The organism is Bacteroides sp. 3_1_23 (assembly GCF_000162555.1).
Lineage (GTDB): Bacteria > Bacteroidota > Bacteroidia > Bacteroidales > Bacteroidaceae > Bacteroides > Bacteroides ovatus.
Window position 1 is genome coordinate 2,683,995 of sequence record NZ_GG774949.1, and the last position, 115,343, is coordinate 2,799,337.

At 41.6% G+C, this 115,343-nt stretch carries 90 protein-coding genes and 1 riboswitch (1 of these 91 only partly in view); of the genes, 22 read left to right on the plus strand and 68 right to left on the minus strand.

The genetic code is table 11. From position 1 onward, the window contains the following. The 6 genes from HMPREF9010_RS26355 to HMPREF9010_RS13665 all read right to left on the minus strand — a co-directional run. On the minus strand, positions 1–281 hold a 281-nt coding region (locus HMPREF9010_RS26355), incomplete at its 3' end, for a transposase (RefSeq protein WP_232284336.1). 586 nt (positions 282–867) lie between these two features. Beyond that, positions 868–1,317 carry a WG repeat-containing protein gene (locus HMPREF9010_RS13685; RefSeq protein WP_008648679.1) on the minus strand — a complete coding sequence of 150 codons (450 nt, stop codon included), beginning with the start codon at positions 1,315–1,317 and terminating at the stop codon, positions 868–870. After that, positions 1,317–1,562, minus strand: a complete 246-nt coding sequence (locus tag HMPREF9010_RS13680) for a hypothetical protein (RefSeq protein ID WP_004300538.1) — start codon at positions 1,560–1,562, stop codon at positions 1,317–1,319. Before HMPREF9010_RS13680 ends, HMPREF9010_RS13685 begins: the two co-directional genes overlap by 1 nt. Before the next feature lie 145 nt (positions 1,563–1,707). Beyond that, entirely contained in the window at positions 1,708–2,817 is a 1,110-nt protein-coding gene (locus tag HMPREF9010_RS13675) for an AAA family ATPase (RefSeq protein WP_004304138.1), read from the minus strand. Between the two features lie 2 nt (positions 2,818–2,819). Continuing rightward, a complete protein-coding gene (locus HMPREF9010_RS13670; RefSeq protein ID WP_008648680.1) occupies positions 2,820–3,527 on the minus strand; it encodes an RNA ligase family protein in 708 nt (235 codons plus the stop codon). A gap of 42 nt (positions 3,528–3,569) precedes the next feature. Next, positions 3,570–4,967, minus strand: coding sequence for an RtcB family protein (locus HMPREF9010_RS13665; RefSeq protein ID WP_008648681.1), 1,398 nt, complete (start codon positions 4,965–4,967; stop codon positions 3,570–3,572). 512 nt (positions 4,968–5,479) lie between these two features. Here HMPREF9010_RS13665 and trxA point away from each other — a divergent pair. After that, positions 5,480–5,977, plus strand: a complete 498-nt coding sequence (gene trxA, locus HMPREF9010_RS13660) for a thioredoxin (RefSeq protein WP_004304142.1) — start codon at positions 5,480–5,482, stop codon at positions 5,975–5,977. Positions 5,978–6,059: 82 nt separating this feature from the next. On the opposite strand, the gene HMPREF9010_RS13655 is transcribed toward trxA, so the two are convergent. The 27 genes from HMPREF9010_RS13655 to HMPREF9010_RS26705 form a co-directional block, all read right to left on the minus strand. Continuing rightward, on the minus strand, positions 6,060–7,208 hold the full coding sequence (locus HMPREF9010_RS13655) for a metallophosphoesterase (RefSeq protein WP_008648684.1): 1,149 nt from the start codon (positions 7,206–7,208) through the stop codon (positions 6,060–6,062). A 20-nt stretch (positions 7,209–7,228) separates the two neighbouring features. Continuing rightward, a complete protein-coding gene (locus HMPREF9010_RS13650) occupies positions 7,229–8,395 on the minus strand; it encodes a metallophosphoesterase (RefSeq protein WP_008648685.1) in 1,167 nt (388 codons plus the stop codon). A gap of 24 nt (positions 8,396–8,419) precedes the next feature. Next, a complete protein-coding gene (locus HMPREF9010_RS13645) occupies positions 8,420–9,877 on the minus strand; it encodes a RagB/SusD family nutrient uptake outer membrane protein (RefSeq protein WP_008648686.1) in 1,458 nt (485 codons plus the stop codon). Between the two features lie 26 nt (positions 9,878–9,903). Further along, positions 9,904–13,281 (minus strand): TonB-dependent receptor, encoded by a 3,378-nt coding sequence (locus HMPREF9010_RS13640; protein WP_008648689.1) that lies wholly within the window; start codon positions 13,279–13,281, stop codon positions 9,904–9,906. A 10-nt stretch (positions 13,282–13,291) separates the two neighbouring features. Continuing rightward, the gene (locus HMPREF9010_RS13635) at positions 13,292–14,461 is read right to left on the minus strand and encodes a FecR family protein (RefSeq protein ID WP_008648690.1); all 1,170 of its coding nucleotides are present in this window, start codon (positions 14,459–14,461) and stop codon (positions 13,292–13,294) included. Between the two features lie 84 nt (positions 14,462–14,545). Beyond that, positions 14,546–15,094: an RNA polymerase sigma-70 factor gene (locus tag HMPREF9010_RS13630; RefSeq protein WP_004304159.1), complete on the minus strand. Its 549-nt coding sequence runs from the start codon at positions 15,092–15,094 to the stop codon at positions 14,546–14,548. A 64-nt stretch (positions 15,095–15,158) separates the two neighbouring features. Then, positions 15,159–15,875, minus strand: coding sequence for a LytR/AlgR family response regulator transcription factor (locus tag HMPREF9010_RS13625; RefSeq protein ID WP_008648691.1), 717 nt, complete (start codon positions 15,873–15,875; stop codon positions 15,159–15,161). Then, positions 15,872–16,951 (minus strand): sensor histidine kinase, encoded by a 1,080-nt coding sequence (locus tag HMPREF9010_RS13620; RefSeq protein WP_008648692.1) that lies wholly within the window; start codon positions 16,949–16,951, stop codon positions 15,872–15,874. The genes HMPREF9010_RS13625 and HMPREF9010_RS13620 overlap by 4 nt, the downstream gene beginning before the upstream one ends. Beyond that, a complete protein-coding gene (locus HMPREF9010_RS13615; protein ID WP_004311232.1) occupies positions 16,948–18,024 on the minus strand; it encodes a sensor histidine kinase in 1,077 nt (358 codons plus the stop codon). The genes HMPREF9010_RS13620 and HMPREF9010_RS13615 overlap by 4 nt, the downstream gene beginning before the upstream one ends. Before the next feature lie 81 nt (positions 18,025–18,105). After that, on the minus strand, positions 18,106–20,583 hold the full coding sequence (locus HMPREF9010_RS13610; RefSeq protein WP_008648693.1) for a TonB-dependent receptor: 2,478 nt from the start codon (positions 20,581–20,583) through the stop codon (positions 18,106–18,108). A 233-nt stretch (positions 20,584–20,816) separates the two neighbouring features. Further along, positions 20,817–21,407 (minus strand): sugar O-acetyltransferase, encoded by a 591-nt coding sequence (locus tag HMPREF9010_RS13605; RefSeq protein WP_008648695.1) that lies wholly within the window; start codon positions 21,405–21,407, stop codon positions 20,817–20,819. A gap of 20 nt (positions 21,408–21,427) precedes the next feature. Continuing rightward, entirely contained in the window at positions 21,428–21,973 is a 546-nt protein-coding gene (locus HMPREF9010_RS13600; RefSeq protein WP_004326617.1) for a DUF2500 family protein, read from the minus strand. Positions 21,974–22,164: 191 nt separating this feature from the next. Further along, on the minus strand, positions 22,165–24,246 hold the full coding sequence (locus HMPREF9010_RS13595) for a beta-glucosidase (RefSeq protein ID WP_008648696.1): 2,082 nt from the start codon (positions 24,244–24,246) through the stop codon (positions 22,165–22,167). A 62-nt stretch (positions 24,247–24,308) separates the two neighbouring features. Further along, entirely contained in the window at positions 24,309–25,880 is a 1,572-nt protein-coding gene (locus HMPREF9010_RS13590; protein WP_004326615.1) for a PKD domain-containing protein, read from the minus strand. A 298-nt stretch (positions 25,881–26,178) separates the two neighbouring features. Further along, entirely contained in the window at positions 26,179–27,303 is a 1,125-nt protein-coding gene (locus HMPREF9010_RS13585; protein ID WP_223225843.1) for a sialidase family protein, read from the minus strand. A 22-nt stretch (positions 27,304–27,325) separates the two neighbouring features. Next, a complete protein-coding gene (locus HMPREF9010_RS13580) occupies positions 27,326–28,780 on the minus strand; it encodes a RagB/SusD family nutrient uptake outer membrane protein (protein ID WP_004300601.1) in 1,455 nt (484 codons plus the stop codon). 19 nt (positions 28,781–28,799) lie between these two features. Further along, complete coding sequence (locus HMPREF9010_RS13575) at positions 28,800–32,090, minus strand: SusC/RagA family TonB-linked outer membrane protein (protein WP_004300602.1); 3,291 nt, start codon at positions 32,088–32,090, stop codon at positions 28,800–28,802. Between the two features lie 36 nt (positions 32,091–32,126). After that, positions 32,127–33,359, minus strand: a complete 1,233-nt coding sequence (locus tag HMPREF9010_RS13570) for an MFS transporter (protein WP_004304167.1) — start codon at positions 33,357–33,359, stop codon at positions 32,127–32,129. Positions 33,360–33,365: 6 nt separating this feature from the next. Beyond that, a complete protein-coding gene (locus HMPREF9010_RS13565; protein ID WP_004326612.1) occupies positions 33,366–35,006 on the minus strand; it encodes a sialidase family protein in 1,641 nt (546 codons plus the stop codon). Positions 35,007–35,122: 116 nt separating this feature from the next. Continuing rightward, complete coding sequence (locus tag HMPREF9010_RS13560) at positions 35,123–36,034, minus strand: dihydrodipicolinate synthase family protein (RefSeq protein ID WP_004304169.1); 912 nt, start codon at positions 36,032–36,034, stop codon at positions 35,123–35,125. Positions 36,035–36,069: 35 nt separating this feature from the next. After that, positions 36,070–37,086 (minus strand): hypothetical protein, encoded by a 1,017-nt coding sequence (locus HMPREF9010_RS13555; protein WP_004321345.1) that lies wholly within the window; start codon positions 37,084–37,086, stop codon positions 36,070–36,072. A 47-nt stretch (positions 37,087–37,133) separates the two neighbouring features. Continuing rightward, entirely contained in the window at positions 37,134–37,886 is a 753-nt protein-coding gene (locus tag HMPREF9010_RS13550; RefSeq protein WP_004304171.1) for a FadR/GntR family transcriptional regulator, read from the minus strand. Between the two features lie 907 nt (positions 37,887–38,793). After that, the gene (locus HMPREF9010_RS25010) at positions 38,794–39,006 is read right to left on the minus strand and encodes a hypothetical protein (protein WP_008648704.1); all 213 of its coding nucleotides are present in this window, start codon (positions 39,004–39,006) and stop codon (positions 38,794–38,796) included. Continuing rightward, a complete protein-coding gene (locus HMPREF9010_RS0124375) occupies positions 38,981–39,337 on the minus strand; it encodes a hypothetical protein (RefSeq protein WP_157453728.1) in 357 nt (118 codons plus the stop codon). Before HMPREF9010_RS0124375 ends, HMPREF9010_RS25010 begins: the two co-directional genes overlap by 26 nt. 191 nt (positions 39,338–39,528) lie before the next feature. Continuing rightward, positions 39,529–41,721 carry a glycosyltransferase gene (locus tag HMPREF9010_RS13545; RefSeq protein WP_008648708.1) on the minus strand — a complete coding sequence of 731 codons (2,193 nt, stop codon included), beginning with the start codon at positions 41,719–41,721 and terminating at the stop codon, positions 39,529–39,531. Beyond that, positions 41,718–42,749, minus strand: coding sequence for a pesticidal protein Cry7Aa (locus HMPREF9010_RS13540; protein WP_008648710.1), 1,032 nt, complete (start codon positions 42,747–42,749; stop codon positions 41,718–41,720). The genes HMPREF9010_RS13545 and HMPREF9010_RS13540 overlap by 4 nt, the downstream gene beginning before the upstream one ends. Next, positions 42,749–42,880: a hypothetical protein gene (locus HMPREF9010_RS26705; RefSeq protein ID WP_255299422.1), complete on the minus strand. Its 132-nt coding sequence runs from the start codon at positions 42,878–42,880 to the stop codon at positions 42,749–42,751. Before HMPREF9010_RS26705 ends, HMPREF9010_RS13540 begins: the two co-directional genes overlap by 1 nt. A 730-nt stretch (positions 42,881–43,610) precedes the next feature. On the opposite strand from HMPREF9010_RS26705, the gene HMPREF9010_RS13535 reads away from it, so the two are divergent. Both HMPREF9010_RS13535 and HMPREF9010_RS13530 read left to right on the plus strand, forming a co-directional pair. Next, on the plus strand, positions 43,611–44,636 hold the full coding sequence (locus HMPREF9010_RS13535) for an AI-2E family transporter (protein WP_008648712.1): 1,026 nt from the start codon (positions 43,611–43,613) through the stop codon (positions 44,634–44,636). A gap of 56 nt (positions 44,637–44,692) precedes the next feature. After that, positions 44,693–45,865 carry a glycosyltransferase gene (locus HMPREF9010_RS13530; RefSeq protein ID WP_008648713.1) on the plus strand — a complete coding sequence of 391 codons (1,173 nt, stop codon included), beginning with the start codon at positions 44,693–44,695 and terminating at the stop codon, positions 45,863–45,865. Between the two features lie 30 nt (positions 45,866–45,895). On the opposite strand, the gene rimI is transcribed toward HMPREF9010_RS13530, so the two are convergent. From rimI to HMPREF9010_RS13510, 4 genes are all read right to left on the minus strand, one after another. Continuing rightward, the gene (gene rimI / locus HMPREF9010_RS13525; RefSeq protein ID WP_008648714.1) at positions 45,896–46,345 is read right to left on the minus strand and encodes a ribosomal protein S18-alanine N-acetyltransferase; all 450 of its coding nucleotides are present in this window, start codon (positions 46,343–46,345) and stop codon (positions 45,896–45,898) included. A gap of 2 nt (positions 46,346–46,347) precedes the next feature. Then, positions 46,348–47,814 carry a RimK family protein gene (locus HMPREF9010_RS13520; protein WP_008648715.1) on the minus strand — a complete coding sequence of 489 codons (1,467 nt, stop codon included), beginning with the start codon at positions 47,812–47,814 and terminating at the stop codon, positions 46,348–46,350. A 130-nt stretch (positions 47,815–47,944) separates the two neighbouring features. Continuing rightward, positions 47,945–49,189 carry an ABC transporter permease gene (locus tag HMPREF9010_RS13515; RefSeq protein WP_004300622.1) on the minus strand — a complete coding sequence of 415 codons (1,245 nt, stop codon included), beginning with the start codon at positions 49,187–49,189 and terminating at the stop codon, positions 47,945–47,947. 82 nt (positions 49,190–49,271) lie between these two features. Further along, on the minus strand, positions 49,272–50,471 hold the full coding sequence (locus HMPREF9010_RS13510; RefSeq protein WP_004300623.1) for a pyridoxal phosphate-dependent aminotransferase: 1,200 nt from the start codon (positions 50,469–50,471) through the stop codon (positions 49,272–49,274). Between the two features lie 180 nt (positions 50,472–50,651). Between HMPREF9010_RS13510 and HMPREF9010_RS13505 the strand changes: the two genes are divergently transcribed. Both HMPREF9010_RS13505 and HMPREF9010_RS13500 read left to right on the plus strand, forming a co-directional pair. Next, on the plus strand, positions 50,652–51,887 hold the full coding sequence (locus tag HMPREF9010_RS13505; protein WP_004311242.1) for a hypothetical protein: 1,236 nt from the start codon (positions 50,652–50,654) through the stop codon (positions 51,885–51,887). Between the two features lie 26 nt (positions 51,888–51,913). Next, positions 51,914–52,129, plus strand: coding sequence for a hypothetical protein (locus HMPREF9010_RS13500; protein ID WP_004304182.1), 216 nt, complete (start codon positions 51,914–51,916; stop codon positions 52,127–52,129). Between the two features lies 1 nt (position 52,130). On the opposite strand, the gene HMPREF9010_RS13495 is transcribed toward HMPREF9010_RS13500, so the two are convergent. The 4 genes from HMPREF9010_RS13495 to HMPREF9010_RS13480 form a co-directional block, all read right to left on the minus strand. Then, positions 52,131–52,970, minus strand: coding sequence for a histidinol-phosphatase (locus HMPREF9010_RS13495; RefSeq protein WP_004304183.1), 840 nt, complete (start codon positions 52,968–52,970; stop codon positions 52,131–52,133). A gap of 155 nt (positions 52,971–53,125) precedes the next feature. Next, positions 53,126–54,994, minus strand: coding sequence for an ABC-F family ATP-binding cassette domain-containing protein (locus HMPREF9010_RS13490; protein WP_004311243.1), 1,869 nt, complete (start codon positions 54,992–54,994; stop codon positions 53,126–53,128). Between the two features lies 1 nt (position 54,995). Then, positions 54,996–55,796, minus strand: coding sequence for a DUF3805 domain-containing protein (locus HMPREF9010_RS13485; RefSeq protein ID WP_004300628.1), 801 nt, complete (start codon positions 55,794–55,796; stop codon positions 54,996–54,998). A gap of 59 nt (positions 55,797–55,855) precedes the next feature. After that, on the minus strand, positions 55,856–57,049 hold the full coding sequence (locus tag HMPREF9010_RS13480; RefSeq protein ID WP_004300629.1) for a hypothetical protein: 1,194 nt from the start codon (positions 57,047–57,049) through the stop codon (positions 55,856–55,858). Between the two features lie 241 nt (positions 57,050–57,290). Here HMPREF9010_RS13480 and HMPREF9010_RS13475 point away from each other — a divergent pair, with 241 nt between their 5' ends. The 9 genes from HMPREF9010_RS13475 (at position 57,291) to HMPREF9010_RS13435 (ending at position 69,185) form a co-directional block, all read left to right on the plus strand. Further along, the gene (locus HMPREF9010_RS13475; RefSeq protein ID WP_004300631.1) at positions 57,291–57,980 is read left to right on the plus strand and encodes a response regulator transcription factor; all 690 of its coding nucleotides are present in this window, start codon (positions 57,291–57,293) and stop codon (positions 57,978–57,980) included. A 27-nt stretch (positions 57,981–58,007) separates the two neighbouring features. Continuing rightward, positions 58,008–59,789 carry a sensor histidine kinase gene (locus HMPREF9010_RS13470; RefSeq protein ID WP_004311246.1) on the plus strand — a complete coding sequence of 594 codons (1,782 nt, stop codon included), beginning with the start codon at positions 58,008–58,010 and terminating at the stop codon, positions 59,787–59,789. A 157-nt stretch (positions 59,790–59,946) separates the two neighbouring features. Then, the gene (locus HMPREF9010_RS13465; protein ID WP_004304184.1) at positions 59,947–60,891 is read left to right on the plus strand and encodes a DUF5106 domain-containing protein; all 945 of its coding nucleotides are present in this window, start codon (positions 59,947–59,949) and stop codon (positions 60,889–60,891) included. A 770-nt stretch (positions 60,892–61,661) separates the two neighbouring features. Then, positions 61,662–61,862, plus strand: a riboswitch (cobalamin riboswitch). A 183-nt stretch (positions 61,863–62,045) separates the two neighbouring features. Continuing rightward, on the plus strand, positions 62,046–64,088 hold the full coding sequence (locus HMPREF9010_RS13460; RefSeq protein WP_008648718.1) for a TonB-dependent receptor plug domain-containing protein: 2,043 nt from the start codon (positions 62,046–62,048) through the stop codon (positions 64,086–64,088). A gap of 23 nt (positions 64,089–64,111) precedes the next feature. Next, on the plus strand, positions 64,112–66,085 hold the full coding sequence (locus HMPREF9010_RS13455; protein WP_032852546.1) for a YncE family protein: 1,974 nt from the start codon (positions 64,112–64,114) through the stop codon (positions 66,083–66,085). Positions 66,086–66,121: 36 nt separating this feature from the next. Continuing rightward, positions 66,122–66,907: a DUF4465 domain-containing protein gene (locus HMPREF9010_RS13450; RefSeq protein ID WP_008648720.1), complete on the plus strand. Its 786-nt coding sequence runs from the start codon at positions 66,122–66,124 to the stop codon at positions 66,905–66,907. 288 nt (positions 66,908–67,195) lie between these two features. Next, positions 67,196–68,569, plus strand: a complete 1,374-nt coding sequence (locus HMPREF9010_RS13445) for a tryptophanase (protein WP_008648721.1) — start codon at positions 67,196–67,198, stop codon at positions 68,567–68,569. An 80-nt stretch (positions 68,570–68,649) separates the two neighbouring features. Further along, positions 68,650–68,952, plus strand: a complete 303-nt coding sequence (locus HMPREF9010_RS13440) for a GNAT family N-acetyltransferase (protein ID WP_008648722.1) — start codon at positions 68,650–68,652, stop codon at positions 68,950–68,952. A gap of 8 nt (positions 68,953–68,960) precedes the next feature. After that, positions 68,961–69,185 (plus strand): (4Fe-4S)-binding protein, encoded by a 225-nt coding sequence (locus HMPREF9010_RS13435; protein ID WP_008648723.1) that lies wholly within the window; start codon positions 68,961–68,963, stop codon positions 69,183–69,185. Between the two features lie 161 nt (positions 69,186–69,346). Here the strand turns inward: HMPREF9010_RS13435 and HMPREF9010_RS13430 are convergent, their stop codons facing one another. The 4 genes from HMPREF9010_RS13430 to mutY all read right to left on the minus strand — a co-directional run bounded on the left by HMPREF9010_RS13430 (position 69,347) and on the right by mutY (position 73,010). Beyond that, the gene (locus tag HMPREF9010_RS13430) at positions 69,347–69,979 is read right to left on the minus strand and encodes a 4'-phosphopantetheinyl transferase family protein (RefSeq protein ID WP_008648724.1); all 633 of its coding nucleotides are present in this window, start codon (positions 69,977–69,979) and stop codon (positions 69,347–69,349) included. After that, positions 69,957–71,312: a gliding motility-associated protein GldE gene (locus HMPREF9010_RS13425; RefSeq protein ID WP_008648725.1), complete on the minus strand. Its 1,356-nt coding sequence runs from the start codon at positions 71,310–71,312 to the stop codon at positions 69,957–69,959. The genes HMPREF9010_RS13430 and HMPREF9010_RS13425 overlap by 23 nt, the downstream gene beginning before the upstream one ends. Before the next feature lie 77 nt (positions 71,313–71,389). After that, positions 71,390–71,869, minus strand: coding sequence for a single-stranded DNA-binding protein (locus HMPREF9010_RS13420; protein ID WP_032852547.1), 480 nt, complete (start codon positions 71,867–71,869; stop codon positions 71,390–71,392). A 91-nt stretch (positions 71,870–71,960) separates the two neighbouring features. Beyond that, a complete protein-coding gene (mutY, locus tag HMPREF9010_RS13415; RefSeq protein WP_004326606.1) occupies positions 71,961–73,010 on the minus strand; it encodes an A/G-specific adenine glycosylase in 1,050 nt (349 codons plus the stop codon). A gap of 211 nt (positions 73,011–73,221) precedes the next feature. Between mutY and HMPREF9010_RS13410 the strand changes: the two genes are divergently transcribed. Then, a complete protein-coding gene (locus HMPREF9010_RS13410; protein WP_004300646.1) occupies positions 73,222–73,497 on the plus strand; it encodes an HU family DNA-binding protein in 276 nt (91 codons plus the stop codon). A 283-nt stretch (positions 73,498–73,780) separates the two neighbouring features. Beyond that, the gene (locus HMPREF9010_RS13405) at positions 73,781–75,355 is read left to right on the plus strand and encodes a ribonuclease E/G (protein WP_004304193.1); all 1,575 of its coding nucleotides are present in this window, start codon (positions 73,781–73,783) and stop codon (positions 75,353–75,355) included. Between the two features lie 41 nt (positions 75,356–75,396). On the opposite strand, the gene HMPREF9010_RS13400 is transcribed toward HMPREF9010_RS13405, so the two are convergent. From HMPREF9010_RS13400 to HMPREF9010_RS13390, 3 genes are all read right to left on the minus strand, one after another. After that, the gene (locus tag HMPREF9010_RS13400) at positions 75,397–76,956 is read right to left on the minus strand and encodes an ATP-binding protein (RefSeq protein ID WP_008648727.1); all 1,560 of its coding nucleotides are present in this window, start codon (positions 76,954–76,956) and stop codon (positions 75,397–75,399) included. Between the two features lie 448 nt (positions 76,957–77,404). After that, the gene (locus tag HMPREF9010_RS13395) at positions 77,405–80,407 is read right to left on the minus strand and encodes a hypothetical protein (protein WP_008648728.1); all 3,003 of its coding nucleotides are present in this window, start codon (positions 80,405–80,407) and stop codon (positions 77,405–77,407) included. A gap of 373 nt (positions 80,408–80,780) precedes the next feature. Then, positions 80,781–81,725, minus strand: a complete 945-nt coding sequence (locus tag HMPREF9010_RS13390) for a tyrosine-type recombinase/integrase (protein WP_008648729.1) — start codon at positions 81,723–81,725, stop codon at positions 80,781–80,783. 202 nt (positions 81,726–81,927) lie between these two features. Between HMPREF9010_RS13390 and HMPREF9010_RS13385 the strand changes: the two genes are divergently transcribed. Then, positions 81,928–82,197: a DUF4248 domain-containing protein gene (locus HMPREF9010_RS13385; RefSeq protein WP_004300655.1), complete on the plus strand. Its 270-nt coding sequence runs from the start codon at positions 81,928–81,930 to the stop codon at positions 82,195–82,197. A gap of 237 nt (positions 82,198–82,434) precedes the next feature. Here the strand turns inward: HMPREF9010_RS13385 and HMPREF9010_RS25440 are convergent, their stop codons facing one another. Further along, positions 82,435–82,590, minus strand: a complete 156-nt coding sequence (locus tag HMPREF9010_RS25440) for a hypothetical protein (protein WP_232284337.1) — start codon at positions 82,588–82,590, stop codon at positions 82,435–82,437. Between the two features lie 134 nt (positions 82,591–82,724). On the opposite strand from HMPREF9010_RS25440, the gene HMPREF9010_RS13380 reads away from it, so the two are divergent. The 5 genes from HMPREF9010_RS13380 (at position 82,725) to HMPREF9010_RS13360 (ending at position 86,396) form a co-directional block, all read left to right on the plus strand. Continuing rightward, complete coding sequence (locus HMPREF9010_RS13380) at positions 82,725–83,348, plus strand: hypothetical protein (RefSeq protein ID WP_008648734.1); 624 nt, start codon at positions 82,725–82,727, stop codon at positions 83,346–83,348. A gap of 47 nt (positions 83,349–83,395) precedes the next feature. Next, positions 83,396–84,775, plus strand: coding sequence for a replicative DNA helicase (gene dnaB / locus HMPREF9010_RS13375; RefSeq protein ID WP_004314319.1), 1,380 nt, complete (start codon positions 83,396–83,398; stop codon positions 84,773–84,775). Positions 84,776–84,964: 189 nt separating this feature from the next. Next, positions 84,965–85,459, plus strand: coding sequence for an HU family DNA-binding protein (locus HMPREF9010_RS13370; protein ID WP_004314318.1), 495 nt, complete (start codon positions 84,965–84,967; stop codon positions 85,457–85,459). Positions 85,460–85,580: 121 nt separating this feature from the next. Continuing rightward, positions 85,581–85,874, plus strand: coding sequence for a hypothetical protein (locus HMPREF9010_RS13365; protein ID WP_008648736.1), 294 nt, complete (start codon positions 85,581–85,583; stop codon positions 85,872–85,874). Between the two features lie 72 nt (positions 85,875–85,946). After that, entirely contained in the window at positions 85,947–86,396 is a 450-nt protein-coding gene (locus tag HMPREF9010_RS13360) for an N-acetylmuramoyl-L-alanine amidase (RefSeq protein WP_004314316.1), read from the plus strand. A 127-nt stretch (positions 86,397–86,523) separates the two neighbouring features. Here HMPREF9010_RS13360 and HMPREF9010_RS13355 read toward each other — a convergent pair whose 3' ends face one another. From HMPREF9010_RS13355 to HMPREF9010_RS13265, 19 genes are all read right to left on the minus strand, one after another. After that, a complete protein-coding gene (locus HMPREF9010_RS13355; RefSeq protein WP_004314315.1) occupies positions 86,524–87,879 on the minus strand; it encodes an ATP-binding protein in 1,356 nt (451 codons plus the stop codon). 274 nt (positions 87,880–88,153) lie between these two features. Continuing rightward, complete coding sequence (locus HMPREF9010_RS13350) at positions 88,154–90,721, minus strand: zinc-dependent metalloprotease (protein WP_008016862.1); 2,568 nt, start codon at positions 90,719–90,721, stop codon at positions 88,154–88,156. 42 nt (positions 90,722–90,763) lie between these two features. Beyond that, positions 90,764–91,720: a fimbrillin family protein gene (locus HMPREF9010_RS13345; RefSeq protein WP_004314313.1), complete on the minus strand. Its 957-nt coding sequence runs from the start codon at positions 91,718–91,720 to the stop codon at positions 90,764–90,766. 55 nt (positions 91,721–91,775) lie between these two features. Then, positions 91,776–93,416 carry a PKD-like family lipoprotein gene (locus HMPREF9010_RS13340; protein WP_008648738.1) on the minus strand — a complete coding sequence of 547 codons (1,641 nt, stop codon included), beginning with the start codon at positions 93,414–93,416 and terminating at the stop codon, positions 91,776–91,778. Positions 93,417–93,425: 9 nt separating this feature from the next. Further along, positions 93,426–94,151: a DUF4843 domain-containing protein gene (locus HMPREF9010_RS13335; protein WP_008648739.1), complete on the minus strand. Its 726-nt coding sequence runs from the start codon at positions 94,149–94,151 to the stop codon at positions 93,426–93,428. Between the two features lie 12 nt (positions 94,152–94,163). Beyond that, positions 94,164–95,723 carry a RagB/SusD family nutrient uptake outer membrane protein gene (locus HMPREF9010_RS13330; protein WP_004304210.1) on the minus strand — a complete coding sequence of 520 codons (1,560 nt, stop codon included), beginning with the start codon at positions 95,721–95,723 and terminating at the stop codon, positions 94,164–94,166. Positions 95,724–95,731: 8 nt separating this feature from the next. Continuing rightward, positions 95,732–98,869 (minus strand): SusC/RagA family TonB-linked outer membrane protein, encoded by a 3,138-nt coding sequence (locus HMPREF9010_RS13325; RefSeq protein ID WP_008648740.1) that lies wholly within the window; start codon positions 98,867–98,869, stop codon positions 95,732–95,734. A 219-nt stretch (positions 98,870–99,088) separates the two neighbouring features. After that, entirely contained in the window at positions 99,089–100,261 is a 1,173-nt protein-coding gene (locus HMPREF9010_RS13320; RefSeq protein ID WP_008648741.1) for an iron-containing alcohol dehydrogenase, read from the minus strand. Positions 100,262–100,394: 133 nt separating this feature from the next. Then, complete coding sequence (locus HMPREF9010_RS13315; RefSeq protein WP_004311315.1) at positions 100,395–101,405, minus strand: lysylphosphatidylglycerol synthase transmembrane domain-containing protein; 1,011 nt, start codon at positions 101,403–101,405, stop codon at positions 100,395–100,397. A gap of 108 nt (positions 101,406–101,513) precedes the next feature. Then, on the minus strand, positions 101,514–102,431 hold the full coding sequence (locus HMPREF9010_RS13310) for a phosphatase PAP2 family protein (RefSeq protein ID WP_008997347.1): 918 nt from the start codon (positions 102,429–102,431) through the stop codon (positions 101,514–101,516). A gap of 124 nt (positions 102,432–102,555) precedes the next feature. Next, positions 102,556–103,206, minus strand: coding sequence for a CDP-alcohol phosphatidyltransferase family protein (locus HMPREF9010_RS13305; RefSeq protein ID WP_004311317.1), 651 nt, complete (start codon positions 103,204–103,206; stop codon positions 102,556–102,558). 103 nt (positions 103,207–103,309) lie between these two features. Beyond that, positions 103,310–103,777: a GtrA family protein gene (locus HMPREF9010_RS13300; protein WP_081104589.1), complete on the minus strand. Its 468-nt coding sequence runs from the start codon at positions 103,775–103,777 to the stop codon at positions 103,310–103,312. 14 nt (positions 103,778–103,791) lie between these two features. Continuing rightward, complete coding sequence (locus HMPREF9010_RS13295) at positions 103,792–104,271, minus strand: phosphatidylglycerophosphatase A (RefSeq protein WP_004326579.1); 480 nt, start codon at positions 104,269–104,271, stop codon at positions 103,792–103,794. A 161-nt stretch (positions 104,272–104,432) separates the two neighbouring features. After that, entirely contained in the window at positions 104,433–105,722 is a 1,290-nt protein-coding gene (locus HMPREF9010_RS13290) for an inositol-3-phosphate synthase (protein ID WP_004314280.1), read from the minus strand. A 108-nt stretch (positions 105,723–105,830) separates the two neighbouring features. Then, entirely contained in the window at positions 105,831–108,383 is a 2,553-nt protein-coding gene (locus HMPREF9010_RS13285) for a DUF5686 and carboxypeptidase-like regulatory domain-containing protein (RefSeq protein WP_008648743.1), read from the minus strand. A gap of 97 nt (positions 108,384–108,480) precedes the next feature. Continuing rightward, positions 108,481–109,773: a sensor histidine kinase gene (locus HMPREF9010_RS13280; RefSeq protein ID WP_008648744.1), complete on the minus strand. Its 1,293-nt coding sequence runs from the start codon at positions 109,771–109,773 to the stop codon at positions 108,481–108,483. A 54-nt stretch (positions 109,774–109,827) separates the two neighbouring features. Next, positions 109,828–111,177 (minus strand): sigma-54-dependent transcriptional regulator, encoded by a 1,350-nt coding sequence (locus tag HMPREF9010_RS13275; protein WP_008648745.1) that lies wholly within the window; start codon positions 111,175–111,177, stop codon positions 109,828–109,830. Positions 111,178–111,620: 443 nt separating this feature from the next. Then, the gene (locus HMPREF9010_RS13270) at positions 111,621–113,099 is read right to left on the minus strand and encodes a TolC family protein (protein WP_004300692.1); all 1,479 of its coding nucleotides are present in this window, start codon (positions 113,097–113,099) and stop codon (positions 111,621–111,623) included. A 129-nt stretch (positions 113,100–113,228) separates the two neighbouring features. Beyond that, positions 113,229–115,343 carry the 3' portion of a PAS domain-containing sensor histidine kinase gene (locus HMPREF9010_RS13265; protein WP_008648746.1) on the minus strand. 495 nt of this gene lie beyond the right edge of the window, so 2,115 of the gene's 2,610 nt are visible here — the last part of the coding sequence; its start codon lies off the right edge, out of view — the gene reads right to left on this strand; its stop codon occupies positions 113,229–113,231.

The window sequence follows — 115,343 nt, forward strand, 5'->3', positions numbered from 1 at the left end:
GGCACGCTGAAGCTTGCGGTTTTCGGCACGCAATGCAGCGAGTTCTTTCTCCAGTTCATTGAGAGACTCATCAGAGGTCTTTTACTTAAAGAGGGTTGTTCTGTACTCATAACTTTATCATTTATATGATACTTATCAAGCCAAAGAATCAGCAAACGACGGCAAATACCCGTACGCTTGGCAAACTGATACTTCGTTTCGGAAGTCGATAAATACTCACGAATATACGACATTCGTTCAGATTCTGTGTAAGGAGTGTACTTCTTTTTTAATTCTTCCATGTGAATTTCGAATTTAAGAAGTGTCAACTTATTCAGTACACTACAGATACTGTCGTTTCCCCGTAGAGATACCAAAATTTCTCCATAGAGTCACCCCAATTATCCCATAGCTTTGCATAAAGGAATCAAGGCTTTTTCTTTGATTATATAACGTGTTGCAGATACTTTATCTGCAACCTATCTGCCACAGGTATCTGCCACGTTCCAACTATTTATTAACTAGTGTATTACACGCTTTTCGTTGCAGGTGGCAGATGTTTTTATGTTTTTCAACTTTATAGTAGGAAAAACTTTCATTCATTTCCGTACCGTATTGTGAATACTACTAAAAAACACCTAGCAGTTTAAGCAGATGTACTTGGTTAACTATATACATCTTGAGAATGTAAAATATTTGCAGAAACGACTTAATGCAGGATCCGATGAAGAAAATAGCAGTAAAACACTGATATAAACCGGTTCTTCTTGGTAGAAAACGTACGAAAAGTGCCAGAAATAAGCAATCACCTTTACTACAGCATTAGCGTAGTGAGGGTGATTTCAACTTATTCTCTCTCACATCTTTCCTTGAAACTGTTAAATATAACTACAAATAATTTTTAAATATCTTATCTATTATACTTTTCTGAAGCATCACTTCCATAACAGGTGTTTCTCTATCATATTTATAATATCTCTTATCTTTACGCACATAAATATATCTAATATACTCATAACCTGTAGCACACCATTCCTCAATATCAAATCTAATATCATCATATTCGAAAGGAAGCACTAATCTATTATTTATATCAACAGCTCCATATTTACTATCCTTAGTTACTATTACAACATCTTTAGTTACATAATCCAAACTATCATATTCTGTAGGAAGTAATACTTTACCGATATAATCAATAATTCCCACTTTTTTATCTTTCACAACATAATGCGCGGAAGGCCCATATTCCCACCATGAAGAAATCGAATCATACTCGCAGGGAATTAGCTGCTCACCATCCTTCATCACCACTCCCACCTTATCCTGCCTCTTCACTACAAGGCTTTTTCAGCCAAGACCAAATTAAAGTCATCATCAGCTGAAATTTCCTGTAATTTTCCAAAGCCGAAAATAGTATCTCCTTTATTATCCAGCCAAGCATAACCACGTTCACCACACAAAATAACGCCCCATTTCCCTTCCTGAATATATATGATATCGTTCTCTTCTTGTGCATATCCTATAGAAGATACTAATAAAGAGAATAAAAGTAAAATATAAGTTTTAACTATGTGTTCCATGATATCAGAATTACAACCATCATAATATTCTCAAATATAACGGATATAATTCTGATACACAATAATTCTTCTAACAAATAACAATTCTATTTCTCATCATCAAATGAGTGGCTCTAGAATCACCTTTATCAACTTTTCACGTTGCTTATACCACATGATATACGACTTCATGCGCTTCCGCCAGTTGAGGAACCTCCAGTTTATCCAACATTTTATCTAAAACAGATTCAGGAAGTGCATATTCCCTGCTTTTATTTTGTTGACGCCAAATGTGGTATGGTTGTTCCAGATAGACTATCTTTACTTTTGCACCATAATCAACAAACAAATCAATCAATTGAGCACGCATCTGACGAGTTATGTTAGTAGCATTCCAAACAAACTCCTGACCTTTGCGGAGATACGTTCTGGCTTCCTCTTTCGCTGTTTGCACTACCCATCCATTCGCAGACTTATCCGTAGGACTCAATTTGTGTTTTCGACGAATGACGTCCAAACTCACCACAGGAACATCTATGCCAGCAGATTGAATATAATAATCCTTCCCCATTCCCGGAAGTCCTGACAACATCGTCACTTCACATTTAAACTGTTCGTGAGGGACATAATCGATATAACTGTCTTCAGTATGGAAGTAATGAAAACGTGCATAATCAGTGGCAAATTCTCTTGGTTTCTTCCAACAATCCTGTTCACGGCAGAAAATCTCAAACAGTTCCAGTGCTTCCAGCAGTTCATTCTTATCTTCACAAATGCGTCCTCTGATATCAGCATCGGCCAACATCTTTAGCAATGAAGTATCTACCCGTAAAGAAGCTTCACAGAGTTTCTTCACAGAGTCAGGCTTCTCCATCAGCCAAACAGGTAATCCATGGTACCGGACTAAAGATGCAATCTGTTCCCGGATATGGAATGGAGCAGGACAATCCCGGTATAAAATAGTGCGGACAGTGTACTCTCCTTTTCTGGCATGTCCTTTAGCAGATACCCGCCCCTCTCCTTCATCCACGGAAGTTGAACGTTTTTCAACATCATGCAACAAGGCAGATGTCCAAATAAGTTCTTTCTCCAAAGTAGAAAGAGAATGATAAGCGGAAGACTGCTGCAATGCCTCCAACACCATACGGGTATGTTCGGCTACACTGCCCTCGGCATGATAACGAATATCCTGCTGAACAGTATTCATTTCGCGCACCCACTCGAACTGTTGTTCGAGTGAGCACCACGATTTATCTTCTATCAATTTCCAATTCATCTTTATTCCTCCTTTTCATTATTAAATTCCCAAACAAGCGGGGCACGCTTCCAGTTACGTGTCCAATGCTCGTCTGTTTTAACATGTCCTTTCCGCACATACTTAAATACATTATGTGCAAATTCGCTTACCAGATATTCTCCGACATTGCGGCTGACTACTCCCTCACGGGTACAAACCTCTTTCGTCCACGGATCACAAGAGCCGAAGATAGCCGGTTCTTGTGACATACGGATGATTTCCTGTTTTAATAGTTCCGGTGTCAAACCGGAAACAGACTCTATCTTCAACTCCGGAACAGTAGGAAAGTCGAATAAAGCTGCATAAAACTTTACTTCTTCCCACGACAGCCACTGATCCATACAGCGGACTGCAAAAACATAAAAATGCGTTTCTAATCGCTGATATTCTATGGAATGTACGGCATATAGATTCTCTCCAAAGATTTCTATATCACCCAAATCATTCTTTATCAATTCCCAACGCTCACGCAGTTGCCTCGTCCAAGGTGAAGTAGTAGGAGCAGCATGCGAACGGGCAAAAACACCCCACTGACTTAAACAATTATTCTCTCCATCCAGCTTCTCGGTATGCACCAATGTCCGAATCCGTTGGATGTCCTCCCAATACGTATGGTTAATCCGGTCGTCACTAGTCGTTCCGGGAGAGAACGGATAGTGATAAGTGCGACCATATTTCTCTGATATCATTTCTTTCTTTTTTTTAATTAAATACTAATTTCTTTCATCACATCACTCCTTATTCATTCGAACGATGCGAGGCATAAATTTACCCTGCACTTCCACCAGCGTTTCCTGTGTATACATCACTCTGTCAATATCCTTATATGCCAGTGGCATTTCTTCCACGCTCCCACCAATCAAAGTCACTCCCGCCTGCGACAGTAGTTTCTTCAAAGCCGATTGCGTAAAACTATCTTTTGCCTTCTGGCGGGACATCGCCCTGCCGGCTCCATGAGAAGCCGAATTTAAAGCAGCTTCCATCCCTTTGCCACAAACCAGATAACCTGCAGTAGCCATGCTACCGGGAATCAATCCCGCTTGTCCTTTCTGTGCCGGAGTAGCTCCTTTGCGATGCACGATTGCCATACGCCCCGGTGCTATTTCCTCTCTCCAAGCGAAGTTATGATGGTTGTTGACATTAGCGAGCGGCTTCAACCCTAATGCTTTCGCCAAATTCAAATGAATTCGCTCATGACAGGCACGGGCATAATCACCTGCCAGATTCATACTCATCCAATACTCCTGCCCCGCTTCAGTGTTTAAATCCAGCCAGGCAAAATGCTGTGCTTCACGGGGAAGCCTGCACACTTCACGTGCCAACAGGCTGTAATGTTTGGCAATGGCAGCTCCCAATCCTCGTGAACCGGAATGTGACAACAATGCCAGATAATTTCCTTCTGGAAGATTCAACACGTTATTTTCTTGCAGAGCGATCTCGCCGAACTCCACAAAATGATTGCCACCACCGGAACTCCCCAGTTGACGTACTGCCTTTCCATGCAAATCTCTCAACAAAGGCGTCAAACGGAATTCTTCCCTATCCAACACCTCATGTTCTTGCTCAAAACCCAATCCGCCATCCATACCGAAATGAGTGAAATCTTTCAAGGCTTCTTTCATCTGATAGGTATATCGTTTCAGGAAGTCGGCGCTGGCATCAAATACCGTCAGGCTCATCCGACAACCGATATCAACGCCTACGGCATACGGAATCACTACATTATCCGTAGCAAGCACTCCACCGATAGGTAACCCGTATCCGGCATGAGCGTCAGGCATCAATGCTCCGGCCACCGTTACAGGTAAGCGCATAGCCAGGTTCATCTGTTGTTTGGCAAGCGTTTCGATAAATTTACCTCCATAGGTTTTATACATCAACGGCTCATCCAATAAATCATAAGCTATAAACTCTTTCGCTATGATAGTAGGCGAAAGGCGTTCGGCCAGCTTATTCCAAATTTCATTATTTTTGTAAAATTCGGGATGCTCGAGTATATCGCTCAATGTCATTTCAATCTGTTCTTTAGTGTCGTATTTGCAATGTTTGCTCACAATGTCCACTACCAGACTACGGGCAACATTATCCCGGTATCCCAGTTTGCTTAAATCTTTTAATCGTATTCCCATACTCTTTTTTCGTTCGCATACAGCATTCCCTGTCGGCCTCACCGGCAGACAACAATGCAATACACGTGATACCAATGCTTTGGATATGGATATGAAATACCTCACCACCGCATTGAAGTGATTAATTTAAAATATAAAAAGTGATTGCAGGACTAATCAACGATTACCGCTTGTTAGTAGAATTGCGGTCAATATAAGAACCATAGGTTCAGTGTAAAAACAATAAGTTGCAAAGCCTCATCCTCTCGACGAGACAACTTAGTCCTAATTTGAAAATATTATAGCTCCAACATAATTAATACCCTTTCCATCTGTTTTTAAAGGGTGAATACTCATTTTATCGCGGCAAAAGTAGTGCTTATTTTTATTTCCTCCAAAGAATAATAGACAAATTTTAGCGTTCAGTAACTATCCGAGGGAAGTTTTGCCAAGAGTTTCTGTCAAATTGCTATTTTTTACTCCCTTTATATCCCCTATCTTTGCAACAGAGAAAACAAAAAGAAAGATAGTATATGAAACTAATGAAAGGTTTATTGAGTGCTTTTGCCGTTGTATTGGCAACCACAGCTTGTGCAGGCAACAGCGGAGAAAATAAAAAGAGTAATGAATCAACAAAGGAGGACAATAAAATGGAAGTAGTAGCATTAAATAAAGCAGATTTTTTAAAGAAAGTATATAATTATGAAGCCAATCCGAACGATTGGAAATTTGAGGGCAGCCGTCCTGCTATCGTAGATTTCTATGCTACCTGGTGTGGTCCATGTAAGGTGATGCACCCGATTCTGGAAGAACTGAGCAAAGAATATAGCGGTAAAGTAGATATCTATCAGATTGATGTGGACAAAGAACAAGATCTAGCAGCGGCATTCGGTATCCGCAGCATCCCTACCTTATTGATGATTCCGATGAAAGAGGAACCTAGAATCATGCAGGGAGCTATGCCCAAAGACCAGCTTAAAAAAGCAATTGATGAATTTCTTCTGAAACAAAATAACGAAGCAAAACAATAGACTTCGACTTTTTTCTCGTCATGGCAACTGCCCTCTATTCGTCTTTTGAAGATGGATAGAGGGCTAGTTTTAGTTAAACTCATTATAGTTTCCTCTGAACACCGTCGTCACCAACAACGTAATAAACTCCATTGTCTATCAATACAGCCCGTCCACGCTTTTTCTTCCGATTCTCCTTATTGTCAACATTGACAGCGATCACTTTACCATTATAAAAGGTTGAAATATCCTTAAAGATAGTGTGCCCCACAATGATATGTTTTATCATATAACGATCCAACATCATTTGTAAAGAGTCCTGTGCCAACGGTTTATATTGGGGATCTTTTCTCACCAGGCCGCGATACCAGATCGGACCGTCATTGCCATACAGAAAATCAGTCAGTGGAGAAAGTGCCTTACGCTCTTTTTTGCTCATGAAAAGTGCCCGGCTCATTTCCTCGTTCACAGTGGGGATATTCAAGTCCTTATCATAGAATAATTTTCCTAATCCGGCATGTACATATAAATCGGTTCCAATGATTTGCATTGTATTACGTGTTGCAAGCCAACGGCCCAATTCGGTATTTGTGCCGAATAATGAAGGATATTCCACTCCCAGTTTTTCTGCCAGCAGTTTATATTTATCTTTTGTATAGCGAAGATCGTTAGACAACACCAAAGCCTCATGGTTTCCCAAAAGGAAAGAGACATGACCTCCCGCTTTAACCGCTTCGTCTTCTAATTTATAGAACAGCCAGAAGATCTGCAGTACATCCTTACCACGGTCGAAAATATCTCCGATAATCACCAAATGATTACTACCGAAATTCCACTGATAGTTATCATTAATCACTCCGTTTCCTTGCAACAGGCTAATCACACAATCCAGCCGCCCATGAGGATCGGACATCACAAAAACTTTTTCCGGACGGGTATATTGCCACTCCGGTCTTTTCAATGGATGGAGTTTTACATCAAATGGATACCGTCCCTCATGATCCGTCACACGGAAACTGAAATCTTTAGGTAATGTCGCATAAGTCTTGTCTGTAATCCGTCCTTTCTTATTGACATTAATAACCCGTGTACTACCGTCTGCCTGATAGAGTATATAGGGTCCGTCACCAGACAATTTCTCTTTTTTCTCTTTCTTCTTATCTCCTGAATGATAAGTTCCGGCCTGAATGCCGGAACTTATTAAAACGAGAACAAGAGTAGAAAGAAATAATCTCAAAAAACGAGTGCTCATATTCTTTTCTTTCTTGAAATTTATTTTTTAATCGTTACTAATTCTCCTTCGTCATTGATGGCTTTAATATCATCTCCTTCAATAACCACGGCACGAGTCTCTTTTTCAAAAGCCTTGGGATGATTAACACAAATATCATATACCTTTTTATTATAGGTATACTTCACACGACTATTTTCCGTATGACCGATAATAATACGTTTGACATCATATTGAGCCAGAAGTTTATCTACATCCGCTTCCTTTATCGGACTGTACTCACTGCCAGTCTTAACCATTCCACGATACCACAACGGACCGTTATAACTATCACTATAAAGGAAATCGGCAATATCCGGATATTGTTTTTTCCGTTCCTCTTTTGAAAGGTAAATGCTCTTGCTCACCAGTTCATTGATTTCGGGAATCGTCTCTTCGCGTTCCATAAACACCTTACTCAATCCTGCATGAACATAAAGGTTTTCACCTACAATCTGAATGGTGTTTTTAGAACGCAGCCAGTTACCCATCACATTCGTCAGTCCCCACATCTTTCCATAGGTCATGTTCATCGCTCTTTGCGAAAGAGTGTTGTACTTGGCATACGTATATTTCAAGTTATCACGCATTATCATTTCTTCGTGATCCCCCAAGATGGTTGTCACTCTGCCACCAACAGCTTTCGCCTCAAATTCCAATTTGTATATGAGCCATAAAATAGGAAGTACGTCTGCTCCACGATCGAAAATATCACCATCAATCACCAAATGGTTACTGCCATATATCCATTCATATTTATCATTAATCACTTCCCCTGTTTTCAGAATAGCAGCAAACAAGTCGAAACGCCCGTGAAGGTCGGATACGGCAAATGTTTTAGCATACTCGGTACGGTCTTCCCATGCCGGACGTTCAAAATTCTCAATCTTATTAATGGGTACCTGAAAAAGGAGTTGATTATCATCCGAATACACATCCAGCTTCAATCCGGCTGGTAATCCGGATTCTTCACGAATGTTCAATGTATTCTCTTTAGTCACTTCCAGAATTTTAAGTTTACCGTTTTCATAGAAAAGGTAAGGGCTATCATTACGGAAATGAGTGATTCCAGCTATGTCCGGTCCCACGGGAGTCAGATCTTCCCCGCACGAATAAAAGGCCGTGATGAACAAACCCAAAAGGAAATAGATGCTATATATCTTTTTCATAATTTCTATACGTTAATGCGTTAATTAATGCAATTCATATTCTGGATTCTGAACCATATTCTCATTGTACTCCATTTCGTGGTTAGGAACAGGAAGAACGATTTTATAATAACTCCAATCAAACTCTACCGCTTCATTAGGAACTTCGCTCAAATAATCTTCACGTATCACTTTCTTGTTATTTCTAAGTAAATCAAAGAAACGTTGTCCCTCTCCCCAGAATTCAATGCGACGCTGTTCAAGCACCAGATCCAGATTTATATCTTCATCTGCCACAGCATCCAGATCCTTACCCGTACGTGCATAAATAGGTTTCAGATACTTGCGCGTATTAGGTATATCATTCCTCTTAATCGCAGCTTCAGCTGCATTCAGATAGAGTTCCGACAGACGGAAAACCGGGATATTGGCATCTTCATACGATTTAGAACCTTGTGCCGGATATTTCAAGCAATAAGGTTTACTGCTACTTGCCGTAGACACCATCTGACTACGAACATCATCGGAATTGTCTTTCATGTAGTCTTTCCAATACTTTTCGGTAGCTATCAGATTATATTTGGTGCTAAGATAACCAATGGATGATTTTCCCGGACTATCAGTTGTCAGATTCACAATTTCGAACAACAGTTCACTATTGAACGGAGTAGCCCATATCTTGGCATATTCATCATTGGTCCACAACTTATAGCCTTGTTTTTCCGCACCTTTGATAGCTTCGGCAGCCACATCGTATGCCTCTTTGTCATTCCCCATATAGAGATAAACCCGGCTTAATAATGTCATTGCCCCCCATTTATTGATCTTACCCTCTTTCTTTACCGGACGAAGCAGCTTCACCGCATCTGTCAGGTCGTCTGTGATGGCCTTATAACATTGGGCGGTCGTATTGCGGGAAGGTTTGATATTCTTATCTTCTACCACTTTATCAATAATGGGCACAGCCAGTGATGCCCCGTTATCTTTCAGATAAGGATACCCGTAAATACGTGTCATATCGAACAGCAACAAGGCACGTATTGCCAAAGCCTCTCCTTTCAAGTCATTATAATACTCCTGCTCTGTCAGCTTCTCCAGTTTCGGAGTTGTAATTTCCCGATCGGGAACAAGCTTTATCTTTTCAATATCCCGGAATAAAATGTTCAGGTTCTTACCAATACCGTAGTACATTCCCCAGAAACCACTAGGTCCATTCGTCTTATTGTACTTGAATGTATAGAAACTAACATTGGTGCTGGAAGACTTATAAGATTTCATATCATCTCCCCTCAAATCACCATAACAAAACATATCTGCTCCATAATAACTGGATGACTGCATACTGCTGTATGCACCGTTCAGCACAAATTCAAAATCTCTTAATTCGGTCAATGAACCATCAGTTTCTATAGCTGTGGAAGATTGCAAATCCAACCAATCATTTCCGCAACTACTCAATAAGGTTGCAAAGGCACCTAAAGCTATATATTTTATCTTTTTCATACTTATTCATTTATAGATTAATGCACTTAGAATTTCACTTCCAAACCGAATGTATAAGTTCTCATCGGAGGAGTATCCCAACTAGGTGATGAACCCGATTCGGGGTCAATATAATCGTATGCCGCCCAAGTTAACAGGTTATTGCCCGATGCATACAGACGTATATTGTCTATACCCACTTTCCGGGTCCATGTCTTCGGCAGTGTAAAGCCGAAAGTCAGATTCTTCAGACGAACATAATCTCCACTGTATAAACGACGTGTGGTAGCATAATCGGTCATGGAAATTGATCTACCGACTACAAAACGTTCAATACTCGTTTCATCACCCTCCTTCTGCCAGCGTTTCCGGTAATAAATAGGAATATTCAGCGTTCCGTCGCCACCGTGTTCCAGTTTACTTGCCGAGCCGTCATAGTTCCATGCTCCAAAAGAGAAATTCACATTAAAATTCAGATCAAACCACTTATAAGAGATGCTGTTACCCAGTCCACCGGTGATAGTAGGATCGGCACATTGCAGTATCACTTTTTCCGCACTACGCGGATCTTTAGTAGTTTCTTTGTTCAGATTTCCATTTTCATCCGTCGTATTCTTATAGAACATCGGTTCACCGTCTGCCGGGTCGATGCCTGCAAATTCAATCATATAATAGGTAGAATAGGGCAAACCTACCTTATGAATAGATGTTCCGCTGGTTACTTGTTTCAAATCTCCGTCCAACTTCAGGATTTTATTGGCATTATGTCCCAGATTCAAACTAGTGCTCCAACGAAAATCTTTTGTCTCGATATTAGTTGAACGAATTTCCAATTCATATCCCTTGTTTTGTAATTTACCTATGTTGGCAAGATAACTTGAGAAACCTGTTGCAAGAGATAATGGCCGGCTGTAAAGCAGATTTTTCGTTGTACGAACGTAATATTCAAATGTAACATTCAGTCTGTTGTCGAAGAATCCCAAGTCGATACCGGAGTTGAAGTTGTAGTTGGTTTCCCAAGTCAGTTCCTTGTTTTCCAGTTGCGACTGCGTGATACCCGGATTATCGTTATAATTACTAGTCAGACTGCTCAATCCCATATATCCATAATAAGAAGACGGCAGAGTTCCGTTCACACCGTAAGAAACTCTAAGTTTCAGGTCACTTAACCAGTTCTGAAGAGGTTTCATAAAACTCTCGCTACTCACTCTCCATGCACCGGACAATGACCAGAAATTTCCCCAACGATTCTCTCTTGCCAATCGCGAACTTCCGTCTGTTCTCCAACTCGCTCCCAGATAGTATTTGTTGTCATAATCATAGTTGGCACGTGTAATATAAGAGACAATACGCGTCGTACTGTTAGAACCTCCCATACTCTGATACACTACACCATTGTTGACTTCCGGCTTATCCCAGCGTGCAAAATTAGAGATAGTAGTTCCCAGTCCATCCGACTCCTTACTGTTGATTTCATAACCAACCAAAAGGTCCAGATTGTGTTTTTTCTTGATCTTTGTCTGATAAGTCAGAATATTAGACCATGTCATATTGGTAATATCATTATAATCTTTGCTGAAACGTCCGTTATCATCGTCACCGTCACTGGTACGCGGGTCTTTCCATGCACGAGACTTGTTCATCACAAAATCATAGCTGAATGTAGACGCAAACTTGATTCCTTTCCAAATATCGAATGATGCATATACGGTATTGAAAGAACGGGTCGCATATTCTCTCTTAAAATTATAAGAATTTGATAACATCGGATTACGGTCATCTAATTTGATTAATGCACGGTTCCAGGTACCGTCTTCATTCCATATAGGGTCAGACGGTGTGGCTCCATTACGCGTACCGTAAATTGGAGAAGTATACGATGTCCCCTCTGAATAAGTATCCTGATTCACTTTGGAGAACTGTATCTTTGCACCGATATTCATCCATTTAGCCATCTGATAGTCTACATTCAAACGTGCAGAAATACGTTCCAGACCGGAGTTTATCGTAACACCATCCTGCTTCATATAGCCGATGGACGTATAGTATTTAATCTTTTCCTGTCCGCCGGAAGCTGAAAACTCATAATTCTGATGGCTACCGTTACGGAACAGATAATCATCCCAATTCACAAAACCACACCAAGGGATCGGTGCATACTGGTCAATATTCGAATCGGCATAAGCCCATGCTTCATTCTCGGTCATCCCCTGATGAAGTCCCACCTCATCATCGGTCTTACCGCTATAAGTTAAAGCATAATTTCGAAGCCCCTCGTGGATCAGGTTACGACGTTCCTGTCCGCCCATCAATTCGCGGAAAGGCATGGCAAAATTAGAGAATCCCCAATCCGATTTCAATTTAAAGACCGGTTTACCTGCTTTTCCTTGTTTCGTAGTAATAATGACAACGCCATTCGCTGCACGTGAACCATAAAGTGAAGCAGCAGCGGCATCCTTGATAACAGTGATGCTTTCAATATCCGATGTATTCAAGGTAGACATTACATCCAAACCGGAATCACTACCAGATGCACCAATATTACCCGACAATACGGGAACACCATCCACTACATACAGCGGAGAATTGGAGGCATTGAACGAACCCATGCCACGGATACGGATGGACGTTGACGAACCCGGTATACCCGAACCGGTATTTACGCTGACACCGGGAGCCGCCCCCTCCAACATCTGTTGGAAAGATACATTAGGCACATCTTTCACAGCATCTGTCTTTACGATACTGGCAGAACCTGCATAAGCCGATTTCTTGAAAGTACCATATCCCGTTACAATCACTTCGTCCAACAGGTTATTATCCACTTTCAGGATTATGCTCATCGGCTTGCCGGGAGTTGCAACTACCTCCTGTGACGTATAACCGATATAAGAAACCATCAGAGTCACTTTCTTGTCTGTAACTTCCAGATGGAAATTACCGTCCATATCAGTCATCATACCGTTAGTTGTACCTTTCACGATGACATTAGCTCCGATTATCGGCTCTCCACTATCTTCAATTACTTTCCCTGTAATCGTATATTTCTCACGTGCAACAGTTTCCGTCCTAACGGGTTCAGCCTTACGGATGGCAATTACTCCATCATGAACCGTATAAGTCAGTCCGCTATTTCGCAGGCATTTGTTAAGCACTTCAGAAATCAGTTCATTCTTCACATCCAGATTTTCCACTCTGACTTTCTTCGCATCATTTGTGCTGTAGATAAAGGTAAAGTCCGTTTGTTTCTGAATTTCCCAAAGAACTTCATTCAATGTTACATTTCTGAATTTGGCTGTAACCGTGGTCTGTGCGAATATAGATGCGCGCATCAGCCCTGAAGTTGTAATACAGAGAAAAAGGAACATCATACAAAGACGTTTTCCATATTTCCCAAATCTGGCAACATTACGTAGTTTTTCCATAAAACAGGGATTAATGATTAGTGAATATTTTGATAGTTTTTCCTTCTACTGTGACAGTTACTCTACCCGTTTGCTCCAACAATTTCACCAATGGGGTAATCTCATTATAACGGTTTACATAGCAACCGAAGCGTAACTCCTTGGTCGCCTCATTCTCATAGACTACATCCATATCATACCATCTGGCAAGAGTTTTCATGATGCCATCCAATCGCTGGTCCTTGAAATTGATCTTTCCATGTATCCATGAAGTATAAAATGCAGTATCTACATTGCGTACATTGATCTGGTTGCTGCCCGGAGTAATACAAGCCTGTTCCGATGGTTTCAGAATCCGGTTGCTTCCATTTTCAGTCTGTACTTTTACCGAACCGCTGACAAGTGTAGTTTGATATTCTTCGTTTGCGTAAGCTGATATATTAAAAGTAGTTCCTAATACTTCTATTTTCATCCCTTTGGTTTGTACAATAAAAGGCTGTCCGGTTTTGCTTACTTCGAAATAGGCCTCTCCCTCCAATTCTACCAGACGGCAATCCTGTGCAAACTGAACAGGAAAGCGGATGGAACTCATGGAATTCAACTGTACTTTACTTCCATCGCTCAACGTCAGCTGATATTCACCACCACGAGGAACGTTTACCTTATTATATGCAAGTTTTTCGGATGTCCGGGCGGGAGCCTGCTGATAATTCAATGCTGTAGAATCCACCTGAATGACTGTACCATCTTTTTCTTTCAATTCCACGCCGGAGGTAGACTTCAAATCAATTGCTTCTCCATTATCCAGAATAAGAACGGCTTTCTTACCACCCGGAACAATTTGTTCCGCTACTTGAGATAACGGCTGGGGTTCATTACCGCTCTTATATATTGCCACAGTAGCAATAACCACCGGAAAAATGAAAATAGCAGCATATTTACATATATTCAGTATCCGATGTCTGAACCGATGGCGTTGGATTTTTCTTTGCACCCCCTCCCATCCGTCCTCTGTATGGAAAGTTTGCCGCTTCTGCATATTCTGCTTTATGTTCTCTTCCTTGCAGATTTCCCGAAAAAGGCGTTCGTTTTCGGACGATTCATTTCTCCACCGAGTCAGTTCCGCCTGTTCTTCTTCCTCGATTTCATCAGATAAGTATCTGGCAATGAGTCTTGCAATATAAAAATGTTGGTTTATCATAATTCACATGTTTTAATCGTTGTTTATACTAAAACAGGTGAATTGAAAATCAGGGTGTATTAAAATGATTTTTTTTAAAAGAAACTATAAAAAGTAAAAAACCAGGTAGTAATAGTCTTTCAAATATACGCGTAATTTACGGTAGGCAATCTTTTTCTGGGAGTGTACCGTTTCACCGGAAATATTCAGTGTTTCAGCAATTTCCGGATTGCTTTTTCCCTCAAGTGCCAGTTGCATAATGCTTTTCATCTGCGGTGGCAGTTTTTCAATGGCATCCACCAATATCCGGTAACTTTCTTCTGCAATGACCTTGTCTTGAAAAAAAGAGTCTTTACTCATTTCCTGAACTTTCTGTGCATACTCGTTCATGACTTTGGTATGTTCCAGTTCATTCAAAGATTTATTGCGTACCGACGTGTAGAGGAATGATTTAATCTGATGCACATACATGAAATCATCGCGTAACTGCCACAACTTCACAAAACACTCCTGAACAATATCAGCCGCTAATGCATCATTTTCGACATACTGATTAGCAAACATACATAGAGATATGTAATATTTGTCGAATATAGAACGAAACTGCGTCTCATCAGTTAACTTAATACTAATATAGTCTGTTGTGCCAATCACGTATTCTTTATTTTGGTTACAAATATACCATTTGAAAATTATGTAACCAAACAAAAATGAAAAATCACAATCTTTGTTTCATTACAAAACCTTCAAAGAAGTCGTCCCGATAACTATTACCGATAGCAATTTCATACGATTTTATAAATATATCATTATTGTCAAATGACTCGATGTGATCGGTATTGACGATATAGGATTTATTCACCCGCAAAAAAATAGATTTTGGTAATAAATCGAATATGGCTTTCAGGCTCATGCGAGTAATGATACGCTGGTCGTTCAGTTGAAGAATGACGTAATCTTTCAATCCCTCAATAAAGAGAATATCGGAGAAATTCACCTTGAAATACCGGCGCTCTGCCTTTACGAAGAAATATTCAGCGGCAACAATCGTTTCGATAGCTTCTTTTTCTTCTTTCAATAATAGAGAATGATAGGATAACGCTTTATCCACCGCCTTTTGAAAACGTTCCGCTTCGACAGGCTTAATCAGATAGTCGATTGCATCTACTTCATAGCTATCCAACGCATATTCTGTATAGGCTGTGGTGAAAATAACCAGTGTCTTTTTGGAAATTGTACGGGCAAACTCTATTCCTGTAATCCCAGGCATCTGAATATCCAGAAAAGCCAGATCGACTCCCTGTTGCTCCATAAAGTCGGAAGCAGTTGCAGCACTGTTAAAACTGCCTATCAACTGGAGGTTATCGGATTCTTCTATCAATAACTTCATGGCCTCACGTGCCAAGGGTTCATCATCTACAATGATACAATTCATAATGTTATACTTAAAATTACAGAATAGAGATTTTCATCTTCTCTTTGTTCCAACTTATAATGTTCAGGATACAGTAATCCTAACCTACGCTGGATATTGGCAAGTCCGATTCCACCGACTTTACCCTGCTGGACTGCAACAGCCGGTTTAGAATTCTCACACCGGAAATCCAGTCGGTGAGCATCCACCTTAAAAAAGACATGGACATACGAAGAATGCTCACTATCAAAACTATGTTTCACCGCATTTTCCACAAAAGGAATGAATAACAAAGGCTGAATCCAAATGGAATCCACTTCTCCCTCCTGCCTCAACGTAAACTGGAAATTGTCACGGCGTATCTTTTCCAAATTCAGATAGTCATTCAGGAAACGGATATCCGAAGCCAATGAAACTCTTTCACGCGAACTGTCGTTAATCTGATACCGTAGCAAATCTTCCAGTTTAAAAAGTACTTTGGAAGCTTCTTCCGGATTTCTCTTTATCAGGACATTGGCATTATTCAGCATATTGAAAAGAAAATGCGGGTTAATCTGATTCTTCAGAAATGTCAGTTCGGATTGCAAAGTAGTGGACTCGAGTTCGTCAATACGCAGGTTATAACGCAACCAATGGGTAAACAAGGATATGGCTGCCGAACCTGCGGTAACAAAACCGATGGTCAGTATCCCCGAAAAAGTATTAATGAAAGTAGCGAATCTGCCAGGATCTTTTCCGGGCAGAATTACTTCAAAGAGTAATCCCTGGGTGATTGAAAGGAAGACGATGACTACCAAATTCGTCAGGACAGCCGCCAGGACATAGTGACCTAAGCGGTTCTTCAACAGAAAACAGGGTACTAATATATACAGGTTCATATAGATTACCGTATTAATGGAAACAAAATATGCCAGGAATCCACCAAAACGCCGCCAAAAAGAAACTGCCTGCAAAGGTTCGTACCAAAAGACATTAATAGTCATCAAAAGAACTATTATTTGCAGTAACAGATGTCTGCATGTCCGGTAATGAGGACTTAACAGAAAAGCTGTAACGCTTTTATCTTCCATTCTTCTATGTTCTGTATTCAGGTTCATACTTCACCTCCTTTCAATTCCAACCAGATGCTTTCTGTCGTCAGGAATAGTCTGTAACGATTGCCATATAATAAGTTCAGTCTTTGGCGGATTCTTTCAAGTCCTTTATCTTCCAAAAGATTCACTTGTAGGCAAAGACAGGTGAATATAATTGTGTTCTCTTCTACTTTCAAATGGATTTTGAGAGAAACAGGGATTGATGTTCGCTGTTCGTTGATTGATTTTACAATATATTGCACAAATGGAATGAAAAGCAAGGGTGGAACCAGTGTTCTATTTACTTCTCCATCCGCAAGCAATTCATAATTGAATTGTGCCTGAGAATTCTGTTCCAAGGTCAGGTAATTATTCAGGAAATTAATTTCACTACTAAGCAATACCTTTGTTCTGCTGCAATCATATAATTGATAGCGAAGTAGTTGACTTAATTTCATCAGCATCTTCGAGGCTTTTTCCGGTTCGCTCAATGTCAGTTCCCCCGAATGATGCAATGTTTTGAAAAGAAGTTCGGGGCTGACTTGTTCTTTTAGCTGTTCCACTTCCGAAAGAACGTGAACCTTTTCCATTTGTGAGACACGTTGATGATCTATCATCCATTCTTTCAGGAGAACGGTCATTGTTCCTCCTATCATGCAGAGTGTGGACAACATGAAAGAAGATATATAATCCATCACTATAGGTATGGAGAAATAGGAGGCACGTTCGTAAAATTCCGGCCAGCAGGAATAAGATACATATTCCGTTGCCATTTGTATTGCCAGGGCAAGCATCATTGCTACTGAAAGTAAGGATATGTAGGTTAGATAGCGTCTTTTCAGCAAAAACTTTGGAAAGAGCCAGAAAAGATTCAGATAAATAACTCCTATATAAGTCAGTAGATATAAGAAAGTGAATGTATAAATCCATCCTCCCAATATATCCCGATAATCGAGGAATATAATAAAAACCTGATTGAATGATATGGTAGCCAACACCATAATAAGCACCAGATAACGCGCCCATCGAAGTTCCGGACTAACGAGGAATCGATATAATAAAGTAGATTTATTGTCTGTTGTTATTGTTTCAGCCATCGTGTATTTAATCAGGGAAGATGTTTTATCTCCGGGGACGAAGATAAAACATTTTTCCGGTTGGACTTCTATATCGGTTATTTAAAATTCAAGTTTATAACTCACATTTGTCAATGTTGTAGAACCGTCACTAACATCAATTTTTCCAGTTTTCACATTATATTCATGTCCATAGTGTTCTTTCGCACCGGTAAAATTAAGTCCTTTCACAGCAAACTCATGAGAGACTTTCTTCTTGTTGATGCGGTAACTCACGGTATAGTTGCCGATAAGCATGGGAGAATACTGTTTAGAAAATGCTTTCGTTTCATCATACTGTACCTCTTTATCAGGATGATTCATCGTTGCTTCCCTGTCAATCGGAGAATACCGGTCACCTCCTTGTAAGGTCAATTTCAGATTGATGCTAAGAATATTCTGTCTGTTACGTCCCAGCATCCATTCCTTTCCAATCAGTCCGTTGATGACATAATTCCGATTAAACTTCGTATTGTACCACACACCGTCTCCGCCCCGGTAGCGGGAATCGAAAAGAGAACCGGAAATCATGTAATAGAGTCCTTTTTCCAGGAAACGTTCTAAAGTGATGTCAATACCGATGTTGCGTCCTCTTCCTTTATTAACCAATGCGTCTTCCACATAGAAATCAGAACGGTTGAGTACGGAATAAGAGCTGTCAGCCATCACAGGCACATCATGGAGAAATTGGATATAAGGTTCTATTTTCAGATTCATGCGATCGGATATTTTGTATCCAAAAGATAACATGACGTGCTGCGCTTTGGTGAAATCGAGTTCCTTGTTGACGGATTTGTCTCCTGTACTTTTCGTTTTCACAAAATAGACGTCCATTTTCTCCATGCGACTGTACATACCATAAGCCAGTGCAAAAGTTGCTTTCGGAGTAGCTTGCCATTTCAAACCAATACGGGGTTCAACAGACCATTTATTATTCAGAGTCAGAAATTGCCCGTAAATACCGGCATTGAGCGTCCAGCGTTCCGTCAATCCTACAGAAGAACTATTGTAGGCAGATATCAGACTCGTATTACCTTTTCCTTGAGATACGGTTTCCAGTGATTCGGCTTCATAAGGAGCAATGGCAAGATTCATTTGATAGAACATGGCATTATACGTAAATCCTGTCTTATTAGTAAAACGGTTACTGAATTTACGGTTAAAAGTCGAAGTCAGTATTAAGTTAGTATGTTTTGAGTTAAGATCCATGTAGGGGGTGGATTCCAAAGAGTGGTTAAATAGGATTGCTCCACCGTCCAATTGCGAATAAGTACCGGCAATAGTGGTTTTCAGTGATGCGTCATTGTTGAAGAAATAACGGTGGCTGATACCTCCGGCAGCCATATACTGTTTGTCTTTTGATTCGCTACGGTCGCTCATATATTCCCATTTATCCGTATTCTTTTCAAAATCACTGCCGAATTTATCAATCAGGCTGGTTCCCCAGACAGAGAATGTTCCTGCTTTCTGTGTCGGGAAATTCAGTTTGAAGTTCAAGTCCTGATAGTCCATCTTTCCGCCCTCCAAGTTCAGAAGTCCTGTTGTGGAATACCGATAATTGAAAATATAGGATGCTTTGTGCTTCTTGCTTAACGGTCCTTCGGAAGCTACATCAATTCCCATGATGCCCACTTGAAGCGTATTCTCATTCTTCTGGTTATTTCCATTACGCAATTTCATATCAAACACACCAGATACCGCATTTCCATATTCTGCCGGAAAAGCTCCGGTAAAGAAATCGGAATTACCCAATACCTGCGAACTAAGAGATGAAAGTATCCCTCCACCCAATGTGGCAATATCCGCAAAGTGATTCGGGTTCGGAATTTCAACGTCTTCCAATCGCCACTGCAACAGATGGGGAGCATTGCCATGAATGGATATTCCATTGGAAGATACACTGGGGGCCACTCCGGCAAAGGAGGATACCAAACGGGCAGGGTCGTCAAAACCTCCGGCATAGCGGCTCGCTTCTTCCACACTCAACATACGGGCTCCGGTAGTAGCCATCTTATTCATCGCTTCTTCTTTATTGGTTCTGGCACGAATCACTACTTCATTGAGTTCGTTTACACTTTCTTTCAAAGGAATTTCCAGATAAACCTCCTTGGCGGAAGTTAGCAGTATCTCCCTGAAAATACCCGGTTCATATCCCATAAAGGCTGCCTCTACCGTATGTCGTCCAACAGGAACCTGTGGTATGCTGAAACGACCGAGACTGTCTGTTATCGTACCTGTTCTCTCTTTTTCGGATAATCTCACCGTTGCATACGGTATCGGGTGTTTTGAATCCCCGTCAATAACCATTCCCCGGATTGTCTGTACCGGCCGGCCTTTTCTCTGCGGTGTCTGACTAAAAGCCACTGCGGATACCAACAAAGCAACCAACAAAAGTATCCACCCGCCATAACGATGTATTTTCCGGGTTAACTCTTCACTAAGAACTCTCTCAAAAGTTTTGAGTACTGCGCTGCATTCATCTGCGGAAATGCCCGACTGAACAGATATTTTTTCTAATAATCTAGTTTTATTCATCTTCATGATTTTATTCTGTTTTTATTTCGTCACGAAGATAGAGGATAGAAGATTGCCGATTTTTGAAATGAGACGAATACATCCCGTTTGTAGACAAAACACAAAATTGATAAGACGAAAAATCGTCCGAACTATGGAATTTCACTTAAAGAAGAACCTCTTTTTAAAAGACACATCACTTTCAGAACGATTTATATCCTCTAAAAGTGATGTGACTTTTTTTAATAGCACACGCCAACCTACCCTAAAAAGTCGGTCTTATCTTTATCCGTGATCTCCCGAATTACTTTACATGGCACTCCTGCAGCGATTACATTTTCCGGCACATCCTTAGTCACTACACTTCCTGCTCCGATTACCGAATTTCTCCCAATGGTAACACCACCCATAATATGAACGCCTGCACCAATCCAGACATTATCCTCTATTACAATCGGATGTGCATAGCAACCTCCCATAATGCGTTCCCGGGCATCAAGTGCATGATTTGCTGTGTACAATCCTACACGTGGCCCCAACAATACATTATCCCCTATTGTAATAAGATTCCCATCCAACATGATGCAATCAAAATTAGCAAAGAAGTTGTTTCCTATAGTGATATTAAATCCAAACTCACACCGGAAATTGGGTTCGAAGTGAACATTCTCCCCAATGCCTTTCAACAAATTGCGTAATAATACTTCACGAACCTCTTTGGGTTTTCCATAAGTAGAGTTATAATCATTAGTCAGAAAAACGACTTGTTCTCTTCTCTGAACCAGTTCTGTAGACAAATCATTATACATAGTCCCCGACAACATTCTTTCATACAATTCTCTATTTTCCATATCTATATCATAATGATTGATTAAAGTCCTTTTGTAATTACCGGTAATCCGAAAAAGCCTTTTTGTAAAGTCAGTATCTTCGATGCACCTGCCTTGGCCTTATTATAAGTGGAAAGTGACACATGCAGCTCTTCCACAGCTCCATTCTCAAAAGCTACCTGCAAATAGTATTCCTTACGTATGCCATCCGAAACATAACGATGCCTGCCTACTCTACGGGTCTTCTTATGTGTTTCCACATATTTTTTCTGTACCATCACTGTTTCTTCGTGTGTGGAAGCAGGATCGGCAAACCAATAATTACCGCCAAGAAACAAGACATAACTGATGGCACCGATGCAAGCCAAATGACACAAACAATTAATTACTTTACCATCCATGGTTGTCAGCCATATCCATTTCTTATAGAATGGGATAGTAACAAGAGCAATCAAAAGCGCCATTCCAAGAGGTATCCACCAGGCAGTCAGTGTATCTTCATAGATAACATATCCGATGCCACACGAAGCAATAAATACCAGAAGCATCAAAAAGCGAAGTATCTTAATAAATAGAGTTTTCATCATATTTCTTTCATTTATACGCAAATATAAAAATAAGCTACTGAAAACACTGATTATTAAGAAAAATACTTGATTCAACCTACTAATTCATGATTAATCAAAAGCCTTTTGCCGATATATCAAGACCTTTTGATTTTCCATCATAACTGAAATTCATGCTTATTGTATCTCCTAATAAAATGACAGCTATACAATCATTCTTTTGTGAAAGAAAGAATATGACTAATATGTCTGGAGGATGTTCCTAATAAAATAGAATATTGACCGGAATTCACTTTCCAATCATGCGTTTCATCATCCCAGAAAGCCAAATCCTCTGGCGTTATTTCAAATTCTACAGTTTGATTCTCTCCTGAATTTAAAAATATCTTCTTAAACCTTTTCAGTTCTTTCTCGGGACGCAACACAGATGGTTGATTTTCTTTGAGATATAGCTGTATAACTTCAGCTCCTTTCTGACTTCCTGTATTTGTAATAGTCACCGAACATCTTATCATTTGGTCATTCATTTTTTTAGATGACAAACGTGGTTTAGTCAATGTAAAAGTTGTATAAGAAAGCCCATACCCAAAAGGATAAAGTGGTTCTATATTTTTTGTATCATACCATCTATATCCCACTAATACACTTTCTCCATAATTCACATCATACACATTGATAAGATGCTCATTTTTAAGTTCATTATAGAGTGACGCCCCTTTAGGTAAGTATCCCCATACCGGTGAGTCCTCAAATGTTTTTTCTATAGTCATTGGTAACTTACCAGAAGGAGTTACCTTACCTGTGATAATATCTGTAAGTGCTTCAAAACCCGATTGTCCTCCATACCACCCGTAAATCAAACCCGCCAATCGATCATTCCATGCAGACATATCAATAGCTGATCCCGTATTGAGGATAGCAATAGTATTAGGATTATTTTTAGTGACATATCGCATTAATGATTCATCTTCTTTTGGCAAAGCAAATGGACGTTCTATTGCTTCTTTATCTCGCGTACCCATACTTAGCAAAACGATGTCAGCCTCTTTTATATCAGCTACAGTAGGCTTTTCTATATAATACACTGTTCTGCCAAAAGCTCTCTGTAATGCTTCAATCAGACTTACATTATTGTAGCCGATTACTTCTGCAGCTCCATAGCCACGAGGTATTTCATATATAAACTTACCTGTCAATAATATTTTTCTATTCTTTGTTGGATCAAGTGGCAAAATATTATCTCTGTTTTTAAGTAAAACAATTCCTTCTTCTGCCACTTGTCGTGCAATTTTTTCATGCTCCTGATACTTATCAAGCAAAGACAAGTCATATTTGGACCTATCATAAAATCCCATTGCAATACAAGTAGCCAAAATAGGACGCACCATATCATCTAAATCTTTTTCTGTGATTTTTTTCTGATGGTATAAACCCAACACAGATTCTCCAAAATTATATGAACCAGGCATCTCCAAATTCTGTCCTGATTTAATAACTTTCTCCAAATTCCACACCGAATTCCAATCACTCATTACCAACCATTTAAATCCCAATTTTTCTCTAAGAATATTCTTAATAACATATGAACTTTGCCCAGCCCACTCTCCATCAATTTGGTTATACGAGGTCATTACAGACATAGCACCTGCATCTATTCCTGCCTTAAAACCAGGTAAATAGATTTCATTCATAGCTCGTTCGCTAATGATAGAATTACTCCGTTTACGATAGAATTCGGTGTTGTTCCCATAGAAATGCTTCAAACAAGCCGCTGTGCCTGTACTTTGAAGTCCCGTTACATATTGACTTACCATTTGAGATACTAAATAAGGATCTTCTCCAAAATATTCAAAGTTTCTTGCACATTGAGATTGTCGATAAATATTTAATCCAGGACCCAACAAAACTTCGATACCTCCGGCTCTACATTCCTCACCAATAGCTTTTGCATATTGGTAAGATAGATCTGGAGAAAATGTAGAGGCTAACAATATAGGAGAAGGAAAAGCTGTTGAGCGTTCCAATTGTTTCACCACATTAGGATCAGGCAAATTATTTCGGATATTTACTCCTTGTGTTGCATCCGACAAGTAAATGGGAAGTATCCCTTTCTCTTCGAATCCTTTAATAAAGAATTTATTATATCCTCTGACCATAAGTGCCTTCTCTTCTATCGTCAATCGTTCCAATAAGTCATTCGCCTTTTTATATGCCGCAGTTGCGTCCATTATTTGTTGAGCATATATCCCAATGCAACTAATAAACATAAAAACAAGTGAGATAATTTTTTTCATATTATGAAAACTCTTTAATGTAGAACTCCTCTTTATAATAGAGAAGTTCTACCTATTAATATTTAATTATTATATAATTCTTTTATTTCACTTTCTGATAATATTCTTTCGTACAAAATAAAATCATCCAGATAACCATTTAAAAAGTTTTCAGGGGCAAATGCTCCATTAGTAAAGCGATAATTACAACCAATGTAATATGGCCAATTATCAACTACTTTGTCAATAACCCCTTTCTTTTCAATAACTTTTTCTCCGTCTATATAAAGATAACTATCCCTTTTGCCATCAACTTTTTGATAAACACAAACATAATGATGCCATTCACCATCATCCATCCGTTTTCCTTCATATTCAGCCCAGTTTCCAGCCTTACCTTTATATTCTACGCAGAACACAACAGTTTTACCACTAGTATCAAGTCTGAACCAACTTTGTCTTGGGACAGGATCAGTATATGTAGCACCAGGACCAACACCTTGATGGAATATAGCATTCTTTCCAGTCATATTTGAAGTCTTCACCCAGAATGCAACAGTAAACTCACTCTCCGTATAGTGGCTCTTTAACCCTTCTTCAGGAATAGACAATATTGAATAATTTTCTTTATCTCCCTGGAAATGAGCAGCGAATCTACATTCAGCACTTTCGCCAGAAAAACGTGCCGGAGCATTATAGACATTTGCCCCAGTTCCTCCTATAAGTTCTTCAGGGTTCAATTGATTGGGACCTATATCTTTATTATCACCATCGAATGGTAAATATAACACTAGTTTTTCTGCAGAAATGACATATACATATCCTTCTTTCTCTTTTACGGAACTGTTCACCGAGTTTTTGGCCGTTAACGTCACTTTATATTTTCCAGGATTTACATACTGCACCACAGGATTCTGATCTGTTGAAACAGAAGGATTACCTCCTTCAAAAGTCCATTTCCAGTCTTCCACCATTCCCAATGTTTTATCTAAAAAGTGAATATATCCTCCGGCATATGTATTCCGGCATTGTGCTCCAAAATCTGCGGCAATCGCATTCTTATCAATAACAGTGATATAATCCACCATTACTTTATCAGAAGATGCTTTCGGATTTTTTGCCACTAATTTAACCGTATAAATTCCCGGAGAGAACATCATTTGTGGATTTTGTTCTGTTGAAGTAATAATTTCTCCACCTTCTTTAGGAGTAAAACTCCACAACCATTCATTAGGATAGCCTTTAGATAAATCTTTGAAAGATATAATATCTTCATTTGTTGCAGTAGTCTTATCTGCAGAGAAGTTGGCTGTTATCTGAGATGGGTAGTTGACAGTAATATATTGTTCTTTCACAATTTCATTAACATTGCTTCCTCGTCCAACAGACAAAATGACAGAATAAACTCCAGGTTTATTGTACACAACACTAGGACTGAATAAGACCGAAGTCTCCGGTTCTCCTCCATCAAAATGCCAGTTCCACTTAGTCGGTTCACCGGTAGAAGCATCTTTGAAAGTGACACTTTCACCCATTGTGACTTCCTGAACATTCGATTCAAATGCTGCCTGTAATGATTGCAAATCATCTTCAGAACAAGCAGACAATACTATCATAACGACACACTGTAATAAATATAAAACTTTTCTTTTCATATCAGTGATATATTAAATTCATTGTATTTTATTAATTCTAATTCTCTCAAAACTAATCTTTTCGTATAGCTTTGAGCTGCCATTTTCATATAAAATTCCTATTTCATTATCAGAGAACATTACGATATCAGAATAGGCGAAGCCCCACTATATACGACATATCCTGCCGACCATGTTTTACCATTATCCGCACTTTTCTTTATACTCATGTTTATGCGTGTTAAACTTATATCTGTATTCTCCTGCACATCAGAACAGGAAAATAAAAACAGTCTGAACAATATGTATTGACACCAATTCACTGTATCGATTTTATATTGACAACTTTAAAAGCCAATCCATCTGTATATCTTTTTTCTCCACCTTCATATATAAGAGCAATCTGTGAATCAGAGAGTTCAACCAAATCCGAATAACCAGAGTTTCCTTCATACACAATATATTGCCCTTTCCAACTTTTTCCACCATCAGAGCTTTTCTTAATAGTCATATTAATACGTTCTGTAGCAGAAGCTGCATTTGAGAGAAAAACAGATTGTCCTATTGATAGTATACTACCCTGACATTTACAATCTATTTGATCGTTGCTAGCTTGAGGATTAGACCACGTTATACCACCATCCTGACTAATACTATTTTTTCGGTAGAATCCTTCATCCGCTCTCATATTCAACATTAAAGTTCCCTCTCCTATTTCAGCAACAGAACATTCGCCAACACCACTAACCGGAGTTGGTTCACCTGGTTTCCATGTCTTTCCGTAATCATCAGAATAAATAATATGCGAATAACTTTTTACTTTTCCATTTTCCCTAGTAGTAAAATAGTTTGGAGCAATTAAACGTCCCCTATTGGTCCCTTTCTGAATTTGAATACCATGACAAGGTCCAGTAGCGTACCAATCCCATTTTTCTTTTTTCACAGCAGAAGTTATCTCAACAGGAGATGCCCAAGTGACACCGTCATCATCCGAATAGGTATAATACGGACGCCGAGTGTTTTCTCCGGTTCCATTGGTTATTGTTCCCCACTTATCTGTTTGATAATTCCATGTCATTAACAAATGTATTCTACCTTTATCATCAACAATCGGAACAGGATTTCCACAAGTATTCTGCCCATCATCCCATATCATTATTTGTTTACTCCATGTTTTTCCATTATCAGACGAACGCTTAACAACAAGATCTATATCTCCACTGTCTCCATTACTTCTAGCTTTTCTAGCCTCTGCAAATGCCAATAAGGTATTACTCTGCGTTTTAACAATAGCAGGTATTCTATAGACTTCATATCCGTCTACTCCCTGACTATAGACATAATCGAATTGGGATGCTGGAACTTCCTCTTCAGGTGAAGGTGGAACCGGAGTATCTTGTGAATCATCATCTTTTTGACAAGCCTGTGTAAATAGGCTCGTCATAAGAAATATACATGTCAGAATCTTATAAGTTTTCATATCCTTGGGTTTGTTTCAGATTAGGATTAATATTCATATCACTTAGTGGAATTGCGAGATATAATGGAATAATAATATTATCAATAGCTTTCTTTTTCAAGTTCGGAACTTCCTGATAGACATCTATTGTTCCACCAAAATGGAATCTGAGAAGATCAGGCCATCTTTTCCTTTCAAGATATAATTCTCTTGCACGCTCATTCAGAATCTCCTTTTCCACTACTTTTTTATCCGTACTTCCATTATAAATACCTATCTTAGCACGATCCCTGACTTTATTTAGCTCAATGATAGCCTGCGGTGTCTGATTCAATGCTGCATAAGCTTCGGCCTTGAACAAATACATCTCTGCAAGTCGATAAATGATAATATCCGAATCATAGGTACGATCACCTTCTGTTTTTGTCCCCTTCATCTTATTATCGAAAATACCGATCTCATTTCCTCCCGCATCCTTAGCTATTATAAAAGACTCTTTTGTTCTAATATCAGTGGGATTAGCATAAAAAAGATCTATTAAAAAAGAGCTTGGTGCATAAGTACTGCGAGCCCCACCTTTTGCATAAGGTATTTCATCTTTATTTACTGCCTTTTCCACAAATACATCTCTTGGCTTCAAACTTTGACTATATTGGGCTTCCTTTTCATAAATCTCAAAGTGAATAGTCCATATCACTTCTTTTCCATATTTAGTACCATAAATATCGGCAAAATTGTCTTCAAAAGAAAGACCTTTACTTGCTAAATCAGCATAAGTGATAACATCTTTCAAATCCTGCTCAGAACCATTCAAGACTTTCGCTTTCCATAACAAAATATCGGCTTTCAGTGCATAACATGCCGGTTTTGAGGCTCTTCCTTTTCCATTCGTATAACTTTCTTCCGGGAAGAGATTGATTGCTGCATTCACATCACTTAGAGCCCGTTCTAAAACTTGCTCTGCCGGCTCCCTTGCTAATTTAGGCTTATTGGAACTTTCTGTCGGTTCCAGTTCTATAGGAGCATCTCCCCATATACGAGCTACACAGAAATACATATATCCCCTTATGCAATATGCTTCTGCCAACAGCCTGTTTTTATCAGATTCCACTCCAAAACTTATTCCAGGAGTATACTTTAATAACATATTACAATGCTGAATTACCGAATAATAACTTGACCAACCATATCCGTTTTGTGAAGTCAGATTCTGTGCCCACAAATTCGATGGACCACCTTCCAGACCTGTTGTAAAAGCATCTCCTCTATCTTCAAAATGAAGAGTTGAATTAGAAGTATCACGTAACTTAGTATAAATACCTATCAAATAGCTTTCTACATCCCCCTTTGTATTCCAGTACCCGTCTCCCGTTATACTTGAAACTGTATCTACATCCAACAAATTGCATGAATGTAACAAAAACAATGAAATTCCTAATAATATTGATTTAATTTGTTTCATAATTACAAGTCTTATTTAATTAGAAATTAATTTTTACTCCCATATTATATTGTCTTGGCCTTGGGTATACCCCATAATCCACTCCGGTATATATTTCAGGAAACATACCATCATATTTCTTTATATAACCTATGTTATATGCTCCAGCAAAAACTTCCACTCCACTCAATCTTATTTTTCTAACCCAAGTTGATGGTAGCATATAGCTTAAAGACACTTCTCTAAATGCCAGATAATCTCCTTTACTAAAATACAGGCTATTGTTGGTACTCCCACTTTCAGAACTGCCTATTTGATTATCCCATCTCATATGATTTCGATATTGATAATCGTAATCACTTTGAACTGTATATTTAGGATATTTCGTTCCATCATTCGCACTTTGCCAGGAATTGGTCATTGCGTCTTTTATGGCATTATTGTTATTACGTGAACTACCCATTATCTGTCCTTTAAAACCATTATCTATCACATGTCCCATAGCCCAGTCCATTACAACTCGTACAGTAAGTCCTTTATATTTGAAAGAGTTGACAATACCTCCTACCTTATCCGGTCGGATATATCCCATGAATTTCATATCTTTAGAGTCCAATTGCCCATCATTGTTCACGTCTTCAAATATGGCATCTCCTGCATGTTTCTTTCTACCTTGCGCATTAGGATCATTAGGGGCTTTAGCTGCTTCTTCTTCCGTTTGATAGGTTCCTAAATAATGAAACGCCCATCTTCCACCAAACTTTTCGCCCTCAGCAATTCCCCCAACCTTTTTAGTACCTCCTGTAGCAGGATCATAAATAAAATTACCTCCTACCCGATTTTTCTCTTCTCCATTATCCGGTAAATCTACTACGATTCCTTTATTGTAAGCAAACGTCAATGATAAATCCCATGAAAAATCTTTGGTTTGAATAGGAGTAGCATTCAACTCTATTTCTATTCCGGAGTTTCTTACTGAACCATAATTACTCTTAATCGAACTAAAGCCCGTAGAATTCCATAAAGGTTCATCATACAATCTATCAAATGTCAGTTTATTATAGTAGTCAATTAATAATCCCAATCTATTATTAAAAAATCCGAGATCGACTCCGATATCATACGATTCCGTCGTTTCCCATCGTAATTGAGAATTTTTTAATGTTGTATTTAGTATACCTACTGATCCTTGATAATTAGTATCTGTAATTTTGTACTCACCTCTTGAATTGGCAACACTCAAATTGTTATTACCCGTACGCCCCCAACTTGCACGCCATTTCCAACGACTCATAATACTTTCTAATGGCTTGAAGAAATTTTCCCTATGCATATTCCATCCAGCTGATACTCCAGGGAAAAATCCCCATTTATTATCTTCTGCAAACCGTGAAGAACCATCTGCACGCATACTGACAGAAACTATATATTTACCTTTATAATCATAGTTTACACGTCCAAAATAACTTAAAGTAGCTTCCATTGTCTTAGTAGAACTTGCTCTTTGTGTACTATCTGCCGTTGCATTTAATGTTGGAATTAAATCTATAGAAGATCCACTACCGCTTGCCGAAAGTCTGTAACTATAATCATGAGTATAACTGGCACCTGCTACAGCTCCTATATTATGCTCCTTGATTTTCTTATCATACGAAAGAACCAAATCTCCCTGCAAATGTCTGTCATAGTTATGCTTAGCTGAAGCAGGACGGATTGTATTTCCAGTCGTCTCATTATCTGCCTGAAAATAATTCTCAATACCTTCAGTTCCAAAATAATAGGCTGTTGGTTTTAAAACTAGCCCAGGTAAAATATTCCAGATTGCACCCAACTGAAAAGTTGTCCTATACACACTAGTATCATCATAATTTGTTTTATAATAAATCTCATGCAATCTACTTCTGAAAGAAGAAATACCTTCTCCGGGGGCTGGAGTTCCATCTTCATAGTACAATCTGTAGGTCGGTGGTGTTAATATACTTCGAGATATAGTATTGACTGTATTTCCACCTCCCACAGCATCTCTAACCTGCAGACTAGCTTTAGTAGACAAACTCCATGCCTCACTTAATTTATAATTTCCATTAAATAAGACACTATAATTTTTATAATTTGTACCTCTAAGTATACCATCCTGATTCAAATATCTTAAACCTACATAATAGTTAATCGCCTCTGTTCCTCCACTAATACTAAGATCAACCTCATGCTTTTGTCCTGTTGTGAAAGTTGCTTTCTGAAAGTCATTATCCTGGAAGATGAGCTGTTTTCCCGTAACAGGGTCCGCCATGGTTTGCCAGCCCTCATGTTCCAGCAGATTACTCACATAACCTTGACCATACTTTTGCAAATAAACATCCAAAAATTCAAGTGTATTTTTAGAGTTTCTCGGATTTCCTGTTGACATACCAAAAGAACCACTTAAGAATTTTGCCTGATCTTCCTTTCCATTATATGTCAAATCAGCCTGATTAAATTTCGCAATATTAGAACGGGATAATGTTATATAATCCCGTGCATTCAATAGTGGAATTCTCTGCGGTTGTTGTTCCACTCCATACGTATACCTTAAACTGACAGTAGGTTTCCCTTTCTGACCAGCTTTGGTTTTAACCAAGATTATACCATTAGCAGCTCTGGAACCATAAATAGCAGTAGAAGCAGCATCTTTCAGAACTTCTATCGATTCTATATCTGCAGGATTCATATCTGATATATTTCTAAATCCTTGTGATATTATACCATCAATAATTATTAAGGGAGTATCACTTTCAGGTGAAGTAGAACTACCTCCACGAATAAATATTTGAGGGTCTGCCCCCGGTTGTCCATTAGATATTTGTAAGGATAAACCTGGAACTTTGCCTTGTAATTGTAATAACGGATTCTGTCCTGGTGCTTTTTGAAATTCCTCTTTATTTATCTTAGAAATAGAATTTGTTATTAATGCTCTTGACTGTTTACCATAACCAATGGCAACGACTTCATCAAGTAACACAGAACTCTCTTCCAAAACAATCACAATATTTCTCCGTCCCTTAATATCAACCTCTTTTGTTTCCATTCCGACAAAAGAGACAATCAGAGTTGCATTAGGAGGAACCATTATAGAAAATTCACCGGAAGCATTGGTGATAGTACCTTTATCCATACCTTTTACGGATATTGAAACTCCTGGTAATTCAACTCCTGTCTGGTCTTGTACTACACCAGAGACCTTTATATCTTCAGAATTAATATTATTTGCTTGAATATTTGAAAATACAGATGATAAGATAAATACCATCGATAATATTAATAAATCTTTAGTATGCTTTATTGAGTTTTTCATAAAAAATAAAATTAGAATGAATAAATTATATAAGGATTAATCTTTCATATCAATCGTTTTAGGTCGCAGACAAGTGACCAAAATGACCAGCATAACAAATACCAGTATAGCAAGCAACGCAAAATCGCGTCCCAAATGTCCGGCATCCATCGACTCACCCAGAAGGCTCGTAATAGTAGCTCCGGCAAATACACCACACATATTCATAATACCATAGGCAGTTGCCCTGTAACGTGCAGACACAAACTGACAGAGAATAGGCATATTATTTGCGTCAAACATACCAAAACCTATCCCAAACAGCATAGCCCCCATCACCAGTGCGAAAATAGAATGACCATATCCGATAAACAACAAGGAAGGTATGATAAGCCCCAAACCCATAGCACCAGTATATACTCTTCCACGTACATTTTTTAATACCCAACGGTCGGATATATATCCACCTGCCAACACACCGAATAATGAGGACAAAGCTATAGAAATAGTAGACATAGGACCTGCTACCGAAATATCAATAGATAAGCTGTCAGAGAAAAGAGTCGGTAACCAGTTCTTTGCCGCCCATCCCGGGGTGCCCGGTACACAGAAATAAAATAAGATAATCCAGAAAAAGACATTGGAAAATAACATTCCCAAACTCTTCAATACAGGAATCTTTTTCATCTTCTGATTTTCTGATACACTTCCTCTCTCTTTATCACGCAGAAGAAATGCCAGAATAACACCATAACCCACACCTATAATACCAAACCAATGGAATGTTGTATGCCAGGAATAGATTGCTGCAAAAGTAGCCCCAAATCCACCGATAGCCTGTCCCACATACAACCCTGTCATATGTATTCCCACAGCCAACGAACGAGTCTTATCTTTATGAAAATCGGCAATCAATGACAAAGCAGCAGGTAAATACAACGCTTCACTAATTCCCATAATTCCACGCAACCAGTAGAGTTGATTGAAAGTGGTGGCATATCCCATCAAGTAAGTAACTCCTGACCACACACACAGACTACCTACAATCAACCATTTGCGGCTCATACGATCACCGACAATCCCCGATAAAGGACTCATCAGTCCGTATACCCACAAGAATACAGCCATCAGGCGACCGAAATTGGCTGCTGATTCCAATTCCCGCACATCCTCCATCATTGGAATTCGCATAGTGGAAAGCATTTGCCTGTCCATATAATTCAACAAGGCAACACCCCACAGCAGCCCAACCACTACCCAAGGATATATATTTGAAGTTTTATTATTCATGTCCGTTTACTTTAAAATCTCTATTAAATTGATTTTTATAAAAGCTAAATCCGACTGACTACTCTCATATAATATACCTATTGAATTTTCATCTATGGATGTAATGCAGGAATATCCGGCACTACGATATTGGTCGAAAAGAATCCAATGTTCTTCCGGCCAAGTCATTCCATCATCAAAACTAACTTTTAAAGTCAGATTATCTCTTGTCCCATAATTATTCGGATTTACAAACAGAAGCATGCTTTTCTTCTTTCCTTCTTCCATATACTCATGTCGATGCAGACTTGCCATACAAGTAGGTTCTACGAGTGCTCTCCGTGAAGTTGGATGTTCTTTCCAACTTTCTCCCAGATCAATAGTTGTGCAGATTCTACGACCGTTCACGTCTTTATTTCCTCTGTTCCGGTTATCACGCATGTTCAACATCAAGGCGCCGTCACCCAATTGTACGACACTACATTCCGTAACATCCTGATATGCAGGATTACTGGTCACCCACGTCTTTCCATGATCTTTACTATACGTAATATTCGAGAAAGGAAGCCCGTTTTCGTCACGTCCTTGTGTAGGAAATACCAACGTTCCGTCTGTCAACGTAATTCCCTGTCCGGGTGCAGGTGCAAATAACCACCATTCAGGGCGTTTCGTCTTTGAGGTTATATTATCCGGAAAGCCCCAGCTAAGACCATCATCCGTACTTTTTGCTATCATAAACTGGGAAGTTTCTTTTAGCCCTGTTCCTGGTTGAGAACCTCTACCTTTCCATTGATGTGTCCAGTTCGTACTGTTTTCATTCAGACCTTCTATCCACTTTCCGTCTTTATCCAGCAGACCGTGCATCCATAATCCTGCTACATAAATATCACCAGTATTTTTATCTACTAAAATACAGGCATCACTCACTCCATTGTATTTCTGTGGTAAACCTCCCCATTCCCCCATATCCAAAACAGTTTGAATGGGTTGCCAAGTTACTCCCTTATCTGTACTACGATGAAGAGCAATATCTATATTTCCCTGCAAATCACGAGGATAATCATAGCGGGCATCAAAAATGGCCAATAAAGTGCCTTTATTACTAGTAGCTAATCCTGGAATACGTGATGAGATACATCCATCCTGTCCTTTCTGTCGTACAGCTACTCCTACTCGTAAAGGTTTACTTGTTTTATCCAAAATTTTCAGATTGCCTTTCGTGGTTTTCACCCGGTTACAATTAACCTGAACACGATGATCCAGTGAAACCGTATCTTTCAATGTTACGGCTACCCAAAAAGACAAAGAATCCTGATTAACCTGCACTTCATTAGTAAATGACATTTTTTGTGTAGCGGGAAGTGCATTACAAAGTAAACGAGACGTATCTATCAGTCCATTCTTCTTCGCACCATATATGGCAACAGAAACAATATCTGCCACATTCGTGCTCCCCAATAAATCCAGATCTATTTGCCGGATAACATAAGGTTGATTATCTGTCCTGATTAAAGTTATCTTCATTACAGGATTTGCCGGTTTCTTTACCAACACAGGAATAACAGGTCTCTCCAGTACCCATTTTATGTCTTTACCTAAAGATGTGACCGGTGACACCAATAACAAAATCATCGAAAATATGATAAATATTTTCTTACTTACTTTCATAGTATCTTTATTTTAGGTAATTTTGAACGCATTTAACTAGATTGGAGGGGATAGACAGAAAGTAAAGTAGCTTACCCCAGCAATACACTTTTACTGTCATCTCCTCTTTATTATTTTCAGAATTCAAAGAATTTTATAGCGTCCAAATCACCTCTTAGTTTTTCATATTCATCAACAGAAAAAGGTTTTATCGGCAACCGGCAAGAACCGCAATCAATACCTATCAGCTTCATAATCGCTTTGCCACCGCGCACTCCGCCACCATATTTAATAATAACCTCCACGGTACGTATGGATTTTATCTGATTGTGGCGAGCCGTTTCCAAATCGTTCATTTTCATTGAATCAAAAATAGCCTGATAGACATTAGGTATATAATTATACGTACTCCCAACTCCTGCTACAGCTCCCATAGCCAAGCCGGAAATAAGAATTTCATCATAACCATGCAATACTTCAAACCGATGTTGCTCCAACTCTATGCAAACTCCCATCTCCATCAGGTTATTATGAGTAAACTTAGTACCCACCAGATTAGGTATTTTCTTTTTCCCTTCTACCAAAAACTTATCCACCGGCAAATTAACCCCTGTAATCGATGGCATATTATAATAATAGAAAGGTAAGCCAGCAGCAGAGTGGCAAATAGGTGCAAAAAAATCAACTAATTCATCTACTGTTCCCGGTTTAAAAAAAGAGGGAGCAATTGAAGCAATAGCATCGGCCCCTACTTGTGCAGCATGACGTGCCAGTTCCATTGCACTTCGTTGACAGTTTGAGCCTACATGAGCTATGACCTTGAATCGCTTACGGGCAGAAACGAGCCATTTTTCAAGAATTAATTTACGCTCATCGATCGCCAATGAAGAAAATTCACCGGTTGTGCCGCACACAAATACCCCTTTGATAGGAGTCGATGCTATCCAATCAGCATATTTATCAATAACAGATAAATTTACGTCCCCATTCTCATCCAATGGGGTGAAGGTGGCCGCAACCATACCTTCCAGTTTTTCATAATTGTTCATAGTGCATTTAATTAGATTGTTATTTTACTTTATTTTCAGAAAGTTCCTTTCAAAATTAAGGGAGTTCGTATACCAGGTTGTATTTCACCGCTTACCACGTAAACGTCATTCCCCATATAAACCGCATTTGTCGTAACAGGAATAGGATAAGGGCAGTCTAAAGAATCCACCAAAGAATTTGTTTCTGTACTGATGACTCGTAACTTACGGCTAAATCCCGGATGCTCGGGAGATGTAGGTAGTATTTCTTCAACTCCTCCCAGTAGTATTATCTTGTCTTTTTCATATGGAATAGCAGTCCCCGCCATTACAGGAAAATTACCAGCTATTTTGCTCCATTTCCTGCTACCTGGTTCATATACGTACCCCTCCGTATATTCTACCATCACTTCATTCGGAGCATAACTCCTTCCACTAAAAAGATAGAATCGTCCTCCCTGAACCACACTTACCGCATAGGCGAGCGATGGTCCCTCCCAACCGGGCATCTTCTGCCATCCTTTTTCTTTATGCAATAAATCAAGCATATAAAAATGATTGGTCGACTGTTCATTTGTCATAGTTTCCTGCCCCCCAGCAATATAAATACAGTTATCCCCAATAGCCCCCGTTGCATTTGCCAACGGAACCGGTAAAGCCGGATAACTAACAGAATCTACTACAAATGAAACGCCCTCTTTTTTTATGAGAAAAACTTTATCGCTACATTGCATACGATCGCATCCTCCAATACATAATAACCCTTCCGGCAAGCATATCGAAACTCCATAAGCTAATGGGCTGTTAAGGAAATCATCATAAACAGTCCACTTATCCATGTGCAGATCATAACTATATAAAGTAGACCACCAAGTTTTAACTCCTCCCTCCCAAGGATATTTATCAGGAAAGTTGGCTCCTCCCAGCACTAGTAATTTATCCTCTACTATTCCTGAGTATGCACCAGCCAATCCAACGTTTTTCAGCATACCGGTACATCCCGGAAGTAACAATGAGTTTTCCCATTGCATTACTATCTTATTTTCTCCTTTTCTCGAACAAGCCGTATTCATATATGATAAAATTAAAGATAAATATAAAATAAAAAAATACAGTTTTCTCATATACTATCTATCCTTTCTTCTTCGTTTTTCTCTGCCATCAATTCCAGACTCCGGTTCACTTTAAAAATCTTATAAACCTCAAAATGTCTTTCAATGGCATCACGATAGCCTTTCTCATCTCCTTTTCTTATAAAATCCAATAAATCAGCATGAGTAGCTATTCTGCCGCTTTTACTCATCTCTATATTTATAGGTTTTAAGTAGTCTTTGAACTTTTCTTTCACATAGACAAGTATAGGATGAATGATTTCCTGAAATTCAGATATTATTTTATTTCCCGTAATTTTGTATAGTTTTGTATGAAAAGCCGATTCGCTGATTAACGCATACTCGTTATTCTCGAAAACAATTCCCATTTTCACAATCTCGCTCAATTCCTCAATATCTTTAGGAGTTATCTTACGGAAAATATCACTTGATATTCCTATTTCAAGTGCGATTCTGAAATCCAATAAATCCAAAATTGTTTCTTCACTCAAAACACGAGGATCTATCACTCTTTTCATTCCACCTAAAATGGAAGGTTCAGTCAAAACCATTCCCTTACGAGGGCGCGCATGAATCAGTCCCATCATTTTCAAACGGCTCAAAGCTTCTCTGACAACACTTCTTGCAACTCCTAATTCTGCGGCCAGATTATTCTCATTGGGAATAGAATCTCCACATCTCAAATCATTCTTTTTAAAGTAGGTAAGTAAGCTGTCTTCTACCTGATCGATCAATGTTGTTTGATTAATTTCTATCTTCATATTATTAGATTCTATCATTTGTATTATTTGTCAGACAAATAATACAAATGCAATATTAAAAGATTTTTTTTAGAATGCAAGGGCATTATAATAAGAAAATGCACATTTATGTTGAGAAACATACTTTTAGTACATATTGAGCTCTCATTTAGGACAATAGCAAGGACAGAGATACTCATTTTAACCATAGTAGCGATATCTACTATAGTGAAGGTATATTTATAGAATAGCCATACTTCCTAAATAAGCAATTAAAGAAATTCTTGAATCACATATATAGGATGTCATCCATGCATAAACACATGAGTCTAAAAATCAGATTGGAGGACATTCTTACTCAAGTTTCGGATTTAGAAATTATGCCGTTTGAGCATATGCTCGGAATGTGTCTAGACGTTTATTACTTTCAATGACTTAAAGAATGAGTTCTTCCGAGTCAGCTCCTGTAAATTCAGCAATCACTGCTACCACTTCGAGTATGATACCCCATATTTTTCAATCACAGTTAACTCATGTACTCCCTCATAAATTTCAGCAAAGAGTCCCCCGATTATTTCATAGTCATGGATTCGCTTTATTGAAGCGAGCAAATTATAGCGTATCATCACCAATGAGATGTGTGAAATTTAAGAGAATCCCTTGCAGAACAATCAGCCAATCCCAATATTCTTTTCCCATTTGCAAAGAAAACCTCTATAGACCATCTCATTGCATATATTTCGTAAACTCGCATGAAATCCATTTTTGTATCGGTTGTCAGTAAGACTTTCCGGCCTTCATTCTTTCCACGTCGACAAAAAAAATAGTCTGACAGCCCTGCCTGCGAGAGTTGCATCGACCATCGTGTAGTGACATCTGTAACGGCGACTATATCTTATAGACTTTGAACTCTTTAGTTTCCCGATGATTACTTTAGCAGAGACTTCCCCCATTTCTTAGTGACATATTTGGTATTGCCCATCTTCACCATACCCAAAAGATGAAATTTCTTGTGAGAGTTGGAAACTAAATCCACAAGCTTGGTACAAGTAAACCAGCTGTCTACCAGCAGGTATTCAAATGGTATTTTTGCACGAATAGCTCGTTTTACCATTTCAATGAGTTTGTTTCCTTTGCTCATGAAATACTCTTCTTTGCGCTTGGTTATATAGGAGTTTTTGTCGGACAGTCACCCCCTGTTCCTTTCCTTCTAATTTTCCTTTTCCTCCATGCAGGAAAGCATCGAGCATAAATTGGGTACGTCCATCGCTCCAACACAGCATAAGGGCTTTATAGCCGAGAATACACTTCTGATGTACATGGGAAAAGATCTTCCCAATAAATTCCATCTTCACACCGCTTTTGGGCAAATCGGAGTCATCACTAATCAAGACCATAGGCAGATGACTTTTCTTGAAGTCTTGCCGGGCTGTCACATTGCAGATAAGCTTGGTCGTAATGCGGTAAATCACATTACGCCAAGCTATGCTGTCTTATGCCATGAAGGAGTAGAGGATATCCTTCTTCCCGCCAAACATACGACTAAGGGCTAAAGTAGAATAATGAGAGAAACCTTTTATTGAGAAAAAAGCATCAGTACACGAAGCACCTTAATAAATACCGATTTCATAACATTGCAGTTTATGCCTGCAATTATACGAAATTAGTCAGATAAAAGAGACAGTCGTGCCATCAAATAGCAAACGGTAGATTCCGCTCCCTGATTCAAATTGATGTTATTTTCTTCCAGTCCGTCATAGCAACCACCGGTAGCAGGATTGTAAACAATCTGATGTAAATGGTTATTGCCCAGAAACCAGTTGAAAGCATCTTTTTGCATACGAAGATATTTTTCGTCCTTAAATACTTGATAAAAGGTCTTCAGAGCAATCACCATGCCCGCCACGTCTACGGGCTGTTCTCCAAATCCATGACTGCTCTTCCCTTTGTGCATCCATCCCTGATTGGAAACCACCTGAATACGATTGCCTACAAATACTTTTTTCAATAAGAATTCGAAAGATTCACGGGCTATTTCTTTATACTCCTCTCTGCCAATAGCCAGATGGGCCAACAACATTGCTTCCGGCAAAATGGCATTATCATAAGTGAGATATGCCTCAAACCATCGCCAATGTACTTCTGCCGTTCGACGATATATCTGCGCCAGTTTATTGGCCAGCAGCCAGATGCACGCATCGGTCTGCGCCGAAGGACATTCACGGCTATAATAGTAGAATCCCTTGAGCATAAAAGCAATGCTACGGGGAGACTCTATCCGGTCAAACCGTTGGAAGGTACGCTTGAGAATAGCTTCCGCCTCCTCTTTCCACGGAGCGGGAAAATGCCCGGCACAAGAAATAAAATATCCCAAAGCGCAAACAGCCCGTCCATTACTATCGTCCAGTCCCACTTCCTCATTTTGCGAAGTGAATATTCCATCTTTATCCACGTAATTCAAAAAAGAGCCGTCCGGCTGCTGACAGTAACGGATAAAATTCAAGTAGGTCTTGACATACCGCTCTTTCACTTTTCCCTGTCCCGTAGCAACCACCTGACACATCGCCATTAACGCACGTGCCGTATCATCCAATGTATAGCCGGTGGAACTGTCCGGACGATTTCCTTTCGAAAACTGGATAATTCCCCACTGGCGGCTCATGCGCCGGATATGGTAAGTGTCTATGGGAGGCAGAGAGTAAATCAGTTCCTCTTCCACCCTGCCCGTTTTCTGGAAAAGAGACGCATAGGCAATAGCCACATTTTCCCAAGCTGTAGCCGCTGTCTTCTGCAGACCGACCAGTTTCATCTGAGTCCGCAACTTTTCATCAGCAAGCAGATGATTGGCAGCTTCGGACAACTGCTCCGAGTTCTTAAAATCGAAGATGATACCGGAATCATCACTCAACAATTCCAATGCATGGGGAATAGGGGTAGCTATAATCGGGCATCCGCAGCTTAACGCATAAACAAATGTCCCGCTCACTGCCTGATTCGGGTCACTTGAAGTAAAAAGATACACATCTGTCAACTGCAAATATTCCAATAAGACGGGAAGTTCAAGATATTGATTGATAAAGAGCACATGTTCTTCCAGATGCAACTCCTTTATTTTCGCTTCCAACAGATTACGATATTTCTCTCCTTCTACTTTCAGCACCCCCGGATGCGTTTTGCCGATAATAAGGAATATCACAGAAGGATTCGTCTTCACAATGGCCGGTAAGGCATCCAATGTGGTTTCGATACTTTTGCCGGGACTAAGCAGCCCGAAGGTAGAAAGCACACGCCTGCCCGAAAGCTGATAAAAATCTTTTAATTTGCTCTTATCTCTGAACGATACTAAATGGGTACCGTGAGGAATCACCGCAATTTTATCTCCATCTGCCTGATAATCCCGCAGGAGAATCTCCCGGGAGTTTTGTGTCATGACTACCAGATTCGCACAGGTAGCCATCATTCTTCCCACACTCCGGTAAAGGGCGGGTGAAGGTTGCGCAAGTACTGTATGAAAGACAAGAATCACGGGTTTGAGAAGTTGTTGCAACATTTGCAGAAAAGCTTCTTCCTGCGCTGCATATAATCCGAATTCATGCTGCACCAGCACCATTTTAACTTCAGAATTTTCATTCAACTGTCTGGTCAAAGTAGCATAGGCAGAAATATCCGACGTATCAAGAACATACTCGACGTCTTCCGTACAAGTCTGTTTTTCCGTATCGGACTCCACTGCACATATCTTTATGGAGTAAGATTCTCCAAACTTTGAAAGGATAGCCCGGATCAAGTCCTGGGCAAAAGTGGCTATGCCACATTCACGAGGAGGATAAGTAGTAATACATATTATTTTTCTCATTTGATTTGTTTTATTAATTCATCTAACAACTCTGTCAGTTGCACTGACACGCAAGCCACATATTTGTCGGCTGCTCCATAATAGATATAGAGAGTGTCACCAAACAGGGCTGTGCCCGTTGGAAAACAAACTCTATTGACTACACCGGACAGTTCATATTCTGCCTCGGGAGTGAACAACGGATAAGGCAAACGGGCTATTTCAATAGCCGGATTGTCTATATCCAACAAAGCCGCACAGGCGGAATAAACATAGCCGGAAGGAGTATCATATACACTATGATAAATCAACAGCCAACCGGCTTTTGTCTCTATCGGGGGACATCCGGCTCCGATGTAACTTGATTCATGATCGTGATAAGGCGCCAGCAGGATGCGTTTGGCGAAATTCTGATAATATCTTTTCCAGAACTCTTTCGTCAGCATATCAAGACGTTCCACCGCCACATACTGGATGTCAGGACGGATACGATGCATAAAGTAGAACTTCCCGTTGATTTTACGGGGAAAGAACACTACGTTCTTATCCATCATATAGAGCGGATGCCCTTTCTCGTTAGTTGCCTCACGTTTATTGCCGGAGCGGAAATATTTACTGATAATAGCCTGCTGGGTACGAAGCTGTTCCCGGAATTGCGGATAGGTTATCTGGGAAGTAATGATGCCTTTCTTCTCAAAATGCCTCAAATCCGAAGAAACAGCGAGAGCACCGACAGCACTGTATCCGTCATAGGCTGTATAAGTGAGATAATAGAGATCCTCTATCTTCACGATCCGGGGATCTTCCACTCCTTGGCACTCATACTCAAACTCGGAAAACAGCAATGGAGCCACATCCCTCTCTACCACCGTTAAAGGGCCTTCAAGCCGGCAATAACCGATGGATGAATAGTTTCCTTTTTTGACTGCACGATAAAACATATGCACCGTATTTCCTTCGGCAATCACTGCCGGATTCATCACACCTTCGTTCTCAAACTCAAGCGAAGTTCTTTCCAATATAACACCTTCCTTTTTTACATGTACCATTATGTCCTTGGTATTATACTCATTCCTTTGTCACTCTTACTCTGCTTCTCTCTCTGATAATCAGTCAATACTTTAATCTTCTTGTCCGACTTTTCTTTCTTTGCTTCTCTTTTTTTCTCTTGACCTTTCATAATTCATTTCTTTTTTAGGATAGTTTATATTCGGGGATAAAATAGACGGGATTTCCTTTTCTGCAAGTTACGGTATTAATTTCCGGTAATACGATAAACTTTTGATTATTATTCTTTTATAACAGTAAAGTACATTTAAGGTAGCTAATGAATAGTCAACGAATACTTATAAGTACAAAAACATAGCATATAAGATCCAAACAATAAATGCCGCTAAATATCAACAATTTACCAAATCACCATTCCAACGAATAAGCATATTGGAATTTTATTGACAACTCACGATAGGATGAGAATAATAGAAAAGACAGAAAAAACTCATTTTAAACATGGTGACGGTATCCACTTATGATAGTGACGGTATATTCATGGGATAGGGTAACCATCCCGACCGGATAGTGACGCTATGTTTTTGCTTGGAAAAGAGCATAAAAAAAGGCTATCTATCCCAGACAGCCAATCTTTTGTTAACCTTAAATCTAATACTATGAAAAACACATTGCAAAGATACGGACTTTCTGCATATCTCCAAATTTTCAGGCTCAAGCAGCGTATCTTATAACATGGTTTAATAGAATCAATAGTTTCGTTAACATTTAACATAAATCCATCGGATATTAACGAATATCCGATGGAATAATTCAATGATGATCATATCGACATTTCACTGTAAAACAAACCTTTCACGGTCTTCGAGTGTTTATTATCATATAAACGAATTTTACACGATATGAGCACCAAAGAACAATACTGGAAATATTCCCTCATTGTCATCATCCTGTTTATGGGAGTCATCATCTTCCGCCAAATCACTCCTTTCCTGGGGGGATTGCTGGGAGCACTCACCATCTACATTCTTGTACGCGGACAGATGAATCATCTGGTAGAAAAACGAAAGCTGAAACGAAGCATCAGCGCACTGTTGATTACCGCAGAAACGATTTTCGTCTTTCTTATCCCTTTGGGATTGACTGTCTGGATGGTGGCAAACAAGTTACAGGATATCAATCTGGATCCACAGACCTATATTGCACCTATTCAACAGGTAGCAGAATTCATCAAAGAGAAAACAGGATACGATGTATTGGGAAAAGATACGCTGTCATTCATCATGTCCATACTTCCCCGTATCGGACAAATTATAATGGAAAGCATCAGCAGCCTTGCCATCAACCTGTTCGTCATGATCTTTGTGCTTTATTTCATGCTGATTGGAGGAAAAAAGATGGAAGCTTATGTCAATGACATTCTGCCATTTAATGAAACCAATACGCAGGAAGTCATTCACGAAATCAATATGATTGTCCGTTCCAATGCTATCGGTATTCCCTTACTGGCTATCATCCAGGGAGGCGTGGCTATGATAGGCTATCTGCTTTTCGGAGCACCGAACATACTGATGCTGGGATTCCTGACCTGCTTTGCAACCATCATTCCGATGGTAGGTACGGCATTGGTATGGTTTCCTGTAGCCACTTATCTTGCCATCAGCGGAGACTGGTTCAACGCCATCGGGCTTTTTGGCTATGGGGCTATCGTCGTATCGCAATCGGACAATCTCATCCGGTTCATCCTTCAAAAGAAGATGGCGGATACGCATCCGCTTATCACTATTTTTGGAGTAGTCATCGGTCTGCCGATATTCGGGTTTATGGGAGTCATCTTCGGTCCGTTGCTTCTTTCATTATTCTTTCTTTTTGTGGATATGTTCAAGAAAGAATATCTCGACTTGCGAAATAACCTCCCATCGAGATGACGGAACTACCGAAAAATTGTGTACTTTTGCGGCTGTAAAAACGACACTATAATTTGATGGAAACATTTACATTCAATACTGTCGAACTGATTCTTTTATCGGCGGCAGGTATTCTTTTTATCATTCAGCTCATTTATTATTTCGGCCTGTACAATCGAATACATGTCCACAATAAGGCTGTGGACAAAGAAGAGGCACATTTCACACGAGAACAGCCTCCACTTTCCGTGATTCTCTGCGCACGCAATGAGGCTGAAAATCTTCGTAAAATTCTACCTGCCATTCTGGAACAGGACTATCCACAATTTGAAGTGATTGTCATCAATGATGCTTCCACAGATGACACCGAGGATATACTGGGAGTGATGGAAGAAAAATATCCTCATCTTTACCATAGTTTTACGCCCGAAAGTGCACGCTATATCAGTCATAAGAAACTGGCTCTGACGTTAGGCATCAAAGCCAGCAAACATGACTGGCTGGTATTTACGGAAACAAACTGTATGCCCGCCAGCAACCAGTGGTTAAAACTGATGGCACGTAATTTCACTCCACAGACTCAAATTGTGTTAGGATATAGCGGATACGACCGCACAAAAGGATGGTTGCACAAACGTACTGCATTCGACGCTTTATTCCAGTCTTTGCGCTATCTGGGATTCGCGCTAGCCGGAAAACCTTATATCGGTATCGGACGCAACCTGGCTTACCGAAAAGAACTATTCTTTCAACAGAAAGGTTTCTCCAAATACCTGAATCTGCAACGTGGAGAAGATGATTTATTCATTAATGAACTAGCTACCTCCTCCAACACCCGTGTTGAAACAGACTTCAACGCTACCACACGGATACAGCCCGTATATCGCTACAAAGATTGGAAAGAAGAAAAGGTTAGTTATATGGCTACTGCCAGATTCTACCACGGAATACAGCGTTACCTCCTGGGATTTGAGACATTCTCCCGTTTGTTATTCTATATTGCCTGTATAGCAGGTATCGTATTCGGGATTCTTAATTTCCACTGGCTGGTGGCAGGCATCGCATTCCTGATCTGGCTATTGCGCTTTACAGTACAAGCTGTCATTATCAACCGCACGGCAAAAGAAATGGGTGGAGGACGAAAATACTATTTCTCGTTACCAGTTTTCGACCTTATCCAACCTATACAGTCATTGAAGTTCAAACTCTGTCGTTTCTTCCGGGGAAAAGGAGATTTCATGAGAAGATAAACCGGATTTCGTGAAAAGGCAGACTTATTGTTAAATCAATCGCTGCATATAAATAGCATCCGAACCATCGTGATAATAGCATGGCTTTATTCCAACAGGAATAAAGCCATTTTTCATATATAGCCCGATAGCGGAAGTATTGGTCACTTTCACTTCAAGCGTAATCTTTGCAGCCTTACATTCACCGGCCGTCTGAATCGTCTGGTCCATCAATACCTGCCCCAGTCCTCTTCCTCTATAATCCGGATGAACAGCTATCGAATAGATTCTTAAATAGCGAGTTCCCCCATGAAATAACAGGGAGACATAAGCGATCACCCTATCCGCCTCCATCATCACATAGAAAGTTCCTTTCGAACGGCTTATCAGATAGGCAAACTGCTCTTTTGAAAAACTGTCTTCCCGGAAACACTCCCACTCTATTTCCAAAATAGCGGGAATGTCTGCCTGCTGTGCTTTACGGACGATTATCGGCTCCATAATCAATAATGTTTTGTTTCTAGCACTTGTTCAAAGTGATTCAACAAACGGTAATACATTTCATCACCGATAATGGCATCTTCCAGTCCATGATCGATGCTCGGATTGTCATTGATTTCAATCACATAAGCCCTATCATCCACCATTTTCAGATCGACTCCGTATAACCCTTTTCCTATCAGATTGGCAGCCTTTACAGCTGTATCCAATACCACACGAGGCACCTGATAAATAGGAATCGTATCTACCAATCCACAACGGCTTCTGCCCGAATCATAGTGACAGTAAATTTGCCAGTGTCCTTTTGCCATATAATATTTGCAAGCATAGAGCGGTACACCGTTCAATAGACCGACACGCCAGTCAAATTCCGTTGGAGTAAATGCCTGTGCCAGCAAGATTGCCGATTTTTCAAACAGTATCTTCAGACTGGCTTGCAGTTCCTCTTCGTTCGACACTTTTTTCATACCAATGGAATAAGAGCCATCCGGTATTTTCAGGATAAAAGGAGCACCTACCAGTTCGCTTATCTGTTCAAACGAATGATGGTTGGATTGAAAAATCAATGTAGACTTAGGAGCAGATATCTTTTCCTTCTCAAAAAGTTCTTTCAGATACACTTTGTTCGTACACCGAATGATAGACAACGGATCGTCAATAACAGCCATTCCGTTTTGTGCAGCCAACTGTGACAAATGGAATGTATAATGATTGAGTGAAGTTGTAGTACGAATAAACAAGGCATCAAATTCGAGCAAACGGATAGCATCATCTTCGGTTATCATCTCCACATGGATGTTCATTTTCTTAGCTACCTCCGTCAATTTGTGCAGAGCACCTTTATTGCTGGGAGGAAATTTCTCCTGTGGATCGACCAATACAGCGAGACTGTAACGGGAAGCCTTTGCCGACTTCGGTGCACGCCATATTTTCTTGTTAAAGTTATCCAGCGTATTGGCAAAGAAATCCTGCTCTGCATCATTAAGCTGATTCAGGGGAAGAAAATGAATGCCCTCGATCTGATTTCTGGGATGAGTATTCAAAGCCACTCTTAACAATGGGCAAGGGTAATTCTCGAAAATAAAACGCGCAATCCGTTCCAGACCTTTTTCCCGGCATTTGCCAAAGTAAATATTCAGGTACCAGATATCATCCTTGATGTCATTCTTCTGTATCCATTGATAACAAAGGGCTTGCAGACTACGGTCCATCCGCACCCCCGTTCCAACCTCCATTTTGTTGATGATATCAACATCCGGAATGACTTTCTGTCCTCTCGTTTGGGCTAGCAGCGAACAGTAATACCCTTCAGAGTTATAGCTGTAATCATTGCTAAGATTAATAACTAACTTCCGGTCTTTCTCCACCGGCTTGTTTTTTAGATAGTCGGAAACAGTCAGGACACTACTTGTCTCATAATACGGTTTCCAGTCATCCAGATTATCCAACAGAATTAACACATTATTCATAATGGTTAAAAATTAAACCTACAAGAGGATATTAAGTAAATTGGGCGCAAATATAGACATATTATTCACTCCACATCACGCAATAGACCAAATTATTTTTGCAGTAAAAATCAGATAGGAAAAAAGAGGATTATTCGTATCTCATGGAGCTTGCCGGATTGATCTTAGTGATAAGAAATGAAGGACCAATCAACATCAATACAGATGCACACAAAGTGCCCAAATTAATCAAGATAAAAAGTAAAACATTAAAAGAAACTGGAACAGTATCTACATAATAAGTCGCCGGATCAAGTTTAAAGAATCCGAATTGAGACTGAAGGATACAGAATGCCAAGCCAATGGCATTGCCCCAAAACATTCCTTTGCCAATCAAAAAGACTGCAAACCAAAGAAAGGTTCTGCGAATCGTGAAATTATTGGCTCCCAATGCTTTTAAAATCCCAATCATATTGGTACGTTCGATGATAATAATCAATAAACCGGAAATCATGGTGAAGCCAGCAACTCCTATCATCAAAATCAGAATCACCCATACGTTCAAATCCAATAAATCAAGCCAAGCAAAGATTTGAGGATTCAGTTGTTCGATGTTACGCACATAATACACACCTCCCAACTCATCTTGCCTGTTGTCAATATCAGTTGCGATCTCATAGGTTATATCTTCCAGTCTATCATAATCTTTCACCTGTAATTCCACACCGGTCACCTGTTCCGGTTGCCAACCGTTCAAACGATTCACCAGATTAAGATCCGTCAGTAAAAAGAGGTTGTCGTATTCGGAGAAATTCGTCTGATAAATTCCGGCAATCGTCAGGCGACGAGCGCGAATATCATCCTGTATATAATAGGTATATATCTTATCTCCCAGTTTCAACTTCATTTTAGTTGCCAACGCTTTCGAGATAAGTACTTGATTGGTAGAAACTGAATCACTGAAAACAGGAATCTCCCCTTCTACCAAATACTCTTTTATAAAATGGGGGTCAAACTCCGGACCTACACCTTTCAACACCATTCCTTGAAAAGCGTCATCGGTCTTAATCATACCCGGTTTGGTAGAGAAACGCTGCACATGGCTTATCTCCGGATAATCAGCAAGAGCAGTCATCATACTGTCTCCTACCACAATGGGATGGGTTTCGTAAGAACTGACCGCATCCAAATTAGTTATCTGGATATGCGACCCGAATCCTATAACTTTATTTCTCACTTCACTTTTAAACCCGATGACTACCGCCACTGCAATAATCATTACGGCCAAACCAATAGCAATACCCGCCATGGCAATGAGGACCGCAGGACGTGACACCTGCTTTCCGCCATCGCTTTCACGATAGATACGCCGGGCTATGAAAAGTGATAAAGACATTTGTTTAAGTATTAGGTATTAAGTATTAAGTGTAGCAGCAACAAACACCCCAGAAACTACGGTTAATACTTAATACTAGAATTTATTCCGTTCTTCCCGGATACACTTCCAAAGCCTTCTGCAAGACAAAAAGTGCACGGGTTAAATCTTCTTTTTTCAATACGTAAGCAATACGAACCTCGTTGATTCCAGATCCCGGAGTGGTATAGAAACCGGAAGCCGGAGCCATGAATACAGTCTGACCTTCATACTCAAAATCAGAAAGACACCATGCGCAGAACTTATCGGAGTCATCTACCGGAAGTTTGGCCACTGTATAGAAAGCTCCCATCGGAATGGGCGAATAAACGCCGGGAATACGGTTCAAACCGTCAATCAAACATTTACGACGTTCTACATACTCATCATACGTTTCGCGTGAATATTCTTCCGGAGCATCCAAAGAAGCTTCTGCAGCAATCTGTCCAATCAACGGAGGACTCAAACGAGCCTGACAGAACTTCATAACAGCATCGCGTATCTCCTTGTTTTTGGTAATCAACGCACCAATGCGGATACCACATTCGGAATATCGTTTGGATACCGAATCAATCAGTACCACATTATTTTCAATACCTTCCAGATGGCAGGCAGAAATATAAGGAGAACCGGTATATATGAACTCACGATATACTTCATCAGAGAAAAGGAATAAATCGTACTTCTTTACCAAGTCACGAATCTGATTCATTTCACGACGTGTATACAAATAACCGGTAGGATTGTTTGGGTTACAAATAAGAATCGCTTTCGTACGTTCATTAATCAGTTCTTCAAACTTCTCTACTTTCGGAAGAGAAAAACCTTCTTCAATGGTCGTAGCAATAGTACGAATCTTAGCCCCGGCAGAGATTGCAAATGCCATATAGTTAGCGTATGCAGGTTCCGGAACGATAATTTCATCTCCCGGATTCAGGCAGGAAAGGAAGGAAAAAAGCACGGCTTCCGAACCTCCTGATGTAATGATTATATCGTCTGCTGTAAGGTTGATATTGAACTTTGCATAATATCCCACTAATTTTTCGCGATAGCTACGATAACCTGCACTGGGGCTATATTCCAGCACTTTACGATCAATATTGCGTATCGCGTCAATCGCGGCCTGAGGAGTGGGCAGATCAGGCTGTCCGATGTTCAGGTGAAACACATGGACTCCGCGTTGCTTGGCAGCGTCTGCCAAAGGAGCCAGTTTTCTGATAGGAGATGCAGGCATCTCGTTTCCGCGAATGGATATGGTTGGCATAATTTTAACTACAAATTACTAATTACTATTTACTTTTTCTACTTGGAGCTGCAAATGTACGCAATAATTTGAATACAGAGACATAAAAACTTTAAAAACCTTAGCAAGGTTAAAATCGTTATGGTAAATTGAAAAGAAAGCTATACATTTGTCATACGGAAAACTTAAAACAATATCATAATGACCATACACCTTATCTCATTCGCTTCAATACTTCACAAACAAGTCTCGCTACGTAGCTCGCACGAAGCTATTTTGAGCGAGATTGAAAAATATTATACTGTAAAGTTCGTCGACCATCAAGATATGGACAAACTTAGTAGTGACGATTTCAAAATCATTTTCGTCGCTACCGGTGGGGTGGAAAGACTGGTCATACAGCATTTCGAAAACCTCCCTCGCCCCGCCATTTTACTGGCAGACGGCATGCAGAATTCTCTTGCTGCCGCACTGGAAATTTCCACCTGGTTACGGGGACGCGGAATGAAAAGTGAAATTCTGCACGGTGAATTACCGGCTATCATCTTACGTATCCATACACTTTATAATAATTTCCAGGCACAACGTTCCTTGTTCGGCAAACGTATCGGAGTCATTGGAAGTCCTTCTTCCTGGTTAGTTGCCAGTAACGTAGACTACTTGTTGGCAAAACGTCGTTGGGGAATCGAATATGTAGATATTCCATTGGAACGGATTTATGAACAATTTAAACACATTACGGATGACCAAGTCGGAGCATCATGCGCAGCTGTAGCATCACAAGCTCTTGCCTGCCGCGAAGGAACTCCCGAAGATTTAATCAAAGCGATGCGATTATACCGGGCAATCAAAAAGGTCTGTCAGGAAGAAAATCTGGAAGCGCTGACATTAAGCTGCTTTAAACTGATTGAACAAATCGACACTACCGGATGCGTGGCATTATCTTTATTGAATGATGACGGGATAATAGCAGGTTGTGAAGGAGATCTTCAATCTGTATTTACGCTATTAGCAGTTAAAGCACTTACGGGTAAAGACGGATTTATGGCAAATCCTTCCATGATTAATTCCCGTACGAATGAACTGATATTGGCACATTGCACCGTAGGTCTCAAACAAACGGAGAGATATATTATCCGCAATCACTTTGAAACAGAAAAAGGAATTGCCATACAAGGGCTACTTCCGACGGGGGATGTAACGATCATAAAATGTGGCGGTGAATGTCTGGATGAATATTACTTGTCTACAGGAACATTGACTGAAAACACTAATTATATTAATATGTGCCGTACACAAGTGCGCATCCGCATGAATACTCCGGCCGAATACTTCTTAAAGAATCCACTGGGAAATCATCATATTATGCTTCATGGTAACTATGAAGATACGTTGAACGAGTTTTTCCAGGCAAATGCTTGCAAGAGGATGGAATAAAGGCATCTATAAAAAACGAAAGATTTATGATAGGAGAAATTACATGTGCTATAAATAGAGTTGAAGAGCAAATAGAGCAGCTCTTTGACGAAAAAGAGGAGTTTATCATGGCCTATGAAGATGCGCTACCTAGAACTATGTATCTGAAGAAGTTGACTGAAATTGATTCACGAATAGACGAGCTAAAGAAAACGTTGATTTCGTTGAATGAAGAGAAACAAGAGATCCTGGATATGGAATAACTTATCCTATGGGAATATCTTCCCATTTCCCCCCATGCCATTCTACCACCGAAGTAAAACCTGCTTTCTTCAAAGCGGCTAACCCTTCGAAGCGGGCATTGTTTATTCTTTCAGGGTAGTGCGCATCACTATTCACCTGTACCCGAATACCCAATTCTTTCAGGAAAGGGAAATAACGTTCATTCGGATAGAATGTACCCAGCTCATGATAAGACTTGGTATTGATTTCCACCATATAACCACGTGCGGCAATCACCGCGAAGTAATCGCGGACCAACGTGTCATACCATGCTTCATCAAGCAAACCCGGACGATAACAGGAAGCGTTATAATGCATCTTGTCAGCATGGCCGACAATATCAAATCCTCCCAGCTCTACCATACGGAGCAGGTTCTTATAATAAAGGTGGACAACAGAATCCAAGTCACCATCGAAGTGCCTGTCTACCAATTGACGGAAAAGATCTGCCGGGGTATCAATATCTACGATTTTCCCTTCTGGAGAATACAACATATGCACAGAACCTATCCGGTAGTCAAGTGGTAGTTTTTGAAAACAAGGCAAAGAGGGATTGTTTTCTTCATTCAGGTAGTCAATTTCGAGACCGATGGCAAGCTCTATCTTACCTGCATATTTCTTTTTCAGACGAGAGAATTCGGAAAGGTAATCTTCCATTCTATCCCACTCCATCGTCCATGCGGTAGAAAATGGTAGTGGAGCATGAGAAGAAATGCCATAAGAAGTAAACCCTTCGCTGATAGCAAAACGAATAAAATCGTCCATATTGGCTCGTCCGTCGCAATACAGGCAGTGGCTATGATAATTGGTTAGGTTTGTCATACTAGGTTATATTGTTTGGGGGTATATTATCATTATTTGGTTATCCGGGAATATAATAAACTATACTTGTGCCATCGAAGTGGCACAACTGTGCCAGCATGTTGGCACTGCTACGCCAAAGAGGTGGCACAAAGGTGCCAATATAGTGGCACGAATCAGCCTTCTATTTCGCTAAGTTCCAACCAACGCATTGTCTTTTCGTCAATCATATCATTGACTTCGGGCAAACGTTTTGACTTTTCAGTCAATTCGTCAACGGAAAGTGTGCCGCTACAAAGAAGTTCCTCAATTTGTGTTTTTTCAGCTTCCAGTTCGGCGATTTCTTTTTCCAGTTGCTCGAATTCACGCTTTTCCTTGAAGCTCATCTTACGTTTGTCGTTCAGGCGGACACGGGCGGTCTTTTCTTCCTGCGGCTTCTCCGCTTCTTTCTCTTTTTGTTCTTTCGCCTCTTTCCAGTCACGATAATCACTATAATTTCCGGGGAAGTCACGGATATCTCCCTGCCCGTTGAATACCATCAGGTGATCTACTACTTTATCCATAAAGTAACGGTCATGGGAAACGACAATCACACAGCCTTTGAAGTTTTGGAGATATTCTTCGAGCACATTCAGCGTGATAATATCGAGGTCATTGGTAGGCTCGTCCAATACTAGAAAGTTAGGATTACGCATCAGGATGGTACAAAGGTAAAGACGGCGACGCTCTCCCCCACTCAATTTATAGACATAGCTATGCTGGGTTTCAGGAGTAAACAGGAAATGCTGCAGAAATTGAGAAGCAGTCAGCTTCTTTCCATTGCCCAATTCGATGACTTCGGCAATATCCTGTATCACATCAATCACTTTCATCTGTTCGTCAAACTGAAGTCCGTCCTGCGAATAATAACCGAAACGAACTGTTTCGCCAATATCCACTGTTCCGCTATCAGGCTTGACTTGTCCCATCAATATCTTGATAAAAGTAGATTTTCCGGTTCCGTTATTTCCTACAATTCCCATCTTCTCATAACGAGAGAAGATATAAGAGAAATCATCCAGAATCTTCAGATCTCCGAAACTCTTGAAAAGATGGTCGGCTTCGAATATCTTGCTTCCGATATACGATGCTTTCACTTCCAGCTTTACATTATCAGTATTAAAACGCTGCTTCGCAACCTTTTCCAATTCGTAGAAAGCATCTTCCCGGTAACGAGCCTTATGTCCGCGTGCCTGCGGCATCCGGCGCATCCAGTCGAGTTCTGTACGATACAGATTATTGGCACGCTCTATTTCCACGCTCTTAGATTCAATACGTTCCTGACGCTTTTCGAGATAATAGCTGTAGTTACCTTTATATTGGTAGATTTGTTGATTGTCTATTTCGATAATCTCGGAGCAAACACGATCAAGGAAGTAACGGTCGTGAGTCACCATCAGCAGGCTAAGGTTGGTACGACGCAGGTAATCTTCCAACCATTCGGTCATATCCAAGTCCAGATGGTTGGTCGGCTCATCAAGGATTAACAGGTCCGGTTCGGTAATCAAAGCATTTGCCAAAGCAACACGCTTCAGCTGTCCGCCGGACAGTTGCTTCACTTTCTGATCGAAATTACGGATTTTAAGTTGTGAAAGGATTTGCTTGGCTTTCTGTTCATACTCCCAAGCTTTCTCCTGATCCATACGTGCCAAGAGGTTTTCCAATCCCGGATGACCTTCGGTTTCCATGCAGCGTTCGTACTCCTTTATCAATTCCACCGTGCTGTTACCATGATGGAAACAGGCTTCGAGCACTGTCAGTTCTTCGGGATATTGCGGATCCTGTTCCAGGTAATCCACCCGAAGATCACGACGAAAAACAATATTACCGCTATCATAACCTTCCTTTCCGGCAATGATATTCAGTAAAGTAGTCTTTCCACTACCGTTCTTTGCTATTAATCCTACCCGCTGACCTTCGGCAATGCCCAAAGATACATTTTCAAAAAGAACCAAGTCACCGAAAGACTTGGTCAGGTTATCTATCTGTAAATAAGGTACTGCCATTTTAATCCAAACACTTCTTATATTCTTCTATTACATTGCAAGGCTCTCCTGCCTTTACTTTACTCCAAACGAGCTTCATCGGATCGATGGTCCGATCTTTATATTGGAGAACAGGAGCTTCCCGGTTGCCGTCAATCAACGTTTTCCATTCCATGCCATCCACTTCATTTGCCAGAATTGCACAAACAGTGATACCAATAGCCAACCATTCCTCTTTCTTTTTCGAACCAATCTTACCGCTGTCAATCACTTGTTGAAGTTTCTCCAAGTCCTCTTCTATTCCTTGAAAATCCTTTTTCAGTTCCTGCTTCACAGTAGATACCACCCATTCATATCCCTCATTAATCAAATAAATTTCAGAAAGACGTACAGGAATCAATTCAGCAGGATACTTCTGCCCTTCTTTACGTACCTCCAAAGTAGCGATTACATCTTCCGCCTCCTTCACAACTCCACCTTTAGGCACGGTGAAAGAACATTCAAAAGCAATATCGTCAACGCCTGTAATCCACAAATGGGAAGTATAATAAGTTCCCTCCTCCTGAAACATTTCTTTACTATACGCACATTCCCACGTTCCGACTTTCACCAATGAAGCCGAATCGTTCTCTTTCAGTTCCTGCCGGATGGCATCTTTGCCATAACCGGCTTTTCCTTTAAATGCGGATATACGAAAATTCCCCGTCCATACATCGGGATTATAGAAAAGAAAAGAGCCTTCGCCATCTTCAAACTCATTCCAGTCTGATGGATAGTTCATAGAAAACCATGCTCCGGGAGAGATAAATTTCTTGCCTTGCATCCTTTTACTTTAAAATGATTACTTGGCAAAAGTACGAATTAAATACGAATTACAAAACATCATTTCCCTATTGGCTGTATTTTCCTCCGCACATCTTTAGAAATCTCCAGAAACATATAATTCAATTTCCCGGAATGAATACCTTCTTCGTTCTCCTTATACTTCTTATTAGCATATTGCTTCGATTTCTCGAAAGTCAATAGCGACATTTCATTCTGCGACTTGCCTACCATTGTGGAGTCCAGCTGTTCATCCGGGAAAAAGTCATCCAGATCGACATCACCAATCATTGTTGTTTCTAGGAAGTTCTTATCAGTATGTGAATTATCGGTATAATACCCCACAAACATGTGTCCCGGCGTACGTACCAGAATAGGATCGATATTTATAGCCCGAAGCAGTGATGCAAACAGTACGCTACCGTCCACACAATTAATCTGCGAAGATTCCAGTGCATCATCAAACGTACGAACCCGTTGCGAGAAAACAACATTGCTCGAAAGGCTGGTGTTGGAAACAGAACTGTAACGGAATTTGCGTTTCTGCAATATATTCCAGAGAGCATACACCTGCTTGTCCACCGCCCCTTTAGCCTTACTCTGATAGCCTAAGAAGCGATTGACAATACGAGTATTCAGTGCTTCGCGAAGCAACTGGTCAATCATCGGATTCTCTTCATTGACATAGGCAGCAAAGAAAATACTTGTATCATGGAATTTGGTTCCATTCGATACATACCCCAACAGACATTCATTGATACTGCGCACAGAGAATGTACGCACCCGTTGCCCCAGATCTTTTCCATTCATCTCGACAGTAATAGCCACACTTACCGGTTCTGCCTGCACCTCATTTTTCAGAGCTTCATAGTTCCAGATGATATCAGGATAAATCGTATATTCCGTTCGAGGCTTGTTTAGTACAAATTCCGACACCGAACGGGAGAAAAAAGGCGTTTCAGCCACTTCAATCCGTACCCGGCTATAGGCTGTCTTCGACTTCACCCGAACAGCAATACACGATTTCGGATTCCCCAAATAATTAGAATCCGACGGAACAATCACCTGCGCATCAGTAGTGGCAACAGACAAAATCGCTGACGGAAATATATTCCCGCCCAGATCATCCACAATCTCAAAACCGGAATTGAATGAAGTATATTTAAACACAGACATACCGCCAAGGAGAATTAACAGTACCACCACCGATCCTATTATTTCTTTCCGATGCCGTTTTAAGTCAATTTTTATCATTATTTGTAGTTTCTATAATCAAACGTTTCTATTGTATCTCGCTAACAAAGATAACAAATAGTGAGCGGTTTTTCCTCTTACAATCAACAAAAACTTCCATATTCCTCATCAATTCTCGGAATTCCCGGAATGTAACACGATTGTAACGTCTGTTTCATCTGCCCGTAACAAAGTCTCCTCATCTTTGCAAAGGATAAAATAAAAACGTAACTTTGTCATATCACATTAATACATACATCTTATGAACGATTACCGTATTCTAGTTGTCGACGATGAAGAAGACCTCTGTGAGATTCTGAAATTCAATCTTGAAAACGAAGGTTATGAAGTTGATACTGCAAACTCTGCTGAAGAAGCAATGAAGATGGACATCAGCAGCTATCACTTGATTCTCCTCGATGTGATGATGGGAGAAATCTCCGGATTCAAAATGGCGAACATCCTGAAAAAAGACAAGAAAACAGCTAAAGTGCCTATTATCTTTATCACAGCAAAAGATACCGAAAACGATACTGTGACCGGATTCAACCTGGGAGCAGACGATTATATTTCAAAACCTTTCTCGCTGCGTGAAGTCATCGCCCGTGTGAAAGCCGTATTAAGACGCACAGTGACAACGGAAACGGAAAGAGTCCCCGAACGTCTTACTTATCAGTCGCTCGTTATTGACATCACAAAGAAAAAAGTAAGTATCGACGATGAAGAAGTGCCATTGACCAAAAAAGAATTTGAGATCTTGCTTCTGCTGGTACAGAATAAAGGACGTGTATTTTCCCGTGAAGACATCCTGGCCCGCATCTGGAGTGACGAAGTGTACGTGCTCGACCGTACTATCGACGTAAACATCACCCGTCTACGTAAAAAGATTGGGGTATACGGCAAATGCATTGTCACCCGTCTCGGATATGGATACTGTTTTGAAGCTGAATAAATAATTATGCCGAATTAAATAGTTATTATGAACCTGCCTGTAACTCAAAAGCATTTTCTTTCTTTTAGCCGAAAACTTTTCCTTTCGGTTATTTCACTATTCCTGGTATTTGCCATTTGTTTTATTGCGTACCAGTATCAACGTGAACGGGAATATAAAATAGAACTGCTAAACACCAAACTGCAAGATTACAACAGCAGGCTCTACGAACAACTGGAGAATCAACCTCTTGACAGTGAAATCATCGACGGTTATATCAATAACCATATCCTGGAAGACTTGCGTGTAACCCTTATTGATGCTCAAGGAAATGTTGTTTACGACAGCTATCCAAGTCATAATAACCAGATGGAGAACCACCTGAACCGTCCGGAAGTACAGAAAGCCATAAAACATGGCAACGGATATGATGTACGCCGTACTTCCGAGACAACCGGAGTTCCCTATTTCTATTCGGCCACTCATTATAAAGATTATATTGTCCGTTCGGCTTTACCTTACAATGTCAGCCTCATCAACAACCTGCAAGCAGACCCGCACTATTTATGGTTTACCGTAATCGTGACCTTATTATTAATGATTATCTTCTACAAATTCACCAACAAACTGGGGACTTCCATCAGCCAGCTCCGTGAATTTGCGATGCGCGCCGACCGGAACGAGCCTATCGAAATGGCTATGCAATCCGCCTTCCCGCACAACGAACTGGGAGAAATATCACAGCACATCATTCAAATCTACAAACGACTGCACGAAACCAAAGAAGCTCTCTACATTGAACGTGAAAAGCTAATCACCCACCTTCAAATCTCACACGAAGGACTAGGTATATTTACTAAAGACAAAAAAGAGATTCTTGTCAACAATCTTTTCACCCAATACAGTAACCTGATTTCAGACTCCAACCTGGAAACAACAGAAGAAGTCTTTGCCATCAGCGAACTGCAAGAGATCATTCATTTTATCAATAAGAATCAGCAAGAACGTTCGAGAGGAAAAGGTGAAAAACGAATGTCTGTCACCATCAATAAGAATGGACGGACATTTATCGTAGAATGTATCATCTTCCAGGATGCCAGCTTCGAGATTTCCATCAACGACGTTACCCAGGAAGAAGAACAGGTTAGACTCAAACGCCAACTGACCCAGAATATCGCCCATGAGTTGAAAACTCCCGTCAGCAGTATCCAAGGGTATTTGGAAACCATTGTCAGCAATGAAAATATTCCACGCGAGAAGATCAACGTATTCCTCGAACGTTGTTATGCACAAAGCAACCGTTTAAGTCGGTTATTACGCGACATCTCCGTACTCACCCGCATGGATGAAGCCGCCAGCATGATCGACATGGAACGGGTAGACATCAGTGTGTTGGTAGGTAACATCATCAACGAAGTATCGTTGGAGCTTGACGAAAAACATATTACAGTCGTCAACTCCTTAAAGAAGAGTATACAAATCAAAGGAAATTACTCACTACTTTATTCCATCTTCCGTAATCTAATGGACAATGCCATCGCATACGCCGGAAGTAATATCCAGATCAATATCAACTGTTTCCGTGAAGATGAGAATTTCTACTATTTCAGCTTTGCCGACACAGGTATTGGAGTATCTCCCGAACATCTGAATCGTCTCTTCGAACGTTTCTACCGGGTAGACAAAGGTCGTTCACGGAAAGTAGGTGGAACAGGACTGGGACTAGCTATTGTGAAGAACGCCGTCATCATCCACGGTGGCAGCATCTCCGCCAAGAACAATCAGGGAGGCGGGCTGGAATTTGTATTTACATTGGCAAAGGAGAAGTAAAATCAGGAGTTATCCTGCAAAACTTGTCTAATCAAAAAAACTAACAGAAGAGAACGCAGCAAAATAAAAGGAAGAAAAATTCTTTGAATAAAGTAGAAAGGACATTATCTTTGTCACCAATGTAATCTACATAAATTCAATGTAATAATTGTTAGTTATGAAAACAAACATCCATATTCTTCCAGCTATATGCATCCTTTGCCTTTGTGCCTGCAAAAGCGGCAACGCTTCCAGTCTGAACAAAAATGATGTAATACAAGACACCATTAAAACCTTTACATTGCCTGCCATCCCCCCAATGATGACAGCCCCGGAACAACGGGCAGACTTTCTGGTAAAACACTATTGGGATAACGTCAACTTCGCCGACACTAATTACATCCACCACCCCGAAGTGACCGAACAAGCTTGGGCGGATTATTGTGACATACTGAATCACGTCCCGTTGGAAACTGCACAAGAAGCCATGCGGAAAACAATCGAACAAACGAATGTAGACAAAAAAGTATTCACCTACATCACCGACCTGGCGGATAAATATTTATACGACCCCAACTCCCCCATGCGTAACGAAGAATTCTATATTCCCGTATTAGACGCCATGTTAGCTTCTCCCTTGTTAGAGGAAATTGAGAAAGTACGTCCTAAAGCCCGCCGGGAATTAGCACAGAAAAACCGTATCGGAACCAAAGCCCTGAACTTCAGCTACACATTAGCTTCCGGCGCACAAGGCTCCCTCTATCAACAGCAAGCCGACTATATCCTCCTATTCATCAACAACCCCGGCTGTCATGCCTGCACAGAAACAATAGATGCCCTGAAAAACGCACCTATCATCAACCGACTTTTGGGACAAAAGAAACTAACAGTCCTCTCTATCTACCCTGACGAAGAGTTGGACGAATGGAGAAAACACCTGAATGAATTCCCCAAAGAATGGATCAACGGATATGACAAGAAATTTGCCATCAAAGAACAACAACTATATGATTTGAAGGCTATCCCCACCCTCTACCTTTTAAACAAAGAAAAGACCGTGCTCCTAAAAGACGCCACCGCACAAGCTATCGAAGAATACTTAACTAATGTTGAACTAGAGTAAAACGATACAAAAATGAGGGTGTTCGGAGAGGGCTGTACAAAGCGCTGAAACGCCCACCAGTAAAGGGGGAAAAGCCAATGAAAACCAGTAGAGTAGAGAAGAGTAAAGAAGAGTAAGTAAAAGTATTATTTCTGTTATAAACAACAGCAATAATACTGGGCAGAGAAGATGGCTTTGGATGCTGCCGTTGTCGGTTCGGACCACTTCGTCGGTGCCGTTTCTGTTCCCGTGTCCCTCATGAACTGTTCGTCCGGCAGATAACCGACTTTTGTCTGGTAGGTTGTTGATGCTCGCCCGGTGGGTAACGGACATTCACACGGTAGGTAACGTACGTTTGTACGTTAGGTAAATTCTATATTATTTCACGGGCTACCGTTTCAATACTTGTTTGCTAAAGTATCATTTGCTTCAAAACCATACCGAAATGAATTAGTTCAAAACCGTGCAGTAAGGAACAAAATAGGTGGATACCGCTGCATCCACCTATAAAAAACGACCAATTATGTTTCAATAAATCTGTTTCATACGTCCAACGTTGGACATAGACAAAGATACTTTTTAAAAGCTAATCTTATGTCAAACAAATAAAAAAAGGCGGGCAACTCAATACCCGCCTCTAAAATCCGCTAATTTGGTAAATTTTGTAATAAGTGACAGTCTCATTTACAAAAATACAGAAAATATCGAAGAAAACAAGTTGGTTCTTTCTCTTTCGTATCAGGACGAAAGAAAAAGAATATCCCCCAACTTGGAAAAAACAAATAAACTCCCTATCTTTGTCCCGCATTGGTTTGCGACTCCCTTACGGGGGAAGCAATTAAAAGGGAATCAGGTGTAAATCCTGAACAGTCCCGCTGCTGTAAGTTCCATGCATGTTACAAGCAATTCACTCATTGCCACTGGAGAATAATCTGGGAAGGCGTTTGTAACAGGAATAAGTCAGAAGACCTACCATGCAATTATGTTTCACTGCTTTCGAGGAAAAAGCGTTGAGTCTAATGAACCGGACAAGTCGTCTATCATTTCATTCATCACTCTAATTCAGAGAAAGTGTGTTAAAACGAATAAACTCTGCCAAGTTTATTTATGCGTGTCCGGTCGAAGGGATTTCGCCCGGACACTTTTAAATAGCAACAGACTGAAATAAGGAATAAATGAAAGAGAGAACATTTAAGAAAATGATCTTTGCAGTATTCTGCTGCCAATTCTTATCCATACCACTTTTTGCACAACAGCAAAAGGTAGATACGACACATACATATTCTATTCCTGAAATAACAGTATCAGATATCTATCAGACTCGCGAAGTACGTTCTACCGCTCCCCTGCAAGTATTCTCCAAAGACGCCCTGAAAAACCTGCACGCCCTGCAAGTATCCGACGCAGTGAAACACTTTGCCGGAGTGACCGTAAAAGACTACGGAGGTATTGGCGGACTAAAAACAGTATCCATACGAAGCCTGGGAGCACAACATACCGCTGTTGGCTATGACGGGATCACCCTAACCGATTGCCAAACGGGACAAATCGACATCGGGCGTTTCTCGCTTGATAATGTTGACCAACTCTCTTTAAGCAATGGTCAAAGTGACAACATTTTCCAGCCCGCCCGCTTCTTTGCAGCAGCAGGTATCTTGAATATCCAGACACTTACCCCACAGTTCACAAAAGACAAAAAGACCAACATAGCAGGAGCTTTCAAAACAGGTTCCTGGGGATTAGTCAATCCCTCCCTCCTGCTGGAACAACAATTCAATAAAACATGGCGCATGTCAGTCAATGGCGAATGGATGTCTTCTGACGGACATTATCCATATACACTGCGCTATGGAAGTGCAGAAGGAGATCTGTCCTCACGTGAGAAACGGAAGAATACAGACGTACAAACATTCCGTGCTGAAGCCGGACTTTACGGTAACTTCTCCGATAAAGAACAATGGCGGTTGAAAGCCTATTACTTCCAATCCTCCCGGGGACTACCCAAAGCTACCACTTTCTACAACGACCATTCTACCCAACACCTGTGGGATAAAAACACTTTCATACAAAGTCAATACAAGAAAGAATTCAGCCAACAATGGGTATTCCAAACCTCTGCCAAGTGGAATTGGAGCTATCAACGTTACCTAGACCCCGATACAAAGAACTCATTAAAGAAAACAGAAAACAGCTACTACCAGCAAGAATATTACCTTTCCGCTTCTGTACTATACAGACTGTTGAACAACCTCTCATTCTCTCTTTCCACCGACGGAAGCATCAACACCATGAACGCCGATCTAAACAACTTTGTACAACCCACGCGCTATTCATGGCTAACGGCATTCGCCGGCAAATACGTGAATGACTGGTTAACAATCTCCGCATCCGCATTAGCAACCATTATCAATGAAGATGTAAAGAAAGGCGGCAGTGCCGGCAATCACCGTAAATTAACCCCTTATGTAAGTGCCGCATTCAAACCTTTTCATAATGAAGAATTCCGTGTACGCTTCTTCTATAAAGACATTTTCCGCCTGGCAAGTTTCAACGACTTATATTACGAAGAAGTAGGAAACACACAACTAAAGCCGGAAAAAGCCAAACAATACAATATCGGACTGACATACAGCAAGAATGTATGTCCGTTCCTACCCTATTTGTCAGCAACCGTCGACGCTTATTATAATAAGGTAACAGATAAAATCATCGCTTACCCTACCAAGAACCTTGCAGTATGGAGCATGAAAAACCTGGGACAGGTTGACATCAAAGGCATTGATATTACAGGAAGCCTCTCTCTCCAACCTTGGGAAAAAATCCGCATCAACCTCTCGGGTAACTATACATACCAACGAGCATTAGACGTTACCCCCCCCGATCCAAACACGTATGAATCAACATACAAACACCAGATAGCCTACACTCCCCGCGTCTCCGCTTCGGGGCAGGCAGGTATCGAAACACCATGGATCAATCTGTCCTACTCATTCCTATTTTCAGGAAAGCGCTATGCGTTGGGACAAAACATTGCCGAAAACAGATTAGATAGTTATAGCGACCACAGTATTTCTGCAAGCCGTGATTTCCTGATAAGAAAAGTCACCACCTCTTTCAGCTTGGAAGTACTGAACCTGATGGACAAGAATTACGAGATTGTGAAATACTTCCCAATGCCCGGACGATCTGTAAGAGCAACAATAAAAATAAGATATTAAATATTATAAAATAAGATATTGACGTGAAAAGGAAATTAATATATATATTCTGGTGCTGGCTGTCATCGATCTTGTTATTCATGGCATGTGATGACATGGAAGACAAACCTTTCACATCAGGCATTATGGGTGATCCGACAGAAACAGGTACCGCTGAATTATATGTATTATGTGAAGGACTGTTCAATCAGAATAACAGCTCATTAGCACGTTTCTCTTTCGGTAATCAACAAATGGTTCGTGATTACTTCAAAGCAGTCAACCACCGGGGATTAGGAGATACAGCCAACGATATGGCTATTTATGGAAGCAAGGTGTATGTCGTAGTCAACATCTCCAGTACAGTAGAAGTGATAGATTTTCGTACAGGAACCTCAGTGAAACAAATTCAGATGCAGGCAGAAAATGGGAGTTCCCGCCAACCACGCTATATCACTTTTCATAAAGAAAAAGCATACGTATGTTCCTATGACGGAACCGTTGCGCGTATAGACACAACTTCCCTCTCCATAGATGCTATCACAACAGTGGGACGTAACCCTGACGGCATTTGTGTACAAAACGAAAAGCTATATATTTCCAATTCCGGCGGATTGGATTATTCATCAGGGCTGGGTGTAGATAATACAGTATCCGTTGTCGATATTGCCACATTCAAAGAGAGTAGCAAAATTATAGTAGGCCCGAATCCCGGTAAAATAATAGCAGGTCCGGATGAAACCGTCTATGTAGCCACCCGTGGCGGAGATATAGAAGCCGGAGATTATAATTTCGTCAAGATAGACTGCCGGACAAACAAAGTCACTCAATGTAACGAGAAAGTGCAAAACTTCGCCATCGACGGAGACATAGCCTACCTATATAATTACAACTACACCACACAGACTTCTTCTATCAAGATGTTCAATCTGAAAACAGAAGAAACAATCCGTGAGAATTTCATAACCGATGGAACTGTGATAAAGACACCTTACGGTATCAATATCAACCCTTACAGCAACAATGTATATATCACCGAAGCACGCGATTACACCACTTACGGCGACTTACTTTGTTTCAACCAACAAGGACAACTCATGTTTCGCCTAAACAACATCGGACTTAACCCGAATACCATCGTATTCAGTGACAAAGCCTCACAAAGCAATATTGACGACAATGACGATGACACGGAAAACCCTCTAGCTTTCGCCAATAAAGTATGGGAATACCGCCCTGCTCCCGGACAATTTATCAATACTACCACATCAGCATACAAGGATGGATTTACCTACGATGAAATATTGGAAGAAGCAACCCGCAGAATCCAGCAAAAATCGCTTATTACATTAGGAGGATTCGGTGGCTACATTGTTTTAGGATTCCCACAGCCCATTCCGAATGTAACGGGAGAATATGACTTCAAAGTAAGAGGTAATGCTTACTACAATTCCAAAACCGGAACAGGAAAACTGGGAGGAAGTGCCGAACCGGGAATTGTATTCGTATCCAAAGATGCAAACGGTAATGGAAAACCTGATGACGAATGGTATGAACTGAAAGGCAGCGAATACGGGAAAGATACAGAAACCCGAGAATATGAAATAACCTATTACCGTCCGAACCTAGCCAACCAAAATGTTTTCTGGAAGGATAATAAAAAAAACGAAGGATATATTCTCCGCAACAGTTACCATAATCAGGAATCCTATTATCCACTTTGGATAGAAGATGATGAAATCACATTTCAGGGAACACGCCTAAAAGATAATGCTGTCTTAGAAAATGGATTATGGGTAGGATATTGTTATCCATGGGGATATGCAGACAACCATCCCAACACCAAGGAAGGCAGTAATTTCAAGATAGATTGGGCTGTGGACAGTAACGGCACACCAGCCGACTTGGATCAAATAGATTTCGTTAAGATTATGACTGCAGTTAACCAAGACGCAGGACAAATGGGTGAAATATCAACCGAAGTCACAACCGTTGAAAACTTACATTTCAAAAAATAATCAACAATTTATTAATAACTAAAATTAGAAAAGAACATGAAAAAATTATCCTTATTATTACTATTATCAGTATTTATATTTTGTGGCTGTAGCGATGATGACGATACAAAAACATACATACTTAGCTTGCCTAATTACGAAACTCATACACTCGACATGGGCGATCAAGAAAATCCGGATGATTCATGGTCAGTAAGTAGTGAGTGGGGAACAACTAACTATAAATACAATCTGTTAACTGACGCAAGTGGAATCTTTGAATTTGACTGTGTATCTTCAACATACGGTTTCTATTCAGATAGCTTTGCATTTACGAATTGTACAGTAGAAGATTGTCCAGACTTCGCAAGCTATGATTATCGCGCTATCACCCAAAAAGGGGTAATCAATAATACATACGTTATCGTTGGAGCTGCCGGATATAAAATCGGAAAGAATTCTGATAAAGAAGCCGCAATACGATTCAGAGATCACGACAACCCTAATGAACTGGAAGACTATAGAGTAAAAGGACTATATGTAACAAACAGTGTCTATGCTTATAGCAGTATGAAAGAAGGAACTGGATATTATGGTGAAGAAGAAATATTCGGAAGCAACGACTCATTCAAACTTACTATCTACAATTATGATAAAACAATGCACGTAGATTGTTATTTGGCAGAAGGAACCAATCTCCTCGATCAATGGAAATGGGTAGATCTAACTTCATTGGGAGAAACGAAAGGACTAAAATTCTCATTAACATCTACCAAAAAGAATGAATACGGTCCATTGACACCGACCTACTTCTGTCTTGACGGTATCACTATCGAAGACTAAATAACCACTGCTCGATTGACCTCAACCTATTATATATTTATTTTTAATCAGCCTATTGATTACCAATAATCAAACTTATAATCATACTCAATCGAATGCATAATTTTAAAGAGCCGGATATCCTTTTAAGGGATCCGGCTCTCTTTATATCTTCTTACCACAAATTGATATATCACTAGCCTACGGAGAAATAATTCCATCAGCCACAACTTACAAAAAGTCATCATATATTTGTTAATCACGCAGATTTTAGCTACATTCGTCGACCTAAACTATAAATCTACAACAATGAAATTACCTTTTGCTGAATCATGGAAAATCAAGATGGTAGAACCCATCCGGAAAAGCACACGTGAAGAGCGTGAGCAATGGATTAAAGAAGCACATTATAATGTCTTTCAACTCAAATCAGAACAAGTTTATATCGATCTCATCACCGACTCCGGTACCGGAGCGATGAGCGACCGTCAATGGGCGGGAATGATGCTAGGTGATGAAAGCTATGCCGGAGCGACCTCATTCTTCAAGTTGAAAGAGATGATTACGAAACTAACAGGATTTGAATACATCATACCAACCCATCAGGGACGTGCCGCTGAAAATGTTCTTTTCTCTTATTTGGTACATGAAGGAGATATTGTGCCCGGCAACTCACATTTTGACACCACCAAAGGCCACATCGAGGGACGTCATGCCATCGCATTAGACTGCACCATCGATGCAGCCAAACAAACCCAACTAGAAATACCGTTTAAAGGAAATATAGACCCTGATAAATTACAGAAAGCCCTCACAGAATACGCTGAACGGATTCCTTTTATCATCGTCACCATCACCAACAATACAGCCGGAGGACAACCCGTCTCTATGCAAAACCTGTACGAAGTACGTGCCATCGCCGACAAATATGGCAAACCCGTACTTTTCGACTCTGCACGTTTTGCCGAGAATGCCTACTTCATCAAAATGCGCGAAGAAGGTTACCGAGACAAAACTATCAAAGAAATCACACGGGAAATGTTCTCTCTTGCCGATGGCATGACAATGAGCGCCAAGAAAGACGGAATCGTCAATATGGGCGGATTTATTGCCACGCGGCGTGCAGACTGGTATGAAGGTGCAAAAGGCTTCTGTGTACAATACGAAGGCTATCTTACCTACGGAGGCATGAATGGACGGGATATGAACGCCCTCGCCATCGGACTGGACGAAAACACCGAATTCGACAACCTCGAAACACGTATCAAACAAGTGGAATACCTGGCAAAGAAACTGGATGAATACGGAATCCCTTACCAACGTCCGGCCGGAGGACACGCCATCTTCATTGATGCGCCTAAAGTGCTGACACATGTTCCTCAAGAAGAATTCCCGGCGCAGACGCTAACCGTAGAGCTCTACCTGGAAGCCGGTATCCGTGGATGCGAAATCGGTTATATCCTTGCCGACCGTGATCCGGTGACCCATGAAAATCGCTTTAACGGCCTTGACCTACTTCGCCTCGCAATCCCCCGCAGAGTATATACCGACAATCACATGAATGTAATAGCTGCCGCCCTCAAAAATGTATATGAACGCAGAGAAAGCATCACTCATGGAGTACGTATCGCCTGGGAAGCTCCCTTAATGAGACACTTCACAGTTCAATTGGAAAGATTATAAACTTGGAGAATATTTGTTCGCGTAAAACAAAAGTGTTCCCCAAGTGTTTATATTATAATCGAACTTAATACGTAAAAATTATGGCAGAAGATTATAAATTAATAGACAACGAAGAAAAACATCGGTATGAGTTTCAGATCGATGGCAAAATAGCTGAAATAGACTATATCAAATCAAGCAATGGAGAAATATACCTTGTACATACCGAAGTACCCGCCTCATTAGGCGGCAAGGGAGTAGGCTCACAACTTGCGGAAAAAGCATTGGCAGACATCGAGCGACAAGGTCTACGCCTGGTACCGCTTTGCCCGTTTGTAGCCGGATATATTCACAAACATCCGGAATGGAAGCGAATTGTAATGCGTGGTATTCATATTAAATAAATACATATATGGGAAAAAAAAATGAATATACCAATGGTGAACTGACCATTGTGTGGCAGCCTGAATTATGTCAGCACGCCGGAATATGTGTAAAGATGCTACCCAATGTTTATCATCCCAAAGAAAGACCCTGGGTGCAGATTGAAAATGCGACAACAGAAGAATTAATTGCACAAATCGGCAAATGTCCGTCAGGAGCATTGAGCTATCGACTTAATATAAAAGAGAAATAACCCAATAGTGAAAGACTTCGCTTGAAAGGCTTTGAATTCATAAAAATGAGATTGCTTCAAAATAAAAAAATGAGGCAGTCTCATTTTTCGTTTTAGAAAGACACTACATTCGGACAATGATAACACACCGAGAAAAGAGCCTCACACATTTCCTCGTCCGTTCAATTCAATGTCCACGTCAATACAAAGTCCGGACAAATACGATAACCGACAGAATAAAGTTCTTGCTGCGCCGTAACTAACTCCTGAACCTGAAACGTCCCCTCCTCTTGAGGAATAAAATGCGTCAGCCGGAGTTTACGAAGATCAGCATCCGCATTTTCCATCCGCTTGAAAACAGCTTCCTTTGCCGACCAATGCAATAACAGCCCCCAAGTTATATCTCCCTGATAAGATTCTACTTGCTCGTCAGGACGGACATAGCGGTCGCATACCTTGTGAACCCGTTGGGCATATTGTTCAATGTCAATGCCTACCGGAACCGAAGAAGCAAGCATCACCGCCACATAACCTTTCGTATGAGAAATACTGATAAAAAAAGAATGATCTGTGAGATAAGGTTTCCCCTCGGAAGAGTAACCGATTTCCTTATCCTCCTGCAACATGGAATACAACAGAACACGAACCGACAACCATTCCATCTTACGACGTTCGGAGACAAAGCGATTCAATTCCTGCTCACAGAAAGCTCTTCGCGCACCGGGCAAAAGAAGCAATAAAGCATCCAAAGACTCTTCCATCTTCCAGACAGCCCACTGTATGCCATTCGTCTTATACTGCAGAAACGACGCCATCTTCCATTTCTTTCGGCAGAATTGTAAACTTAACTTTCAATATACGGCGACTATCCATTTCGAGCACTTCAAACTCATAATTGTGATACGTCACTTTCTCATGCAGCGCCGGGAATTCACCTTTAATTTCGAGCAACATACCTGCCAATGTATCTGCATCACCCACCACCTTTTCAAATTCGTCTTCGTCTACTTTTGCAATCTTATAGAAATCCGTCAATTGCGTTTTCGCTTCAAATATCCAGGTATGGTCATTCAAAACAACGTATGTACGCTCTTCATCATCGTATTCGTCGTGAATCTCACCTACAATCTCTTCGATAATATCCTCCATCGTTACCAGCCCGGAAGTTCCTCCAAACTCATCCACAACGATAGCAATATGAATCTTATTCGCCTGGAAGTCACGCAGCAAATCATCAATCATCTTCGTCTCCGGCACAAAATAAGCCGGGCGAATCAATGACTGCCAACGGAAATTATCCCCCTTATTGACATGAGGCAGAAGGTCTTTAATATACAGCACCCCTTTAATATTGTCCCGTGAACCGGAATAGATAGGAATACGTGAATAAGCATTTTCAATGATACATTGCATCACCTCCTTGAAAGATGTACGGATATCCAGATCGACCATATCCAGACGTGATGTCATCACCTCCTTCACGGTTTCCCCACCGAAACGGATAATTCCCTCCAGAATATTGTTCTCTTCAGAAAGCTCTGCTTTATCCGTCAGTTCCAACGCGTGCGACAGTTCATCCACAGAAATATTGTGGCTCTTCTTCACAAAATGCTTATTCAGAAAAGTTGTCGAACGCACAAGCACAGTAGCTATCGGACGGAATACCTTTTCCAGAAAGTAAATTCCCGGTGCCGAAAAACGGCAAAAAGTCAATGTTTTCTGTGCCGAATAGATCTTAGGCATAATTTCACCGAACAACAACAGGAGGAAGGTCAGGATGACGGTCAGTATCAGGAACTCTGCCAACGGAGAATGGAAAACAAACACATTCATAAAGAAGAAATTGCAGAGCATGATAATGGTCACATTCACAAAATTGTTCGTAATCAATATCGTTGCCAAGAGACGTTCGGTGTCCCCAAGAAGAGCACTTATTTTATCGTCGGAAGGATGATTGCGCTCATCAATATCATTCCGATCAGAAGGAGATAGTGAGAAAAAAGCTATTTCGGAAGCCGAAGCAAAGCCGGAAGCAAGCAGGAGCACACCTGCCAGCGCTATGGCAATAATAGCAGAGATAGAAGGAGTGTTTACGGTAATACCGTTGAAAATGTCAGCCAATTGGCTTAAATAACCATCTGAGTCCAAAGAGTTTATATTTTAGTTAAACAAAAGATAATGTGCCAATGAGTTAGAAAAAATCGATTGGCACACTATCACATTATTTAGAACGGCAAATCATCTGCCGGATTATCTTGTACAGGTTGCGCCTGCGACTGCTGCGTTTGTTGCGGCTGGCCGGCAACCGGTTGCTGCTGCTGTCCCATAGCAGGCTGTCCGGAAGCAGAAGCTCCCGCACCCGGGTTGGCTCCTTTCGGAGACAACATTTCCATATTATCCACATAAATTTCGGTGATATAGCGCATAGCACCCGACTGGTCGCTGTAAGAACGCGTTCTTATCTTCCCTTCCAGATACAGTTTGTCACCTTTGTGCACATATTTATCTACAATTTCTGCCAAACGGTTAGATGCAACGATATTATGCCACTCTGTTCTTTCGGGCACTTGGGTCCCATTTTGCAATGTATAGGCCCTATCAGTTGTAGCTAAACGGAAAGTAGCCACCGCTGAACCTGTATCGAAATACTTCACCTGAGGATCTTGTCCTACATTTCCCAACAATATTACTTTATTTACTGACATATATGCATCAAGTTTATGATTCTTAAAATTAAATCTGCTGCCAAAATTAAACAGAATAACAATAGGATGCAAGAATTTTAAGTATTAAAACTTAATACTTGCCATTTAGTGCTTGCAGCAGAGTTTGCACCAGCCTTGAAATAGCGTACTGCTCCAGTTCCTCCACTTTTATTTTCTGGAAATCACCGAAAGAAGTCAAATTTTCAGATAATGTTACTTCATACAGATTAGCATAAATCACCCGGTGAGACAACACATGCTTCACTTCCCTGCAAACAGAACGTACCACCGGCACTTCCCCTGATGCAAAGAATGCACGGAATTCTGGCAAAGCAAGAAACTCTTCTTCCGAAAGAGCCGTCGGAGTCTCTATCAATGGCAATTCGAACAGATTCTTCCAAATATCATTTCCTGTTCGTTTATTTATAAAGGTATACGCGCCCGCACGTACATAAATATAATTGAAGTAACGGTTGGTAGTCTTTGTCTTATGCTGTTTCACCGGAAGCTTTGTCATTAACCCCTTCGAAAGTGCCGAGCAACCGCCTGCCAACGGACAGAACAAACAGTTGGGCGACTGCGGAGTACACTGAATCGCTCCGAAATCCATTATCCCCTGATTGTAAACAGCCGGATGCTTTTTATCCAACATCTCATCTGCCAATGCTGCAAAGAGTTTTTTTCCTTCCGTCGAATCAATCGGAGTATCTATACCGAAATAACGTGAAAGCACCCGATACACATTGCCATCCACCACCGCATAAGGCATACCGTAAGCAAACGAACAGATAGCTGCCGCCGTGTACTCTCCCACTCCTTTCAGAGCCAGCACTTCCGGATATGTTTTCGGGAAAACACCATTCATGCTTTTGGCGGCAGCATGAAGATTGCGGGCACGCGAATAATACCCCAACCCCTGCCAATACTTCATCACCTCGTCCTCATCCGCAGCAGCCAAAGTCTGTACATCGGGAAAACGCTTGATAAAGCGAAGAAAATAATCATACCCCTGCGCCACCCGCGTCTGTTGAAGAATAATCTCCGAAATCCAGATCAGATACGGATCGGCAGACTCCCTCCAGGGCAGTTCACGTTTATTCTCTTCATACCACTCTACAATCGTTTTCGTAAACTCGTTCATATCCTCATTCCTAATGTATTATCTAACATTTATCTTGTATATCCTACTCAAAAGGCACACAAAAGTAACTCTTTTAGCTCTAAGAAAACCCTATGCCACTATTTTTTTAGAAAAATGTGCAGAATATATTTTTTTAGGAGCTTAAAAAGCTATATATTTGCAGTCCAAAAAATTAGCAATAACATAGTAATAATATTTTTTTTAAGGAAAAATGACTAAAGCAGATATTGTAAACGAGATTACAAAGAAAACTGGGATTGATAAGCAGACAGTTCTTACAACAGTTGAGGCATTTATGGATGCAGTAAAGGATTCACTGTCTAACGATGAGAACGTATACCTGCGTGGGTTTGGTAGTTTCGTAGTAAAGAAAAGAGCACAGAAAACTGCTCGTAACATTTCTAAAAACACTACGATCATTATTCCGGAGCACAACATTCCGGCTTTCAAACCGGCTAAGACATTTACAATTTCAGTAAAGAAATAATAAACAAGAGTATTAACCCATAAAATGTGAAGCTATGCCAAGCGGAAAAAAGAAAAAAAGACATAAAATGTCTACGCACAAGCGTAAAAAAAGACTAAGAAAGAACAGACATAAAAGCAAAAAATAATTTTTAAGTCTGGATCACACAGAAATAAAGAACAAACTTGCGAAGCTAATGTCTTTCAAGTTTGTTCTTTGTTTAAGTAGCTAACCCAAAATGAACAATTTGTCAAAAAAGTTGTTCATATAAACGAGATTCAATCAATAATAAGGAAACAAAACAGTGACAAATGAACTAGTAGTTGACGTACAGCCCAAAGAGGTCTCCATCGCCCTTCTCGAAGATAAGAGCCTGGTGGAACTTCAAAGCGAAGGAAGAAATATTTCTTTCTCTGTGGGCAATATGTATTTGGGACGTATCAAGAAATTGATGCCCGGACTAAATGCATGCTTTGTAGACGTCGGTTACGAGAAAGACGCTTTCCTTCATTATTTAGACTTGGGTCCTCAATTTAACTCACTCGAAAAGTTTGTAAAGCAGACTTTAAGCGACAAAAAGAAGCTGACCTCCATCAGCAAAGCAACCCTGCTTCCCGACCTTGACAAGGATGGAACTGTATCCAACACCCTCAAAGTAGGACAAGAAGTAGTGGTGCAAATCGTTAAGGAACCGATCTCCACTAAGGGACCGCGACTGACGTCCGAAATTTCGTTTGCCGGACGCTATCTCGTACTGATCCCTTTCAATGATAAGGTTTCTGTTTCACAAAAAATTAAATCGAGCGAAGAGCGCGCCCGCCTTAAACAACTGCTGATGAGCATCAAGCCTAAAAACTTTGGTGTCATTGTCCGCACGGTAGCCGAAGGCAAACGCGTAGCCGAACTCGACGGAGAGCTTAAAGTTTTGGTTAAGCATTGGGAAGATGCGATGGTAAAAGTACAAAAAGCCACCAAGTACCCGACGTTGATTTATGAAGAAACCAGCCGCGCCGTAGGTTTGTTGCGCGACCTCTTCAACCCATCATTTGAGAATATTCACGTCAACGACGAGGCTGTGTACAATGAAATTAGGGATTACGTATCACTGATTGCGCCCGACCGGGCTAATATCGTGAAACTGTACAAAGGCCAACTTCCCATTTACGACAATTTCGGTATCACCAAGCAGATTAAATCATCGTTTGGTAAAACAGTCTCTTACAAGAGTGGTGCCTATCTGATTATTGAGCACACTGAGGCGCTTCACGTAGTAGACGTGAACAGCGGTAATCGCACCAAGAATGCCAACGGGCAGGAAGGTAACGCACTCGAAGTAAATCTGGGAGCCGCCGACGAGCTGGCCCGCCAACTGCGATTAAGAGACATGGGTGGTATCATTGTCGTGGACTTCATCGATATGAATGAAGCCGAAAACCGTCAGAAGCTTTATGAACGAATGTGTGCCAATATGCAGAAAGACAGGGCACGGCATAATATTCTGCCGCTTAGCAAATTCGGGCTAATGCAGATTACACGCCAACGTGTGCGTCCGGCAATGGACGTCAACACGACCGAAACCTGCCCTACTTGCTTCGGCAAAGGCACTATCAAGTCGTCCATTCTTTTTACGGACACTTTGGAGAGTAAAATTGATTACCTGGTCAATAAACTGAAGGTTAAGAAATTCTCGTTACACGTCCATCCGTATGTTGCCGCTTATATCAATCAGGGACTCGTTTCTCTGAAACGGAAGTGGCAAATGAAATACGGATTCGGTATCAAGATTATTCCAAGTCAAAAACTCGCATTTCTGCAATATGTGTTCTATGATACACATGGAGAAGAAATCGATATGAAGGAAGAAATCGAAATCAAATAGACAGAAAAGGCGGCCCGGTCAAAACGAGTCGCCTTTTTGTTTTATCTATTTTCTTCAACTATCCATTTTTCAATATTACGGGTTTCCGCACTGAAGTTCACTCCTATTTTAAAGAGTTTCCGTTCATCCATCTCGAAAGGAAGAGCATAATGCTTGTCATTTATCTGCTGCAAGGCTTCTTCGGCCATACCATTCAGTTTAAATTCCATGATATAAATGAATTTGTCTGTCTGCAAGACAAGATCGATGCGCCCTTCGCTTGTATGATATTCCACTTTGGCATAGAAGCCGACCAGTTTAAAGACAATGAAAAGCACATTCTCGTAATGCAATTCCTGATCGCGAATCACTTCGTAGGTGGTATCTGCAAAGAAACTTTGCAGACGACGGAAGAAAGAATTATAATCCCCGGAACGTACTTCACGAACAAATTTCTGAATTTCAAACGGAGATTCTACCTTATTTACATTCGCATAATAAGGAAGCAGGAAACGGACAAATCCTTCTTCTACTTCACGATTCGGGAAACCTAACCGATACATTCCAAATTCTTCATCATACCCTTTAATAGTGAGATAACCACTCTGATAAATCACCGGAATGGGATTAGTAGATTCAGAGTCTATGCTATTCAATACTTGGGCGTCGGTTTCTTCATGCGTCATCCGCTCCAAGTCATAATGATGTTTTTGCAGCAATTTCACCAGATAGGTCGGTGTGCCCGTTTCAAACCAATAGCTGCCAAATTCTCTATACTTAAAAGCATTGAGCAAACTAAACGGATTGTACATGCCGATTGAATTGTGTGTAAAGTGATAGCCGTCATAACATTCTTTCAATTCTGCACAGAGTTTATCATACGTCACACCGCGTACGTCCGCAAATTCATGAAGCTCGGCATCCAAAGTATCATGAAGTTCCTGATCGCTAACCCCACAGATTTCAACATAATCTTTTCGCATGGATATATCGTCCAAGTTGTTCAAGTCACTAAACACACTGACTTTGCCAAACTTTGTCACACCGGTAAGGAATGCAAACTTGATGCAACCGTCCATTGTTTTAAGCGCTCCATAAAAAGGCTTTAATGTATTCCGAAATTGCTTTTGCAATTCTTCATTACCGATGGCTTGCAACATGGGTTTGTCATATTCATCGACAAGAATAACCACACGTTGCCCCGCCAACTTACAGGCGCGCTCTATGATACCGGCAAAACGCAAAGAAAACGAACGTTCGGACGGCTCGGCACCATATAGTTTTTCCCATGCTGTCAGCGATTTATCAAGTATATTATCCAGACTTTCGGATGTATCATATTTCTCGATATTAAGGTCCAGATGCAGTATAGGATATTTTATCCAGTCCTTTTCCAGTTTTTCCACAGCCAGCCCTTCAAACAGTTCTTTCTTTCCTTGAAAATAGGCCTCTAAGGTGGAGACGAGCAGACTCTTTCCGAAACGGCGCGGACGACTCAAGAAGTAATAACTTCCAGTCTTTACCATTTGATACATCAGTGCTGTCTTATCAATATAGAAATAACCGTCATTACGAATTTTTTCGAAATTCTGAATGCCGATCGGATAAATTTTATGGCTCATATTCTCTTCTTTTATTAATCAATGCCTTTCTTGCAAAGATATATATTTTTAATAGAACTCTTTGTCATAGCAGGTTAAAAGATTCTTTTCAATCATTCATTCTGCACATTTCCCCGGAAACTTAGGGACGATAAAATAAGGGGATGATGACTGCACAAAATTACGAAAAGCCCGGACTTTCGCAAGCTCGGGCTTTCTGTATCTTGGGGACGCCTCCTTTACCTATAGGGAAATGGGCGACTAGCAATTGATTCTAGTACAACAAAAAAAGACGTTCCAAGAGTAAAGATAAAAGGGATACCAGTGGGAAATGTGGGGAGGCATCCCTTTCTTTTGATAGGAACAAAGATGGAAGGATGGACTTTCACAAGCTGTGTCCTTCGCTTTGTTCCGGGGTAAAAAATATCTTTTCACACATAGGTGAAGAAGGGTTTATTTTCAATCTCTATTATTGAGCACCTTTCTTAAAGGTCACTGTAAACTCTGTTCCATTACCGGCTACATCTCCCCATTTAGAAGTTGCTTTCAGAACAACCACTGCCGAGATGTCACTACCAATAATTTCCTGTGCGGCAGTAGTAGTATTCAGTTTCACTTTACCGTTATTCTTCAATTCATCAGCATCAAAATACTTCTTGAAGTCATCCGCAGATTTCGGTTCGAAACTGATAGACAGGCCGTATAACGCAAGGGCATCTTTAGCAGTAGAAACATCAAATTGACCACTAGCATTAGTCGGCCACATTTCTTTACCTCTCGAGTCTTTCCAAGTGAAATTGTAACCATCCTTTTCACTTTCAGTCTGTGGATTGAAAGCTTTTGACAATTCTATTTCATCAGCCTTAGTTGAAGTTTCTTTAAGACGAATCTTCGGAAGAGTTAATGTACCATTCAATTCATCAACAGGCATAAGCATATTTACTACATTCTTGTTATCAGCAGGAGCAATTGATTTACCATTAGATGTCACACCAAATGTCACTGAAATCGGATTTGCTTTACCTTCTTTCTTATAAGAATAGTTAACAGTACCAGCAGTAATAGTATAAACGTAGGAACCACCATCTACACTTCCTACACCTGCCGGAGAAATTGCAGGTGCAATAACAATCTCACCGGCAGTTTTTCTCTTGTTAAGATCCGTAAAGACTGAAGCCTCATAAGCCTGTGTCAAGTTTCTTGTTAATTTCACAGATGACACGTTATCACCACCTTCACGTGACATAATCATCATTTCCTGACCCGGAGTAGAGTTCAATAAGTTCCAATCCCAAACGAGTTCACTAGCTGCAGTTGCGCTGACCTTAATATCGGCACTAACTGTTACAGTCTTGTTATCCTTTGTCAGGATTACAGATACTTTATCGATGCCATTTTCACTAGTTGTCACATAATTTGCAGGCACTTTGATTTTAACGGCATTACTTTCCAGTATCATGCAAGGTGTTACAGCGTTATCAGCAGGATCAGACACACTGGTAGCACTATTCAAATCTGCAACAGGTGATCCTGTTGTACCAAGTGCTGCTAAAATAGCACTTAATCCAGCCAGATTATCGGCACCGGTACCATCAGCTGTAAGCGTGTATACCTTTGCAGCGCTGTTCCATTTCAGTTTATCGAATGTGAGAGCTACAGGAGCACCCTTACTTGTTAGAGTAACTTGAGCATAGGTAGTACCAGTTAAGTCTGTTGTTCCGCCATCACGAGTAACTGTAATAGTAGGAGTAACCTGACATACATTACCAACCGCTGCATCTGCTTTAGCTTTTAAAACACCTTCTGTTAAAGTGAAATTACCTTCATTCATTCCAGATTTAGCATAGGTAACTTTAAACTTAGACAAGTCAATACCCAGTTCGTCTACTGTTTTCTCTACTTCATTGGTAGATGTTCCGTCAGCGTCTGGAGTTACAGTAAACACATAAGCACTTCCTGCCGCATAGTCGATCTTATCATCTGCGTTTTCTTTTATAAGGCTGTTCGGTTCAGTACCACCTGCCCATTTATAATCAATCTTATTGATATGAAGTGTCTGTTGAGTCATTGCAAAATAATCAGAAGAGATATCTGAATATTCTGTTTTATCATCCTTACCTATCACAGTCAGAGCTACGGCAAACCCTTTGCCTTCGATAGCGCCTGCTTTTTTCAAAGTCACCTCTATCAAATTAGGTTCATTAGCTACTGCTTTTACAGCACCTACCGTGAATACACCAGCGGCACGAGTCAACACTTGAGCATCTGTAGTAATTGTATATTTACTATCCGCTTTAGTCAGCTCTGCAACTGCTGAAGCCGGAGATACACGGAATCTTACTTTCTTTTCAAGGGTATTACCTACTTCGTGCCAAGTTTGGGCAGTATTAATTCCCGTAGTATATTGAGATGTTTCAGCGACTTTCAATGATGTAAATTCTACAATTCTGTCTGCTGATTCCGGCACATACACAATGCTCTGAATCATACCTTTGATAGCGTCGATTTCTTTCTGAAGAGCATCTTGCATCTTCTTCAATTCGCTATCTTTTGTTTGCAATTCAGTAGCAATAATATCCTGCACCTTTTTAGTCAGAGAATTATCACCAGTGGGTGCAAGCAATGCAGCCAAGTCGTTCTTTGTATCATTAATTTGCTTGATAATGGCAGCATAGTCTGCATATTTACCTTCTCCGATGCCTACGTAAGCATCGATAGCTTCCAGCAATTCGTCCAATTTACCGAAGTTAGCCGCTACAGCATCACGGTCTTTATATATATCATTATATATGGTAGTAATGATAGTCTCCAACGACTGTTCTGTACCGAACGGGAATTTGACATCCTTAACCGTTGCGGCGATCTGTGACTTGATAGCTTCCGATACATACGTAGCTAACTCGCTCGGCGTACCCCCTGTAGTGAAAGCATCCCTTATCTGTTGGTTTACCAACTTTACCAAACCCGTCTCTTCATAACCGGCTAGCGACCCGTTTGCTGCAAACTGTTTTTCCGCAGTAATCAAATGATCCAATGTTGATTTAGCAGTTTCGAGATCAGTAATCTTCTGTTTCAATTTAGCAATGTAATCATCACCTCCTAAAGCTTCTTTCAAAACTTTCAACTCATTTTGAGCAGTAGCCAATTTACCTGCCAAGTCTGCCGCATTTTCACCTACAGCAGTTTTCAACGACTCTTTCAAATCTGCAATCTGCTGCGTCAATGATGTTTCGGAAGACGGATCATTCACGAGTTTTTCCAGTTTCGCCAATTGGTCTTTCAATTCCTTGCTTGCTTTATCAACAGCCGCATTCATGTCTTCTGTGCTCACAGGACTGGTCGATGTGATTTTATCAACCTGCTCCTGCAAGCCTTTAATGTCATCATCGTAATCTTTACAACTCGTTACAGTTGTACTGACTGTAAGCGTCAATGCCCCGAAAAGCATTACCCTAACAAAATTTTTCTTCATAACTACTTAAAAATTACATTAATAATATATTATTAAACACTAAGTTTCAATAATAGACCGCCCGTTACTTCGTAGGTAACGGAGAAACCTTTGTTCCTGCTCTTTTGGAGTAGTCAATACGGAAAAATGAAACAATATGCGATTACATTTTTTACCCCTGCTTCTTAGAAGCGGCAGAGGGGCGGGAGACCTTTTGCAAAATTTAGAAGTTAACAAAGCCCTAATACAAAGAATCCGCTTGTTTTATTTGGTTAATTCCTGTTTTGAGTAGTTTATTAGAAAAAATGTATGATTTCGTTTGGTTGTTTTAAGAAATATGCTCATATTTGCACCGATATTTCAACCCGTTACCTACGAAGTAACAGGATAAAAATCAAGCACTTAGACCTACCACAGATCGTTTTACAAAATCAAGTACTTGTATATTTGCTTCATCAATTTTCTTATTTCGGAAAGGCTTCAAATAAGTTTCCGTCACAGTGATAGACGAATGTCCCATCGCTTCGGAGATAATACCCGGATGAATTTCGCAATAATACGCAGTCGTAGCCCAGGTATGGCGGGCGGTGTACGAGCTCAACCGGTCTTTGAGTCCCAATGCCTTTCCTAATAATTCCAACTGATAATTAAAATTGCGCAATGCCAGTTGATATTCCCTATACGCCTTTGGCGAACCTTCGTCACTATGAAGAATCGGGAACAAATAAGGCGACTGTTCCTCCCGATTCATATACTTTTGCAAAAGAAACATCGCTTCCGTCGTCAACGTCACAGACAACGGACGCCCCGTTTTACGACGACGATAACTAATCACATTTCCCCGCAGATCACTCTTACGCAAATAAGCCAGGTCGACAAAAGGCAATCCCCGAAGCAGGAACATAAGAATGAACAACTCCTGCGCACCCTTCATGGCAGGAGTGATGGCGTCCGACTGCAACAGACGGGCAAACACCTTCTTCATATCCTCCATATCCAGTGCCCGGCGGCGGTCTGCCCACGTACCTGTATATACGGAGCGAAAAAGATGCGGTACGTATGATGCCTTCCGAAGATCGACAGCGCGATTGTAAACCGCACGCAACGTGCGAAGATACGTAGACACCGTATTCCAACTACACCCACGTGCACGAAGACTACCCTCAAAATGCTTCAGCCACTCCGGAGTGATTTCCCGAAACGACAAACGATCGGAACCCTGAAAAGTAAGAATCGCATTCAACGTACTTCTGTATACATGAGCAGTCCCTAAATTTCCACTCTGCTGCAAATCAACAGCCACTTGTTTCATAAACAAAGTAAAACTTTCCTTTTTCATTAAAAATAAATTAATAATTAATATTTACTTTTCCCACATTTTACTTTAGTAAAATACAAAAATATATCTTCAAAAATTTACATACATAAAATCTAAAAAATAAAAACTAAAACATTTACATTAATCATCAAAGTAAATTTCATACATTTGCACAATTTTTCAAACAATATATTATTTTAACCATTTAAAGTATAAAAAAATTATGAACAACAATGAACCAGCTGCCGAACGCTACAGCATTAATGGATTCAAGTATTTCTCCGAATTGGCGAAGGAGTATTTTCCCGATCTGGCAAACGCTTCTTCCGCCAGCAAAAAAATGCGCAAACGCATTAAAGCAAACAAAACATTGAACGAACAACTGGTTGCTGCATATTACACCAGCCAAACAATCGATGTCAGTCCTGAAATGCAGCTAATCATCTACCGACACTGGGGACCTCCCCACATTGACTTGCCGACAAACGTTTAGCGCGTAACAGAAAACGAAAACACGGACAAGAAATAAAAGGAAAATCGATCTATATATTTTTAAATATATCATTTATCTTTTATTGTTTATTATGTATTCCACTTTGCGTTCACCACTTTTTTTCAAAACAAAGATAACTACCAATCATATAGCTATTTACAGAAAGAAAAAAGCGTTCCACAAAGCGTTCGGCAAAAATGACCGTTTTTTCACTACAAACAAGACCTTCGAATCCCCCTAAACGAAGGCTTTGTTTTTTCTCCAACAGAAGCTCCACCAGTCACAAACAGAAGCTCCACCAACCACCAACAAAAGCTCCGCCAACCACCAACAGAAGCTCCGCCAACCACCAACAGAGCATCCGTTCCATCCCCACTCCTTCCCCGGCTTCATGAAAGAAGAAAAAAAAACAGCGATTTGCGCATCGCGGCACCCTTTATTCATCCACACCCGTCCGCACGGAACCACACCCCTTGCGCATCGCACAGGAACGGCGTACCTTTACAGAAATTTAAAACGATAACCCAATGAACAATTTCAATTTTCAAACCATGATGGAACATGGTTTTCTCATTATCCCCAAGGCCCTGCTACAACAACAAATAGAAGACCCGAACATAGAAGCCGGAGAAATAGAAGCGCTCCTGAAAATCCTGATGAAAGTCAACTATTCGGACACGTTATACAGCGACCGGCAGCACAAAGACTACCTGTGCAAAAGAGGCGAAAGCATGTTCAGCTACCGCGACTGGAGCCGCATTTTCCGCTGGTCTGTCGGAAAAACCTTCCGGTTCATACACGCCCTTGCCATCCTGGGGATCATCGAAATCGTCCCCCATCCCAACAACCCGTCCCTGCATATTCGTGTCGTCGAATACGACAAATGGGTAGGAGCCCCCGACAGCGGCAAGCAGAAAAAGAAAGCCGTCAACGAGAAGTTCCGCCTGTTTTGGAATGAGTTTCACAGCATCACGCAGCTTCCCAAAGAAAACATCGCCAAAGCGCAACGCGAATGGAAAAAATTAAGCGACAAGGAACAGCAACTCGCCATCGACAAGGTAGAAGATTATTATTTCCACCAAACAAACATCAACTACCTGCTCCACGCTGCCAGCTATTTATCCAACAAAGCTTTCCTAAACGAATACTGATAAAACGAATCCCAATTAAACGAAGACTGATTAAACAAACACTGATTATGAATACCGAAAACAGAGTTTCACCACAGGCTCCCGAAATAGAAGAAGCCATCATCGGCGCCTGCCTGATAGAGCAGAGGGCTATACCACTGATAGCCGACAAGCTGCGCCCCGAAATGTTCTACGTCCTGCGCCACCAACTGATCTACGCCGCCATACTGGCTATGTACCACGCCGGAATGAAGATAGACATCCTCACCGTAAAAGAAGAGCTTTCCCACCGCGGAAAGCTCGAAGAGGCGGGCGGAGCGTTCGGCATCACCCAGTTGAGCAGCAAAGTGGCGACTTCCGCCCACCTCGAATATCACGCGCAGATCGTACACGAGAAATATCTACGACGCGAAATGACCTTGGGATTCAACAAACTACTCGCCTGCTCGCTAGACGAAACGATGGACATCGACGACTCGTTGATGGACGCGCACAACCTGCTCGACCGTCTGGAAGGCGAATTCGGCCACAACAACCACATGCGGGACATGGATGAACTGATGACCGCCACCATGACCGAAGCCGAAGGACGTATTGCCAACAACATAAACGGAGTGACCGGCATCCCTACCGGACTGGCAGACCTGGACCGCATGACGTCCGGACTCCAAAACGGCGAACTAGTGGTAATCGCCGCCCGTCCCGGCGTAGGAAAAACGGCATTCGCACTACATCTGGCACGAAACGCAGCCATGGCAGGACATGCCGTAGCCGTCTACAGCCTCGAAATGCAAGGAGAAAGACTGGCCGACCGATGGCTGACAGCAGCCAGCGAAGTCAGTGCCCGCCATTGGCGGTCGGGAACCGTCAGCCCGCAAGAGCTTGCAGAGGCACGCACGGCAGCCGCCGACCTCAAACGTCTGCCGATACACGTAGACGACAGCACCTCGGTCAACATGGAACACGTACGATCCAGCGCGCGACTGCTGCAAAGCCAACATGCGTGCGACGCGATCATTATAGACTACCTGCAACTCTGCGACATGACAACCGGCCAAAACAACCGCAACCGCGAACAGGAAGTGGCACAAGCCACCCGCAAAGCGAAGTTGCTGGCCAAAGAGCTAAACGTACCGGTGGTACTGCTTAGCCAGCTAAACCGCGAATCGGAAAACCGCCCCGCAGGCCGCCCCGAACTGGCACATCTCCGCGAAAGTGGCGCAATCGAGCAGGATGCGGACGTCGTGATATTACTCTACCGCCCCGCCCTCGCACGAATAACAACCGACCGCGAAAGCGGTTACCCTACCGAAGAACTAGGCATAGCAATCATAGCCAAACAACGCAACGGAGAGACGGGAAACGTATACTTCAGGCATAATTCGGCAATGACAAAAATCACCGAATACGTCCCACCGCTGGAATACATGCTGAAACATGCTAAATAGATACAGATTCACCCCGATTCCATACAATTTTATATTACAATATATAGCTGTATGGAATTTCTTTTTTTATTTCATTATTGATATAAAATAAATAGCAAAATACTTGACTTTCCCTTTCAAATTTCGTATATTTGTAATGTCAACAAGGACAGAAAATATTATTACTTAAACCTTAACTTTTTTAATTGTATGAATGTATTAGTGGAGCGCTATCAGCGCAGAAAGTATGTGAATCAGCCGGATTCACAGATGTTGTATTATGTACGCCAGAAATCGGGTACAGTGAGAGTGATGGACATCAACAAGCTGGCCGATGCCATCGAAGCGAACTCATCGCTTACAGCAGGAGATGTGAAGCATTCCATCGAGGCTTTTGTTGAGCAGTTGCGCCTGTCGCTTACCCAGGGCGACAAGGTGAAGATCGACGGATTGGGCACGTTCCATATCACGTTGAGCAGCGAAGGGGCGGAAAAGGAGAAGGATTGCACGGTGCGCAATATCCGCAGAGTAAATGTTCGTTTTGTGGCAGACAAGGCACTTCAGCTGGTGAATACGAGTCATGCCACTACCCGAGGCGAGAATAATGTCGATTTCATCCTGGCCGGAAAGGGTGACGGAGAAGACGCGGATGGTGGAAACAGCGGTAGCGGTGGAAGCGGAGAAGCTCCGGACCCGGCAGCTTAATCATTAAAAACAGTGCCGCATGGGTATTACAGAGTGATTTCTACAGTTACTCTCCATGCGGTTTCTGTTTTCTTCTACATTTATTTTTTAATTCTCAATTTTCAATCCTCAATTTATTAAAATGCTCGATAAAATCATAGAGATCATTATGACGATCCTGCCCTTTCTGGGCAGTAATCGCAAAAAGCGCAAAGTAATGGCGCAAGAAGTAAAAGAGTTCAGCGAACTGGTGAAAGACCAATATACTTTTCTGATGCAGCAATTGGAAAAAGTGTTGAAGGATTATTTCGACCTTAGCTCGAAAGTGAAAGAGATGCATACGGAGATATTCTCATTAAGAGATCAGCTGGCACAGGCTGCTGCCTTACAATGTATTAATAAGGAATGTGCACAACGTAGTGCAGCAGAGGCATGATAATGATTCAATTAATGCAAATTATGGAACCTGTGCAATTTACAGAACCTATTCAATCTATTTAATCCATTCATGAGAACTATAAACCTGATAGTAATCCATTGCTCCGCTACGCGCGAAGACAAGAGTTTCACAGAATATGACCTGGACGTCTGTCATCGCAGACGAGGATTCAACGGAACGGGTTATCATTTCTATATCCGCAAGAACGGGGATATAAAATCTACCCGTCCGATAGAACGAATTGGTGCGCACAGCCGCGGTTTCAACAAAGAAAGTATAGGTATCTGCTATGAGGGCGGACTCGATTGCAAAGGACAACCGAAAGATACCCGTACCGAATGGCAGAAACATTCGCTCCGGGTATTGATTCTCGCTTTATTGAAAGATTATCCGAATTGCCGGATCTGCGGACATCGGGATCTAAGTCCCGACCTGAACGGAAACGGCGAAATAGAACCGGAAGAATGGATCAAGGCCTGTCCCTGTTTTAATGCTGAAACGGATTGGGATAAAGTCTAAAAAAAAATAGCTTTATTATAATTTAGGCACGGATAACACGGATTTCACGGTTGCTTTGTACAAGCATAGCACTAACCGTGAAATCTATGTAATCCGTGCCTAATCTTTAACTTATGATTTTGCTAGACTACGCGTTATCAAAGGTTGTTTCAAACCGACGCAATATGCTGTCTAATTTTCCAACGAGGTAAAAAGGTAGATTTATCAATTTGAATTCTTTTCCGTCTGCCGTCTTTACCTCATCCACAGCATAAGGCTGCGACCATATTCTGACTGCAACAGTCTGATTAGAGTGATTCATAAAAGAATGTAAGGAACGCAAGTGGGCGTTATGCCCTGATTTGACTTCAATGGGATAAACCATAGAATCCTGCACCCACACATAATCGACTTCTGCATTAGAACCACTTTTATTACGCACCCAGAAACAACGTTTCTGACTGACTTTATCTGTCAGTGTCAACAGTTCTTGCGCTACAATCTGCTCCGCTATCATACCACGCCAAGCATCCATTATATCTTTTGCTCCCAAAACCTCTTTCTGTACTTGTGCCGCATAATTCACCAATCCTGTATCTAACCAGACCAGTTTGGGCATACGCTTTATTTCAGGAGTGGCCGGAACTTCCGTTGCCGTAGTCGGATAAACTAATTCCAGCAACATCGCCTTTTCCAATAAACGAAAAGCCTCTCCCACTTCCCGAGCATTATAAGACGAACCAGCAAATCCTCCTAAAGTTATAATTTGTCCAGCTTTATGCCATCCTTCTTTTAATATAAAGCGAATCACTTCCGGAAGTTGTTTTCCCAAAGCATATTTTTCCACATCATCCCGGTAGCCTTGCAAAAGAGTTTCATAAGTGGACTCCAAGGATAAAATATCCCTGCGCTCCGCATAGAGTTGCACAACTTCCGGCATACCTCCAATCAACGTATAGATATTAAACAATAACATCAAACGATCATGGAAAGCGAGAGTGATTTCAGGCTTATCTAAAACGGATAATAAAGGTTCTTCTCCAACAGCACCCAGAAACTCGCGAAATGAACAAGGACGCAATGCCATATATTGCACCCTTCCCACCGGAAATGAAACACGTACATCTATCAGGTTTTCTAATAATGAACCGGCAGCAATTACATAAATATCAGGTAATTCTTCATAGAAATAGCGTAATAACGCTACTGCCTTTGCTGAATTTTGAATTTCATCAATAAAAAGTAATATAGTTCCTTCATTCCTTATCTTTCCACAATGTGCAAAAAATAAAGGCATCAAATCTTTTAGAGATACATTCAACTCAAACAAGGATGCTGCCTCCCGTTTCTCCAAATTCAAATACAGGTAATTGTCAAACTGCTTTCCAAATTCGTTGACTACCGTTGTTTTACCGACTTGCCTTGCTCCACGCAATATCAAAGGCTTTCTATGCGTATCGTCTTTCCATCTTTCCAGATGAAATAAGATATCTCTTTTAAACATAAACCACAAATTTATTGATTTTCAGCAACAAAGTTATAAAGAATTTCCAAAGATGGGGCAAAATACCATTGATTTTGTTTCAAAGATGGGGCAAAAGTCTATCGTTCATGTTTCAAAAATGGGGCAAAGCCACCTAATACTGTCGTAAATATGGGGCAAAAAGAACGTATTTACAATCAGCTAATCTACAAATTAGACGACTTACCATGTACTAACTCCAATCGTACATCGTAAATCGTCTAATCGTAAATGAACTTAATCGTAAATTATTTTTCTACTTCACGTCGAATGCAGCATCAATCAACGCTTTCAAGTTCAGATAATGACTTCTGTATATTCCACTGGAAGCATTTGCCGCATTGGTCAGGTCTCTTCTAAGATCAGTCAACTGTCCGCGTGCAATAGTCGGTGCTTCAGAAGGGAAATCGAAAGCTACGAGCGAATAACCACCCAGACTTCCGAGCGAACCGGAACTGTTCTTCGGTTTATCAAGCATTCCAATCAACGCATTGACATAAGTCTTTTGCAAACTACGTTGGGAAGCATCCGGTTTCTTTCCTCCTTGCATATCGCTCCAGATACTCTTCTTCAAATCACGGAACAAATCGTTGGCTGTGTATGCCTTCGCTCCGTTGACCAGTTCGTTGTCCGTCATCTTATCAAGTGTGCGGCTGCTAAGCAGTTGTTTCAATGTACTGCTCTGTACACGGTAGATCGAATTGAAAGTATTGATACCAGTTCTTTCGGACAGTTTATCATCCATCAGCCAGGTCGGTGTGGTAAACAGTTCCTTGTTCAGGAAGTCGACCGCTTTCTTCTGAATATCCTTCGGAACATATTCCACCGCTTTCATGTCTGTCTGTTCCACAGAAATCGGATTGTGGTAGATACCGGCCACATTGGTAGCCACATGGCCCATGTACAAGTCGAATTGTCCCACCACATTCTGATACAAACGGACAGCTTTCATATAACCCTCATTCGGTTCATAAGTCCAGTTCATGATTTCAGGCATCACACGTTTCAGGTTTTTGATTCCATACGAGCTTGCCAGCATGGCATCATCTCCCAAATCTTCACTCTGGTTGCGGGGATCGTTTCTGTCGAGTTCCGTTCCGAACGTATAGCGTTTGTCCTCCCGCAGCTTCTCAATGATCCACTTATTCAAATGAGGTATTTCGGCTTCCGCCGTTTCATATTCAGGCATCCAACGATAGCCCCATTCAATCGCCCATTTATCATACATACCGATACGGGGGAATATTCCCGAACGTGAAACGTTGTCTTCCGGCTGTGCCACATAGTTGAAGCGTGCATAGTCCATGATAGACGGTGTATGACCGTTGGCTTCCACCCATATTTTGTCTCTAAGTTTCTCTACCGGGACGGTATTGGAAGAACCGAAGTTATGACGCAGTCCTAATGTATGTCCCACCTCGTGGGAAGATACAAAACGTACCAGTTCGCCCATCAGTTCATCGTCGAACATCGGTTTGCGTGCTCCCGGATCAATGGCTCCTGCCTGCACGATGTACCAGTTGTAAAGCAGGCTCATCACATTGTGATACCAGTTGATATGCGTTTCAAGAATTTCACCGCTGCGAGGGTCGTGCACGTGAGGTCCGCTTGCGTTCGGAATATCGGAAGGCTTGTACACGATAGCCGAATGGCGGGCGTCTTCCAAGCTCCAGGTAGGATCGTCCGTCGGTGCTTCTTTGCCGAAGATTGCATTTTTGAATCCTGCTTTCTCAAAAGCGGCTTGCCAGTCGTTCACTCCCTGAATAAGGTACGGAACCCATTTCTTCGGAGTGACAGGGTCGATATAAATGATAATCGGTTTCTTTGGTTCCACCAATTCGCCACGCAGGTATTTCTCGCGGTCTTCGTCTTTGGGTTCGAGACGCCAGCGGGTGATATTCGCTTTATACTTCACTCCTTGCGGATTCTCGTCAAAATCCTTATAGCTCACAGCAAAGTAACCTACCCGGTCGTCGTGCAATCTCGGTTTCATCGGTTCCTTGGGAAGTAATAGCATAGAGCTGTTCAGTTCGTAAGTCAACGGAGTGGTAGAGGTGGCAAAGAAAGCTGCCAGCAGTTTCTCAAGTCCACTGCCTCCTCCTTTCTTCCGCTGGAAGGTACGCACGGTACGTATTTCGATGTTTTGCGGAAAGGCTTTCAGTGTGTCGATATAACTGGCGTCGTCTACCATGCTGCTCGCTCCGATGTTGTCTTTCACCCGGCTGGTGAATGAAAACATTTCGTTGTCCTTACGGATATAGTCGGTCATGTCGATCACATAGTTGGTAGTTTCTCCTTCTTTACGGACAGTTTTCAGCGGGAAGGTGGCCACAATGGGTTGAACATTGGAGTTCAATACGGCCTGATACATACCCAGTGTATCAGCAGAATGTTCGAGATAAGAGATTTCACGCACGAACAGTTTGTCGCCGCGTCCTTTCTCGAAACGGATCACTTCGTCGCTGATGTAATCTCCCGGATAGCCTACTTTACGTTTCTGCGCGTCTACCGGTGCTTTCACAACTCTGTTCACAATCAAAATATCACGTCCGAAAAGAGAGTCGGCTATTTCGAAGAAATATTTACCATCTACGTAATGCACTTTAAAAAAGCCGTCCATTGTTTTGGCTTTGCCGGTGATTACTTTTGCGTAAGGTTGCAGAGCATCTTTCTTACTCTTGGCAATGGAGTCAGCCTTGGCTTTATCCACCGCTTCCGTCTTGCTCTTCTTTTTCTTCTTTTTCTTGAAGATGTCCGTCGATTGTGCTCCGGCCAATGGAACGATCATTGCCAGAATCATCAGAATTGAAACTAATTTCTTCATGCTTTCTTTTTTAATATTTATATACAGATACAAAGATAATAATTATTCGATACCGGCAATGCCATACATATTTAAGTTGTTGATACTAGACATCTTTTCATTCGGTTTGCCTGAAATAGTATATTCCTGTCCATCAATTGTCAAAGTAAAATTATAGGTATAAGTTAGCCCTGTTTCAAAAGGTACGGCAATCATCATATAACAGGTCTCCAAACTGGCACCAAAATACCCGGCAGTTATCTCGAAGCCGCCATTAGGAAGATTATAAGTAATACTGTTTATCGGAGTACCGGAAATTTTACCTGTCGACAAATCTACAGTTGCTCCATCTTCGTAGGCAATCGGATGGTCACAGCTCACCACCACTTTAGTAAATTTCTTACCGACAAAAGAATCCGGGCATCCCGCACCCGGTAAAGTGATTTGAGAAAACAATGGTTTGAATTCTCCCAAAGAAACAGTTGCAGCAGAATAGCTAGATGTAGTAGCCGAAGCATAAGCAAAGCTATAATTACGATGCGGCATAAACTCTGATTCATAATACTCCTGCACAGCTAAGTTGGGCAAAGCGACAGCCTTATAATCTTGTGAAGCTGCGTTATAGGGCGTATAGGCATAAATAGTGTGATCGCCACCCTTAAATCCTGCAGCAAGTTCGGAAGAAGGATTCAGCGTAATATCTTCAGTCACACGACTATCACGATCATATACTATATACGTTTTACCATCCAATTCTGTAGTAGTAGCCACCGCTACTTCCGACGGAGCATACGGCAAGTTATCCTGCGGTTTGCCATCGGACAACACATATATTCCTATCTTGTCCGCTTCAATCCATCCCTGGCTTCCATGGGAATACACATTATAAGCACCGGAAACAGCAATTTTCCCCACTACGGGAATATCTGCATCTTCTTCTTCACCATCGTCACTGCTGCAACTTACTGAAGACAATACTAAAGCTACACAAGCAGCAAAATAAAACAGTCTATTTTTCATACTTTTCTCGTTTAAATGATTAATTATTTACTGATAGGTTATTTTCTTTTTCCAATTAATATTCTCCTTCATAGTTCGTGCACCATACCATGCCTTTCACATCGCCAAACCCGCTAAAAGTCTTCAATTCCAAATCGGGAGCAAAACCTTCGAAGAGACGTACCATCTGGCTCGTGTTTACATCGATGATGGCGATATCCCCATTTTCCTGCGAAAGTGCCAGCCGGAAATTCGGATCAGTGCTATTTCCCCCATAGCCATAAAACTCACAAACAACAGGACTTCCACTGATGCCGGTGATACAGCTGCCTGCTGTGTAAGCCAGCATATGGCTGCGCATCTGCATACTGTATATATAGAGATTCTTATCTCCATCGGTAAAGTAGAAATAAGGGTTCTTTTCAAAATTGGAGGACATCTTAATGACACTTTGCGGAGTCAATAAGGAGCTGCCGCTGAATCCGTATTGATCCGTACCGGTTATCAGGTGAGAGTTATTATCCATGTCTTTTACGGCAAACTCGTGCAAATCATAATTTCCGGTTCCCTGCACGTCAATCAGCGACACGTAGTTTGACCAAAATGTCAGCCCGCCGTTGGAGGCTACATCTTTCTTTTCGTAAGCCCCTATTGCCAGGCAGCGGGTTCCCGCTCCCATATTGTTCACCCGCAACACACCGGAGGGAACTTCCAAATCCTGATCGTATGTTTTGAAGTAGACGATGGCAGGAGTATAAACTGCTCCCCACTGCGGATAATGTGTAATGCCGATAAAACGGGCATTTTGCTCATCATACAAGATACAACGTTCTTCGTCGGCACACCAATAAGTGACGTTGTGGAACGGTGCGAAACAGGTGATACGGCTACCTCCCTCAAACTCATACGGCATGGCGCCGTACTTCCCGTAATAAGGAATCGCTTTATTGTCAGTGCCTACGGCACGGATATACACTTCCCCCTGTTCGGAGCAAATCACGTAATATTCTTCCTTGAATGCGAAGTCCATTATCTTCAAGCCTTCCGGCTCTTTACGGTTTTCAAATTCGTGGGCAAGCCACATGTCTTTTTGCAACGAATTGCCATCTAGCGTGACACTTCCACTACCCTGATTTATCAGGATTTTCGGCAAACCTGACACGTAGGAACCGGAGATAGAGCCTAATACATAATAGTAATAGATCCCGAGCGGGTCTGTACCCAGACCATCTTCGATGATGTTTTCTACATCGTGCGTAGCCCGGAGGCCGGGATTGATGAAAGATAAAGAAGATTTTCCGTCTCCTTTGTTGGAGAGAATCATCCAGCCCCAGTCGAAACTGTTCTTTCCCGTCAAGGTATATTTATTGCTGATGTATGTTTCATTCGTTTCCTTATTGATTACTTTCAGTATCAGTTCGTATGTCCCGCCTTTCTCGAACTGGTATTTCAGATGATAGCCAGTGTAGATCAGTTCACGGTTCAAGTACCATTGGACGGTGAAAAGTTCGTCTACGTTTCCGATGTCGGTTGAGAAGTTGACGGGAGCATCCATCTCGAAAAGGTCGCCTACCATAAATGTGTAGTCCGACGAAGCGGAGTTCACAAAAGAGACTTTGGTAGAGTTTGTATAGCCATAGTTTCCCAAATCGTCATAACAGCCGGTTATCACGAGAAGCTGCAGGATTGAAATGAATAGTATTGTTTTCCGCTTCATAGTTTATTGTCAGTTATCGAGAATGGTTTCATACAGCGGTGTCACTCCATCTGTATCATAATATTGGTAATTGCCTTGCTGCCACTGGTCTTTCCACCAAGCCTTGAAGTCGGCTATCAGATTGACAAACTCAATGCCGGTGTATTTATCCAATGATTCGAGTATCTCGCCATCCATGAAAATGATAAAAACACGGTATTTCATATCCGAGTATACTCCCAGATTGGCCGCTGAACTCTGGCTCCACCACACAGGGCAGGAAATCCGGTCGGTCACTTGAATCGTGACGTATTGATATTCTGCCGGGCCTACCAGACAGTTTTCCACTGCATCCAGCGAAAGGGTAAGTGTATATTCTGTGTTGAGCAGTGCTTCATTACGATAGACGGTGACTTCGTAGGTGTCTTCTGCCAGTCCTCTATGGAAGATGCCGGAAGTCAAAGGGGCATAATCGATGCCGGAACGGGCGGTGCTTTTCTCTCCCACTGCGGAAATATCACAGGTGGCATTTTCTTCGAGCAGGTAGCCAAGAAGTGTCATTTTCACTTTCACGGTTCCTTCTCGAAGCAAGGGTGCATCTGTAGCAAAGTTGAATGTTATTTTCTGTGGAGACTTATCGCTCATGTAAGTAAAATAGACGTAATTGTCTCCATTATAAACGTCCAGCTGCTCTTCACTGCAAGAGGTGAGAACGAACAGCAGGCAGAAGATGGTATATGTCAATATTCGTTTCATCTTATCCGGGCATTAGTTGGTTGTTTCACTGGTAGGCAATGGAAGTACATAAGAACCTGTCATGTTGATTTCTCCTTCCTCGTCGGAATCGGGCACGGTGGAGAGGTTCATCCGTTTGTAGGTGTAGAAGGTTCCACCTTCGCCTATCATTTCTTTCCGTATATCGAGCAGTATTTCGGCATCCAGTTGTTCACGGGTGCTGACTGTCAGACTAAGGGTACGTTCAGCTCCACGGGCTTTTCGAACTGTTTCGAGGTAGTTGATTCCTTCGGTTATCTTGCCATTATAGCTACTGATCTCCGCCAGGATATGACAGATTTCACTGAACCGGATCACTGGTATCATCGGATTCTCCATTGCTTCTACTACTGATTCTACGGAAGGGTTATACTTCAGAGTGTAATACTTCGACTGGGTTTCATTGGTAGTCCCGATCAGGTAGGTGAGCCGATAGTCGGTATATACGCCCGTGTTGTCCGAAGCAAACAGGGAAGGGATATTTGCCAACGGCAAACGGGTGGTTGACGAAGAAGAGGAAGAGCCCCATACGGCCTGTTCATAATCCGTAGCCAGCTGTTTCTTGTACAAGCCGAACAATATGTCGTGGGAGACTTTTGTATATCGGGAATTGAGATTGCAGGTAATGTTCTCTCCTTCTGTAAAGCCTATCCACCGTTTCTGCTGATAATAGGTGTTGTAAAGTTCTTTGGCGGCTGTCTCGGCATTCTTGTAGTAGGCAGGACCGGCATAGATGCAGACACGGGCTTTCAACCCCAGCAATGCCAGATAGTTGAAGCGGATGCCACGATACCAGAAGAATGCTCCCATATCGTCTATATAGGAACCGGAGTTGAAGCGGTAGCGGGCATTCCATTCGGGAGTAGGCTCGTACATTTGTGAAGCATACATCGCTTCGGGATGGTATTCGGTGTCAAATTTCCGCAGAATGTCTTCCGCTTCGAGCAGGTCTTTCAGGACTTTCTCGATAAAATCGGTAACGGTGCATTTTTCTACCACTGCAGCTTCGTATTTATCGCGGTAAGGAAGATAGGCGCCCGAAGGATTGGTTGCCGTTGCAGGAGCAAACAAGCGAAGTAGGTCAAAATGCATCATGGCTCTTAATGACAAGGCTTCGGCGTAAATGAGGTTTTTCTCTTCTTCTCCGTATTCGAACAAAGAGATGTCCGTGGGCCGGATGTTCTCGATGAGCTTGTTCAGGTTGGCTATCACTTTATAGCCTTTTTCCCAGATAGCTGTCACGACGGGTTCGGTGTCGACCGTGTTATAGATAAGTTCGGAAGCGTCGGCATACATCGGAGAGATGGTTCCCGCCTTTTGATTGTATTGCTGGGAGATGGCACTAAGGAATCCCCAGCTTAGTTGCTTACCGTAAAGTTCGTCGGACGCCAGATTGGTGTAGATACCATTCAGGGCATTCCGGTAGCCGAAACCGGTGGAAAACAGATCGTCGTCGGCTATCGCATTTTCTGGTGTTACGTCCAGCCAGGCATTGCAGGAAACGGCTAACATTCCTGTCAGGGCTATTAGTATATGGCTGATTAGTTTCTTCATTTGTATGGTTAGAATATGATGTTAGTAGTCAGATTGAATGAACGCGAATAAGGATAATCCAGTCCCCGTTCCTGACGGATGGTAGACCAATAGAACAGGTCGTTCATCGTGAACGAAAGACGCAGGCCGGACAGATGGAGTTTCTTTAATTGTTCGGGACGGAAATTGTAGCTCATTGTCAATGAACTCCATTGCAGGGTATTGTTTTTCTGTACAAAACGCGAAGATGCGCCGGTGGTGACATTACGGTCACGAATATCTTTCATGGTGGTTATGTCTCCCGGTTTCTGCCAACGGTCGAGCAATACCCGCTTATCTACATTGTCATTTTTAATGTCGGCATTCTCTACATAGGAGACGAGGGTATTGTTGTAAGCATCTCCACCAAAAGTATAGAGGAAAGAAGCAAACATGGATAACTGTTTATAGGACAGGGTATAACCGAATGAGCCTTGTCCCTTGGGAGCTGTATCGCCAATAATGGTCCATTCGTCGGCAGACCATACATCGGTAACGTCACCATTCCGGCGAAGGTAGATTTCTTTGCCGTTTGTGGGGCTGATTCCCAATGACTTCATCCCGTAAATAGAGGTCAGAGAGGCTCCTTCGTAATATTTCAGGTATGTTTTAGCATATTTTGAATCGGAGCTGCTTTCGGGGTTATATCCGCTGAACAGTTCTTCCACTCTTTTATTATAGTCGCGCATTGCCTGGGAGATTTCAATAATCGTGTTTTTGTTTCTTGCAAAGCTGCCGTAGAGCTGGAAGAGCCAGTTTCTGTCACTGTAAAGTCGTGCCCGCAGTTCCAGTTCGACGCCGGTGTTTTTCACCTTTCCCATGTTTTCTTTGTAGGAGGTGAATCCGGTAGAGGAAGGGATGGTATAATCGGTTATCAGGTCGATGGTACGCTCGTCGTAGGCAGAGGCTTTCAGATAGATTTTATCGTGCCACAGTCCGATTTCAACTCCATAGTCGAGGGTGTATTTACGTTCCCATTTCAGGTTCGGATTTCCCATCTGATAGAGGAATACACCGTAGCCTGTGGGATACCAGCTGTCTGTTTGCAGCTGATACATATCTTTGGCCGAATAGAGGGAGAAGTTGGTCTTTCCGGTCAGTCCGTAGGAGACACGGAACTTCAACATGGAAAAGAGTTCATTCGACTTCATAAAATCATAATTATGAATGTTGATTCCTGCTCCTGTTGACCAGAACATGGACCATCTTTTATCGGAACCGAATTCGGAAGAACCGTCGATACGTCCTGTAAGGTCGGCGAGATAGATATTGTTGTAGGTGTAGTTGGAAGTGAGCAAGGCTCCTACCAAGCGGGTGGTATTATCGGAGCTGCTGGGCTTTCCGTATACTTCTGCCGCATAGTTTGAAGAGACAAGGTCGCCACCCGGAAATCCCCGGTAACGTGTTTCGGAAGCAGTGCTCTGCGTTTGTCTCATGTTGGAGGACAAGCAGATATTGAGATTGTGTCCCTTGAAGGTATTGTTGTACATGAGTGACAGGCTTCCGTCTATCACTGTTCTCTTTTGTGTGGATTCTGTTTTTTCACCATTGATGTTGCCTGTACTGGCTGAATAACTGGCCGATGCGGGATCTTTGTACAGATCACCGGTAGAATTTCTCATCAGGACGGAAAACTGACCGCGCAGACGCAGACCGTCGGTGATACGCCAATTCAGACTAAGATCATCGGTTACTTCATCATAACCGGAATGGTCGAAGCTGTTGTAGAAGTTGATTTCGTACAGTGGATTTACTTGTGTGCCGCTAGCCCCGTCGAACTTTTCGAGACGGCGCACATAATCGCCATTTTCATCATACAGACGCATATAAGGAAGTAAATGGGAGTAATCGCTGAATGAATTGAAGGGGACATCTGTACTTTTGTTATAAGTGTAGGTCACTTTGTTCTTTATTTGTAGTCCGCCAATGCGGTAGTCTACATAAAAAGCGGCATTGGCATTCTTACGGGAAGAGTGTTTCATCACTCCTTCCGTTCCTCTGAATCCCAGTTCCACTCCCCAGCGCACGTCGTTTTCTCCACCGTCTATGAAAACGGAGTGCTTATGGTTCAGAGCCGTGCGTAGTCCTTGAGAAAGCCAATAGGTATCGACACCTGTCAGTACATTATTGAGTCGTTGGTAGTAACCGTTGGTATAGGGGTCTATTTCCGGGGTGTTGCTGTCATATAGTCCTGCCAGGCGTTCGGTTTCCAGCTTCTCACGGGCGTTCACCAGATTGTAGGAGGATAAATCCGGCAGTTCGGCAGAAAGTACTCCGGAATACTGTACACGGAACTTTCCGGCTTCAGGCGCACGCCGTTCAATGACAATTACTCCGTTGGCCGCACGTGAACCGTACATGGCAGTGGCGGCAGCATCTTTCAGGATATTGATGCTGTGGATGCTATTCATATCGAGGTCGTATATCTTTTCTACATCGACTTCAAAGCCGTCCAGTATGAAGATAGGCAGGTTGGAATTACCGCTTAGCACTTCCCGCGAAATGGAGGAGGTGGAGGTCTGCCCAAGTGTCGTTTCTCCGATACCGGTCTGACCACGCAAGACGAATTGAGGCAGGCTGTTGGGATCGGAACCAGCAGCCAGATTCTCCTGTATTCTGAAAGAGGGATCGAAAGTCTGAATGGCCGAAATCAGGTTGTTCGGGTTGACTTTTAACAGGTCTTCTTTCTCTATCTTTGTGGTATTTCCAGTGAAACTTTCTTTCTGTATGGAGTTATAGCCGGTTACAATCACTTCCTGAATACTTTCGGTAGCTTCTACCATCTGCACATCGACTTTCTGCCGGGAAGTGACTTTGATTTTACGGGTTTCAAAACCGATGTAGGAATAGATAACCAGACCGCCTTTTTCGGGCAGGGTCAATACATAGCAACCGTTTATATCGGTAATTACACCAGTAGAATGACCATCCAAACGAATCGTCACTCCTACCATCGGTTCTTTAGAGAGTTTCTCAATCACCCGGCCATAAACATAATTTCCGTGTGGAGGAAGAAGATATGTCTCTTTTGAATTATTTTTGTTTTGGGCTATTGCATTAGTAGATAGTGATAAAATGTATACAAACAATAAGATTCTATTCAAAGCCCCGGAATTTAGCTTTTGCATAACGGATATATATAGTTATTACACCCGCAAAAGTATTCTTATATGATAGACGGAGCAATCACGAATTTTAGGTATTTTACACAACTATTATACCAAAATATAATTAAAGCAAAATCTTTTTGCTTCTGTTTAGGTATTAATCAATAGCAAAAAGAATAACTGCATCATTTATCCTCTATCAAAAGGCAAATGATGCAGCTGTCGGTTATATCTGTTTTTTTATAATGCCAGACGGTATATCTCTTTGCTGTCCTGTTTCGCTAATTTGACATAGTTGCCTACCAATTCACCTTTATTCCGGTGCAGACTATCTGCAAGGCGGTCGATGTCGGGATTCTCAATGCCAAGTTCTTTGAAGGTCACAGGCAGGCCGATGGAAGTAAAGAAGGATTTCAGACGGGAAATTCCTTCAAGGGCTACCGCCTTTTTATCGTCTGATTCTGCCACTCCCCACACTCGGATGGCGTATTGGGCTATCTTATCCACATTGTGTTCTGTCATCCATGTCATCCAGGCAGGGAAGATTACGGAGAGTCCGGCACCATGAGTCACGTTATAGATGGCGCTGATTTCATGTTCGAGGAAGTGGGAAGCCCAGTCCTCTTCACAACCTACACCACAGGTTCCATTGTGGGCGATCGTTCCGCACCACATCAGATTGGCACGGGCTCCGTAGTTTTCGGGGTCTTTCATGACGGTAGTTGCCTCTTTGATGATGGTAAGCAGTGTACCTTCGCACAAGCGGTCGCCTATTTCCACTTCTTTTGTATTGGTGAAATAGCGTTCCATGATGTGTGCCATCATATCGGCAATGCCGCAGGCGGTTTGGAAAGGAGGAAGTGTGTAGGTCAGCTCGGGGTTCATCACGGCAAAAACAGGACGTAGTATACCGGGAGCACGGAGGCTTAATTTCTGTAAGCCATCGACTTTCGTGATGACGGTGTTACCGGAACCTTCGCTTCCGGCAGCAGGAATCGTTAACACAACGGCTACTTTCAATGCTTTCGTCACAATGGCTTTTCCGATGTAGAAATCCCAGAAATCTCCGTTGTAAGGAACTCCGGCTGCAATGGCTTTCGCCGTATCAATCACAGAGCCACCACCAACGGCGAGCATCATGTCTACGTTTTCTTTCCGGCAGAGGTCGATTCCTTCATACACTTTCGTGTCTATCGGGTTAGGCTGTACACCGCCCAGCATACAATAGGGAATACCTGTTTCCTGCAATGATTTCTCAACACGGGCCAACAAGCCGCTACGTATCACGGAACCGCCGCCATAAACAATCATCACTTTACGTGCACCGTATTTCTGTACTAACACTCCGGTCTGCGCTTCCGTATCCCGACCGAACACGAATTCAGTAGGGCTGTAAAAGATAAAATTATTCATTGTCGTTTTCTTTATAGGTCTTTTCGTCAGTCTTTTCTATAGATCCAGATAGAACTCCTTTGACAAGTTTTTCTATAAGTTCTTTTATAGAGCCCTTCATAAGGGTCTTTATAGATCAGACAAAGTTATAAATTTAAGCAGAATATCTTTCTTTTGATTGTTTAAAATTTCCTACTTTCATTAGTACAAGTCCGATTACAATCCAGACCATTTCGCGTACACGGGTAATCAAAGCGGCATAGACTCCGTAAGCTCCGGAAAGGGAAAGGCCGCCTACGGCGAGGGCAAAGCCACCTTCACGACCTCCCAATTGCATAGGCAGGAAAAACAGCAGATTAGCAAGTAAAGAAGAGAAAGCCGCAATCAGGCAGCAGTCGGCAAAGCTGACATGGGTGGTCAGCACGTTCAGTATCAGCCATATTTCAAGACAACTGACTACACGGGCGGTATATTCCAGTATGAGGGCGCTATAAAAGGTTTGTTTCTTTTGTTGGTGGAGAAGGGCAATTTGTTTGTCTATATTCTCCAACTTCTCTTTATGCGCGTTTGCAAAATGAAATACTTTCTTTTTCAGAAAAGGAATACGACCACCCATACGGACGAAAGCCACAGCCATCCCCTGCCGATAGCCTTTCATAAAAAGAATAACAATCAGCAGGCAAAAGACAGTAATAGCTCCTAGGATTATCCCCATCATCCACCCCACCGGATAGAGACAAACGTAAAGCAACACTGAACTTAACCAAAAGCAAAAGTGGGAAAAGATATGCATCATCACATAAAGAATCACGGAAGAGGTGGCGCGTTCTATTCCTATATAGGGTTTCAGCTCCATAATGCGATATGGTTCGCCTCCCATCAGCCCAACAGGAGTCACGTAATTAAGCGCAAAACCTGTTACTGTGAATTTGTAGAGCCGGACAAATGAAAACCCCGTCTTACCACCACTACGGATGATGATGTACCACGATACTGTATTAATAAGGTAGACAAACAGCCATAGCAACAAAACCAAAGGTAAATATACCCCTGCACGCTTCAAATTCAGCCAAAGCTCCTGATAATCCATATCAAAAGTGAATATCATTATCAGAACGGCAATGATACCAAAAGCGAGAAATATATTACGGTACTTGTTCTTCACTATTTGTGAGACTTATATCTATTTTTTATATGGGTATATATCTGCTTTTATATGAGTATATACTTGCTTTTTGTATGGGTATATATCTCACTTTATTCACATATAATCTTACTTTATATACGTATAATATCTTTCGAAGAATCTTTTGAACGCCGGGATTCTCATCAATATGTATTCGAATACCAGCCAACCGATTAACGCGCAAGAGATGCCAAGTAATACATCAATGATATAATGATGGCATGAATAAATAGCTGTTCCCCAAATGCCGACCATGATAATAGAGAAAAGAGTAACCACATACCACCTGCATTTACCAATAATGGCATACACCAATGCAACTACCATATAGGCCGCGTGCAGTGAAGGCACTGCCGCGAAAACATTAGCATTACGCCCGTAGATAGAATCAAAGATGGTTACTCCGAAGAATGCATCAAAGCGTCCCAATCCTGCAACATTACCCGGTGTGTTTAATACCGGTTCGAAACCGTAGTTGATGGCATACCAAGGCGGAGCGGCCGGATGAATATAATAACCGGCAAAACCAATCAAATTGACAAACAAGAATACTAACGCAAAGCGAAGGTAGGTTTTTCTTTCCTTCTTGAAATACAGGCAAAGACCGAACAGGATGGGAACGGGAACCCAACAAAGGTAGAAGATTCCGGCAAAAACGTCCGCTATCGGCCAGTTGTGTGCAGCGAAGTATTCGCAAGGAGTAACCAGAAGACCATTATCCATTACTCCGAAAAGAGACTTTTCGAGATTATACAGTCCGGCCACATCAATCGGGTTCACTTCGTAGTTGGGGCAAATACGCATCCAGTCATACGAGATTCCAAAAATGGCGAAAGGTAACAGGGCCACAGCCAACTTACGAGTAGGTAATCCGGCAAAAAATAAAACTAAATAGAGTACCGCCATTAACAGGTGCTCGGAACGAAGCCCGATGAAGATACTTGTCAGCAAAAGGAAAAGAGCCATAATGACTGTCACAGTCAGGGCTTCTCTCTTCGACGGCATTTGAATATTCTTTATCATTATAATGTTTTGATTAGACAACTAGACTATTTACTATTGGACTATTTACGATGTACTTATTTAGGATGTACGATGTAAATAGTAAATCGTCCAATAGTAAATTAATTCATTCTTTCATCGCTTTGTAGCAATGTCTCACACGAGCAAATGCCGTGATATTGGCAAACAGGGCAACAAAAGCCAGAGGAACAATCATAATCAGGATTGGTTCGAAAGCGGTGATATCTTTGAAAACGCCACAGAACAAAGCTCCGAGACTGGTCAGCACTACGCGTTCCGGACGTTGCATGAATCCGACTTTACATTCAATTCCTAAGCCTTCGGCACGGGCACGCACGTAGCTTACCATCAGTGAGCCGATTAGTGCCACAAATGCAATGAGTGCATAAAGGAAATAATCTTTCATTGATAAATAGTAACAGATACCAAAGAAAGTCATCAATTCACTATAACGGTCGAGTACTGAATCGTAAAGCGCACCGAACTTGGAACTCATGTTGCCTAGGCGAGCTACACGTCCGTCCATCATATCGAACAGTCCGGCAAACAAAATCACACCTCCTGCCCAGCCGATAATGGCCAAATCGTTCTGTCCGCCATATATGCCGGCATATACAAACATACCTGCCGCTACTACATTCAGGATAAATCCGGTAGTGGTGATAAAGTTAGGAGTGATTCCTATTTTAATCATTCCGCGTATCAGGGGATTGATAATCTTATAAATCAACTGTTGTAAATAATCTCTGTAATTCATCTGTTTAAATCTGTTTATAGCTATTTTTATCTAAATCTTCTGTTTTCTCAATCTGTATATATCTAATTCTTTCGTTTTCTCATCAGTCTTTTCAATCCGTTTTTCAGTTTCTTTTTCCGAACAAACTTCTTATATCTATATTCCGGTAAACAAAAAAGCGTTGCATATTATAGTTCCAGAACAGTGCCACGATGACTGCCACTACCACTTTAGGAATAATGAAAAAATCTCCGAAATACAGGCTAAGTGTGTTGCGTACCCAGGGAATCTTCGCCAATGATTCCGTCAGTGCATACGTTCCCCACGTATTGAGCCAAACGCTGCAAACCCATACAAGGATAAATTTTACGGCAACGTGTGTTTTCTTTCCTTTCGATTTAAAAGTCCATTTATAGTTGATAACACAATTAACGATTCCTCCATAGATAGCTCCCGCCAAGGTAGCATATACATAGTAGACATCAAACAGCCTGACTAGAAGAATCGTAACGAGAAAGTCTGCAATAGTTGCCATTTGAGCAGAAAGCTGCGCCCTCAAGAACATGAAGATGCCGCCTTTCTGGGAAATCATCCGTGCAACTTTTTTCAGCCAATCACCCATCTCGCTCCCACTAACAATATAAAACTATACACTCCCGCCAAAACATCGTCCATCATGACCCCTACCCCACCTTTCAGGCTTTCCATACGACGTATGCCCAACGGTTTGGCTATATCAAAGATGCGGAACAAGGCAAAAGCCGCAATCACGTACCAAAACCATTTGTCATCATTGGGAACAGCCAACAACGGTATCCACACTCCCACCATCTCATCTACTACCACACGCGAAGGATCTTCTCCCCAATAAGTCTCCAGCTTATCGGCAGCCCAAATGCCGGCGAATGTAAATACAATCACCAAAGCGGCAGTCAGCCATAATACCCAAGAGAAAGGAAGGAGAAAATAAAGTGCAATCCAAATGATAGAAGCCAGTAACGCCCCAGCCGTGCCGGGAGCAAAAGGAGAAAAACCGGAGCCAAAGCCCGTGCCTATAAAAACAGGTAGAAAGGGAGGACGCTTCATTTATTACTAATTACTAATTACAAACTACGAGTCGGTTGTGTCACGAGTCCCCCAACGAATGGGGAATTTGTACAATAAAAAAGTAAAAGTTGAGGTTGAGCATCCACCAGTCTTTATAGGATGGTAAATCTCAATCTCAACTTATTATTTGGGGTTACTGATTAAGCTAAGTAATCAGGTTCTTTTTCACCAATCATGTTACGCAATGTCTGTTTTACCATTCTCCATTGTGTAAACAAGTCGTGTTCGGGCTGATGTTCGAAATCGTGCATCGGGCTCTTGCAGAAGAATGACAACCAAGTCTGGATGCCACACATGCCTGCACGCATTGCCAAGTCGCTGAACAACACAAGGTCAAGAGCGATAGGAGCTGCAAGGATAGAGTCGCGGCAAAGGAAGTTCACCTTGATTTCCATCGGGTAGCCCATCCATCCGAAGATGTCGATGTTGTCCCATGCTTCTTTGTTGTCTTTGCGGGGAGGATAGTAGTTGATACGTACTTTATGATAAACATCTCCGTAGAGATCCGGATATTTTTCCGGTTCGAAGATAGTGTCGATTACAGACAGCTTGCTGACTTCTTTTGTCTTGAAGTTATCCGGATCATCGAGCACTTCACCATCGCGGTTACCGAGGATATTGGTAGAGAACCAACCGTTCACACCCAGCATACGGGTTTTGAACATCGGAGCCAATACGGTTTTCATCAGTGTCTGACCACTCTTGAAGTCTTTACCGGAGATAGGTACATTCTTTTGTTTAGAGAATTCCCACATAGCAGGAGTATCCACACACAAGTTAGGAGCCCCCATTACGAACGGAGCACCTTCTGCAATAGCAGCATACGCGTAACACATACTCGGAGAAATCACGTCTGTATTGTTTTCCTTCATTGCTTTCTCTAAAGCAGCGAGTGACATGTGTTCGTCAGACAGCGGAATGTAAATTTCAGTACTTGCAGCCCAAAGCACCACTACGCGTTCGCAGTTGTTAGCAGCTTTGAAGTCGCGGATATCCTGACGAAGTTGTTCTACCATTTCCCAACGGGTAGCAGCCTTCTTCACGTGTGTACCGTTCAGACGTTTTGCCCAGTTGTGATCGAAAGCAGCCGGCATCGGTTTGATAGCTTCCAACTCTTCTTTTACTCCATTCAGGTCTTTTTCTTTCAAAACCTCGGCGTACATAGCAGCTTCGTATGCGTTGTCCGGGAAAATATCCCATCCTCCGAAAACAATGTCTTCCAAATTCGTCAAGGGCACAACGTCCTTGATGAGTTTTTCTTCGTTGTTCTCCATGCGCATTGTGGCTAACTGTGTAATAGATCCTATCGGTTTTGCCAGTCCCTTGCGAGAGGCTAGTGTACCTACAATCATCGTGGTAGCTACCGCACCACCCACTCCGACTACCAAGACGCCAAGACGCCCGGTAGCGGGTTTAATTTCTTGTTTCATTTCTATTCTATTAAAATTAAACTAAAATTGATGCAAAAATAAGATTAATTAATTACTAATACAGTCTTTATTTGTCATATAAACATTGCAATTAGCAGGATTTAACTTTTAAAAGGTCATGTGGAGACTTATTCTCAAGCCTGATCTGTCAATCCCGGGCGAATCACGATAAGTGATCCTCCAGATATAGTCCAAACGTAACACCTTGAAAATGTTTTCAATACCGACACCCGCCTCCACATAAGGTGTTTTTCCCATTGTTTGTGTGTTTTCTATCGGAAAAGCGAACAAACCGTCACTCAAAGCCGGGTTGTTTTTATCGCTCAAATGTCCATATAATCCACGACAGGAAACTATTTCCCTCCATTTTAGTTTTTTCAACAACGGTACCCGGTTGAACAGCCATCCGTTGAGGAAATAAGTAACATCCCACGAGAAATATTCATCGTTCATAAACTCCATCGCATTCATCAACGAGTAAGATTCCGGTTGGATGGTATAAGAAAGGTTGGCATTAGGCATGATAAGCAACGGGAAAGGTACTTTATCCCACACTTTACCTGCTTTTAGTATAACGTCCGTATAGCCGAACGCGGAAAACCAGAAGCGTTTCTGAATACCGGCTTCGGTATGATTGTAAGTGTAATCGCTGCCCAACGCTCCTTTTCCGGCAATGGTATGAGACAAGGTAAACACCGGTGCATCCAACGATACGGGAAAACGGTTCCATTGAGTCTGGAAGAATTTCTCATTCGGAGCATAACGCAACTTCAACTCTGCGGCACTGATAGAGAAATCTTTTACCGGGGTGTAGGTATCTCCTTCTTTCTTTAAAAAAGGAATCAGGTAGGAGGACTCATCTTTCCGTGTACGCGCTGTCAACTGGAAAGAAAAGCCGGAATAAAACTCATTGGTATAGGTCATCTCCGCCTGCCGGAAATAGCCGATACGGTCGTCCTTCTCACGTTTCAAGGCCAAGAACACATTGTCTTTGCTTGTATACAGGTAATTTTGTCCATACTGGTTCACATCTGATTCGTAACGCAATTTCAATGAATGGATGGGAAATTCATTGGCGTATTCTTTCTTCTTCTTGAAAGAATATTCCAGTTCCGCCAATCCTTTCACTCTTTCATCTTTAAACCCGTAAGCCACATATCCTTTGCCAAACAGGTGCGGATTGAGCCAGGCGGTAGTCATACCTCCGGCACGGATACGGGGGCCTTCCAATGTGTTACCGCTGATAGTGGCATTCATCGGGCCGATATAGAAAAGTGGTGCTTCTTTGGAGGTGGGAATATATCCCGTAAAGAGAATGGAAAGCACTTTCTCCGTCCAGTAATACACCGGATAACTGCGTAATTGTGTCATCAGGCGGTCTACCGAGTTTTCCTGCTGGGAGATGGCGGCTTGCGGACGATTCTCCGCCCAGAATGATTCGGGACGCGACAGGGCTTCCGTCTCTTCAATAATACGTTCGGGTTTGGTGAAGGCTTTGTCGGCTTCAGCAGTCGGCGTAAAGGTGTAGTTGCTGTAATCCGCTACCCGGCGGGCAAAAATACCGTCCTGTCCTTCGGTCAGTTTAAACTCAACAGTGATACTTTCATGATCGAGCAGGCGTGTGCCGTCTTCAGCGCGCTTAAATTCCTGTTCGAGCAACATGTAGTCTACAAAGTTCAGGTTTATCTTTTTGGGAAAGTTGAATACGGCACGTTTAACAAAGTAGGTAGAGTCGAGCGTCACATACAGGTGTCCGTTGAAACCGAAAGACTCGGAATTAAAAGGCGTGAAAGCAAGGTCTGCACAAGGCTCTCCGGCAATCTGCAACGTGTCCATCAGGTAATATTTATAAAAGCCTGTGCCGATACGGGACAAGGGACTGACAAACTTATTCGTAAACAGGGAAATGTTGTTTTCGTAGATATCGACGTCTTTAAAGACTTCATTGATGGCTGCCTGCATCCCTTGTTTAGAAAGAAACTCATCGACACCGGCCTGTTTGCGTCCTTTCACCCATTGCTTCTCGGAACGGGGAGATTTCCGGTAATAGTCTGTGGCAAGCAGTTCACGGGCTGATACCGTCAGAATCGGTTTACCGGTAACGGCAGAAGTATCTACATATTCCGTCAGGAAATCAAATTTACGATATAGCCATTTTTTCTGTTTCTCTTCATCGAAGTTATTCAACGCAAAGGTGGTCTTTTCATAACGTTCGCGTTGCCAGAAGTCTTTCTCGTAGGGAGAGTAGTTGTCACGGCTTTCAATCATACGGCGGACAAATTCTACGGCGGGATTATCTTTCTTCCGGTAGTGCTCACGTTTGGGTTTGACTACCACTTCACCAAGCGCGTATTCGGTAGGCGCAAGTGCTACTTTATAGGATGCATTACGGGCAGGGCGAATGGTGCGGACATAGTCATTATATCCGATTACAGAGATTACAAGTACTGCTTCGGAGCGGTGGGTTTTGAAGTAAAAGCGTCCGTCGCTTCCGGTAGTAGTTCCTTCGGTCGTGTCTTTTAAGCGTACAGATGCATAAGGCAAAGGTTCTTTGGTCAGAGAATCAGTCACCACCCCTTGTACCACATACTGCGCACTGAGCGGAATACTGATAGCCAATAAAAGAAAGAGCGTCAATGTGCCTTTTTTCATTAATCTCATACCTTAAATCCTATTGAATTGAGCGGGGCAAAGGTAGGAGTGATTTCAAGACAAAAAAAGGTCTATTTGACGGAAGAAATGTTCTTATTTGACACAATTAGGGGAAAGTAATACGAAATCGGGTCAGTCCGTCGGCATAGGTTCGCAAAGAGAATGTGCACCCATGACGCATCAGTACTTCGCGAATAAAGATGAGTCCGATTCCCTGACCGTTCGGTTTGGTAGAGAAGAAAGGACTGAACAGTTTAGCTTCTGTTTCTTTGCTGATTCCCTGACCGTTATCTATCACTTCAACAGTGGCCGGAGCGAGGGTGCGGACTATTATTTCCCCATCGGCTTCAATGCTTTCCGCTGCATTTTTGATGATATTTACGAGTACTTGCTCAAACAAAGCGGCATCCAGCATCACATCTTTCACACTTTCGTCTATTTCCATGCGGAGTGTAATGCGACGGTCATTACACATTCCTTCCATAAACCGCTTGCAGGTGAAAACCAAATCATTCAGATTAACAGAAGAAAGTGTCGGTTCGGGGATTTTCACCACATCGGCAAAACGGGTGATGAAACGACTCATCGAGAAACAACGGTCGGTACATACACGCATCACGTCGCAGATGTCTTCCATTCCTTCTTCGCTGGAAAGGGCTTGTTCTACCGTATCCAGTGTGGAAGTAATGCCGGCAGTCGTGTTGTTCACTTCGTGGGCAATCATGCGAATCACTTTCTCGTATGCTTTCTTTTCCGCTTTCATCACTTCGTCGGTGAGGGTTTCTACCAAGTAGAAGGGATGCTGAAATCCACGATCAATGAAAGAAGAATGAGTACACCGGTAGATATTCGAGTCGTTCAGACGGACGGTTACCTTCTCTCCTTTCGGGAGGTTAGCCAATTCCACCGCTAACGGAGAATCAATCTCTTTCATCTTCTTGCCTTGTACGTCTTCCAAACGAACACCCAGCATTTTCAAAGCCATCGGATTCAATTCCGAAAGGTCTTCATCAAGGGAAGTTATAATCACTCCCATCGGAGAAGCTTTAATCAGCAAATCAAGAAAATTATTCTGTTCACGCAGGCGGAGACGTTCATTCTTGAGCTGTTCCATCATGCGGTTGAAGATATTCACCACACGATCGGCCTCATATTGACCTACAGGGCTAAGACGGCTACTGAAATCCTGCTCACGCAACAGTTCCATGCCGCTTCCGATTGTATTCAACGGCTTCACGATCTTACGATAGAAAAAGGTCAGATAAATGAGGATGAAAAGTATCAGCCCCTCCCCTATGTAGAAAAAGATTGTATTCAGTTGACTGGAAAGGAACAGCAATACACTACCTAATGCCAGCAGCAGAAAGACTAGTATGTAAAAGAATCCTTTTATACGCACGTTATCTGTGGTTAACGGTTAATCTTAATATTATTAGGCACGTACCTAAATCTATCACATTGTTATATTATATTTTTCGAGACGGCGGTAGAGTGCTGCACGACTGATACCCAATGCCGTAGCTACCTGACTCAAATTTCCTTTGTAACGGTCCAACGCCTGGAGAATGGTCTGGCGTTCTATTTCATCCAAAGTCATACCAGCCAGAGCTGCGCCTTCGGTCACTCTTGCGTCATCGTGGCGAATATACTGCGCATCAAAATCGGAAGCATCAAGCAGCGGTTTACCACTTACCAAAATGGTACGTTCCACCAAGTTCTTCAATTCACGAATATTCCCCGGATAGGGCAAACGGCTCAAGAATTGCAGGGCATCGGCAGAGAACTCCGTACGGGGCAATCCGTTGGTTACCGCCTGACGGTCGGCAAAATGACGTGCCAGCAAGGGAATATCTTCACGACGTTCGCGCAAGGCCGGCAGTTTCACTGTTATCAGATTGATACGATAGAAGAGGTCTTCACGAAAAGTACGTTCGCCCACCATCTTGCGCAAATCGGCATTGGTGGCTGATACCACCCGGATATCCGTTTTTCGAGGACGGCTGTCGCCGAGCACTTCAAATGTCTGATCCTGCAATACACGCAGTAACTTCACCTGGCACGAAGGGTCGAGATCACCTATTTCATCCAGGAAAATCGTCCCTTTGTTTGCCATTTCGAAACGTCCGATACGGTCTGCAGAAGCATCGGTAAAAGCTCCTTTCTTGTGCCCGAACATTTCACTTTCGAACAGGCTTTGAGAGATACCTCCAAGATTCACTTTCACAAAGGGGTGTTTGGCTCGCTGACTGTTGATATGAATGGCCTCGGCTATCAATTCCTTACCTGTTCCGCTTTCCCCTGTAATGAGGACAGAGGCATTGGTCTTTGCTATGCGGGCAATCGTGTTCAACACATCCATCAATCCCTGGCTACGCCCGATGATGTGGCTGCGGTCGAAAGAATCGCTCTGTTCCTGCGTTGGTTCCTGTGGAGTGCCCGAAAGTTGGAGTGCCGTTTCAATGCGTTGCAACAAGGCGGCATTATTCCAGGGCTTCGTTATGAAATCAAAAGCTCCCGCCTGCATTCCTTGTACAGCAAGTTGGATACTTCCCCAAGCAGTCATCAATATCACCGGTGTTTCGGGACGGAATATTTTTACTTGTTTGAGTAGGGTCAAACCCTCCTCACCCGTTGTAGAAAGAGTGAAGTTCATATCCATCAGGATTAAATCCGGAGCTACGGAACGTACCACTTCCATAGCTTCCCGTGGACCGGGAACGGTCTGTACTTCATATCCTGCCCGCTTCAACATGAAGCTAAGCGAAGAACGCACTGCGCTGTCGTCATCAATTATCAGAATCATAGTTATATTTGAGTTTTACCCAGTCAATTAACAACCTTTTCTCACACTCCAAAGGTACTAATAAATAGTTTGCTACCAAATGATTGATATATAAATCACGGAATGCACGCTTCAATAATACAAGTTACGCAATAAAGCTGTTTTCTTATTATTGTATTTAAGATTTTCCACTGCACTAAATAAAGATTTTCAGTACAGTAATTTATAATTGTTTATGCAGTCGAGTAATTATCCAGTTACAATGGGACAAAAGTCACCTTATAGAGTGATAAATATCATCTTATAAGATGACTATTGTCACTCTATAAAATGACCACCTGTCTCCGAAAGGATTAAAACTCTTAAGATACGAAATTAATTCGTAAAAAGCAAGAACGGAATAGAAAATAATACTATTTACTGCAAGTTCCTCCATAAGATTCAAAAGCTTTTTCCTACCCTTTCTATTGCCGGATGATTTCATCAAAATCAGCTTCAAGTTCGGTATTGGTACGAAAATCCCATAACGTCAGACTGCGAATCTGATAATAGTAATACCAATAATAATAGAGTTCGGAAATATGTTTCTGTCTTGCCTCATCTTTAGAGTTCTGCGCATCATTCAGGTCTAAGGTATTAATTTTGCCTATCAGGAAAGTTTCAATACTGGTCTTATAACGTTGCTGTGCAATTGCATCGGCTTCCTTCGCTATGTCCAATTGTTGTGCCTGATTATTGAAATGCTCCACCAACAGAAAAATGTCCTGATTGAAGTTTATCTGTTCCTGACGAATTTTTGAAAGCACTACATCCCGGTTACTCTTGGCTACCCGGACTTTCCCACGGCGTTTTCCCCAATCGAGAATCGGAATCTTAACGCCTACCTGAACAATCTGATTATCCTGCAGGTTCCTGTAAACGGCCGGAAAATTCCGGTTCTCACCCGTATATCCTACGCTTGCAAACAAATCGACACTACGCAAATTTCCGCGTGCGGTAGCTACCTCATAATCGGCTTCCAACTGGCGGCGACGGATATTCTGTGCAAAAGAATTACGTTCCAATGCTTTATTTAACACCTGATTGTACTCCATCCTCGGGCCATCCACAGCTTCGGGAAGAACCGGGTTTAGTACTTCATCCTCTCCTACTCCCAAAAAGGCACGGAGCTGGAACATCTTGGCATTGAGATCACTCTCTGCCTCCGTCAATGCAGCTTTCGCATTTAAAGCGGAGAGTTTCAACTGCAAGAGTTCATTCTCGGAAATCTGCCCCATTTTGCGTTTGGCAAGGGCCACTTCATAAAGGTGGTCGGCATTTGTCTGGTTCTGTTTCGCCGTGCCAAGATTTTCTTTTGCCAACAAAAGATTAAAGTAATAAGTGATGGCACGCATCGTCACTTCTTCGGTAGCAGTGATAAAAGCTGCTTTCGCTTCGGCATAACGAACCGGTTCGATGCGTCTGTTCCACTTTATATTATTGACTCCAAAGATGGGTTGTGTAAGTTGTAATGTGACAGGAACCGACATAAAATGCCGGTCTCCTCCGGCTCCCAATTGCTTGATATAGTCGAGAGAGGAAGTCAGCGAGAGTTTACCACCGGTAAGCCAGATGTTTTGATCGATAGAAAGATCACCGGTAAGCCCCAATGTGTTATTACGGACGAAACCGTAAGAACCGTCCGAATTTTGATAGGAACTATACGATTTGTTATAATTGGGCAGGGTTCCGGTCAGGTTGACTTCCGGCAGAAGATCAGCACGAAAGGTACGAAACTCCCAATAGGCCGTTTTCAATTCATTCAAGGCAACAGCAGCGTCAACAGATTGAATACGCGCCATAGCAATAGCTTCATTCAAGGTTATTTCCCTTTCCTTCTGTGCCGACAATGCCAACGGCAGGCAAACGGCAGCAAGAGCAAACAATATACTTTTCTTTTTCATTATACACAGTATTTTCCACTATGAGAGAATCAAACGATGTGCCAAAAAAGTAAAGTTTTTATTATCAACAGATTAGAAAATAAGAAAAGTGTCCATTTTCGGACACTATGCCCAAAAGTGAACGTTCGATTATTCGCAGTAGTTAGGAAGGCGCACAGTGAAACGAGTGCCTTTACCTACTTCGGAGGTGACAGAAATGGTACCATTCAGACGTTCGATGATGGTCTGACAAATACTTAATCCCAAACCTGCTCCTTGGGTGAAATTATCGACTTTATAGAATCGTTCGAATATATGACGGATACCTTCTTCAGAAATACCGACTCCTGTATCCTCCACAAAGATGCGGGTGTAGCCGGGAACCTCATCATCTTCATAGCCGAAAGTAATGAAACCGCTGCTCGTAAATTTAGCAGCGTTATTTATCAGATTATTCACGACTTGCTGCAAGCGTACATTATCTGTCGTAAGATATATCTTATCACTTTCGGGCATACGCAACACCAGTTCTACTCCCGGTGGCATATTCAAGCGTTGAGAATCATGGACGGTCTTTAATAACAGCGGCAGGTTATGCTCGGCGAACATAAATTCCATGGTTCCCGATTCGATACGTGACAAATCAAGAATATCATTAATCAAAGCCAGTAACAGGCCGCAATTCTTATTAATGGTTCCGATAAACTGGGCAATCTCTTCGCTTGTAAAACCACTCGTATCGCTTAGCAAATCGGAGAAACCTACAATCGCATTCAGCGGAGTCCGAATCTCGTGACTCATGTTGGCAAGGAATGCCGATTTCAGTTTGTCAGCCTGGAGGGCTTTATCACGAGCCTCTCTCATCTCCTGCTCGGCAGTCTTATATCGCTGGATACTCTGGCAAACACCTAATATATTGTACAATGAATCTTGTGTCAATCCCGTGATTACGGAAGAACGATATTCCCACCATTCATACTCTCCGTTGACATTCCGCTGACGGAAATTCAGACGGGTATTGGAATCTTCTCCTGTCAATGCTCTATTAAATAACGGACTTATTTCCTTCAAATCATCAGGATGGATAGTGCGATCCATTTCATCACGGGAGATGGTAGTAACCGATTCATCGTATCCAAGACGTTTCAAGAAACCTTGCGGGAAAATGAAACAGTTGGTTTCCATATCAAACTGCCACGGATAGATGGAGCTTTCGTCTACTGCCATATCAAAGAAACGCTTCTGCATTTCTTCATTCGAAATATTCCGTGCGGAAAGTGCCATACCGGTAATCGTATCCTTTGAACGGATCGGGACTATTTCCCCCGACACCGGGAAGTATTTATCACTATGCACTTCTTTCATGAAAGCTCCCTGGGGTATCTTCACACTTTCTCCTTTTGAAGCTACCTGCTTCAGCATTTTATGAAGAATGTCCTGACCGTTATAATATATCTTGAAGATGCTGCCTGCCATCATTCCTTCATAAAAACGGCCCCCTGACTCATACGGCAAATGCAGCATTTGTAATAAGGAGCGGTTTGTGAAATGAATGTGCAAATCGGTATCATACGTTATCACACCATCACGGATGGAATGAAATACATTATCAAACTCATTACGCTGTTCCACAAGTTTATTCTGCACGAGCAGACGGGTCTGTGCCTGAATCCGTCGTTTGGACTCACGCCGGTTGGCACGCATCAACCACACGATAGAAGCTATCAGCAACGCCAGGATAGACGGATAGAGCAGTATAAAAAGGTATTTATATTTTTCCCAATACGGTTCGTTGACGATGGTTCCGCTAGAGGATACTTTATCAGGGTCAATATGAAAATAATCCAACTGTTTATAGTCATAGATGAATCCCTGCGTGATTTCTGTCACTCCTATTTCTTGGGGAGATGTACCTTTTAAGACTAAAGCAGCCCTTTGAGCTGCCGATAATGCTGAAGCATAACTATCGGAATCGTATGCACAGAATACGCCATTAGTTAACCCCACATTCTGACTCGAAAATACGGGAGCTTTTGAGTTTTTGCCAACGAATGAAAGGAAAGGCGACCATTTAGGAGCAACCACCAGACGTTCGTAGCTGTTACGAGGGTAACAAATAGCAGCAATGATGTGACTCGTTGTATGATTTTGGGTATTATAGACTTTCATTCTATAATCCGGATTGTCTTTTTGAAAGATTTTCCACTCTTCTTCAAAATCTTCAAGGCCTTTGTTACTCAAAAAGCTGTTATCTATCACACATAC

Coding starts and splice junctions, on each gene's coding strand:
- HMPREF9010_RS13680 (WP_004300538.1), bottom strand. CDS start 1,562: ATGGAACACATAGTTAAAACTTATATTTTACTTTTATTCTCTTTATTA.
- HMPREF9010_RS13675 (WP_004304138.1), bottom strand. CDS start 2,817: ATGAATTGGAAATTGATAGAAGATAAATCGTGGTGCTCACTCGAACAA.
- HMPREF9010_RS13670 (WP_008648680.1), bottom strand. CDS start 3,527: ATGATATCAGAGAAATATGGTCGCACTTATCACTATCCGTTCTCTCCC.
- HMPREF9010_RS13665 (WP_008648681.1), bottom strand. CDS start 4,967: ATGGGAATACGATTAAAAGATTTAAGCAAACTGGGATACCGGGATAAT.
- trxA (WP_004304142.1), top strand. CDS start 5,480: ATGAAACTAATGAAAGGTTTATTGAGTGCTTTTGCCGTTGTATTGGCA.
- HMPREF9010_RS13655 (WP_008648684.1), bottom strand. CDS start 7,208: ATGAGCACTCGTTTTTTGAGATTATTTCTTTCTACTCTTGTTCTCGTT.
- HMPREF9010_RS13650 (WP_008648685.1), bottom strand. CDS start 8,395: ATGAAAAAGATATATAGCATCTATTTCCTTTTGGGTTTGTTCATCACG.
- HMPREF9010_RS13645 (WP_008648686.1), bottom strand. CDS start 9,877: ATGAAAAAGATAAAATATATAGCTTTAGGTGCCTTTGCAACCTTATTG.
- HMPREF9010_RS13640 (WP_008648689.1), bottom strand. CDS start 13,281: ATGGAAAAACTACGTAATGTTGCCAGATTTGGGAAATATGGAAAACGT.
- HMPREF9010_RS13635 (WP_008648690.1), bottom strand. CDS start 14,461: ATGATAAACCAACATTTTTATATTGCAAGACTCATTGCCAGATACTTA.
- HMPREF9010_RS13625 (WP_008648691.1), bottom strand. CDS start 15,875: ATGAATTGTATCATTGTAGATGATGAACCCTTGGCACGTGAGGCCATG.
- HMPREF9010_RS13620 (WP_008648692.1), bottom strand. CDS start 16,951: ATGAACCTGAATACAGAACATAGAAGAATGGAAGATAAAAGCGTTACA.
- HMPREF9010_RS13615 (WP_004311232.1), bottom strand. CDS start 18,024: ATGGCTGAAACAATAACAACAGACAATAAATCTACTTTATTATATCGA.
- HMPREF9010_RS13610 (WP_008648693.1), bottom strand. CDS start 20,583: ATGAAGATGAATAAAACTAGATTATTAGAAAAAATATCTGTTCAGTCG.
- HMPREF9010_RS13605 (WP_008648695.1), bottom strand. CDS start 21,407: ATGGAAAATAGAGAATTGTATGAAAGAATGTTGTCGGGGACTATGTAT.
- HMPREF9010_RS13600 (WP_004326617.1), bottom strand. CDS start 21,973: ATGATGAAAACTCTATTTATTAAGATACTTCGCTTTTTGATGCTTCTG.
- HMPREF9010_RS13595 (WP_008648696.1), bottom strand. CDS start 24,246: ATGAAAAAAATTATCTCACTTGTTTTTATGTTTATTAGTTGCATTGGG.
- HMPREF9010_RS13590 (WP_004326615.1), bottom strand. CDS start 25,880: ATGAAAAGAAAAGTTTTATATTTATTACAGTGTGTCGTTATGATAGTA.
- HMPREF9010_RS13585 (WP_223225843.1), bottom strand. CDS start 27,303: ATGACGAGCCTATTTACACAGGCTTGTCAAAAAGATGATGATTCACAA.
- HMPREF9010_RS13580 (WP_004300601.1), bottom strand. CDS start 28,780: ATGAAACAAATTAAATCAATATTATTAGGAATTTCATTGTTTTTGTTA.
- HMPREF9010_RS13575 (WP_004300602.1), bottom strand. CDS start 32,090: ATGAAAAACTCAATAAAGCATACTAAAGATTTATTAATATTATCGATG.
- HMPREF9010_RS13570 (WP_004304167.1), bottom strand. CDS start 33,359: ATGAATAATAAAACTTCAAATATATATCCTTGGGTAGTGGTTGGGCTG.
- HMPREF9010_RS13565 (WP_004326612.1), bottom strand. CDS start 35,006: ATGAAAGTAAGTAAGAAAATATTTATCATATTTTCGATGATTTTGTTA.
- HMPREF9010_RS13560 (WP_004304169.1), bottom strand. CDS start 36,034: ATGAACAATTATGAAAAACTGGAAGGTATGGTTGCGGCCACCTTCACC.
- HMPREF9010_RS13555 (WP_004321345.1), bottom strand. CDS start 37,086: ATGAATACGGCTTGTTCGAGAAAAGGAGAAAATAAGATAGTAATGCAA.
- HMPREF9010_RS13550 (WP_004304171.1), bottom strand. CDS start 37,886: ATGAAGATAGAAATTAATCAAACAACATTGATCGATCAGGTAGAAGAC.
- HMPREF9010_RS25010 (WP_008648704.1), bottom strand. CDS start 39,006: ATGAGCAAAGGAAACAAACTCATTGAAATGGTAAAACGAGCTATTCGT.
- HMPREF9010_RS13545 (WP_008648708.1), bottom strand. CDS start 41,721: ATGAGAAAAATAATATGTATTACTACTTATCCTCCTCGTGAATGTGGC.
- HMPREF9010_RS13540 (WP_008648710.1), bottom strand. CDS start 42,749: ATGGTACATGTAAAAAAGGAAGGTGTTATATTGGAAAGAACTTCGCTT.
- HMPREF9010_RS26705 (WP_255299422.1), bottom strand. CDS start 42,880: ATGAAAGGTCAAGAGAAAAAAAGAGAAGCAAAGAAAGAAAAGTCGGAC.
- HMPREF9010_RS13535 (WP_008648712.1), top strand. CDS start 43,611: ATGAGCACCAAAGAACAATACTGGAAATATTCCCTCATTGTCATCATC.
- HMPREF9010_RS13530 (WP_008648713.1), top strand. CDS start 44,693: ATGGAAACATTTACATTCAATACTGTCGAACTGATTCTTTTATCGGCG.
- rimI (WP_008648714.1), bottom strand. CDS start 46,345: ATGGAGCCGATAATCGTCCGTAAAGCACAGCAGGCAGACATTCCCGCT.
- HMPREF9010_RS13520 (WP_008648715.1), bottom strand. CDS start 47,814: ATGAATAATGTGTTAATTCTGTTGGATAATCTGGATGACTGGAAACCG.
- HMPREF9010_RS13515 (WP_004300622.1), bottom strand. CDS start 49,189: ATGTCTTTATCACTTTTCATAGCCCGGCGTATCTATCGTGAAAGCGAT.
- HMPREF9010_RS13510 (WP_004300623.1), bottom strand. CDS start 50,471: ATGCCAACCATATCCATTCGCGGAAACGAGATGCCTGCATCTCCTATC.
- HMPREF9010_RS13505 (WP_004311242.1), top strand. CDS start 50,652: ATGACCATACACCTTATCTCATTCGCTTCAATACTTCACAAACAAGTC.
- HMPREF9010_RS13500 (WP_004304182.1), top strand. CDS start 51,914: ATGATAGGAGAAATTACATGTGCTATAAATAGAGTTGAAGAGCAAATA.
- HMPREF9010_RS13495 (WP_004304183.1), bottom strand. CDS start 52,970: ATGACAAACCTAACCAATTATCATAGCCACTGCCTGTATTGCGACGGA.
- HMPREF9010_RS13490 (WP_004311243.1), bottom strand. CDS start 54,994: ATGGCAGTACCTTATTTACAGATAGATAACCTGACCAAGTCTTTCGGT.
- HMPREF9010_RS13485 (WP_004300628.1), bottom strand. CDS start 55,796: ATGCAAGGCAAGAAATTTATCTCTCCCGGAGCATGGTTTTCTATGAAC.
- HMPREF9010_RS13480 (WP_004300629.1), bottom strand. CDS start 57,049: ATGATAAAAATTGACTTAAAACGGCATCGGAAAGAAATAATAGGATCG.
- HMPREF9010_RS13475 (WP_004300631.1), top strand. CDS start 57,291: ATGAACGATTACCGTATTCTAGTTGTCGACGATGAAGAAGACCTCTGT.
- HMPREF9010_RS13470 (WP_004311246.1), top strand. CDS start 58,008: ATGAACCTGCCTGTAACTCAAAAGCATTTTCTTTCTTTTAGCCGAAAA.
- HMPREF9010_RS13465 (WP_004304184.1), top strand. CDS start 59,947: ATGAAAACAAACATCCATATTCTTCCAGCTATATGCATCCTTTGCCTT.
- HMPREF9010_RS13460 (WP_008648718.1), top strand. CDS start 62,046: ATGAAAGAGAGAACATTTAAGAAAATGATCTTTGCAGTATTCTGCTGC.
- HMPREF9010_RS13450 (WP_008648720.1), top strand. CDS start 66,122: ATGAAAAAATTATCCTTATTATTACTATTATCAGTATTTATATTTTGT.
- HMPREF9010_RS13445 (WP_008648721.1), top strand. CDS start 67,196: ATGAAATTACCTTTTGCTGAATCATGGAAAATCAAGATGGTAGAACCC.
- HMPREF9010_RS13440 (WP_008648722.1), top strand. CDS start 68,650: ATGGCAGAAGATTATAAATTAATAGACAACGAAGAAAAACATCGGTAT.
- HMPREF9010_RS13435 (WP_008648723.1), top strand. CDS start 68,961: ATGGGAAAAAAAAATGAATATACCAATGGTGAACTGACCATTGTGTGG.
- HMPREF9010_RS13430 (WP_008648724.1), bottom strand. CDS start 69,979: ATGGCGTCGTTTCTGCAGTATAAGACGAATGGCATACAGTGGGCTGTC.
- HMPREF9010_RS13420 (WP_032852547.1), bottom strand. CDS start 71,869: ATGTCAGTAAATAAAGTAATATTGTTGGGAAATGTAGGACAAGATCCT.
- mutY (WP_004326606.1), bottom strand. CDS start 73,010: ATGAACGAGTTTACGAAAACGATTGTAGAGTGGTATGAAGAGAATAAA.
- HMPREF9010_RS13410 (WP_004300646.1), top strand. CDS start 73,222: ATGACTAAAGCAGATATTGTAAACGAGATTACAAAGAAAACTGGGATT.
- HMPREF9010_RS13400 (WP_008648727.1), bottom strand. CDS start 76,956: ATGAGCCATAAAATTTATCCGATCGGCATTCAGAATTTCGAAAAAATT.
- HMPREF9010_RS13395 (WP_008648728.1), bottom strand. CDS start 80,407: ATGAAGAAAAATTTTGTTAGGGTAATGCTTTTCGGGGCATTGACGCTT.
- HMPREF9010_RS13390 (WP_008648729.1), bottom strand. CDS start 81,725: ATGAAAAAGGAAAGTTTTACTTTGTTTATGAAACAAGTGGCTGTTGAT.
- HMPREF9010_RS13385 (WP_004300655.1), top strand. CDS start 81,928: ATGAACAACAATGAACCAGCTGCCGAACGCTACAGCATTAATGGATTC.
- HMPREF9010_RS25440 (WP_232284337.1), bottom strand. CDS start 82,590: ATGAAGCCGGGGAAGGAGTGGGGATGGAACGGATGCTCTGTTGGTGGT.
- HMPREF9010_RS13380 (WP_008648734.1), top strand. CDS start 82,725: ATGAACAATTTCAATTTTCAAACCATGATGGAACATGGTTTTCTCATT.
- dnaB (WP_004314319.1), top strand. CDS start 83,396: ATGAATACCGAAAACAGAGTTTCACCACAGGCTCCCGAAATAGAAGAA.
- HMPREF9010_RS13370 (WP_004314318.1), top strand. CDS start 84,965: ATGAATGTATTAGTGGAGCGCTATCAGCGCAGAAAGTATGTGAATCAG.
- HMPREF9010_RS13365 (WP_008648736.1), top strand. CDS start 85,581: ATGCTCGATAAAATCATAGAGATCATTATGACGATCCTGCCCTTTCTG.
- HMPREF9010_RS13360 (WP_004314316.1), top strand. CDS start 85,947: ATGAGAACTATAAACCTGATAGTAATCCATTGCTCCGCTACGCGCGAA.
- HMPREF9010_RS13355 (WP_004314315.1), bottom strand. CDS start 87,879: ATGTTTAAAAGAGATATCTTATTTCATCTGGAAAGATGGAAAGACGAT.
- HMPREF9010_RS13350 (WP_008016862.1), bottom strand. CDS start 90,721: ATGAAGAAATTAGTTTCAATTCTGATGATTCTGGCAATGATCGTTCCA.
- HMPREF9010_RS13345 (WP_004314313.1), bottom strand. CDS start 91,720: ATGAAAAATAGACTGTTTTATTTTGCTGCTTGTGTAGCTTTAGTATTG.
- HMPREF9010_RS13340 (WP_008648738.1), bottom strand. CDS start 93,416: ATGAAGCGGAAAACAATACTATTCATTTCAATCCTGCAGCTTCTCGTG.
- HMPREF9010_RS13335 (WP_008648739.1), bottom strand. CDS start 94,151: ATGAAACGAATATTGACATATACCATCTTCTGCCTGCTGTTCGTTCTC.
- HMPREF9010_RS13330 (WP_004304210.1), bottom strand. CDS start 95,723: ATGAAGAAACTAATCAGCCATATACTAATAGCCCTGACAGGAATGTTA.
- HMPREF9010_RS13325 (WP_008648740.1), bottom strand. CDS start 98,869: ATGCAAAAGCTAAATTCCGGGGCTTTGAATAGAATCTTATTGTTTGTA.
- HMPREF9010_RS13320 (WP_008648741.1), bottom strand. CDS start 100,261: ATGAATAATTTTATCTTTTACAGCCCTACTGAATTCGTGTTCGGTCGG.
- HMPREF9010_RS13310 (WP_008997347.1), bottom strand. CDS start 102,431: ATGCCGTCGAAGAGAGAAGCCCTGACTGTGACAGTCATTATGGCTCTT.
- HMPREF9010_RS13305 (WP_004311317.1), bottom strand. CDS start 103,206: ATGAATTACAGAGATTATTTACAACAGTTGATTTATAAGATTATCAAT.
- HMPREF9010_RS13300 (WP_081104589.1), bottom strand. CDS start 103,777: ATGATTTCCCAGAAAGGCGGCATCTTCATGTTCTTGAGGGCGCAGCTT.
- HMPREF9010_RS13295 (WP_004326579.1), bottom strand. CDS start 104,271: ATGAAGCGTCCTCCCTTTCTACCTGTTTTTATAGGCACGGGCTTTGGC.
- HMPREF9010_RS13290 (WP_004314280.1), bottom strand. CDS start 105,722: ATGAAACAAGAAATTAAACCCGCTACCGGGCGTCTTGGCGTCTTGGTA.
- HMPREF9010_RS13285 (WP_008648743.1), bottom strand. CDS start 108,383: ATGAGATTAATGAAAAAAGGCACATTGACGCTCTTTCTTTTATTGGCT.
- HMPREF9010_RS13275 (WP_008648745.1), bottom strand. CDS start 111,177: ATGATTCTGATAATTGATGACGACAGCGCAGTGCGTTCTTCGCTTAGC.
- HMPREF9010_RS13270 (WP_004300692.1), bottom strand. CDS start 113,099: ATGAAAAAGAAAAGTATATTGTTTGCTCTTGCTGCCGTTTGCCTGCCG.